This is a genomic window from Flavobacterium tegetincola DSM 22377, from assembly GCF_000425485.1.
In the GTDB taxonomy this organism is placed as follows: Bacteria; Bacteroidota; Bacteroidia; order Flavobacteriales; family Flavobacteriaceae; genus Flavobacterium; species Flavobacterium tegetincola.
The window spans coordinates 1-115,343 of record NZ_KE384387.1 but is presented as its reverse complement, the minus strand read 5'-3'; the positions used below and the strand labels follow the sequence as shown (position 1 = coordinate 115,343).

The window sequence follows — 115,343 nt, the reverse complement described above, 5'->3', positions numbered from 1 at the left end:
AAGCGACTTTCGAAGCCATTTTGTCTCCCGCTAAAAAGGTTGCTATAGCGCCAACTAAAAGTATAATTAATAATAAAGATATGTCCATTAGTCGAAAATTATAATTCTATAAATAAGTATGAAATGATTGCACAGAAGCCGATAACAAAGATAAACAAGTAAAAACCGATACTGCCCGTTTGTAATTTTTTACCTTGAAAACTCAACTCGTTCGCTACTTTTCCAAAACCAAATACAAAAGCAGATAATCCTACTTCCACGAAATCTCTGAAAAAGTTAGACAAAGCATTGATTGGTTTTACAAAGATTGCATCATAAATTTCATCAACATAATATTTGTTATACAAAACTTTACTGATACCAGTAAATGTTGCGTCAGCACCAGGAACCTGATTTTGTTTCATGTATTTTGCATAAGCTACGCCAATACCTACTAAAGCACCAACAGTTGCAATGGCCATCAAGATATATTCTGTTTGACCTAAAGCGTGAGCGATGTGTTCTTTGTTTGGGAAAAAAGGAGCTAAATAATGATTCAACCAAGAATTTCCAGGCAAGCTAATTAAACCTCCAACTGTAGCAAGAATTGCCAAAACAATTAATGGAAAAGTAATTAAAGCCGGACTTTCGTGTAAGTGCTTTTTCTGTTCTTCTGTTCCTCTGAAATCATTGAAGAACGTCAAGAACATTAAACGGAACATATAGAAAGCGGTGAATATAGAAGCCAATGAACCAATAACCCATAAAACAGGATTACCATGAAATGCAGTCATTAAAATTTCATCTTTCGACCAGAAACCTGCTAAAGGAAAAATTCCTGAAATCGCTAAACTCGATAACAACATGGTGATAAATGTAATAGGCATTGCTTTACGCAAACCGCCCATTTTTCGCATATCTTGCTCGTTGTGTAAAGCGTGAATTACTGAACCCGAACCCAAGAACAAACAAGCTTTAAAGAAAGCATGTGTAATTACGTGGAAAACGGCAATTTCATAAGCACCCATTCCTAAAGCCAAAAACATCAATCCCAACTGCGAAACAGTAGAATAGGCAAGAACTTTTTTAATATCAGTTTGGACTAAAGCAATTGTCGCAGCTACTAAAGAAGTAATTGCACCAATTATTGCAATCGCATCTTGAACTAGCGGAGCTAAATCAAATAAGAAGTACAAACGTGTAATCATAAAAATACCCGCTGTTACCATTGTTGCCGCGTGAATTAATGCAGAAACCGGAGTTGGTCCCGCCATTGCATCAGGCAACCATGTATATAACGGAATTTGTGCCGATTTTCCAGCTGCTCCAATAAATAGAGCAATTGCTGCAATCGTAATCCACATTTCGTTATTCATTGTTCCAGCTAAAACGATTGTTTTCAATTCAGCGAAATCAATTGTTTTGAAAACAAATCCTACAATGAAAATTCCAACAAGCAAACCTAAATCACCAATACGGTTCATGATAAACGCTTTCTTTGCCGCATCATTGAAATCTTGGTTTTTATACCAGAATCCAATTAATAAGTACGAACACAGTCCAACGCCTTCCCAACCAATAAACATGATAAGTAAGTTACTTCCGATTACTAATGAAATCATGAAGAACACGAACAAATTCAAATAAGCAAAAAACTTGTGCATATTTTCGTCGTCGTGCATGTAACTAATCGAATACAAGTGTATCAAGGCGCCAATTCCTGTTACGAACATCAACCATAATAAAGATAAATGGTCTAACAAAAATCCGAAGTCCACTTTGAAATCACTAATCGCAATCCAGTCAAATAATTTAACTTGAATGGCTTGATTCGTTTCTGTAATATTTAAAAAGAAATAAAGTGTTACCGCAAAAGAAACGATAACCGTAAAGGTTCCAATTGCTCCTGAAAGTGTTTTACCCAATTGTTTTCCGAAGAAAATATTAAGTAAAAACCCGAACAGCGGTGCTAATATTAAAACTAAAGCTAAAGTAGTATCCATTGAAAATTATCCTTTTAAGTTTTTTAAATTAGCCACATCAATCGAACCGATATTTCGGAACACAGCTACTAAAATTGCTAATCCTACTGCAACTTCCGCTGCTGCAACTGCCATCGAAAAGAAAACGAACACTTGTCCGTTTGCATCTTGGTGGTACGTTGAAAAAGCAACGAACAATAAATTCACGGCATTCAACATAATTTCAATTGACATAAAAACGATGATGGCGTTTCTTCTATACAATACCCCGAATACTCCAATACAAAAAAGGATTACCGAAAGGAATATATAATTTTCAATACCTATGTGGTTTAAAACGTTATCCATAATTATTTAGCTGAATTTTCTTTTTTAGACAATAAGACCGCACCAATCATTGCAACAAGTAAAAGCACAGAAACAAATTCAAACGGAATCATAAAGCCGTTATCTTGGTCCAATAATACTTTACCTAAAACTTTGATGGATTGATAGTCTTCTCCTGTAGTATCGTAATCACCCATAATTGGTTTTGAACGAAGAAAGATGGAAAGCAATATTCCACACGTTGCAAGAACAGAAAATACAGCTCCCAAACGTGTTAACCTTGGTTTATGTACTTCGTCTTCTTTGTTCAAATTCATCAACATTAAAGTAAAAAGCAATAAAATCATAATTGCTCCAGAATAAACTATAATGTGAACCAAAGCTAAGAATTGCGCATTAAAAAGTAAATAATGTCCCGCAATGGAGAAAAAACAGATCACTAAATAAATAGCACTGTGAATGGGATTTCTACTGAAGATCGTCATAAATGCAGTCGATAATGTAACTGCTGATAAGACGTAAAATATAATAAGTACTGTAGACATTAGTTTACGTTTTTTAATTTACCATTTGCAATCGCAGCCTCAAGCGGCATGACCAACTTATCTTTTCCAAAAATAAATTCCTCTCTATCGTAACTAGCAGGAACCAATACTTTCGACTTTGTCAAATAAATCGCTTCCTTCGGACATGCTTCTTCACACAATCCACAGAAAATACATCGCAACATATTGATTTCATAAATCGAAGCATATTTTTCCTCGCGGTATAAATGTACTTCGTCTGCAGTACGTTCTTCCGCTTTCATCGTAATCGCTTCTGCAGGACAAGACAAAGCACACAATCCACAAGCCGTACAACGTTCGCGACCTTCATCATCACGCATCAACATGTGTTGACCACGGTAAATATCACTTCTAGAACGTACTACTTCTGGATATCTTATCGTCACTTTTCTCTTAAATAAGTGGCTAATGGTAATAAATAAACCCTTAACAATCGCCACGAGATACAAGCTCTCCCAAAAAGTCATCTTTTTGTTCGAAACCTCTTTTTTGCTTCCCGACAGTGACATCGTTTGTATAGACATATCGTATTATTTTAATTTTTTTGGAGCGAATCGTACTCTTGTATTTGGTTTCCCTGTTCCCGCTTTCCGTTCTTTCCGATGAAAAATCGGAACCACTGCAATCGGGGCTATTAGAGTTTCTATTCGCTTATTTATTTTCTTTCGGACTTGAGGAACCAATTTGGATACTTCAAGTTATACTTTTAACAATCGCATTTATTTAAATGTATTGTAATGATGGCATTATTTCCACTAATTCAAAATCTAACTGTCAAATAACAAAATCACGATTCCAGTAATTATGATGTTGGCTATTGCAAGTGGAATCAATGTTTTCCATCCCAAACGCATCAATTGATCGTATCTAAATCTTGGAATGGTCCAACGGATCCACATAAAGAAAAAGATGAAAAAACATATTTTTGCAAATAAAACGATTATTCCTATGACATTGGCAATATTTACCCCCCAATTTTCAACAGCCCAACTCATTCCAGGATAATTGTAAGCTCCTAAATAAAGTACTGCTAAAATGGTAGAGGAAATAAACATGGCAGCATATTCAGCAAATAAATAGAAACCCATTCGCATAGAAGAATATTCGGTATGGTAACCTCCAATTAATTCCGCTTCACATTCTGCTAAATCAAAAGGGGTACGGTTTGTCTCTGCAAAAGAACAAATCAAGAAGATGATAAATCCAACCGGTTGGTAGAAAATATTCCAGTTCATACCTGCTTGTTGCTCTGCAATTTCACGTAAGCTCAACGTTCCCGTCATCATAATTAAAGCGATGATTGAAAGTCCCATTGCAACTTCGTAAGAAATCATTTGAGAAGCAGCTCGCATCGCACTCATTAATGAGAACTTGTTGTTAGACGCCCAACCACCAATCATGATTCCGTAAACTCCAACAGATAAAACGCCGAAAACATAAAGTAAAGCTACGTCAATATCCGTCGCTTGTAAAATAACATCGCGTCCAAATAAATGCAATTTGTCTCCCCACGGAATAACGGCACTTGTCATCAAGGCCACACTCATGGAAACTGCAGGTCCTACAACGAACAAGAATTTATTAGGTGTGTCCGGTAAAAATTCTTCTTTCGAAAATAATTTTAATCCATCAGCAAGAGGTTGTAAAATTCCACCTTTTCCAGCTCTATTTGGACCAATTCGGTCTTGAAGCCAAGCGGCAACTTTACGTTCTGCCAAGGTAGAATACATCGCCATCAACATCGTTATTGCAAAGATGATGGTAATGAAAATCCCTTTTTCTAAAATAAGTGTACTGTCCATGTATATTAAATATTACCTTCTGTAAATACTTCTTTTTCTGTTTCGCTTAAAGGAACTTGAGGCATACTGATTTTTTTACGGTCTTGGTCACGTCCTTTTAAAATACCTTTTTCTGTTTCAATAATTACCGTGTCCAATTCACGTGTGTAATTATTTTGATTGATTACAGAGAATTTTTCGAATTTACGTGGTCCTTCAATCGTCCAATCTGAAACTTCTTTTTTGTCAAAACGACACGTGTTACAAATGAAATTATCCACTTCGTGAAACTCATCTTTCCGACCAGTTACGCGTTGAATTTCATTTCCAAACATCCAAACGGTTGTTTTTCCACAACATCCTGGAGTAGTACATTCTCTATGTGCGTCAAAAGGTTTGTTAAACCAAACTCTTGATTTGAATCGGAAAGTTTTGTCGGTTAAAGCACCAACCGGACAAACGTCAATCATATTTCCTGAAAACTCATTTGTAATCGCTTTTGAAATACAAGTCGAAATATTTGAATGATCCCCTCTGTCCATAACACCATGAACTCTGTCATCCGTTAATTGGTCAGCAACCATTACACAACGGTAGCATAAAATGCAGCGGTTCATGTGTAATTGAATATTTGGGCCTATATCTTCCGGCTCAAAGGTTCGTTTCTTTTCAATGTAACGTGTTTGCGATTTCCCGTGTTTGAAACTCAAATTCTGCAAATCACATTCTCCTGCTTGGTCACAAACCGGACAATCTAACGGGTGATTGATTAAAAGGAATTCAGTAACCGATTTTCTTGCATCTTGAACGCGTTCTGAAGCCGTACTATTGATTTCCATTCCATCTTGACAACCTGTTACACACGATGCCATTAATTTTGGCATCGGTCTTGGGTCGTTATCACTTCCTTTAGCCACTTCCACTAAACAACAACGGCATTTTCCGCCACTACCTTTTAATTTTGTATAATAGCACATGGCTGGCGGAACAGATTCTCCACCAATCATTCGAGCAGCTTGCAGGATGGTTGTTCCTGGTTCTACGTCTATACTTTGACCGTCTATTGTTACTTTCATTATATAATTTGTTTGAAAGTTTAATGTTTAAGGTTTTACAACTTAAACGTTAACTTTGAACTTTTTAAACTGTTTGTTTACTAACTAAATGCTTTACTTTTTCAAAAGGTTCAGCAACAAAGTGTTCTCTATTTTTTATTTTTTCTGGGAAACGTACGTGGTATTCAAATTCATCTCTAAAGTGACGAATAGCTGCTGCAACTGGCCAAGCCGCTGCATCACCTAACGGACAAATGGTGTTTCCTTCAATTTTAGATTGAATGCTCCACAATAAATCAATATCTTCTTCACGACCTTGACCGTTTTCGATTCTCCACAATACTTTTTCCAACCATCCTGTTCCTTCGCGGCAAGGTGAACATTGTCCGCAACTTTCATGTGCATAAAAACGAGCAAAATTCCACGTATTTCTTACGATACAAGCGGTGTCATTATAAACGATGAATCCACCTGAACCTAACATCGAACCAGTAGCAAAACCACCATCAGATAAAGATTCGTAAGTCATCAATCTATCATCTCCGTTTGCTGTTTTGTAAATCAAATTTGCCGGTAAAACGGGAACAGATGAACCTCCTGGGACGAATGCTTTCAAGGGACGACTGTCAATCATACCACCTAAATATTCATCAGAATTCATGAATTCATAAACACTTAAACCCAATTCAATTTCGTAAACACCTTGGTTTTTCACATGACCTGAAGCTGAAATTAACTTTGTTCCTGTAGAACGACCAATTCCAATTTTTGCATAATCAGCTCCAGAATTATTGATAATCCACGGCACTGCTGCAATTGTTTCTACATTATTTACAACTGTAGGATTTGACCACAAACCTGAAATTGCAGGAAAGGGTGGTTTAATTCTTGGATTTCCTCTTTTTCCTTCTAAAGATTCAATTAATGCGGTTTCTTCGCCACAAATGTATGCGCCACCACCAATTTGAACATATAATTCTAAATCATAACCGGAACCTAAAATATTTTTTCCCAACCAACCTGCAGCTTTCGCTTCGGCAATGGCGCGTTCTAATATTTTATAAACCCACATGTACTCTCCACGAATGTAGATGTAGGATAAATTAGCTCCAAGGGCATAACTTGACGTAATCATTCCTTCAATTAATAAGTGAGGAAGATGTTCCATCAAGAAACGGTCTTTAAAAGTACCTGGTTCAGATTCATCGGCATTACAAACTAAATGTCTCGGTTTACCTGATTTTTTGTCAATAAAACTCCATTTCATTCCGGCTGGAAATCCTGCTCCACCACGGCCTCTTAATCCTGAAGTTTTTACTTCTTCAACTACTTCGTCAGGAGTTAAGGTTTTTATTGCCTTTTCCACAGAAGCATAACCACCTTCGCGACGGTATACTTCATAGGTTTTAATTCCTGGAACGTTGATTTTATCTAATAATATTTTTTGTGACATATTATTTATCGTGTAAAGTAATCTTGTTATCTCGGCAATCTACGATGAGTTGGTCAATTTTTTCTTTAGTCAAATGCTCTTGGTAAAAATCGCCCAATTGCATCATTGGAGCATATCCACAAGCACCTAAACATTGAACACCTCTTACTTCAAACATTCCGTCTGGAGTTGGTTCGCCAACTTTTACTCCTAATTTATCGCAAGTGTAGTCCATTAAATTTTCTACACCATTCAAGCAACAAGGCGAAGTAGTACAAAATTCAAACATGTATTTTCCAATCGGCTGTCTGTTGAACATGGTATAGAAACTCACCACTTCATATACTTCAACCGGTTTGATGCTTAAAATTTCAGCTACTTTGTCTTGCAATTCAATACTCAACCAATCGTTGTGAGCATCTTGAACTTCGTGCAAAACAGGCAATAAAGCCGATTTTTGTTTTCCTTCTGGATAATGACTGATTAATTCATTGATACGTGTCATCAATGATTCAGTCATGTTTATCTCTTGTTTTATATCTAGTACTTTCATTTTTAATATAAGATTTTGGATTTCAGATTTCTGATTTTTCGAACAGTCTTCTTTAATCTACTTCCTGCAATGTATTTAAGCGTCTAATTCTCCAGCAATTACATTTAAACTAGATAAAGTGGCAATTGCATCAGATAGCATCGCTCCTTTAACCATTTCATTGTAAGCTTGGTAATAAATAAAACAAGGACGTCTGAAGTGCAATCTAAATGGAGCACGACTTCCGTCTGTAATTAAGTAAAAACCCAATTCTCCATTTCCACCTTCAACGGGATGATATACTTCTGTAATTGGAACAGGAATTTCTCCCATTACAATTTTGAAGTGGTAAATTAAACCTTCCATTGTATTGTAAACATCTTCTTTTGGCGGAAGATAATAATCAGGAACATTCGCATGGAAAGGACCTTCCGGCATTTTATCTAAAGCTTGTCTGATGATTTTTAAACTTTCCCAAACTTCTCCGTTTCTTACGCAAAAACGGTCGTACGTATCACCTGATTTTCCAACGGGAATATCAAATTCGAAATCTTCGTAAGAACTGTACGGTTGCATTTTACGAATGTCGTAATCCACACCAGTCGCTCTTAAATTTGGACCTGTAAAACCGTAGTTCATTGCACGTTCAGCATTAATTGCTCCAACGTCAATGGTTCGGTCCATGAAAATTCTATTTCGAACTAGTAAATTTTCAAATTCTTGCCATGCAGCAGGGAAATCTTCTAAAAACTTTTCAATTTTTTCAAAAACTAATGGCGTCCAGTCTCTTTCGAAACCACCAATTCGTCCCATGTTAGTCGTTAACCGAGCACCACAAATTTCTTCGTAGATTTCATAGACTCTTTCACGCATTTGAAACACATACAAGAAACCGGTTAAGGCTCCAGTATCCACTCCAATAACCGAATTACAAATCACGTGGTCTGTTATACGTGCTAATTCCATGATGATTACTCTCATGTATTGAACGCGTTTTGGAACTTCAATATTTAATGCTTTTTCCAAAGTCATCCACCAACCCATATTATTTATAGGTGCCGAACAATAATTCATTCGGTCAGTTAATGGTGTAATTTGATAGAAAGGTCTGTTTTCTGCAATTTTTTCAAAAGCACGGTGAATGTAACCCACAGTTCCTTCGCCTTCCACGATACGTTCTCCATCCATCAACAAGATGTTTTGGAAAATTCCGTGAGTTGCAGGGTGTGTTGGTCCTAAATTCAGAATCGAAAGCTCACTTCCGTCTTCATTTTGCCTTTGCTTGATAATATCAGCGTAACGTAATTCTGGTGGTAATAATAAGTCTTGCATGTTTGCGCTATTATTTCAGGTGCATTAACAATTATCTGTTGTTCTTCCAAAGAAACGGTCGTCTTTATCGGTACGTCCGCCATCTTCTAATGGAAATTCTTTTCGCATTGGAAAAGAAGTCATTTCATCCATATTCAAAATACGTTTCAATTGTGGATGACCTTTAAATATGATTCCGTAGAAATCATATGTTTCGCGTTCTTGCCAGTTTGCACCAGAAAATAACGACGTCACGGTATTGATTTCTAAATTTTCTAAAGACAAGAAACACTTGAAACGAACTCTGGTATTGTCTAGCCAATTGTGCATGTGATAGACTACTGCAAATTCCTTGTCTTTACTTGCATCCGGATAATGAACTCCGCAAACATCGGTTAGGAAATTGAATCGTAAAGTAGCGTCGTCTCTTAAAAAACGCATTACCTCTAAATTGCTTTGTGACGCTACTTCAAAGGTAAATATATCGTGTTGCTGTAGAAAATTTGACACATGATTGTCAAATTTTTCTGTAAGCTTTGTTTGTATGATTGTGCTTTCTAAAGCCATATTATTTTATGTTATAAGAGGCTAATAATTCATTGTATTCTGGAGAACTTCTGCGTCTTGTAGATTCAGACTTCACTAAATCTTGCAATCTTAAAATTCCATCTAAAATTTGTTCTGGACGAGGAGGACAACCCGGAACGTAGACATCAACAGGAATAATTTTGTCAATTCCTTGTAAAACAGAATATGTATCAAAAATCCCACCTGAACTTGCACAAGCGCCAACAGCGATAACCCAACGAGGTTCTGCCATTTGTTCGTACACTTGACGTAAAATTGGTGCCATTTTCTTTGAAATCGTTCCCATAACAAGCAACATATCCGCTTGACGAGGAGAGAAACTCATTCGTTCTGACCCAAAACGTGCTAAATCATAATGAGAACCCATAGTTGCCATAAATTCAATTCCACAACATGAAGTAGCAAATGGAAGTGGCCAAAGCGAATTTGCTCTAGCTAAACCTACTACATCGTTCAATTTCGTAGCAAAAAAACCTTCACCAGTATATCCTTCCGGCGGTGCAACTGTATTTGATTTTACATCACTCATTTAATTTCTGATATTAGATTTCTGATCTTTGATTGCAAATGAATCATTAATCGTAAATTCTGTTTTCAATATTTTATTTTAATTTGAGAGTCCTAAATCGAAAATCTCAAATCGAAAATCCTTACATTATTCCCACTCCAAACCTTTTTTCTTCATCACATAGAAAAATCCTACAATAAGAAGAAACATAAAGATTCCCATTTTTATCAATCCTTCAAAACCCATTTCACGGAAATTAACCGCCCACGGGTACATGAAAATCACTTCGACGTCAAATAAAACGAATAATATAGCTACAAGGAAGTACTTTACCGAAAAGGGCATTCGCGCATTTCCAACAGATTCTACACCACATTCAAAGTTTTTATCTTTGTTTTTAGAAGAACGTTTCGGTCCTAAAAAGCTAGAGCCAATAATTGTTGCTACTACAAATCCTACTGCTAGAATTAACTGCATTACTATTGGGAAATAGTCAAATTGATCTGATTGCATAATAATCGATTTCTTGAAAAATAATTTTGGTTACAAAGATAGGTTGCATCTAATTAAAACACAACCTTAATTGTGTTTTTCACTTTTGTTGAATTGTGGTTTCGTGTTAGTTTTTATTCATTATAAATAATAAACTAACGATTGAGCCACCAAATGCTTCCATTTAAAAACATAGCAAAGCTTACCCATAAAAGGTAAGGGATGAATAAATAGCCGGCAGTCTTATTGATTTTATTAAATAACATGTAGGTTTCATAAATCATTAAGAGCAATAAAATGATTTCTAAAAGAGCAATTAGCGGATTTTTGAGGCCGAAGAATAGAAACGACCAAAGTGTATTTAAAAATAATTGGATCCCAAAAAACACCATTGCTTTTTTAGCCAAAGGATTTGTCTCGATTTTATCCCAAACAATTCCGCCTGCAACAGCAATGCAAATATAAAGTACAGTCCAAACCGGTGCAAAAAGCCAATTCGGCGGATTAAAGCTTGGTTTTTCTACCGTGTTGTACCAAGTTTCAATGCCGTTTTGAGCTACAAAGCTGGAAGCGAAGCCAATTCCGAGGCATAGTATAATAAGGATGGTGATTTTTGTTCCGAGTTTCATGTTTTTTTATTTTGTTCAAAATTACTAAAACTTTGCTTTACTCAAAAGTTGTTTTTTTGATGTTGGCCAAATAATGTATCTTTGCCAAAATTGCACTTAAAATGACAAAAGCTACTGATTTTATACCTCAGGCATACAGAAACAATGTTACTGAAAAAGGAAGTTTTCAATGGTCGGCACCAAGTAATATAGCGCTAGTCAAATATTGGGGAAAAAAGGAAAATCAAATTCCAGCAAATCCATCGATTAGTTTCACGCTAAATAATTGCAAGACAATTACCAAACTTGAATTTGAACTAAAAGACAATCCTTCTGAAAACTATTCTTTTGATTTGTTTTTAGAGGGCAAACCTAAAGAAGATTTTAAGCCTAAAATGCAAAAATTCTTTGAAAGAGTGGAAGTGTATTTGCCATTTTTGAAAGACTTTCATTTTACGATTTCAACAGAAAATACATTTCCACACAGTTCCGGAATTGCCTCTTCGGCAAGTGGAATGGGGGCGATGGCGGTGAATTTAATGTCTATTGAAAAACTCTTTAATCCAGAAATGACGGACGATTATTTTTGGCAAAAGGCGTCTTTTCTAGCACGGTTAGGATCAGGAAGTGCATGTAGAAGTATTAAAGGTTCGGTAGTAGTTTGGGGAGAAAATGATTCTATTGAAAACAGTTCAGATTTATATGGAGTTGAATTTCCAGAAATTGTTCATTCAAATTTTCAAAAGTACCAAGACACTATATTATTAGTCGACAAAGGAGAAAAAGTGGTTTCAAGTACGGTTGGACATGAACTGATGCACAATCATCCGTTTGCACAAAATCGATTTCAGCAAGCGCACGAGAATTTGGCACGAATGAAGCAAATTTTAGTGGAAGGAAATCTGGATAAATTTGTAGAATTAGTTGAAAGTGAAGCTTTGACTTTACATGCGATGATGATGACTTCGATGCCATATTTTATTTTAATGAAACCCAATACTTTGGAGATTATCAATAAAATTTGGAAATTCCGTCAGCAATCGGGACTACAAGTATGTTTTACACTTGATGCGGGTGCAAATGTCCACGTTTTATATCCCAATAAAAATAAAGAAGAAGTTTTGCAATTTATTAAGAATGAATTGATTGTGTATTGCCAAAATCAGCAGTATATTTGCGATGAAATTGGGAATGGAGCGTTGCAATTGAAGTAATTTGACTATATTTACTTTAAATTTTCAAAAATGGACATTCAGTTAGAAAAAATAGAGCTTATTAAATTATTGGCGGAGACTGAAAATCCATCAATAATTAATGATATTAAGAAAGTTTTTCAAAAAGAAAAGAAAGATTTTTATTATGAACTGAGTGATGAAGAGAAGCAAGGAATTAATGAAGGTTTGGAAGATATTAAAAATGGAAGAGTAGTTTCTTACGACGATATGAAAAAAGAGTTCGGTCTTTCATGAAGCAGTTGACTTTTTCTAAAAAAAGTATTGCTGATATTAGAAAAATTTCAGAGTACATTGAAGTTAAGTTTTCTTTACGAATAAAATCGGTGTTTTTAGAAAAGTTGCGAAAGAATTTCGACTATATCTTTTCAAGTCCTGAAAGTTTTCCACTATCAGAATACGAGAATTTGAGAAAATGTGTAGTGACAAAACAAACATCAATTTTTTATAAAATTGAAGGTATTGATAAAATTTACATTGTTTCGGTTTTCGATACAAGGCAAAATCAGAACAAGATTAATAAAACAAAATAGCATAGATGAAAGGACCTTTATTTTACTCAAAAATTTTACTTTTCGGAGAATACGGAATTATCCGTGACTCGAAAGGTCTTTCAATTCCTTATAATTTTTACAATGGCGCTTTGAAAGTTTCAGATTTATCTGATGCTGTTTCGTTGAAATCAAATGAGAGCCTACAAAGATTCACGACTTATCTTTCCCAATTGCAAAGTGAGCAACCTGAATTAGTAAGTTTCGATATTGAGCGATTAAAATCAGATCTTGAAAAAGGGATGTATTTTGACTCATCCATTCCGCAAGGATATGGTGTGGGAAGTAGTGGGGCTTTAGTGGCTGCAATTTACGACCAATATGCAAACGATAAGATAACGGTTTTAGAGAATTTGACTCGTGAAAAATTATTGATTCTAAAGGCGATTTTTGGTCAAATGGAATCTTTCTTCCACGGTAAAAGTTCTGGATTGGATCCTTTAAACAGTTATTTGAGTATTCCAATTTTGATCAATTCCAAAGACAATATTGAGGCTACTGGAATTCCAACGCAATCAGCAGATGGAAAAGGAGCTGTGTTTTTATTGGATTCTGGAATTAGTGGAGAAACCGCTCCAATGGTTACCATCTTTATGGAAAACTTAAAAGATAAAGGCTTCAGAACGATGCTTAAAAATCAATTCACCAAACATACAGATGCTTGTGTTGAAAATTTCTTGGGTGGCGACTTTAAATCATTGTTTGCCAATACAAAAAAATTATCAAAGGTAGTTTTGAATAATTTCAAACCAATGATTCCAGAACAATTTCATGGAATTTGGCAACAAGGTATTGATACTAATGATTACTATTTGAAACTTTGCGGTTCAGGTGGTGGCGGTTATATATTAGGTTTTACTGAAGATTTAGACAAAGCAAAAGTTGCTTTGAAGGATTATAAACTTGAAGTAGTTTATAATTTTTAATTATAACTTTCAGATTTACCTATAAACCAATCAATTTCATTTTAAAATGTTGAGCAGAAAAAACAAAATTTTCGTAATGAAGATCGTCAGTTTATTTTCTGTAATTCGCGGTTATAATATTCCCGTTATTATTTTGGCACAATATCTTTCGGCCATTTTTATTTTAGCGAAAGATAAGCCTGCGTTGGAAACATTGTTGGACATCAATTTATTTTGGATTGTTTTAGCCTCATCGGTTACCATTGCTTCCGGTTATATTATCAATAGTTTTTACGACAGCAAAAAAGATCTAATCAATCGACCCAACAAGTCCAAACTTGATCGTTTGGTAAGTCAAAAGACAAAACTTACCGTTTATTTTGCATTAAATTTTCTCGCAGCGTTTTTAGGTCTATTGGTATCTTGGAGAGCAGCATTATTTTTTTCTGTATACATTTTTTTGATTTGGTTTTATTCGCATAAGATTAAACGTTACGCCATTATCGGTAATTTGATGTCGACCATAATGACTATTTTACCCTTCTTTGCCATCTTTTTAATGTATTATAAGGATATTGAGCACTCCAGCTCTTACATTGTGATTTTTTCACATGCAGCTTTTCTCTTCCTATTACTATCCATTCGAGAATTAATCAAGGATCTCGAAAATATTCTGGGTGATTTTACAAATAGTTACCAAACCATTCCGGTCGTTTATGGCGAGAAAGTATCAAAGTACATCATTACTATTTTGAGTATTTTGACTGTGATTCCCGTATATATCTTAATTGAATTGGATGATGTGGGTTACATGGATATTTATTTTTATTGCTGTTTTATTGTGTTAATATTCTTTGTGTTGTATTTATGGAAATCAAAAAGTAAAGTGCAATATTTGAACTTACATAATGTGATGAAAATTTTAATTGTGTCAGGCGTATTTTGTATCGTTTTAATTGAGCCTTCTGTATTGATTCATGGGAAAAAATTGTTGGTTTCTATGGATGTTTCTTTTTTTAAGATGCTGTAAGTAAGATGATATTTTTGTTGTTTTGAATAAGTTAGCTATGCTAAATTGTGCACAAATACTTTTCTATTTCCTTCTAAATCAAAATCTAAAATATTTTAATAGTATCTTTGCACAAATTATGTTGATTTATGAATAACAAGGAAGGGAATAACAAGCGTTCAGGTTCAAGCAGACCAAGTTCAAACAAGCCGAAACCTGCTATGGCAAAACGTTCGCAAAAACCCAAAAAGACCGAGACTGCTGGGAAAGCAAAGCCGGTAGAAGAAGTAGTGGTGAAGAAGCCAAATCAAGCGCCGAAAAGACAAAAAGCTTCGGACGAACTCCGATTGAATAAATATATTTCCAATTCTGGTGCGTGTTCGCGTCGTGATGCGGATATTTATATTCAATCTGGAAATGTAAAAGTGAATGGAATTCCAGTTACTGAAATGGGTTATTTAGTAAAGTTAACCGATGTGGTTAATTTTGACGGTACCATTTTAATACCAGAGAAAAAAGTATACATCTTGCTGAACAAGCCTAAAAACTTTACTACAGCTTTAGAAGAACATGCAGAACACAGAAATGTGTTGGAATTGCTTCGTGGTGCTACAACTTCAAGAATTGCACCCGTTGGAAGAATGGATAAAAACACAACAGGCCTACTTTTGTTAACCAACGATACCGATATGATTCGTAAGTTTGGATTGCCAAGTCAGAAGTCTTCTAAGATTTACCAAGTTTCGTTGGATAAAAATTTGAAGTTTGAAGATTTGGAGAAAATCCAAAAAGGAATGATGATTGACGGACATCGCGTAGCTGTTGAAGAAGTAAGTTACATTGACAAAGAACCAAAAAGCGAAGTAGGTTTAAAATTGAAAAGTTCTAATGTAAAAGTAGTTCGCGCTATTTTTGAACATTTTGAATATGATGTTTTGCGTATCGACCGTGTTGCGTTTGCAGGTTTGACAAAGAAGAACTTACCTAGAGGAAATTTCCGTGTTCTAACAGACCAAGAGATCATTAATTTGAAAAACGTTTAATACTTTTTAAGTACATCTAATTTAGAAAATCCTCTTTTTTTAGGGGATTTTTTAATTTACAATAACAACTATGAGTCAAAATTTAGATTCCATTGCCTTTAAATGGTTTGAAGCTTTCAATGAACACAACTTAGAAAAATTGTTGAGTTTGTATGATGACAGAGCACAACATTACAGCCCGAAATTGAAAATAAAAAATCCAGAGTCAGACGGATTGATTTCTGGAAAAGGCGCGTTACAGGATTGGTGGCAAGATGCCTTTGAAAGATTGCCAAGCTTAAAGTACGAAGTAAAATCACTAACTTCAAATGATTACCGAGTTTTCATGGAGTACATCAGAAAAGTGGATGGCGAACCGGATTTGATGGTTGCAGAAGTATTGCAAATTGAGAATTGTAAGATTATTTTGTCAAAAGTGTACCACGGATAGATTATATTAATAAAATATAGTTGTAAATTAGCGACTTTAAAATACTAAATTATATACGATTATGAAAAATTTGCTTTTAGGGTGTTTGAGTTTATTTGCGTTTAGTTCGCAGGGTCAAATGTTGGTTCTTGATCAATTGGATTCAAGTGGAGGAGCAGCTTTATTTAGAAATAAGGTAATGGACAAAACTAAAGAAAGAATTTCGGGAAGTCCATTTATCAGTGATGATTTTATGGCCAGCGAAGTTTCTGGTGCAGAAAATGTGTGGTTAACACGTTACAATGCATTTTCGGATGAAGTGGAAATAAGTTATGATAACGCTATTTTTGTGATTCCAAAAGACGAACGTTACCAAACGATTTACAACAAAACAGCGAATTACAAGTTGCAATTGATGCGCTTTAATTCTGAGAAAGAAGATTACATTTACGGATATTTATTTGAATTGTTTTCTAATGAAAAAATGGGACTTTACAAAAGAGAACAAATATCGCTGCAAGAAGGTCGTGAAGCTACAAACAGTTATTCTGTAGCTCAACCTCCAAAGTACAACAGAAAGAGTGCTGAATATTACATTAAATTAGATGCTGAAAAAGTTATACCTTTTCCAAAAAATAAGAAAGCATTAATTGGATTATATTCTAATAATGAAGATGCAATTTCTAAATACTTGAAAGAAAATAAAACTTCATTCAAAAATGAAGGTGATTTAATCGCACTTACACGATTTTTAGGAAGTTTATAAAACTTTCTTTTTTGTAATCATAAAGTCTTTTACATATAAAGGTTCAAAATAAGCGACATCTACGGTGTCGCTTTTTTTGTACTTTTCAAAGCTCAAAAAACTCATTTCGTTTGCAGATGGATAGATGATTGTATCGTGAAAAGTAAAATTATCTTTATCCATGTAAATTTTGCATTTTGAGGCGCCGTCACCCAGAAAATGGACTTCATCATTGCGATTTTGATAACTTTCTTCGGTAATAATTTCGGCAGCAACTGCTTGGATTTGGTTGAGATTTTGGTCGTAAGAAGCGCTGAAAACCTCCATTCTTCGGGCATCAATCATCGGAATTATTGTGCCCTCATTAATTTTAATTTGAGCCGCTAAACTTTGCAAAGTGTCCACAGCTATCAATGGGATGTTTAAAGCATAACACAAGCCTTTTGCTGAAGAAATACCAATACGTAATCCCGTATAAGAACCTGGCCCTTGACTTACTGCTATTGCATTGAAATCCTTAAAAGTCAAGTTGCTTTCGGAAATCAATTCTTCAATAAAAACGTGCAATTTTTCAGCATGTGAATAGCCTTCTTCTGCAATTTCGCGCAAAGCGATAGTGTGTCCATTCTTTGCTACAGCTACCGAACAATTTTTAGTAGCTGTTTCAATATTTAAAATATAAATGTCTTGTGTACTCATAATTATCGTCCCGCAATTGGAATGCCAAAATAGAATTCTACTACTTTTACTCTGAAAATATAATCAAATTTTGTTCGAATCACTTCTGATTCTGCATTTGCAAAAAGTGTTTGCGATTGATTCAAATCAAATGCATTTAATAAACCAACGTCAAAGCGCTCTTGTGCATAATTATACGATTGTTTACGTGCTGCAAGAGCCGTCACGGCAGCTTCGTATGCATTTAATGCACCTTTTGCGTCGGTAAAAGCTGTATAAACATTTCGCTCTAAATCTAATTCTTGTTGACTAACGGCAATTTGCGAACGTTTATAAGCCACTTTTGTACGCTCTACATTGTTACGAACCGAAAAGCCATTTAAGATTGGAATATTCAATTGGATTCCAAACGCATTACCTTTATTTTGACTAAACTGATCAAAAATAGCATCTGGACCTCGGAAAATAAAATTCCCGTTTCCATCACTCGAAATCCGGTCAGAATTGGTAGCACGAGAACTAAAACTGTAAAAACCTCGTAACGAAGGTTGGTAAGCTCCTCTTGCAATTTGAATATCTTTTTCAGCAACTTCCAAGTTCGCACGTGCAATTTTAAGCTCTACTCGTTCTTCTTTTGCTTTTGTATAAATGGATTCTGGACTCTGCAACATGGTTTCACTTTCCGTTAAGGCATAATCCGTTTCCACAATGTCAAACGTTTTAAAATCTTCAAGTTGCAATAGTTGAGCAAGGCTTAATTTTGAAATTAACAATGCATTTTCGGCTACGATAACATTTTGCTGACTTGTTGCAACAGTAGCAGTCATGTCCATCAAGTCGCCTCGAGGCACAGATCCTGCGTCAACAAGTGTTTGAGTGCGTTCTTTTTGCTTCTTATTGTTTTGTAATTGTTCTTGCTGCACTTTTAAATTTTCTTTGTTGAAGAGAATTTGTAAAAAAGCATTGGCTACGTTCAATGAAACATCATCTTTCATTTTTGTAAGCTGATATTGCCCTGCAATTTTTGCTAAATTGGCACGACGTAATCGGTTTTGATTTTGCAAACCATTATAAATGTCCACACCTACATTCAATCCAATTCCAGTATTTTGAAAAGTTTGAGTTTCGGCAACGTTGGTAATGGGATTAATGTTCAAACCAATATTCCAATTGTGCGAAGCATTTGCATTCACTGACGGCAAAAAGTTTCCAAGAGCGTCTTTTTTGTCAATTGCAATTAATTCGTTATCCAACTGTGATTGTTGAATGGTAATGTTCTTCTCAATGGCGTAATCGACACATTCTTTAAGTGTCCATTTTTTATCTTGTGCTTGCACAAATGCAACCGCGAGAAGTAAAGTAAGCGTTATATAATGTTTCATTTTTTATACTTTATCAGATTAGAATATTTTGTAGTTCAAATTATTCTGCACCTGTATTCCATACTTTAATTTTGTCGTCTTTGGTGATTCCGCTTTTAATTTCAACATAAATTCCATCGCTTACACCAAGAACTACGTCTCTTTTTTGAAATTGTTGCGTTCCCGTTTCTACTTCAACAAATGACTTCTTTGTTTTTTCGTCAAACTGAATTAAACTTTCTTTTATGGCCAAAACTTTGTCTGCTCTTTCTAAAATAATCGAAGCATTCGCGCTTAAACCTGCACGAATAAACGTATTGGCTTTATTATCCAACGTTCCTTTAATTGGAAACTGAACCGCTCCATTTTCTTCTGTTCCTTTTGGAGCAATGTAGTCCAAGACGGCGTTGAATTTCATGTTTTCTATAGCTCCAACAGTAATTTCTAACGGTAAATTTAATTTGATTTTTCCTACCTCTGATTCGTCAAGTTTTCCTTCGAAAATCATATTTCCAACATCAGCAAGACTTGCAATAGTAGTTCCTTCATTAAAGTTATTACTTTCAATAACTTGATTTCCAACTTTTACCGGTACATCCAAGACCATTCCTGTAACAGTTGAACGAATTACAGTTTGAGCCAAATTAGCCGTGTTTTTAGAAGTACCCGTTTTGATGATTTCAACGTTTTGCTGAGCTGCACGGTAATTTTGTTGCGATTGTTTGTAAGAAGTTTGTGCTAAGTCAAAGTCATTTGCAGAAATTACACCTTTGTCAAACAAGGTTTTCTGACGTTTGTACAATTTTTCTTGATTGTCTAAATCAATTTTAGAACTTTGAATTTGATTGTAACCGCTGTTTAAACTCGCTATATTTGGTACCAGTTTAATTTTAGCAATCATATCGCCTGCTTTGATATTATCACCGGCTTCTACATAAACTTCTTCAATAATTCCAGAAATGTTTGGCTTGATTAAAACCTCTTCTTTAGGAACAATTTTTCCCGTTGCAACGGTACTCTTTAGAATAGTTCGTTCTTCCGCTTTTTCGGTTTTATACGTTATTGGCGATTGTTGGTTTTTTTGGTACAAATAATATAATGCGCCACCAAATACAATGGCTAAGATAATAAGGATGATGATTGTTGTTCTTTTTTTCATTTTTGCGTTATAATTATTGTTTTTATTCTGTTCTTAAAGCGTCAATTGGTTTTGTTTTTACAGCTGTTCGTGCGGGAATAAATCCTGCAATCAATCCGGATACAACTAATATAAGTAATGCAATTACCACCACGGTAAGGCTGATACTTGGATTGGCAAACATGACTTCCGAAGCGTCGGGTAATCCGTCCAATATGGAATTGGCTAACATTATGATTAAAGTTGAAAATATAATTCCAGCCATTCCAGCAAGTAAGGATAATACCACAGATTCGGTTAGAATTTGTTTCTTAATGTCCCACGGTGTAGCACCAAGAGCTCTACGAATTCCTATCTCCTTAGTTCGTTCCTTTACTACAATTAGCATAATATTGATAATTCCTATGATACCAGAAAGTAAAATTAAACTTCCCACGATGTATGATACTGCGGTCAAAATTCCAAACAATCCATTGATTTTAGAGTATTCTGCATATAGATCAAAATTACCTATAGCTCTGTCGTCGTCTGGTGCTATAGTATGTCTTTCCTTTAAAAGGTCAAAAATCTTTTCTTTTACATCTGTAATGGGGTAGCCATCTTTAGCGGTAATTGCCATCCATCCCACAGTATCTCCAAAATTAAATGCTTGTTGGAAACTGGTAAATGGCGTATAGATTTCTTTTCCTTTTTCTTCAGATCCGCCTCCCATCGTGGAAATGCTTTTATAAACTCCGACGACTAAGAAATTTACACCGTTGACTTTTATGTATGTTCCCAAAACTTCTTCTCCGGGTACATATAATTCTCTAATTATTCCTTCGCCAATTACAGCTATTTTTCTTTTTTGATTGATATCTGCATAATTCAGAAAACGACCTTTGGTTATTTTCATCGGTTGCTGCAAAATGTATTCTGGATAATCACCATATACATTGTAAGCACCAGTTTTGGTACCACGAACAACATTATTACTTCCTCTAAATCCACCAAGTTGATTTCGTGGCGAAACGTATTTCAATTCACTGAATTCGCGTTTCAGAGCGTCAATATCTCCGTTTTTATAATTAAAAAAGCGGCCTTGAGGTAAGCCTTTATACGGTTTTGAAGTAGAACTTGTCCAGATAAACATGGAGTTGGTGGACATACCACCAAAACCGCGCTTTACTCCATTTTCCAATCCAGTACTTGCTGAAAGCAGAATAACTAAGATAGTAATTCCCCAAAACACACCAAATGCCGTAATAAATGTACGTAAAGGTTTAGCCGATAAGGCTTCAAGAATTTCGTTCCATTGGTCTTTGTTAAACATAATTTATTCGTCTCTTAATGCTACAATTGGTCTAATTTTCGCTGCTTTATACGCGGGAACAAATCCTGCAAAAGCACCTGCTACAGTCAATAAAATTACTGTGGTCATGGCAATATTAAAATCTACTTCGGGATGACTGAAAAAATCCGATTCTATAAATGGTCCGATTCCCGCCCAAAGCAAAAGTCCAAAAATCAAACCGATGAATCCTGAAATTAATGTAATGAACACAGCTTCATGTAAGATCATGGCAATGATGGAATAAGGTGTTGCACCTAAAGCTTTACGAATACCGATTTCTTTGGTGCGTTCTTTTACCACAATTAACATGATATTTCCAACGCCAACTACACCAGCAATAATGGTCAAGATGCCTACAAACCAGAAAAAAGCTTGAATAATATCGGTCAATTGATAAATTTTCTGTGCTTGCTCCAATGAATTTTGAATGTTTAAAGCACTTTCATCATCTGGTGCGATATCGTGACGTTCCTTTAAAATTTTATCCAATTGCTTTGAGAAATTTTCAGATTCTGCTAATGCTTGTTGGAAATTATCCCTTTTTGGCATAGTGAAAGCCATACTCCTGATATCTTCTCCAGCGCTGTAAGCTCTTTGAGCAGTTGTAACAGGAATAAAAACACGACTTTCTTCACGTTCGCCTCCTGGATCTGTAAAGACACCTACTACTTTATAAATGGTTCCTGAAACATTGATATTTTTACCTAATGAAGCTGGTGCTTTTTTAAATAAATCTAGAGCAACTTTATTTCCTATAACAGCAACTTTCTCAAAATGCTCAATATCACTTAAGTTAATAAAACGTCCTACTGTGATTGATGCATTTTCTATAAATTGATAATTGGGGTTGACACCTTCAATCCGATATGTACCAGTTTCTTTTCCATAAACAATATTTCCACTCCAGACCGAATATATTTTGGATCGGTTGTCAATGAAATCTTCAAATTTCTGCGTTACAATTTCGTAATCACGGTTCTTAAATTGTGTTATACGACCAATTCCTAAACCTTTAAATTCTTTTTGTGTAATCCCAGGATAGATTTCAATCTTATTAGTGGCATCTTTAGAAAACTGATTTTGGATCCCATTCTGAATGCCGCGTCCCGCTCCTAAAAGAATTACCAAGATAAAAATACCGGATGCCACAGAAACGCCGGTTAGAAAAGTACGCAACTTATTCTTCCCGATTGCCTGAAAAATTTCTTGCCATCTTTCTATGTTAAACATATGCTTTTACTCTTTGCTGGATTATTTTTTTGTCTTCAATGATGATTCCATCTTTCAGAATTACATTTCTTTTGCACATTGCAGCAATATCGGGTTCGTGCGTTACAATCAAGATGGTTTTTCCTTCATCATTAATCCCTTGAATTAATTCCATAACTTCATAAGAAGTCGCAGTATCCAAAGCTCCTGTAGGTTCATCGGCAAGTAATACTTTAGGATGAGAAGCCAATGCTCGTGCAATTGCTACTCTTTGTTTTTGACCACCAGAAAGTTCGTTTGGTAAATGGTGTGAATGCGTTGCCAAACCTACTTTGGTTAAGTAAGCCATTGCAATTTCAGCGCGTTCTTTTGCAGGAACTCCTTGATAATATAATGGTAAGGCCACGTTATCCAACGCTGATTTATAATTAATAAGGTTGAAAGATTGAAATACAAATCCTAAAAATTTATTACGGTATTTGGAAGCTACGGTTTCATTGAGATTTTTTATCGGAACGCCATCCAATACGTAACTTCCAGAATCAGCTTCATCCAAAATTCCAAGAATATTGAGTAAAGTTGACTTTCCTGAACCAGAGGAACCCATAATAGCCACTAGTTCACCTTCTTCTACATTAAAATTAATTCCTTTCAATACATGCAAAGAGGAAGTTCCTGTTTGATACGATTTGTGTAAGTCTTTGATTTCAATCATTTTAATGTTCTTTTTTTAATTGTAAGTGACTGTAATTATTATGTAAAGGTCGTAACTAAAATAACGCTTACAGTGATAAGACGAAATAAAATTAATTTGTTACAATATTTGTAAAAAAATATTTTGGTATTACTTAATTTTGCCATCTTAAATATCTATTTTATTATGAAAATACTTCAGCGTTTTTGCTATTTGATCTTTGCTGCTTCAATTTTAGCGGGTTGTTCCTCTGTCAATAAAATCGATGCATTAAAGCCTGAACCAGAAGATGCTTCGCCACTAATTTATGATAACAAGCCTTCTTTTATAAGCATGCCGATTGCTTTGAAGATTAAAGACATTCAAAATCAAACCAATAAATTTTTATCGGGTTTGATTTATGAAGATACTAATATTGAAGATGACGATTATACGATCAAGATTTGGAAACAAGCTCCAATTGAAATTGAGAACGAAAATGGTAAAATTAAAACAGTTTTACCATTGAAGGTGAATGTGAAATACCGAATTGGAACTGATAAGTTGGGTGTAAATTTATATAAAACGCAAGAATTTAATTTCAATGGTACGGTAACATTGTTGAGTTCGGTAAATTTGACCAACTGGAAATTAAATACGAAGACTGAATTTAAATCACTTGCATGGAAAGAAAGTCCATCTGTAACTGTTTTTGGTAAAGCATTGCCTATAACATATGTCATCAATCCGGCTATTCTAGCTTTTCGATCAAAAATGGAGCAAGCTATCGATGAAAGTATTCAAGAATCGATGGATTTTAAGCCAAATGTTTTGGATGCTTTGGATAAAATTGCCACACCATCAGAGATGAATCCTGAATACGAAACTTGGCTTCGAGTGGTTCCAACAGAATTATATGCAACTGATGCACGTTTAAAAGGTCAGAACATTGTAATGGAAATGGGATTGAAATGTACAATTGAAACCTTAATTGGTAATGCACCATCTAAGATTTTTGATAGGAATAAAATGGTTTTAAAACCGGTTACCAAAATGCCGGATCAATTTACAGCCAATATTATTGCCGTTTCCACTTACGCAGATGCTTCTAAAATTATTACCAAAAACTTCGAAGGCCAGGAATTTAGCGCGGGAAGTCGGAAGATAAAAGTGATGAAAGTGGCACTTTGGCATAAAAATAATAAAATCGTAATTGCACTTGATTTGACAGGAAGCTTAACGGGAACCATTTATTTAACGGGTTTGCCAAAGTACAACGCGTTGACTAAAGAAATCTACTTTGACAATTTAGATTATGCAATTGATACAAAAAGTAGTTTAATTCGAACTGCAAACTGGTTGGCATCGGGTACTATTTTGAAAAAGATGGAAGAAAGTTGTCGTTATTCTTTGCAACCTAATTTGGAAGAGGGTAAGAAAACGATGGTACAGTACTTATCCAATTTTTCACCAATGCCTGGTGTTTTTGTAAATGGTAAAATGGGCGATATAAACTTTAGCGATGTGCAATTGACCAGTAAAGCCATATTAGCATTTTTGACTGTAAAGGGAAAAGTAGCCGTAAAAGTGGACGGATTGGAATAACTAAGTAGCTTTTGGTTTTCTGCTTTTATAAATCACGTAGCCAATAATTGCCACTAAAATATAAGGAAATGCCATTAAATAAACAATTCCATCATTTACAGCTTCAGCTTTAACGCCGCCTTCTTCTGTTTCTAAAACCGCACGACACATGGCGCATTGTGCAGAAGAATTTGTAGAATAAAGTAATGCTATAACAAAACCAACTAGCAAAGTCATTGACGATTTTGCTTTGTTTTCTATTTTATTGGGTTTAATTTTTCTTTTATACATAATAAGGAGCTATCATTAAATAAACAATTACACCGGTTACAGCAACGTATAACCAAATTGGAAAGGTGATTCGGGCTAATCTTTTATGCTTGTCAAATCGTAAGGCTAAAGCACGTACATAAGTTATCAAAACCATAGGAATTATGGCAATTGATAGAATAATGTGTGAAATCAAAATAACAAAATAAACGATTTTTATTAATCCTTCTCCACCATATTTCGTAGAGTCGGCCGTCATGTGATAGGCTACATACATTCCTAAAAATGCCACCGAACAAGCAATGGCTGATTTCATGAGGTTTTCATGTAGTTTTTTGTTCCCGTTTTTAATAGCGACAACTGCAGTTACAAGCAAAATTGCTGTGAATCCGTTTATTGTTGCGTAAATAGGAGGTAGGAATGTCAAAGGTTCTACGTCAAAACCAAAGTCCTTCAATTTTATTCCAAATAAAATGGCTACAACAACTGGAATGGCAATGGATAAAATGATGATCCACTTGCGGTACTTTAGCTCTACTTCATTTAATTTATTTTCCATTATTCTTTTAAAAGTAATTTGATATCTTCTGTTAGTGCTTTAATTCCTGATTTCTCTAAACCGTCGTAATATAAAATCGGATTGCCGAAGTCGTCTTTTCTGCAACGGATATTTCCTTCTTTGTCAATTAATGCAAAAAGTCCCGAATGTTCAAAACCGCCATTTACTTTGCTGTTTTGTGCTGCATACATATTGAAACCTTTATTGGCTACTTTGTAGATGTAATCTTTATCGCCTGTTAGAAAGTGCCAATTTTCATCATTGATTTCTAAATCAGCTGCATGTTGTTTTAAAACTTCCGCAGTATCATGCTCTGGGTTGATTGTAATGGACGCAATGCCAAAATCCCTCAAGCCTTTAAACTGTTGTTGCACTTCTTTTAGATTGGCATTCATTTTTGGACAAATGGTCGGACAAGTTGAAAAGAAAAATTCTAGTACATATACTTTGCCGGCATAGGATTCATTTGTGATGGTATTTTTATGCTGATCCGTAAGACTAAAACTTGGTGCGGGTCCAATTTTAACCAAATCACTTTTAACTTGTGTTGTTTGAACATTTAGACGATCACTTTCAGTAATGTCGCCACTTTTAACTCGATCTACTATTTTTGGAACGATTAAAATTCCGAAAACAAGGATAATTAAAGAAATTCCAATGTACGATTTATTTTTCATCTGTTTGTATGTGTAAGCGTTTGGTAGCGTTGTGGTTTTTTTTCAGTGCTGCTTTATATTCGTAAAGAATGATTTTAAAATCGTCCATCATTTCATTGTGCAGTTCGGATACGTAGAACATGCTGTAACCTTCTTTATATTCTTTTTCGCTATTTAATTTGCGACCACGGAGATTTCGATCTTTATCTATAATATAAACGTTGTTGTTGCCGTAATTAGCCGTCAGTTCGTCTTTCTTAAGTTTTAATTGATTGTAGAATGTAGCGATTTCTTCAGGTGAAGCAAAGACAAATTTCCACTGCGTCATGTCCGTGCTAGCAGCCAATTGATTTTTAAATACTGTTACATCTTTTTCTGTTCCAATAGGGGAAAGGACTACAAATTGCAAATCATTGAATTTATGGTACCGCTGGTAAATCTTTTCATTAAGGTTAAAATAATTTCCGCGATTTTTTAAAACATCAGTTCCTCCAAAACTGAGGATGGTAATTTTGCCTTGCAGTTGTACTTTCTCACCATCGAGACTTTTCCAATTGCCAAATTCTGGAATGCTAGGAGTTAGAGTGGGTAATTTTGAAAAGGTATTGACGCCTGAAGCAAAAAAAAGATAAGCTACAATAGGTAATATAAATAGACTAAAAAGGACAATATTTTTTTTCATTTCGAAGGCAGAATTACTGATGTGCAAAAATAAAAAAAGGAACGCAAAGCGTCCCTTTTAATTTGTTTAATATGGTGTTAAAAATTCCACTTTATTGTTGAATCTCTAAATACTTCATAAATATAGTCGCCTTCCAAAAGAAAAATAAACATAATGTATAAAATCAGGAAAACCAATGGAGCTACAACTGCGCTTCGAAGGCTGCTAGCTTCTCCTTCAATGTGCATAAATGCCCAAACAATGTAATAGGCTTTATAAATAGTTAAAAGGATAAAAATCCAATTCAGCAAGTTCATTGCTAAAAATTTAGTATGATGCAATGCTTCGGGTTTAAAAATCCCTAGTATAACTTCTACAATAGTTACTACAGAAAGAAGAATAAATACATTCCAGATTCTTTTTGTATTAGATACGTGTGCGTGTGCCATAATATTTTTAATTTTTGAAAATTATACTAAATAGAAGAAAGTAAATACAAATACCCAAACTAAATCGACAAAATGCCAATATAATCCTACTTTTTCAACCATTTCATAACTTCTTCTTTTCTCGTAAGTACCTAAAATTACATTAAAGAAAATAATGATATTGATTAAAACTCCTGTAAAAACGTGAAATCCGTGAAATCCAGTAATGAAGAAGAAGAAATCAGCAAACAATCGTGGGCCATATTCATTGCGTTTCAAGTTTGCACCTTCCACAACGTAATGCGCTTTCGATAGCATGTCCTCAGAAGCTTCTCTTGTCAATACAGATTTGTGTTTTATTTTTGAATTTAATTCAGGGTGTAAAGTTTTGTCTGCTTTTTGAGCGTCAGTACCTTCGTATAAAACTTCCGTACGAATCAAAATTTCTGGATGAGCAGCAAATCCCGCTTGTACTTCTGCAACAGAATAGGTTGGAAGTGATGATTCACTTGAAAACCAAACGCCTTTGTCGGCAGTATGCTGCACGCGTTCTTCTGGAAGTACAACAGCAAAATCAGCTAACTTAATGCGTTGTCCAGTATTATCTACAAATTGTAGTATACTTCCACCGTTTGTTTCAATTGCACCATACTCACCTTTGATGAAATTTTTCCACTCCCAAGCTTGAGAGCCTAAGAATATAAATCCACCAATAATGGTTAAGAACATGTAAATGGCTACTTTTCCTTTTTTCAACTGATGTCCTGCATCAACAGCCAAAACCATTGTTACAGAAGAGAAGATTAAAATAAAAGTCATTAATGCCACGTAATACATTGGCGCATTCACGCCATGCATAAATGGGAAGTGGTTAAATACTTCATCTGGCAGAGGCCAGCTTTCCATAAATTTAAATCTAGACAAACCATAGGCTGCTAGAAATCCTGTAAAGGTCAATGCATCTGATACGATAAAAAACCACATCATCAACTTACCATAACTGGCATTCATTGGCTCATTTCCGCCACCCCAAGTTTTACCTTCGTTTTTTGCAGTAGTAACTGTCGATTCCATAAAATTCATTCGTTAAAAAGTTCCCAAATTTACGTTTTTTTCTTATTTAAAGAAATATAAAAATAAAAACAAATACAGCCAAAGAAAATCAAGAAAGTGCCAAAACATCGCACCTAGCTCAATTCCAAGTGTTTGACTGGAGTTGTATTTTTGTTTAAAATGATTATAAATTATAATCAAAATAGATATTAAACCTCCTAAAAGGTGTAATAAGTGTGTAACGACTACTACATATAGGAACGAGGTGGTAACGGTACTCGTTGGACCTGTAGGATATAGTCCTAAATTTATCAGTTGTGAAAATCCTTCAAATTGTAAATATACAAAAGCTAATCCTAAGACTAATGTAATCAATAAATAAGTTGTTGTCTGTGCTCTATTATTGACTTGAATCGCTTTTTTAGCCAAATGAAATGTGATAGAACTGATGAGAATGACCACAGTGCTTATTAAAAACGCCGAGGGCATGTCAAAGTTTTTCCAATCTGCTCTTGATTTACTAACCACATATGCACTAGTTAATCCTGCAAATACCATTACAAAACTGATCATTGCAAACCACAAAAGTAATTTCTTAGATCGGCCTTCTCTCTCTTTGTATTCTTCTACGGTCATAATTCTTATCTTAAAAATTTATCTGAAATATAAATAATCTGAAGTAAAGTAATGTACATTACGCTAACAAGCATCAATGTTCGGGCAGCTTTCGCGGTTCTAGTATTGTATAATTTAACGGCATAAACCAACATCCAAATTCCAAGTAAGAATACAAATACTGCTGCAATTGGTGTTAAAAATAAATTACTTCCTACCAATCCAATCACTGGAAATAGAGCTGGTAATAACGATGCTAAAATAAGCCAAACGGTATATAACAAAATCTGCAACGCCGTAGTGTCGTCCTTTTTGCCGGAAGGCAACATATAGATACCAGCTTTTTTATAATCATCATAAAGGAACCATCCAATTGCCCAAAAATGCGGAAACTGCCAGAAAAACTGAATCAAAAATAATGTACCGGCTTCAATGCCAAAATCCCCATCATTAGCGGCAACCCAACCTAACATAAATGGAATAGCACCTGGAATGGCGCCAACAAATACAGATAAGGAAGTAGCCGTTTTTAAAGGCGTGTATAAACTAGTGTATAGAAATATAGAAATCGCTCCAAACATTGCGGTTTTAGGATTGATGCTATAAAGAATGGCTATTCCTGCCACTGTTAAGAACGTTGCAATAACAAAAGCAGTTGTCTTTGACATTCTTCCTGATGGGATCGGCCTATTTTTAGTACGATCCATTAAAGCGTCAATGTCTTTTTCTATAATCTGATTGTAGGCATTTGAAGCGCCAACCATGCAGTATCCACCAATGGCTAGCATTATAATAGTGATCCAAGATTGAGAAGTGAATTCATTCACGCCCAACAAGAATCCAGCAATTGATGAAAAAACAACACTTACTGCTAATCCTGCTTTAGTGATTTCTTTAAAATCAGTAAAAGTTGCTTTTATAGAGAAAGAATTATTGGTGGCTTCCAAAGCGGTTTTCATTATTATAAGGTTGCTTTTCTAACGTTTTGCAAAGATACTTCTTCAAATGTGAAATGGCAAAGAAACAAAGCATAATAAATGCAGATTTTTTTAAAACAAAAAACCCGAAACAGTTGTTTCGGGTTTTGTGGTACCTCCAGGGTTCGAACCAGGGACACATGGATTTTCAGTCCATTGCTCTACCAACTGAGCTAAGGTACCGTGCTTATTGCGAGTGCAAATATAGAACCTTTTTTAAGTTATCCAAAACATTTTTTAAAAAAAAATGATTGTCTATCTTTGCTGCATTAAATTTTTACCCATGATTTTAGCCATTGATGTTGGAAACAGTAGAATTAAAAGTGCTGTATTTGAGAACGATAACTTGACTGAACTTGAAGTTTTTGCTAACGAAGATTTGCAAAAAAAAATTTTAAAAATTTTAAAAAAATATTCTGAGATCGACGTTTTGGTCGTTGCATCTGTCGGAAAAGTGGATGCCGAGGCTTTTTTATTTCTTGAAAACAGAGTAAAAGTGGAGTGGATTACCCATAATTCGCTTTTTCCGTTTAAGAATTTATATGAAACGCCTACAACATTAGGTATTGATCGGATGATTTTGGCTTCGGGGGCAGTTTTGCAATACCCAAATCAAAATCGTCTAGTTATTGACGCGGGTACGTGCATTACTTACGATTTCATAAATGAGGGAAATGAATATATAGGAGGTGCAATTAGTCTAGGTTTACAAATGCGTTATAAAGCATTACACAATTACACTGCTAAACTTCCGTTATTACAAGCTAAGGAGCCTGATACATATATAGGGAATTCTACACAGGAGTCTTTGCATTCAGGAGTTGTAAATGGTTTGGTATTTGAAATTGAAGGTTTTTTAAGTCAATATAAAAAAGATTATTCAAAATTTACAATAATTTTAACGGGTGGCGATGCAGTTTTTTTGGCTAAACGATTAAAAAATACCATATTTGCCAATTCAAATTTCCTGTTAGAAAGTTTGAATTATACATATCAATATAAAATCAAAAATGATTAAAAAAATTATTGTTAGCATCTGTGTCTTGTTGTCTATCAGCACGTTTGCACAAAAAGGTACATCGTCGTCTTATTCTTTTTATGGAATTGGTGAAACCAAATTTAAAGGTACTACCGAGAACAGATCTATGGGTGGATTGAGTATTTTTCCAGACAGCACTCACGTTAATTTGCAAAATCCTGCTGGATTTGCGGGACTTAAGAGAATTACATTCTCCGTTTCTGGAAGCTACAATACTACAAAAGCGGAATCAAACTTTGGTGAGGGTAACTCTAAAAATTCATCAGTTGACTATATTGCATTAGGTGTTCCTTTAACAGAAAAATGGAGTGCAGGTCTTGGCTTGATGGCTTATTCGGCAGTCGGATATAGAATTCAAGATGAAACAACAGTGAGTGATGATTTTATTACAGCTAATGAATTTCAAGGAACAGGTGGTGTAAATCGCGTGTTTTTTAGCTCTGGATATAAGTTAACAAAGAATTTAAGCTTTGGAGCTACTGTAGAATATAATTTCGGACAGATTGAAACATCGTCTCTTGAGTTTCTTGAGTCAGTTCAGTATGGAACGCAAGAATTAAATACGTCTCAAGCTACGGGATTTAGTATGAATTTGGGTGCGATGTGGGAGAAAAAAGTTACAGCAAAACATAAATTATTTTTATCTGCGATTTATACGCCGGAAAGTACATTAAGTTTGTCCAATACTAGAGAAATTTCTACCATTCAATATTCATTAACTACAGATCCTTTTATTATCGATAAAAACCAAATTGAAGTTGCTGATACAGATATAAAGGTGCCTACTAAATTTGGTTTAGGTGCGGGTTTTGGAGAGGAACGTAAGTGGTTACTTGGTGCAGAATTTACCATGACTCAGTCCAGTAGTTTAGAAAATCGATTTAATGATATTGCAAAAGCAACGTTTGAAGATGGAAAAAGAGTTGCTATTGGAGGTTATTTTATTCCGCAGTACAACTCCTTTACAAGTTATCTGAAAAGAATTACATACCGAGGTGGTCTACGTTATGAAAATACCGGTTTGATTGTTAATGATAAAGCAATTGATGATATGGCAGTAACTCTTGGTTTAGGATTTCCTATGACGGGTAGTTTCTCAAACATCAATGTGGGTATGGAATACGGAAGAAGAGGTACAAAAGCAGCTGATTTAGTTCGCGAAAATTACCTTAACTTTACAGTAAGTCTTTCTTTAAGCGATAAATGGTTTGTCAAAAGGAAAATCAACTAGTAGCTGCTACATTAGATGAAAAGAGTATTTATTTCACTGTTACTGTCGCTTGCCGTCTTGACTGTTTTTTCAAATTGTGAAAGCAACTTAAAGGACGTGCAGAAAATTAATCTCTCTGAATTCAGTCCAAGTGGCGATGCAGATTCGATTACGCTGAAATATACGGATTCTGGTCGCATCAAAGCTGTTTTGATCGCTTCGAAAATGTTAGATTACGCCACGGTTAAATATCCGTTTACTGATTTCCCTAATGGAATCAATGTTACGTTATACGATCAAAACGGCAAAAGAACCTTTATTCGTTCTGATTATGCCGTTCAATTCAAAGGAACTGACTTGATTGATTTGCAGGGAAATGTAAAAATCAATACCGAAGATAATCAAGTTTTAGAAACCCAGCAGTTGTATTTTGATCAAAAAAATTCTTGGTTTTATACAGAAGAAAAATTTAAATTTTCTGCACCAAAAGGAGTTTCAAATGGTGAAGGTATTGATTTCAATAAAGATTTTACTATTATGAATACCCAAAATTTCTCTGGAGAAATTGAACAATCAGAATAAATACAGAAAGTCACACTTTTATTTAATTAGATTTTTTACACATGAAATATTTACAGTTTACACAATACATCTACTTGATTTTTGCAACTTTCTTTATTTACGATGGAATAGCCAAAATGAATAATGCCGAAGAATCGTATCTGTTGAGCTTTGGAATTGGAGCTGTATGCATCTTCATGTTTTTCTTCCGTCGCAGCTTTTTCAATAAGGCCAAAAACAGAAATAACAACGTATAATATATGGAAGCATTTAGTATTGTTTTTTGTCTGATACTTTCTGCTTTTTTTTCGGGCGTAGAGATCGCCTACATATCCTCGAATAAAGTATATCTTGGAATTGAGAAAATGCAGGATACTTTTATTTCGCGCATTTTAGCAAAATTAACCAAAAATCCTTCAAAGTTTATTGCTGCAATGCTTATTGGAAACAATATTGCTTTAGTGATTTACGGAGTTTTAATGAGTAACTTGATACTCAGTTTTCTGATAGCACAGGGTTTGTCTGGTCCATTCTGGCTGGTGTTTCTTATTCAAGTTGTGCTCACAAGTACAATTATTATCTTGACCTCAGAATTTTTACCCAAGATATTTTTTCAAATTTATGCCAATACTTTGATCAAAGTTTTAGCAGTTCCAGCCTATTTGTTCTACCAACTTTTTTACTATTTCTCTTCTGTGATCATTTGGGCGTCTAATATTATTCTGAAATTCTTTTTTGGAATTAAAGATACAGACGAACAATTGCTTTTTAGTAAATTAGAGTTGGGTAATTACATTACGGAACAAATGAAATCTGTTGAAAATCAAGAAGCAGTGGATTCTGAAATTCAGATATTCCAAAATGCACTTGAATTTTCTGGTGTAAAAGCACGCGATATCATGAATCCGCGAACGGAAATTGCAGCAGTAGAAGTACACGACACTTTAATTGAATTGCGAAAATTATTTGTAGAAACCGGTTATTCTAAAATTTTGGTTTATCAAAATTCATTGGACGATATCGTAGGTTACGTGCATAGTTTTGATTTATTTAAAAAGCCCAATTCGATAAAGTCGATTATGATTCCTGTTGAGTTTGTTCCAGAAACAATTTTCATCAAAGAAATATTGAGTGTCTTGACGCGGAAGCGAAAAAGCGTAGCAATCGTATTGGATGAATATGGCGGAACTTCTGGAATGATTACCGTTGAGGATATTGTAGAGGAGCTTTTTGGTGAAATTGAAGACGAACACGATTTAATGGTGGAAGCTTTTATAGAGGATGAGATTTCCGAAGGTGTATATCAATTTTCCGCCCGATTGGATGTTGAGTATATTAATGAGAAGTACAAATTGAATATTCCTGAAAGCGATTCGTACAGTACGTTGTCAGGTTATATTGTTCACAATGCGAATGAAATCCCGCAAAATGGAGCTGCATTGCAGATTGATCATTTCCAATTTGAAATACTTCAAGCTTCAAATAAAAAGGTAGAACTCGTGCAATTAAGCATCACGGAATAAGTTTTTAAATAAAAAACACTTTTTAACGCAAAATATAACGGTAGTACTATTATTATTAAATAGATAATTGTATTTTCGCAACCTGAATTTTAAAATTAACAAAGACAAAAATGGCGGTTTTATCAAAAATTAGACAACGTTCACTTCTTTTAATACTTGTAATAGGCTTCTGTTTATTAGCATTTGTAGTAGGTGATGTACTTAACAGCGGAGGTTTTCAAAGTACTCCAAGAGACGTAGGAAGCGTGAATGGTGACGAAATTGCATACGATGATTTCAGAACTAAAGTAGATAATGTTGAAAAAAGTGGTCAAGGAATTACTTCTTCGCAAGCCGTTAGTCGAGTTTGGGAGCAAGAAGTAACAATTTCTTTGATGAATGCTGAATTCGATAAATTGGGCTTACGTGTTAGTGAAGCGCAAGTAATGGACGTTTTGAAACAAAGTCAAGATATCGGTCAGAATCCTTCGTTCCTTAATGAAGCAGGTATTTTTGACAATGCTAAATTTAGTGCATTCTTCAATGAGAATCCAGCTTTGAAACAGCAATTGACAGCTCGTATTAAAGAAGCAACTTTGAATGCAAAATTTCAAATGTACAGCGCTTTAGTAAAAGCGGGTACGTTTACAACTACTGCCGAAGCAAAAATGCAATATGAAATGGGAGCTAATAAAGTAACTTTAGACTTTGTAGCGGTTCCTTATTCATCTATTAAAGACAGTGACGTGAAAGTTTCTGATGATGAAATTGTGGCTTTCATGCGTAAAAATCAAAAGAAATATAAAGCAGAAGAAACTCGTGAATTACAAATGGTAATGATCGAAGAAAAAGCTTCTATTGAAGACGAAGCACAAGTAAAAGCAGAATTAATGCAATTGCTTAACGGAAAAGTAGAGTACGTCAAAGAAACACAGAAAAACGATACCGTTAAAGGATTTAGAACAACTAAAAATACTGCTGAGTTCGTAAATATGAACTCTGATGTTTCTTACGATTCTAGCTATGTTGCTAAAAAAGATTTGCCTGCTGACGTAGCAGAGCAGTTGTATAATTTGCCTCAAGGCGAAATTTACGGACCTTACAGATTTAATGACTATTTAGCTTTAAGTAAGTCAATGGGTCGTGAGTCTGGTGTAAATGCTAAAGCAAGTCACATTCTTATTTCGTATACAGGTGCAATGCGTGCTAATCCAGCGGTAACACGTACAAAGGAAGAAGCACAATTAAAAGCAAATGAAATTTTAGCGCAAGTACAAGCTAATCCAGCTTCATTTGCAATGTTAGCTCAGGTAAACTCTGACGATTCTTCAAAACAACAAGGTGGTGATTTAGGTTTTTTCTCTAAAGGTCAAATGACAGGGAAATTCAATGACTTTGTTTTCAATAATTCAATTGGAAAAATTGGTTTAGTTGAAACTGAATTTGGTTTCCACATCATTAATGTTACAGATAAGCAAGACGGTATCCGTTTGGCAACTATCGCAAGAAAAATTGAAGCTTCTGAAAGCACTGCTGATAAAGTATACAACCAAGCTGTGACTTTTGAAATGGATGCAAACGAAAAAGATTTTGCAGCTGTTGCAAAAGCAAGTGGATTGACTGTAATTCCAGGCATCAAATTGAGTGCTATGGATGAAAATATTGGAGGAATTCAAAGCCAAAGACAAATTGTGAAATGGGCTTTTGATAAAAAAACAAGCGTTGGCGATGTAAAACGTTATGAAGTACCTAACTTAGGAAACGTAATTGTAAAATTAGTTAAGGTAAATGAAGAGGGTTTAATGGCAATTGATCAGGCTAGACCAATGATCGAGAATCGTTTGAAAAATCAAAAGAAAGTAGAGTTAATCAAAGCAAAATTAAAAGGGACAACATTAGACGCTATGGCTCAATCCGCTGGCGTGACTGTTCAAAATGCAGTTGATGTTTCTATTGAAAATGCAGTTTTACCAGGTTTTGGTCAAGAGCAAAGAGCGGTTGCAACTGCCTTCGCATTAGCTCCAAATAAAGTATCAGCTCCAATTGAAGGCGCTTCGGCTGTATTTGTTGTAATGCAAAAATCAGTAGCTAAAGCTCCAGCAATTACAGACTATTCTCCATATTTAGCAGTTTTGCAAGGACAAAATGCAGCAGCACCTGGAAGAGTAATTACTGCTCTAAAAGAAAATGCTGATATCAAAGATAATCGACCTGTTTTCTACTAGTAGAAGATAATTATTAGTTCATAAAAAATCCCGATGCAAATCGGGATTTTTTTTATAAGATCATTTCGTGGTAGGGAAGTAGAGTGGTGAAACCTTTTTCTTCAAAGTAACTTTTTGGGTTGGTTTCACTGACGACTAATACAAAATCGCCACCCCAAGCGCCAAGACTCTTTATTGTGCCTTCAAAATCATTAAAGAAGCGCTCTTTTACGGTTTTCATTTCTAGAATGCCGCTCAGTAAAGCTTCATGTTTTTCTAGTAAATATTGGAATCGCTCTTTATTCACACCTGCTTTAATTTCAGTCGTAATTGAATTTATGATAGCAATGTTAGGATGTATGTCATGTTGCTTTTCATGATACATTGCAATAGCAGCTTTGCTATCTTGCTTTTGATTCAAGTAAAGAAAATAAAGGTTTTCCTTAAATTCGGGATTAAAATGGACCAACTCAATTGTAGGTTTTCCTGCAACGATTTGGAAACAAATTGGCGAGTTATTTTGAGCGTTGGCAATATCATAACCACTGCCTCCAAAACTATTCTTAAGCAACTCAAAAGCGTTAATTTCGAACCACGTTGCTACATTATTGATTAATGTAGATGAAGTTCCCAAACCCCAATGTCGTGGAAATGTCAAGTGCGTAGTTATAGAAAACCCCTTATTACTTAAAACCGTTGGATTTAATTGATGGGCTTCAAATAATATGTTTTGTAAAACCTTAGTAATACTTGGTTTGTCATCTGTAAATGTTTTAGCAACGATTGCCTCCATTGCCAAATTCCCTTCAAACCAAATGGATTGGTCCGCGTCAAAGCTTTTCCAGTGGATATTTCCAATCGCGTCCGTCTCTGAAACCACTAAATCTTGTCCCATTTTGGTAGGCAGAGCGAATGCTTTGGCACCATCAAGAACTACATATTCTCCGGTCATCAAAAGTTTTCCGTTACTGTAGAATGTTTTTGTCAAGGAACTACTATTTATTTTCGTAAGTTTTCAATAAAGGTCACCACTGCAGCGTGCGAAACCGCATTAGTATCAAAGTGCTGTTCAATAATCGTTCGTTCTTGTGGCGTAGCTTCAAACTGATTGATGATATTTCCTAAGTGCATTTTCATGTGGCCTTCCTGAATACCAGTTGTAGTTAAGGAACGAAGAGCAGCAAAATTTTGAGCCAATCCGGTTGCAGCCACAATTTGCATTAATTCTTGAGCCGACGGTTTTTCTAACATTTCCAATGCCAATTTAACCATTGGATGTAAACTCGTCAGTCCGCCTACGGTTCCCAAGGCAAGCGGCACTTCCATCCAATAGCTAAAGGTATCGTTCTCAATCTTAGCATGCGATAAACTTGTATATTGGCCGTCTTTTGAAGCGTAGGCATGAACTCCAGCTTCTACAGCGCGGAAATCGTTTCCTGTTGCCAAAACTACAGCATCAATGCCGTTCATGATTCCTTTATTATGCGTTACGGCACGGTACGGTTCCACTTCGGCTATGCGAATAGCAGTTAGCATCTTTTCGGCAAATTCACGTGGATTGGTTATGTTTTTTTCAGCTAAATCAGCAATTGGGCACGAAACTTCCACACGAACAATGCAGTTCTGCACGTAATTGGAAAGGATACTCATTATGACTTCAATGTCTTTTTCTGCGGATGAAAATTCAGCATGAGCGACGGCTTCTCTCTTCAACGTTTTTGCAAATTGCTCCAAACAAGAATTAATGAAATTAGCTCCCATTGAATCTTTTGTCTGAAAAGTAGCATGCAATTGGTAGTAATTTTCTAAAGCGGCTGTTTTATCTACTAGTATAATGTCTACAATTCCACCGCCACGCTTTTGCATATTGGCAGTCGTTGCTTCAGTATCTTTAAAGAATTTAGATTTTATTTCTGTGAAAAACGTCTTCAGTTTTTCCGGATTTCCATTGAACATGAAATGTACTTGTCCAATTTTTTCGGTATTGAAAACAGTTGCTTTGAAGCCGCCACGTTCGCTCCAATATTTGGCAGATTTAGCAGCAGCGGCAACTACTGAACTTTCTTCGATTGCCATAGGAACAGTGTAATATTTCCCGTTTATTAAAAAATTGGGAGCAATTCCTAAGGGCAGGTAAAAGTTGGTAATGGTATTTTCGATAAAATCATCGTGGAGTTGTTGCAGTTTTGCATCAGCATTCCAATAACTTTTGATGAGTTGGGTGGCCTTTTCAGGTTCTGAAAAATAAGTCGCTGCAATCCAGTCAATTTTTTTTTCTTTCGTAAGCTTCGAAAATCCGTCGATGTTGTTTTTCATTTGAGACAAAATAAGTTGCACAAAGATACGGTTTACAAACGGTAAAGAAAATCTAAATCACCGCGTTTGTATTACCATTCATTAACTTTATTGGCATCCATTTTCACGAAAATAAAGATTAAAATCGTGAAAGATAAAAGTCCAGAACCTCCGTAAGAAAACATCGGTAACGGAACTCCTACGGTTGGGAATAGTCCCAAAACCATTGCCGTGTTTATAAAGAAGTGGATGAACAAAATAGAGGCTACGCAATAACCATAGACTCGACTGAACTTGGTCTTTTGGCGTTCGGCCAAATATAAAATCCGTAAAATTAATGCAATAAATAAGGCAATAACTACAATCGAACCGGCAAAACCCCATTCTTCTCCAACTGTTGTAAAGATGTAATCCGTGTGTTGTTCAGGCACAAAGCCACCTTTGGTTTGTGTACCTTCTAGAAATCCTTTTCCGGTCCAGCCACCAGAACCTACTGCAATTTTGGATTGGTTAATGTTGTATCCAATACCTTTCATATCAACTTCCTTTCCTAGCAAAATATTAAATCGATCTCTATGGTGCTGCTGGAAGACACTTTCAAAAACATAATCTACAGAAAAAGTAAAAGCAGTGACCAATACAAAAACAATACTACTCAGAACTATATTTCGGTTCATCGGTCGTGATCTGAAATACAATAAAATTGTAATTACAAGTGCTGCCAAAACTATATAAAGGGGTTCAAAAAGCAAACTACATATGAAAACGATGATCGCTATAAAACCAGTCCAAAGGTACCACGCTGGTAATCCTTCGCGGTACAATACTAAAGTCAAAGAACTAAAGATTAAAGCACTCCCTGGATCATGTGGTGCAATAAGCATTACGGGAAGAAAAATAATCCCTAAGGCCTGATACTGAAATTTAGGAATACTTAAATTGACCTGAACATTACCCATATACTTGGATAAGGCAAGTGCTGTGGCAAATTTTGCAAACTCAGCAGGTTGTAAACTAAAGGATCCGAAGGAATACCAGTTGGTTTGTCCTTTAATTTCTTTACCAAAAACAAAGAGTCCTGCAAGAGATAACAGTGCAACTATAAAAATAATACTTGAAAATTTCTCGAAAAATTTTCCGTCGATGGACAGAATAACAATAATTAAAGGAATGCTGATGAGTATAAAAAGCAATTGCTTTCCATAGATCTGACTTAAATCAAAAATGGAAGTTTCCTCTAGAGGCAATGAGGCTGAGTAAATATTGAGCCAACCCATCGCCACTAAAATGATGTAAAGTGTGACTACCATCCAATCGATATTATTTCGAGTACTTTGGTTTTTCATCTTATCGTCCGTTTATACCAAAGGGTTGACCGCTGATGTATTTTGCATATTCTTTTTGCAAATCGTTGCTGTATATTTTTACTTCCAAATCCTTACGCGATATGGTTCCTTTTAAATATTTTTCAATCATCAAACTGGCAATGGGTCCGGCGTTTCGTGCACCATAATATCCATTTTCTACCAAAACTGCGATGGCAATTTTTGGATTGTCTTTGGGAGCAAATGCCACAAATATGGAGTGATCCGTAAGCTGTGTTCTTTTACCGTTTATCTTTGAATAGTTTTCTGCTGTACCTGTTTTTCCACAAATGTCAATTCCTTCAATACGCAAACTATTTGCAGTTCCGCCATTGTATACGGCAAATAGACCTTCAATCACGGGTTTGAAATAATGCTTGTCCACCGTTGTCTGGTGCTTTGTAGTGAATTTCTTGTCAATTGAATGGTCTTTTATTTTCTTTACAATGTGGGGCGTAAAATAATGTCCTTCATTGGCTACAGCCGCCATCATATTAGCCAATTGAATCGGCGTCATTAAAACTTCCCCTTGACCAATAGAGTTTGAGATGATCGTGGTGCTTCTCCATCCGCCGTTGGGATAAATGCGTTCGTAGATTTTAGAGCTTGGTATTAAACCCCTTTTTCCTGTAGGCAAATCATAGCCCATAAAAGCGCCTAAACCAAAGCTTTTGATGTGGTTGCTCCAAATGTCTACAGCAGCGGATGGACTTTTGTACTTGTCAATTGTTTTCATGAACGCTTGCGCAAAGTAAGTATTGCACGATTGCGAAATACCATTGAGCAGTTGGTGAGGTCCTGAACCATGGCAACGCATAAAACGTCCGCGACCGTAACTAAAACCGTGATTACAGTAAAAAGTAGTTTGTTCGTCTATCACGCCTTCTTGTAAAGCTACTAATCCCGTAAGAATTTTAAATGGTGAACCCGGAGGGAATTCTCCTAAAAGCGCACGATCAAACAGAGGTTTTGCAATGGAATCATTGTATAATTTGGTGTAATTTCTAGAACGTTCTCTACCCACTAAAGTAGAAGGATCGTAAGAAGGCGCGGTAACTAATGCAAGAATTTCACCAGTGCTTGGTTCAATAGCAACTATTCCACCCCGTTTGTTTAGCATTAATTCTTCACCGTATTCTTGTAACGCAATGTCAATGGTTAATTTAATATCTTCTCCTTGAACGGCAATAGTATCAAATTTCCCTTCTTTGTAAGAACCAATATCTTTATTGAACTTGTCTCTTTGTCGGTATTTAACGCCTTTAACACCACGTAAAACATTTTCGTATTCTTGTTCCACACCTTGGCGACCAATTAAATCACCGCTTCTGTAATAGGAGTTGTCCTGAATAATTTTATCATTTACTTGTGTAATAAAGCCAAATATATTGGATCCAGCATGAGTTTGATAATCGCGTAAGGATCGTTTTACAATCTCAAAACCTTGAAACTTGCGTTGTTTTTCTTGAAATGCCGCATATTCTCTTTTGTTAAGCTGTGGCAAAAATACTGAAGGAAGTCGTGGGCTGTAAACGCGAGCTTTTTCAACGATACGTAGAAAATCTACTTTTGTAATATTTAAAAGTTTACAAAGTTCAAGAGTGTCAATATTTTTGACATCTTTTGGTGTAACCATAATATCGTAGGACGGTTGATTGGCAACAATAAGTTTGTCGTTTCGATCGTAGATATAACCACGTTCCGGGTATTCATAGTTGATTTTAATGGCATTATTGTCCGACTTTAATTTCAGCGATTCGTCAACAATTTGCAAATAGAAAAGCCGCGCCAAAATCAAAAGAGCGGAAACTATAATGATGGTGGGGAGTAGGACTTTTCTCATCGTCTGGTAGGCTTAAATAAATAAATTAATAGGATGCAAATTAAAAGAGTAAACAGCGTGCTGAATAAGGTACGAAGTAAAACTTCAAAGAAGTAGGTCATTCGGAATGCTTCAAGCAAAAATAAGATAAAGTGATGAGAAACAACCGATATTGCTATAAAAGAAAAACGTTCAGGTGTTATTTTATCGTTAATTTTTATGGTTTGATATTCATAACTCACCCCAAATGAAAACTTGAAAAACGTTGGTCGCATCGCTGCTAAGCTAATCGCTGCCGTAGCATGAACGCCTCCAGAATTGCAAAAAAGATCCATTATAATTCCCAGTAAAAAACTTGAAAACAACAAACCGTATTTATTGCCGTTTACGGGATAGAGTAAGATAAATAATATATACGGATATGGATTGATGTAACCCAAAAAGTCCATCTTGTTGAAAACTGCAACTTGCAGTATCAGCAAAAATATAAAGCGAGCAATATTGGTAAATAAAGCACTATTCATTTTTCTTGGTTTCTTTTTCGAGTTGCAATAATTCTTCTCTTTCGTTATCTTTTATGATGTACACATGGCCTAAATTAGTCATGTCATTGAATAACTTGACATCAATGGTGTAATAATTGGTTTTGTCGTCAATATATATTTTGTAAACAGTACCAATATTTATGTTTTCTGGAAAAATCCGCGATTCTGCACCTGTAACAATCGTGTCTCCTTTTCGAATAGTGGAAGCCAAACGAGGCACGTCAGTAAGCTGAACAAAACCAGTATTTTTTCCATTCCAAGTTAAAGAACCAAAATGATTGGATTTCTTAAATTTGGCATTAATCCTTGATTTTGTGTTTAAAACACTCAATACTGTAGCATATCGTGGCGATGTTTTTTCTATGATACCCACAATTCCCAAATCATTGATTACTCCCATATCCGTTTTTACTCCATTGTTAGAGCCGGCATGAAGCGTTAAGTAATTTTCTGTCGAGCTATAGGAATTGTGAATGATTTTTGAAACAATCACATTTGTTCTTTTAAAACCGGGAACCGTATCAATTTTATCGAGATTAAGTGAATCTACTTGATTAAAAAGAATCGATTTTAAACGCGCATTTTCCAATGCCAACTCTTCATTTCTAGATCGTAAGCTGAAATATTCATCAATAGAATTCAACTGCGAATATACGCCGCCGGTTAAAAAATTAGCTGAAGTAATAACTTTACTTTTATGGTACGAATGGGACTGAACCGTCAAGCTAAGGGAAATTCCCAAAAGCAGCAAAAACAGCAATCGATAGCTGTTTTTAAATATAAAATTAAATATTTGCTGCATAAGTTATCAATATATAAAACTCAAATTCCAAATTTCAAGAGTAGCACTTTTTAAAGTATATGTTGAAATTTGGAATGTTTAAAGATTTATTTTTTTTATTTAATTAAGATGCTTCTAAACTTATTTAGGTTTTTCAATGCCATTCCCGTTCCACGAACTACTGCTCTTAATGGGTCTTCGGCAATGTAAACTGGTAAATCTGTTTTTTGAGAAATACGTTTGTCTAAACCTCGTAACATCGAACCTCCACCAGCAAGATAAATTCCTGTATTGTATATATCCGCTGCTAATTCAGGTGGCGTTTGCGATAAAGTTTCCATTACTGCATCCTCAATTCGCTGAATTGATTTGTCCAAAGCTTTGGCAATTTCTCTGTAAGAAACTTCTACTTGTTTTGGTTTTCCAGTCAATAAATCTCGACCTTGAACCGACATATCATCGGGTGGGGTTTCTAGATTCTCAATAGCAGCACCAATTTCAATTTTGATTTTTTCTGCCGTTCCTTCTCCTACAAAAAGGTTGTGCTGTGTTCGCATGTAATAAACGATGTCATTTGTAAAAACGTCACCGGCAATTTTAACCGATTTGTCACACACAATTCCACCTAAAGCGATTACGGCAATTTCTGTAGTTCCACCTCCAATGTCCACAATCATGTTTCCTTTTGGTTGCATGATGTCTACTCCAATACCTATTGCAGCAGCCATTGGCTCGTGAATTAAATATACTTCTTTTCCGTTTACACGTTCACAAGATTCTTTTACCGCACGCATTTCCACTTCCGTAATTCCAGAAGGAATACAAACCACCATTCTCAAGGCGGGCGTAAAAAGACGTTTTTTTAATGCAGGAATACTTTTGATAAACATGCTTATCATTTTCTCTGATGCATCAAAATCCGCAATAACTCCGTCTTTTAACGGACGTATGGTTTTTATGTTATCATGAGTTTTACCCTGCATCAAATTGGCTTCCTTTCCAACAGCAATAATCTTACCTGAAATTCGGTCTCGAGCAACTATGGATGGACTGTCAATCACTACTTTGTCGTTGTGAATGATTAGTGTATTCGCGGTTCCAAGGTCAATCGCAATATCCTCGGTCATGAAATCAAAAAATCCCATACTTTTATTGTGGGTTTAAGTTATTATAAATGAACGTGCAAAGTTAAACAAATTAATGTTTGAAATGACGTGTTCCTGTAAATACCATTGCAAGTTTATTTTCGTTGCAATAATCAATGCTTAATTGATCTTTTATTGAGCCTCCGGGCTGAATTACCGAAGTTATTCCTGCATTTTTTGCCAATTCCACACAATCCGGGAAAGGGAAAAAAGCATCACTTGCCATTGCAGCACCTTCAAGACTAAATCCAAAGTTTTTCGCTTTTTCTACTGCTTGATTTAATGCATCTACACGAGAAGTTTGTCCGGTCCCTGAAGCAATTAACGTGCCGTTTTTTGCAAAAACAATCGTATTTGATTTTGTGTTCTTGCATACTTTCGAAGCAAATAATAAATCTTCTATTTGTTCGGCAGTAGGTTCCGTAGTGGTAACGGTTTTTAAGTGGTCTTTAGTATCCGTGATTGTGTTTCTGTCTTGAATTAACAGTCCGTTAAGACAAGTGCGTACTTGTTTTTCTGGAAGAGCCACTTCATTTTGAACTAATATAATTCGGTTTTTCTTTTCTTGCAAAACGGTAATTGCTTCCGCATTATACGATGGAGCAATAACTACTTCACAAAATAATTTGTTTATTTCTTGGGCTGTTGCCAAATCAATTTCCACATTCGAAATCAAAACGCCTCCAAAAGCAGAAGTCGGGTCGCAAGCCAAAGCCGCATTATACGCTTCACTAATTGTAGAACGACTTGCTAAACCACAAGCATTATTGTGTTTCAAAATAGCGAAAGTCGGTCCGTCGTTTTTAAATTCGTTAATCAAGTTTACGGCAGCATCCACGTCTAATAAATTGTTATACGACAATTCTTTTCCGTGTAATTTCTTGAACATGCCGTCAAAATCTCCAAAGAAAAATCCTTTCTGGTGTGGATTTTCTCCGTAACGCAAGGTTTGTCCGTTAGCGATACTTTCTTTGTAAAAAGTTTCCTCTTTATTGAAATAATTAAAAATCGCCGTATCGTAATGAGACGAAGTATGAAAGGCTTTTGTAGCCAATAATTTTCTGTTTTCTAAAGTTGTAGCACCATTTTGCTCGGTAATCATGTCCAACAAAGTTGCGTATTCATCCACCGAAGCAACGATAGCTGTGTCTTTAAAGTTTTTTGCAGCAGCACGAATCAACGAAATTCCACCGATGTCTATTTTTTCAATAATATCTGACTCATCAGCACCCGAAGCTACTGTTTTTTCAAAAGGATACAAGTCTACGATCACCAAATCAATTTGCGGAATGTCAAATTCTACCATTTGCTTTACATCGCCTTCGTGGTCTTGACGGTTCAAGATTCCACCAAAGATTTTAGGATGTAATGTTTTTACTCTTCCGCCTAAAATAGAAGGATAACTCGTTACATCTTCCACGGCAACCACCGGAATGCCTAGGTTTTTGATAAATTCTTCGGTTCCTCCGGTAGAGTAAAAAGTAACGTTTTGTTCGTGTAGTTTCCGAACAATGGGTTCCAAACCTTCCTTCGAAAATACCGAAATCAAGGCTGATTTAATAGTTTTAGTCGTGCTCATTGTGTTGTTGTTTTAAGGGTGCAAAAGTAGTGCAACTCTCTCTAAAATTCAACAGAATAGGAAAATAGTTTTTATTAAAGTTATGGTAATTTGGAGCAGATTGTAGAAGAGGTGAAATGATTTTTCGATATAATTTCTCCTGCAACTTTGTCACTCCGTAGGAGTCTATTAATCCTATTGTAGTAATAGATTGCTTCGCCAGTTCGCTGAAACGCTCGTGTCCTATGGAATGACAAATAAGTGTGAAGAGGTAGTTTGTGAATTGTGTTTTAGTAATTCAAATAATAAGTACCTCCGCGAAGTTTTGTTAACATGCTTGAAGCTTTATTAATATCTAAGTAACTTTTTAATAAATTTATTTTTTAAGAAAAAAGCAATTCCGCTATGGTTTACCGTAATGTTTTTAAATACTGTTATTCTACTTTTGCGTGATGAAAACGGAACAGGACAATTTCGGCTCAGAAAAATCATCAAATAGTGAGGAGTGGCATCGTGCAAGAGATAAAAGGAATGATAAAATTGTGAAGATTTTAAATAGAGTTATCATCGCATTTTTATTGATAGCACTCGCTGTTTATTGGTTGAAAGGATAAATGTTGCACCACAGAAGCGAAAAATTATAACAAAAAAAAATCCTGACTTTCATCAGGATTTTTCTTTATCTCAAATCAATTTACAGCTATTATTTTTTTTTGAAATTTACCTCTTCAAAAAACGTAATGCTATCCTTGTCCCATTTTATTTCATCGGGGTCATAAACCGAATCACTTTTCTTAAACTGCAATACAACGTTTTCTTCTTGTGTTGTTCTTCTTATTAAGTAAATTCGTATTTGACTTTTCTTAGTGTTATTCACATAACGCATCAAATTAATAAATTCTTTAGTTTTTAAAGTGTCTAATTGAGAAGCGATAATGAATGGTCCATAATTTTTTTTGATAGCTGGAGAAGTATTTTCTTTCAAAAAATCTACAATACTATTCTTGGGAACTTTGATTAAATCAACAGGTTTCAAATTGATAAAATCAGGATTAGGATTTTCTTCAGGAATGCAATTCCATGTAAAATCATACTTCCTTTGATAAAAATAAAATTCCCCTTGTTTATCAATAATAATATTTGTTAAGCCGTAAAACCCAGGATAGGGAGGAGGAGGAGGTAATTCTTTTCCATTTTTTGAATTGTAATGTTTTTTAGCTAAAGTTTTGACTTTGCTTTTAATTATATAAACTTCATCAATTACTGTTTCTTTCTTTGAACAACTTTCAAAAAATAAAAAACACAGTAATAAAAAGATAAGAATGTACTTATTCATATCAAAGATTTCTATAAAGATATAAAAATCATCTTTATTTATTCCAAAAAAAAAATCCTGACTTTCATCAGGATTTCACTTTATCTCACTTCTTGATTTAAAATCAAATCGAGGTATAAATTTATTTTGTTTTTCAACTCTTTTCTGTGGGTTATGAAATCCAGAAAACCGTGTTCTAGTAAAAACTCCGAAGTTTGAAAGCCTTCCGGCAAATCTTTTCCGGTCGTATCTTTCACCACTCGTGGACCTGCAAAACCAATTAAAGCACCCGGTTCAGAAATATTAATATCACCTAGCATGGCGTAAGAAGCCGTTGTTCCTCCCGTTGTTGGGTCAGTGGCTAATGAAATATAAGGTATTTTAGCGTCTGCTAATTGAGCTAGTTTTGCCGAAGTTTTTGCTAATTGCATTAAGGAATAAGCCGCTTCCATCATTCGCGCTCCACCTGATTTTGAAATCATCATGAAAGGAATGTTGTGTTTGATGGAGTAATCAATTCCTCTTGCAATTTTTTCACCAACAACAGCTCCCATAGAACCACCGATAAAGGCAAAGTCCATACAGCAAATCACTAAGTCATTTCCTTTTGATTTTCCAACAGCCGTTCTAACGGCGTCTTTCAACTTGGTTTTGTCCTGTGCTTCTTTCAATCGGTCGGAATATTTCTTGGTATCCACAAAATGTAACGGGTCTTTTGAAGTCAATTTTGCGTCAAGCTCTGTAAATTTATTGTTGTCAAATAATATTTCAAAATATTCTTTACTTCCAATTCTTACATGAAAATCATCTTCCGGACTTACATATAAATTACGCTCTAATTCATCTGCATCTACAATCTTACCCGTTGGCGATTTATACCATAATCCTTTTGGAACGTCTTTTTTATCTTCCGTTGCCGTGGTAATTCCTTTTTCTGTTCTTTTAAACCAAGCCATATTTTTTATTTTAGATTTAGGATTTTAGATTTAAGATTTAGGATTACGCATTGAAATCCTAAATCTTAAATCGGAAATCAAAAATTATAGAGTGTTTACGTTATTCAAATCGGCGAAAGCCTGTTCTAAACGTGTATTGAATGTTACCTCGCCTTCACGAACCCATTTTCTTGGGTCGTAATATTTTTTATTTGGAGATTCATCACCATCAGGACTTCCGATTTGTGTTTTTAAATAGTCAATTTTAGAAACCATATAATCACGAACACCTTCTGTATAGGCAAATTGCATATCCGTATCGATGTTCATTTTGATGACACCGTAACCAATTGCTTCTCTAATTTCTTCTACTGTAGAACCTGAACCACCGTGAAATACAAAGTCAATTGGGTCTTTCTCTGTTCCAAATTTCTTTTGAACGTACTCTTGCGAGTTTTTCAAAATCTTTGGTGTCAACTTCACATTCCCTGGTTTGTAAACCCCGTGAACGTTACCAAAAGCTGCTGCAATAGTAAAACGCGGACTGATTTTCATCAATTCTTCGTAAGCATAAGCTACTTCTTCTGGTTGTGTGTATAATTTTGAGCTATCCACGTCAGAATTGTCTACGCCATCTTCTTCACCACCTGTAATTCCAAGTTCGATTTCCAATGTCATTCCCATTTTTGACATACGTGCCAAATAGGTTTTGCAAAGTTCAATGTTTTCTTCAATTGGCTCTTCAGATAAGTCAATCATGTGCGAACTGTAAAGCGGTTTACCTGTTTCGGCAAAGTGCTTTTCAGAAGCATCTAACAACCCATCAATCCATGGCAATAATTTTTTCGCGCAATGGTCAGTATGTAAAATAACCGTTGCTCCATAGGCTTTCGCCAAAGTATGAATGTGCAAAGCTCCTGCAACACCACCTAAAATAGCCGATTGTTCATTCGCATTTGACAAACCTTTTCCAGCATTAAATTGAGCTCCACCATTCGAAAACTGGATGATTACTGGTGCGTTTAATTTTGCTGCAGTTTCCATTACAGCGTTTACTGTACTTGAACCTGTTACATTTACCGCTGGTAAAGCAAATCCTTTTTCTTTTGCATATCTGAAAATTTCTTGCACTTCATCGCCAGTTGCAACTCCGGGTTTTATCGTATGAGCCATTGTGTAAATTTTTAAGTTTAGTTGACAAAAATAATAATTCTATTTTTAGAAAGGGTAATTAATACCAATATTTAAAACGGAGTTGGAAAAGTTATAGTCCCTAAACCATCTTTTTCCGATTTCATCAGACGGATTGTATGTTTTAAAGGCTAAATCTAACCGCACTACAAAGAAGCTGAAATCATAACGTACCCCAAATCCTGAACCTATTGCAATATCGTTTAGGGAACTCAGTCCATCAAACACGGCGGATTCGGTGGATACATCATCCAGTACATTCCAAATGTTACCTGAATCTATAAAAAGTGCACCTTTAAAATTATTGACCACTTTAAATCGAAACTCGGCACTTGCGGTGAATTTCATATTGGCTTCATTAAAATCGTTTACAGCACCCGAACTTCCCGGGCCTAAACTATAAGGTTGCCATGCACGAATATCATTAGAACCTCCGGCAAAATAACTTCTTGAAAAAGGAATATTTGTGGAATTTCCGTAAGGAATTGCCAATCCAAAAAATCCACGTACTGCAAAAACTTGGTCTCTAGAAATAGTCCAATGCTTTATGTATTCAAATTCACCTTTTACATATTGCGAATATTGAACATCAAATATGGTTTTTTTAGCATCTTCTGTTTCATTGCTTTTGGTAAAACTTGTAAATAGTGAAAGCGTATTTCCTGCAGCTTCAAACTTAGTTTTAAAGGAATAGAAGTTATTATCAGTCAACCCATTTTGAGTGGTTTTAGTAAACGTGTAGCTGGAAGCTAAAATTAAATTGTTTTGGCTCAACCGCGTTCTTCGCTCCTTGATACTTCTTACTTCATCATAACCAGAATCACCTTCATTTAAGGAAGTATCTCCATTCAATACGTCGGATATAAAATCATTGGCTTCGCCAGGAATAGCTAAGTTTGCATCCGGTAAGATATAATTGATATCGCGTGCCAAATCATTCAATGCCCTAAACGAAGACGTGTAGACATTAAAATAGTTACCAACATTGATATTATTGACGTACTGAATGTTAAATAAGTCCAACCTTACATTGTTAAAACGCTTTGGATTCCACGTATACGTCATTGCTCCTGTAAAATTCTCTTTGTCCAGACCAATATTTTGTTGCTTAGCAAAACCCAAACTAATATTGGTAGAAGGAATCATTCGTTTCGGAATAATTTTGTCCGTATTAAAAGGCATTACAATTCGAGGAAAATTCAGTCGGGTGTCAATACCATATTCAGAAACGTTAAAAAACTGGTTGTTTGGGTTGGCAAAGTCACGGCTCGATCCCACATTTCCCCTTAAAGCAATGTCAAAGGTTTCTGCACCATTAAAAACATTTCGAATGGTAAAAGAGGTGGAGGCTTCCACTCCAAAATCTTGAATATTAGAATGCGTTAAATCTAGCGAATAGCCAAAACTGTATTTGTCTCGCGGAGAAAGATAGATATTGGCAATCAATGAATTTTCAATACTGTCCTTCTCATTGATCTTATATTGAATGGAAGGAGCATTAAAAATCTTTAAATTGCTTAACGAACGCCTTGTCAAGCTGGTCAAAAAATCAGCATACAAATAGCCGGGTGTTATAAATACGGCGTCGGTTATGGCTTTTGGGCGGTATTTAATCTTCTGGTAACTGTACAGATTAAAATTATTATATAAAATGGAATCTTTAGGTACTGTGATTGTATTGTTTTCTGGATAATCGGTATAAATGTTGACTTCACTGATTTTATACATGCTGAATTTTCGGGTAAAAGTGGAATCGCCTTCGCGCAAAGCTTCTTCCTTAATTACTAATTCTACATTGGTTTTGTGATTGGTGTCTACCGTGTCAATGGTGTAACTGATGTCACTTTGTTGAATAAAAAACACGCCGTTATTTCGGAATAAATTTGTCAATCGTTCGCGCTCTAAATCAAAATTATCTGACCTGAAATGATCTCCTACTTTTAAAAGTGATGCATTTTTATGAGCTTGATACAGCGAATCTACTTCTTCTGATAAAATCGATGTGGATAAAGAATCAATCCGCGACATCCTACCTTTTGTAATCGTGTAGTTTACTCTTGCCTTTTTTCCTTTAAGAGTGTCGATGGTATAGCTTGCTTTTGCATCAAAAAAACCTTGATTAAAGTAATGTGATTTTAAACGCAAAGTTGATTTTATACTTCGGGCTTCATCTGTAATTACAGGTGCTTCGCCTGATTTTTTAAGGAAGTTGTGAATGCCAGAATACAGAAAAGAATTGCCTTTTCGTTGCACCTGTTTTGCAGATAAAAATCGAATCTGTCTCTTTAGTTTTTTTTGATCCGCTAAAAGTGTTGCTTTATAAATTGAATCGTGATCTGGTTTTGCCAAATTAAAAATGTGCAACCCCAGCGGCATTCCCAAAAGTCGTGTATTGGGTTGCTGATAGAGCAGGCTTTCTATATCGTCTCGTTTTTCCGACTGACCGTCTACAGTGATTTTGTTTTTGGTAAGCAGGAGTTTCCCGTCAGGAACACGTTTTACCGCATTACAAGCAGAAATAATGATTCCAATTAGAATAAATAATGATATTTTTGCAGAAGTTGTTTTCAAGTGGGCCGAAAATTTAATCAAAAGTACATTATTTCTATGGTTACTAAAAACCAAATAAAGTTAATCAGTAGTTTACATCAAAAAAAATTTAGACAACTCCATCAACTTTTTATTGCCGAAGGGCAAAAAGTGATACAGGAATTGCTGGATGCACAATTTGAATTAGAACATATTTACGCTACAGCGCCTTTGTTTGAGGGTGTTTCAGCGTCCCGTTTTTCAGTTTGCACAACAGATGATTTGAAGAAAATCAGCGCGTTAACAGTTCCCAATAATTGTTTGGCCGTCTTTAAAATTCCATCAACTTCAGATTACAAAGCAGAAGGTTTACTACTTGCATTGGACAGCATTCGCGATCCTGGCAACTTAGGTACAATTTTAAGAATATGTGATTGGTTTGGTATAACACAAATCATTTGTTCACCCGATACAGTGGATTTGTATAATCCAAAGGTAATTCAAGCTACAATGGGTTCCATAAGTCGAGTAAATGTGGTTTATACAGAGCTTCTTCCGCTACTGGAAACTACTTCTTTGCCCGTTTTTGGAACGTTTATGGATGGCGAAAATATTTATAAAATGACGCTTCCTACCCAAGGAATCATTGTTATGGGAAATGAAGCCAATGGAATTTCTACTGCAATTGAAGCTGTAATTGAAAATAGAATAGCAATTCCCCGTTTTGGTGCGTTGCAAAAAACCGAAAGTTTAAATGTGGCAACGGCAACGGCCATTATTTTAAGTGAATTTTGCAGAAATGCGTAATACTATTGAAACGTAAAATTTAAAAATATACCTCTCGTCTTCATCGAAACTACGTTAGAAGTATAGACACTATTTGGGTCATTATCGCGAATCAACTCATCATTCAAACTGAATACACCGCGAAGGGAAGGAGTGAATTTAAAATATTCAAGGTAGAAATCAACGCCTAATCCAACTTCGTAAAAGTTAGTCCACTTGATCATTCGGAACACATTATTTGAATTGTCTTGTTTGTTATTTACATTACTCGATAAATTAAGTGCTGTGGAAAGTCCGCCAATAACAAATGGGCGAATGTTTCCGGTACGGTTCGCGCTAAATTTAATTAATAGTGGAAAATGTAGATAGGTAGATTTTACTTCGCGTAAAGCATCGTTAGCATTTTCAAATCCGGGAAAAATTAAATTTCTTTGGTTGAAGGTCAAACCCGGTTCAAAACGAAGATCAAAATGATCGTTCAAGCGTAAATTTCCAATCAATCCTACATTGAAACCGACGCCTTCCTCAACAAGAATGTCTTGTCCCGGTTCGTTGTATTCAAATTTAAAATCGTAGTAACTCATTCCCAAATAATACCCCCAATAGACGCGCTGTTGGTCAAAATTCTCAAGATTGATGATTGGATCTCTACCAAACATTTGTGCTTGAGCTTGAAAAGAACTTATAAAAATTAAAAGGGCGATGAATTTTTTCATAAAAAGAAAACGAAAGAAATTATTTTTTTGATGCGGAATAAATTGTGGCTACACCAAAAGTTTGAGGCAAAGCGTTCACTTCTATAAACCCCGTTTTTCGTAAAATATTGTTTAAAGTTTCACCATAAGGAAAAACAGATGCCGAATCGGACAAATATTGGTAGGCAGAATCGTCTTTTGAGAACATTTTTCCAATTAAAGGAAGGATGTTTTTGCTGTAAAATTTGTAACCTTGCTTGTACGGGAATTTTTCTGGAACTGAAGTTTCAAGAATTACAAAGATGCCGCCTGGTTTTAAAACCCTTAGAATTTCGGCTAAACCTTTTTCTAAAGTTTCAAAATTTCGCACGCCAAAAGCAACAGTTATAGCATCAAATGTTGCATCATCGTAAGGAATATTTTCAGAGTCGCCTAAAACCATTTCTATTTTAGAATCCAGTTTCTTTTCGGTAATCTTTTTTCTTCCCACCTCTAACATTCCTGCAGAAATGTCTAGACCAATAATTTTTGTAGCATTGGTTTGGGTCATCAATAAAGCCAAATCACCCGTTCCAGTGGCAATGTCTAAAATGGTATCGGGATGAGTATCTGCTACCATTTTTAAAACTTTTTTGCGCCACTTTACATCAATTCCAAAAGAAATGACACGATTTAAACCGTCGTAATTTCCAGAAATAGTATCAAACATTTGAGCTACTTGCTCTTTCTTTCCTAGTTCAGAATCTTTGTAAGGCGTTACATTTTTTGACATGCTACATTTTTTTGCAAAGGTACATTTTATTCAGGGATTGCATTCTTTGACAATTGTGAATTATATCCGAATTATTTTTTTAAAAAAGTTTGATAGGTAAAGTCTACCTTGTGTTTTTCATCCGTCGAGTGGTATTCTTCGTTATCTAAATGCCATTTTTCTACATCAAAAGTTGGAAAATAAGCATCCGCATCAAAAGTACCGTGAACGCGTGTCAACTCGATTTTATCGGCTAAGGGTAAAGCTAATGTGTAAATTTCGCCTCCACCAATAACAAAATTTTCTTCTTCAGCATTTGTTTGCGCAATAGCTTCTTCAATACTACTTACAACAATACAGCAGCTTGGATCTATATTTTCTGCGTAATTTTCTTGACGCGTAACTATAATGTGTCTCCGATTGGGTAATGGTTTGTCAAAACTTTCAAAGGTTTTTCTTCCTAATATAATGTCATGTCCGGAAGTTAATTTCTTAAATCGTTTAAAGTCATCGGGCAAGTGCCAAATCATTTCGTTGTTTTTTCCTAAAGCATTGTTTTCTGCCGCTGCGGCAATTAATGTAATCATGGAAATTATTTTAAGTTTTCTGAATTGATTTTTGCATTCAATTGTTCTATCTTTTTATCTTGCTTGCTGATCAAGTGTTCAATTTGTTGTTGTTCCCAAGCTTTATTCATAAACCTTCGTGTAATATACACACGAATAAAATGCAAAATAAAGATGAAAAACCAAATGACGATGGCCCACTTGTACCAAAGCGTAGGTAATCCGTATTCTAATAATTCATTGGCTACATACATGAATAGGCTTCCTACAACAAAGAGAATGAAGTGGTAATACAGAAATTTTTTCTCTCTGATTCGCGATCGCGCGTATTCATATCGGTCGTAAAATTCTTTTTCCATTCGTGGTGTATTTGAGCAACTAAAGGTAAAAATAATTTCTTAAAAATAGAATAATACTTTTAAGCTTGATTTTAGATTACGATTTTACATCAAGAGCATCTCGAAGTGCGTTTCCTATCATCATAAAAGCAAGCGTTAAAAACATGATAGCAAGTCCGGGAACCACTGCTAAATAAGGTTTGCCGAGAATGATGTAACTGTAATGGTCTTTAATCATGCCGCCCCAACTTGGAATGGGAGGTTGTGCACCTAATCCCAGAAAGCTTAATCCACTTTCTACTAGAATTGCAGAAGCAAAATTTGCAGCGGAAATGACTATTACGGGCGCCATAATATTAGGCAGAATATGATTAAATATAATTCTAAAATGACCAAATCCCAAAGCTTTTGCAGCCGTAATGTATTGCGTTTCCTTCAAGCTAATTACTTGACCGCGAACAACTCTTGCTACTTCAACCCACATGGTTAGGCCGACGGCTACAAATACTTGCCAAAATCCTTTTCCCAATGTTAATGTAATGGCAATGACTAATAGTAAAGTGGGAATGGACCAAATAATATTGACCAGCCACATGACAAAGGCATCCGTTTTTCCACCAAAATAGCCTCCCAAAGCCCCAAAGAAAATACCCACGATTAAAGAAATAAACACGGCTATAAATCCGATGGAGAGTGAAATTCGAGAACCAATCAACATCCTGCTCAATAAATCTCGTCCGTATTTATCTGTACCTAAATAGAATTGCTCCGCTTTAATGTTCTGTTGCGCGACTTCTTGGATGGATTTTGCACCTGGAAATTTATCTAAACCTATTTCCTTAGTTTGAGCTAAATTTATATCATCAGAAAATTCTGTGTAACTGATGGAGTTTGCTTTGATTTCATATTTTGATATTGGAATTTCCGTAACACTATTTGGAAAACCAAAAAAATAATAGCTCAATTTATTTGCCTCCTTCTTCTGCAGTGGTATAGAAAGTATTTGTACTTTAAATCCTGGCGATTTAGAGTGTATGGAAAGATGCATCTGGTTTGCATTTTCTGAATGGTCCGGTGCAAAAACGTATGCAAACAGCGAAACAAAAAGTAAAAAAACGATAAACCAGAAACTAAAAACGCCCCAAAAATTCTTTTTGAACTTTTGGAGCGCTATAGCTGTTAATGATTGTGTACTTGTATCCATTCTGATTTATAGAGCGCCTACAATTTTTCCTTTTTTAGCTTTTGATGCAGGAACAGATGATTTATTCGCGCCTTTATTTTGCATATCATCTAAGATATTGATTGCTTCTTCCACATATGCATCTTTCGTTAAGCTCTCATGCCAACGTACTCTCTTTTCTTTCAATAAACTGTCCTTTTGCATCAACATGTTTTCGTATGGCAAGGATTGAAATTGCAAATTCGTTTTGTAAGTTGTAATTGGTTTATATTTTTTAATTTCTAACTCAATTGCTTTTTGTTCTGCTTCAAATTTATTTAAATTCAAATTGTAAATGTGTTCTTCGCGGCGTTTGCTCAACCATTTTGCATTGTCGTCAATTAAGGCAAATTGTGCACTTGCTTTAATACGGTCACGACTTTTTTGAATAATATTATCAAAATTTGGAATGCTGAAAGTTTGATAATCTGCAGCTTCAATTTTATCCCAAGGCATTGCGTTTTTTACATCACGTTCGCCAATTTCCACATAAGAGAAACGATCCGGCATATGAACGTCACTTGAAACTCCTTTTAATTGTGTTGAACCACCATTGATTCTATAGAATTTCTGAGTGGTAGTTTTCAATGCACCTAAATCTCCAAAAGAACTGTTTCTAATGTATCGATTCAATTCATATACGTTTTGAACTGTTCCTTTTCCAAAGGAATGTTTGCTTCCAACGATGACACCTCTTTTATAATCTTGAATTGCGGCAGCCAAAATTTCGGATGCAGAAGCAGAGAAATTATTAATCATTACAACCAACGGGCCGTCCCAAATTACAGCTTTGTCCACATCTGAAAGTACTTCTTTGTCTTGATTCACGGCTTTTACTTGCACCACTGGACCTTCTTTAATGAACATCCCTGCAATATCAACAACTGTAGAAAGAGACCCACCGCCATTATCGCGTAAGTCCATAACAATTCCTTGAACACCCTCTTTTTTCAAACGTTCCAATTCTAATTTAATATCTTTTGCTGCATCACGACCAGCTCTATCTGCAAAATCAATATAAAATTTTGGTAGATATATGACACCATATTTCAGTCCGTCTTTCTCTACAATGCTAGATTTGGCGTACGTCTCTTCCAGTTCAACTTCATCTCTAATAATCGAAATTACTTTAATACTTCCGTCCGTTTTCTTTACAGTTAGACGTACTTCGGTATCTTTAGGACCTTTTATTTTTTTAACAACATCGTCTAAACGCATTCCAACAATGTCCACAGGTTGCTCATTTCCTTGGGCAACTTTCATCACTACATCACCAGATTCCAATTCTTTTCCTCTCCAAGCTGGTCCGCCTGAAATTAAATCCGTAATTTCTGTATAGTCGTTTTTCTTTTGCAAACGCGCACCAATTCCGAAGAATTTTCCACTCATACTTACGTCAAATTTCTCCTTGTCTTCAGGTGCCAAGTAAGAAGTATGCGGGTCAAAATTCTCTGCAATGTTATTTAAATAAATTCCAAAATAGTCTTCACGTGTCAATTCACTCATGAAAGTATATACTTCATCCAATGACTTAAGCGAGTTTTCTCGTGTTTCTTTTTCCAATTGAACCATTGATTTTGGTTCTAAATCTTCTTTTTTCAGCTTTTTCTGATCCGTTTTAGATAATGAATCTTTCTTTTTTTCAAAGTCTAGTTTGTCGGTAAGAGAGGCTAATGTAGAAAGCTTAATTTGTTTTCTCCAACGGTCTTTTAATTCAGACGTAGATTTTGTGTAAGGTCCTTTTTCATAATCTGTATCCAAAACTTCTTCTTGAGTGTAGTCAAAAGGTTTAGCAAGTGCATCTTTATAATACGACTGACTTTCCTTAGTTCGTTGCATCAAACGATCGTACGTTAAATCGAAAAAAGACAAATCTTTTCCGAGAATTTGGTCGTCCAAAAGGGTTTCGTATTTAGAAAATTCATCGATATCGCTTTGTAGAAATAATCTTTTTGATGGGTCTAAACCGTCAATGTAGCTTTTGAATAACGTTTTTGAAAACTCATCGTCAATAGCTTTTGGGTCAAAGTGTCCCTTTTCAATGACAAAAGTAATCAGTTGTAATAGTGCTTTATCTTTTTCTGGGTCGCTTTTTTCTTTGGGAAAAAAACTAAACAATGCTGCTGAAAGGATGGCAACAAAAGCTATAATTTTAATATTTTTTTTCATAAAAGTCAATATGGCATTCATCAATTTATAGAATCTAATTTTCATCTAAATTAACTTAAAAATTATGCCATGACCGTAGTTCGAGCGATAATTTTTTGTTAAAGGTGCTAAAATAGAAACTTAACGTGAAAAATGATTAATTTAGCCTTTAAAAATTGTTTTATTTGTTAACAGCTAATCAATGCACGAAGAACCTTTAATGGAAGATATAAAAAGACCGCTTATACTCATTACCAATGATGATGGAATTACAGCACCGGGAATTCGGAATTTGATAGAAATCATGAAAGAAATTGGAGAAATTATTGTGGTAGCACCAGACAAGCCACAAAGTGCTACTGGACATTCTATTACAATAAATAATACCTTGTATTTGAATGAAATCTCAAAAGAAGGTGCTGATTTTAAAGAAATTAGTTGTTCTGGAACTCCTGTAGATTGCGTAAAGTTAGCAGTTACAGAAATCATGAAACGCAAACCGGATCTATGTGTATCGGGGATCAATCATGGTTCAAACTCTTCGATAAATGTAATCTATTCTGGGACGATGAGTGCTGCATTGGAAGCGGGTATTGAAGGAATTCCTGCAATTGGATTTTCATTATTGGATTACAGTTGGAACGCAGATTTCAGTCAATGTAAGAAGTTTGTGAAGAAAATTGCGCTGGAAGTTTTGGAACAAGGTTTGCCGGAAGGCGTTGTTTTAAATGTCAACATACCTAAATTAGCCGAAAACGAAATTAAAGGAATGAAAATTTGCCGTCAGGCGAAAGCAGTTTGGCAAGAAAAATTTGACAAGCGACAAACACCACAAGGCCGTGACTATTATTGGTTAACAGGCGAATTTGTCAATCATGATAAAGGAAATGATACCGACGAATGGGCTTTGAACAATGGTTATATTTCGGTAGTGCCTGTTCAATTTGATTTGACGGCCCATCATGCGATGCAACAATTAAACACATGGAATTTGAATGAATAAAATAGATTTACTATACGGATTTTTAATTGGGATAATTGCAGCGTCTCTTGGAGTGTACTTGTTTCTGCACTTTTTTACAGATTATGAAATAGTAGAAGGTTTTACAATTTTGAGAGGGCAAGGACAATTGGGAAAATTAATTGCTCTCGGTGCTATCTTAAATTTAGTGGCCTTCTTTTTACTTTTAAAATTCAATAAAGAACTCATGGCACGAGGTGTAGTTTTGGCAACCTTAGTAGTAACGATTGCAACCATTTTTGCGTAAACATATGAAATACTATATAATTGCAGGTGAAGCGTCAGGTGATTTACACGGATTCAATTTGATGAAATCAATTTTTAAGGAAGACGTTCAAGCCGAAATTCGGTTTTGGGGTGGCGACTTGATGGAACAAGCAGGTGGAACATTGGTCAAGCATTACCGTGAGTTGGCTTTTATGGGATTCAGTGAAGTTATCATCAATTTGCGAACCATTCTGGGAAACATAAAAAAGTGTAAAGCAGACATCGTAGCTTTTCAGCCAGACGTGCTCATTTTTATTGACTATCCAGGCTTCAATATGCGGATTGCAAAATGGGCAAAAAAACGAGGCATGAAAACCCATTATTATATTTCGCCACAAATCTGGGCTTGGAAGGAAAACCGTATCACGGCTATAAAACGTGATGTGGATGAAATGTACATCATTTTGCCTTTTGAAAAGGAGTTTTATGAAAAGAAGCACAGTTATCCGGTTCACTTTGTTGGACATCCTTTAATTGATGCCATTAAAAATCGTGCAGTAACTACTGAAGTTGATTTTCGGAGGGACAATAATTTGGACGATAAGCCGATTATTGCACTTTTACCTGGAAGCCGAAAGCAGGAAATTTCAAAAATGTTGGAGGTTATGTTAAGCGTTGTTGACGACTTTAAAGCATATCAATTTGTTATAGCAGGCGCTCCGAGTCAAGATTTTTCATTTTATAAAACATTTTTGAAGAATGAAAACGTGCATTTCATCTCCAATAAAACCTACGATTTACTGTCCATTTCTCATGCAGCTTTGGTTACCTCTGGTACAGCAACATTGGAAACGGCGTTGTTCAAGGTGCCGGAAGTAGTTTGCTACAAAGGAAGTTGGATTTCTTATCAAATTGCTAAACGTGTCATTACGTTAAAATACATTTCTTTGGTCAATTTAATTATGGATCGGGAAGTGGTGAAGGAGCTTATTCAAGAAGAATTCAACACAAAAAATATAAAGGTTGAATTGGAAAAAATATTGGATGCTGAAAAACGCAGTCGAATTTTTAGCGATTATGCCGCATTAGAAAAGCAATTGGGTGGCGAAGGAGCGAGTGATAAAACCGCTAAATTGATCGTTGCTGCTATTAAATAAAAATTTATTTTATTAAAAGTCAATCTCTTGTATTTAAAATTGATTTTTTTTTAATTAAGTTTGTGCATGGTATAATAATTGCTAATTGAATTACGTTTAAAAATAAATTGATTATACTATTAAATCATTTTTATCCATAAATCTAAAAGCGGTTTGGAAAAAATTGCTTGAAAAATAAAAATAAATATGGCTGTTACAAAGAAACTTTATTTCACATTCCTTTTGTTACTAACGGTATCTTTTGGCTACAGTCAAATTATTACTTCCAAAAAAGTAGCGGTGAAAAAGGGCGTCTATCAAAATCCAGCAAGCAATCCTACTTCTAAAACTGACGGACCAATTACTTCAAGTAAAAGTTCTAAAAAAAGCAGTAAAAAAGCAGAAGCAAGTGCAACAAGTAAGAATGTAAAAGCGCCGGTTTCCAACCTTAAAAATGTAATTTCGGACGCCAATGCAGAAGATATCGAGATTTCTGCTCCAGAAAATTATGTTGCAGTTCAGATGATTAATAATGCAATGCAGTTTTTGGGAGTTCGGTACCGTGGTGGAGGAACTTCGCCAGACGGAATGGATTGTTCAGGAATGGTTACAGCAGTATATAATTTATTTGACATGTCTATTCCTCGAACTTCACGAGATATGGCAACCGTTGGTGAAAAAATCGATTCATCTAGCGTAAAGAAAGGCGATTTGATTTTCTTTAAAACCAATGGAAAACGTGTAATTAATCATGTTGGGATGGTAGTGGATATTATTGGAGACGAAATCAAGTTTATTCATGCTTCAACTTCTAGAGGTGTTATAATCTCTTCAACTAAAGAAAGTTACTACAGTAGAACATTTGCTCAAATTAATAGAGTGTTGTCAAACCTATAACTATTTTTAGTACTTTCGATTCATGAAAGTGCTTCAATATCCTTTAACGCAATTAACACTATTCTTTGTTATTGGAATTATTTTCAATCGGTATTTTAATTTTGAATTAAATACCGGTTTGTACTTTCTTGTGGTCTCATTTTTACTTTTCGTAGCTGTCTTTTTGATTAATTATAGAAGAAAGAATGCTATTTCCATTAGGATATTTACACTACTTACTTTTGTATTGTCTTTTGCTGTAGGCCACTTTTCGGCGGTACTGCATCAGCATGCGAACAAGGAAAATCACTATTCGCAATCCAATGCTTTCGGAGCTGAATCAGTGTACATGAAGGTGATTCTGGTAGAGCGTTGGAAACCTACTGAAAAGAACAATCGTTTTGCAGCTGAACTGTACAGTTTAAATGGTGGAACTTCTAGTGGGAAAATTCTTTTAAATTTTAGAAAAGATAAAACGGCAGCAGATTTAAAAATCGGAACAAAATTAGGCATTCATTCTAAACTTCTTCCGCTGCAAAAGCCACTCAATCCAGATCAATTTGACTATGGCTCTTTCCTGAAAAATAAATCAATTTACGGACAAGTTTTTACAGATGATTCTTCTATTTCCATTTTTAATAGTAAAGAAAAAAATCTGTATTATTACAGCGCCATATTTAGAAACAACGTTATTGAAAATTTAAAGAACAGTGGTTTCAGTCAGAAAGAATTAGGTGTTGTTCATGCTTTGATCCTCGGTCAAAGGCAAGATTTGGACCCTACAGTTTTGCAAAATTATCAGTATGCAGGCGCGATTCATATTCTTTCCGTTTCCGGCTTGCACGTGGGTTTTGTAGTTTTGTTTCTCAGATTTTTTTTAAATTTTCTTCCCAATTCAAATCGCTTTCGAGTCTTTAAAGTTCTTGCAATTATCCTAACACTGTGGTCTTTTGCCTTAGTTGCGGGATTTACGCCTTCTGTAGTTCGCTCAGTTACTATGTTTTCTTTTGTAGCCATTGGAATGTATATGAGGCGAAAAACGTACGTATTTTACACATTCTATTGTTCCATTTTTCTCATCCTATTATTTGAGCCTTCGTTCTTATTTGACGTTGGATTTCAATTGAGTTACATGGCATTATTTTTCATTCTGTGGTTGCAACCCGTCTTTGAAGATTTGTGGAAACCGAAATATAAAATTACGAATCACCTTTGGACGGTTTTTACCATTACGTTTGCGGCACAACTTGGAACAATGCCGTTGAGTCTCTATTATTTCCATCAATTTCCAGGATTGTTCTTTATCACAAATCTTCTCATCATGTTCTTAATCACCATAATTATGGGTGTCGGACTCATTGTAGTCTTGACTGCTTTCTGGACGGAACTTCCCACAATGGTTGTGAAAATTCTGGAATACCTTATTCGATTCTTGAATTATATTGTGGAAACTGTAGCTTCGTTTGAAGACTTTATTTTTAAAGATATTACTTTTGATTTCTGGATGATGATTAGTTTATACTTAGTGGTTTTTGGTTTGGGATGGTTCATTATCAATCGAAATTTCAGGACTTCAGCACTACTTCTAACATCTGTTTTATTGTTTCAAATAAGTTTCTTTGCATTTGATTTCAAGTCGAAAAATAAGAATGAATTGTTAGTATTTCAGTCGCGGAACAGTTCATTGCTTTTAGAACGAGTAGGCAATGAGGTAATCGTGTTTTCTAATGACAGTGTCGCGGTTGGAAAAGACCGAAATATTCAATCCTTTAATGTAGCAAATGGAACGTCGATTGTCAAAGTCAAAAAAATTCCTGATCTTTTGTATTATGGAAAGCATAAAGTACTGATTTTGGATAGTACTTCGGTTTTTGTTCCAGAGTTAAAACCTTCCATTTTATTGATTACGCAATCTCCAACGGTAAATTTTGAGCGCTTCTTGCAATCATACCAACCTGAGATTGTAATTGCAGACGCGTCAAACTACAAAAGTGTAATTGAGAGACTCAGAAAAACATGTAGTAAAGAAAAAATCCCTTTTCATGCCGTAGCCGAAAAGGGATTCTATAGAATTGATTGATATTATTACTTTACAAGGGGTAATAATTGGTCAGCAGTATAATAACCTACTATTGGACTTTTAAGTTCTCCTTTTGCATCCAAAATATACATGGACGGATAACCTTGTACTTTTAAGTAAGAAGTAAATTGGTGGGCTGCATTTCTTCCTCTAGCATTTGGATTGTGGTTGGGATTGGTCATTACTTGTCCTTTGTATTTAATTACATCGGTTCCTTCACCATTGAACTTTACTGCATAATAGTTTTTACTAATATGCGCTGCGAATGCGGGATCTGAAAAAGTATTTTTATCCAACATCTTACACGGCCCACACCAATCGGTATAGACATCCATAAAGATAGGTTTAGGATTTTTCTTCTGTGCCTCCATCGCTTCGTTAAAAGTCATCCATTTAATTTCCTGAGCGTAAGTTGCGCAACTTCCAATAGCCAAAAGGAACAGTATGATATTCTTTTTCATAATTATATTTTTAATTGTTTTTCCAAAAATAACACCAAATAGCATAATCTGAAAATTGTATAGATGGAATTAACATTTTTAACTATCGAACACCGTGCATTAGTTTTTTCAAAACTGGATTCAGTGCAATTACTAATAATCCAGCCACTGTAGGTACAATTGCGAATATTAGGAAAAAAGTAGAAAGCGAATAGGTATTGGTAATGTTTTCAATTTGACCTCCTAAAACAGCGGCTAATTTGTTACCAATGGCAATGGCCAAGTACCACATTCCGAACATAAATGCAATCATTCGTGCTGGAACTAATTTAGAAACATAAGATAATCCAACGGGAGAAAGGAATAATTCACCCAATGTGTGGAATAAATACGCTAAAACCAACCAAATCATTGATACTTTAATACCATCTGTAATTCCGTAAGCTCCATAAGCTAATAACCCAAAACCAATAGCCATGATAATTAATCCTAAACCGTACTTTACAGCAGCGGGTGGATTAAATTTACTGTCCCAAATTTTTGAAATCGTAGACGCAAAAGCAATGATGAAGAATGAGTTTAAAATAGAGAACCAACTTGGATCAATTTCTGAAGCCGACTTACTGTATTCGTTTAACAGCATCCAGATTGCAATTCCCCAAATTCCAATGAACGTTATAGCTAAAACTACGTTAGAACCCAACGCTTTCTTGTACGTTTGTTTCCACAATAAAATCAACACCCATGAAATAATTAATAAAGGAACAATGGTTAGCAAAGTATTTACTACGTTGAAAATTGTTAAGGAAGTACCTTCTAAGCTTCGGTCCACACTATCTCTCGCAAAAATTACTAAAGAGGAAGCACCTTGTTCAAAAGACATCCAAAAGAAAATAGTGAAAAAGGCAAATATAATTACAGCGATCATTCTATGACGAATTACTGTAGTGTAACGCATCAATCTTGAAATTACTAGAAACAAGAACAATACCAATGCCACTAAAATCATCACAATCGAACCGTCTAAAGTACCTACTTTGAAAGGGAATAAGTTGATGTCTCCAATTTTTGACAACGGATCATTGAACGCGTAAAGTAGACCAATAACTGTTGTAATAAAAATTAATGCAATATCTACAGGAGTATATGGATTTAATTTGTCGTCTTCATTTTTAGAAGCAGCAACTCGTGCCGTTTCAAGAGCTCTTTTTTCAGCACTTGGTACTTCTCCAATAGTTCCAAAAAGTGGTTTTGCCAACCAAAATTGGATAGTTCCTAATAACATAAAAATTCCAGCTAAGCCAAAGCCCCAATGCCATCCCAAATTTGCAGCCAAATAACCACACAACATCATTCCGAAAAAAGCACCCGCATTTACACCCATATAGAAAATCGTGTAAGCACCATCTTTTTTCTCTGGAAATTCTTTATACATTTCGGATAAAATAGAGGTCATGTTTGGTTTAAAAAAACCAGTTCCTATAACCAATAATCCAAGTCCGAGGTACAACATGAATTCAGACTCCAATGCCATCGCAGCGTGTCCTAATGTCATAATTATGGAGCCTATAACTACGGCCCAACGGTATCCGATATATCTGTCGGCAATAATTCCACCAAAAATAGGTGTGATATAAAGTAGCATCGCGTAGGTTCCGTATAAAGCTCCTGCGTTTTCTGGATTCCAACCCCAACCTGGATTTCCACCCGTGATCGCTGCTGTTAAAAATAAAATCAGTAGGACTCGCATTCCGTAAAAGGAGAATCGCTCCCACATTTCGGTAAAAAACAACACAAAAAGTGCTGCAGGTTGTCCCAATACTTTTGACTCAAAGAAATTGGGGTTTTCAGTTGCTGAAACTTGACTCATGTAAAATAAATTATCTATTAATAGTTTTTGGTTCGTCGAACGACTTACAAATAAAGCAAAAATTTTTTAAACAGAACTCATATCAGAATTTTATATTCAAGTAATGCCGTATTGTTCGTGTATCAATGGAAGTTGAAACTTAATTCAAGTTCTTTTTCTCAAGCGGTTTTACCACAAATTGATCGTATATGATTAGGGAAACGATCGAAACTAAACCAACCGCAAAAACCACGTACCATATTTTATTGGGACTGTAATTGTCCCAAAGCATTTGCGTCATATCCCAGCTGTTCATGTTTAATTTTTGTGCTGCTAACGTAAAATAATCGCTCTTTGAAAAAGGCGTTTGGATATTTGAAACATCAATTCCCTTACGTGTGGCCATTTCTACAAATTGGGTGCTGATTGCGGGATAATCTAAATTAGCGTCTTTGAGGTGAAACGTGTTTTCAAACTCGGTTATGGACAGATTCATCGCTTGTGAACCTTGTTCAATAAACTGTTCTTTACTAATTACTTTCGGCATTTCAATATTCCGTTTTCCCATTTCGGTTTGCAATAGCGAAAGTTTATCCGACCATTTTTGATACAAATCTCCAGAGATAAATCCGGTGAAAAAATTTCCCGCGGCAACAGGTAAAAAGTACGTCCCTTGATACAATCCTTCTTTTCCTTTTGGGGTAATCAAAGCGATGAAGGAAGATAGGGTAGGACTTGACATCATCTCACCAACGGCAAAAATCATGGTTCCAATAATAGTAAACCAGACATTATGAGTGTAAAAAGTCAAGCTTACGCCAATGGTGGCAATAATTGCTCCACGGATAATAACATTAATGTGACGCATTTTGATTACAAAATAAGAAATGGGAATTTGCAATAAAATAATCATAAAAGCATCTAAATTGGCAAACCATTCTGCCTTAACTTGTCCATCTTGTGTGATGGTTTTGCTAAGAAAAGGTATGTTTTCATTGATCCAGTTACTCAATACACTGGTGTTAATCCAATCTTCAATAAAGTTAGGAAGTGTGTAAAAAAGTTGATTGTACATGGTCCAAAATCCAATCATTAAAATCAATAACACAGTAAGCCGTTGGTCTTTTAAAGCTTCAACAATGCTAAGTAATGAGTTTTTAATTTCAGTTAATATCGGTTCTTTATTGGTACGGTCAATTTTAGGTTCTTTGTAAAAAAGCAATAGAAAAATTAAATTTAATCCAATTACAACTGCGGCTTGAATGAAAATTATTTTCCATCCGTATTCCGTTCTTAAATACGAAGACATCGCTGGACCAGCAAATCCTCCAATATTTACCATCATATAGAAAATTCCAAAACCCATCGATCCAGTAGTGTCGTTGGTATTTCTTGCCACAATCGCAGAAGCTACCGGTTTAAAAAATGCAGCACCAACCGCAACGAGTAGGAAAACCATGTACATACTCCAATACGTGCTGACTTCTCCCATCAGATAATAACCGGCAATCATGATGACATAGGAGATAGTAAGAGAAAGTTTATACCCAATTCGGTCTGCAATTACGCCAAAAAATAGTGGAAGCAAATATAGAATGGCGGTAACATTTGCCATAATGTTTCCTTTTTGGATGTGGTTAAAACCTAATCCGCCTTCGTCCGTTGAACCTACAAGATACAATCCGAAAAGTGTAAAAATTCCGTACCAAGCCCATCGTTCCATGAGTTCCATAAAACTGGCCAGCCAAAAGGTTTTGTTAAACGAAGAGACGGTTTGTCGAAAAGTTGGATTCTTTTGCTGTTCCATGGAAATTGGTATTGATTAATTTACGATCTGTTTTTCTTTTACAAATAAAACAAAAAAAGGTATACGACAGACCATTTGCTTTAGAAATGATAAAAGCGACTGATGAGGTCGCTTTAATATTTTAATTATTTTACTTCTTGCATTAACTTTCGAATCAAAGGCGATACAATAATTAACAAAGCTCCGGCAATTAAGGCGTATATTGAAAGTTGGTAATATCCTTCAGTGTAACCTTGTAATTTAGTTACTAAAGATGCATTTTCGTCGGGCGATGACATTCCAGCACCTAATAAACCTGCGGCATATTGACCGTAAGCACTGGCCAGAAACCACATTCCCATCATCATTCCTGAAAGACGTTTTGGCGAAAGTTTGGTCATGATTGAAAGTCCAATTGGCGACAAGCATAATTCTCCAAAAGTTATAATTAAATAGGCAAAAGTAAATAAGTTTAAAGAGGTTAACCCTTCAACATCAGCAAAAAATCGAGTATAATAAAATGTATAAAATGCTGCGGCAAGAAAGAGAAATCCAATACCGAATTTCATAACTGTGTTGGGTTCAATTTTCTTTTTCGCCATCGCTAACCAAATTAATCCTAAAATGGGACTGAAAATAATTACGAAAAGTGAATTAGAAGTGTTGTTGATAATGTTGGGATTCATTTCAATTCCCAATAAACTGTGGTGTAAATTGTCTTTTGCAAATAAGGCTAATGAACCACCACTTTGTTCAAAAAATGCCCAAAATATAATAGAAAAAATAATAAAAACGAAAGCAGCTAATAATTTCTTTTGCGATTTTATTTCTTTTTCTTTGAACATTTCATACAAGAAATATAAGACGGCTATTGGGCCAATGGTATACATGAAGTAATCCGTATAGTCGGTATTTCGAATCATGATATAAATTAAAGGTAAACTCAAAAGTGAACCTACATAGACTGCAATTTCTTTTGTGGTTCTAGTGGCTTTAGGCACTTCTAAAAGAGGTGAATTTCCAATTGGCCCTAAACTTTTTCGAATAAATGCAAACGTGATTAATCCAATTATCATTACCACAGCTGCTGATAGGAAGGCATAATTCCATCCCCAATCTTCACTTGTTCCTAGATAAACACAAACTGCACCACCTAAAAGTGCTCCAATGTTAATTCCTGAATAGAATAATCCAAATCCAGCATCACGTCTTGGGTCATCTTCAGCATATAAATCGCCTACCATTGAAGAGATGTTTGGCTTGAAAAAACCAGTACCAATAATGGAAAGTGTAATTCCTGCGTAAAAATAGGTATGAGGGTCAAAAGCAATTAGTAGATTTCCTAGAATCATAACAATTCCACCGAAAACTAGGGATTTTTTAAATCCTAGAATTTTATCGGCAAAAATTCCACCAATGAAAGTAAAGGCATAAACGAAGGCTTGAATCGCACCGTATTTTAAATTAGATTCTTTGTCTGATAAAGCCAAACCTAAAACTTGGTCTGCCATAAAAATGGTTAAAACGCCCCGCATTCCGTAGAAACAGAAACGTTCCCACATTTCAACTAAAAATAAATACCACAGTTGTTTCGGGTATTTTCCTTCAAAATTTTGAATTTCTTCTAACGTCAATGCTGGAACTTCAGAAGGAGTTGTTGGGTCTATCATTTTTTAAATTATTAAAATATTTTTTAAATTTAAATTATTTGACTGAAATAAAATGTAAAAGTTGAGTTTTTGTTTTTTGCGTAAGGGATAGAAGTGAAAATCCTTTTGTTTTTTAGAATAAAAAACAAAAGATTGCAACGGATAGCCCGACCCAAACTAAAATTGTCCCGTCGATAAAGACGGGACAATTTTAGTTTGGGACACGCCCAAATATAATCATGAATGATGTTGCAAGTTCAATTTTTATTTAATTCCGTGCATCATTTTCACCAATTTCTTATTGAAAAGTAACAACATTATTGCTGCAAACATTGGAACTCCTGCAATAAATATAAAGAAGTAACTCATAGAATAGGCTTCGGTTATTTTATCAATGTAAGCTCCTGTCCAACTTCCGATGAAGTTTGCGATTGCAGAAGCAGTAAACCAAAGTCCGAATAAAACCCCAACGAATTTTTTAGGAGATAACTTACTTACATACGACAATCCTACAGGTGATAAACACAATTCTCCCATCGTGTGAAAGAAGTAGGCCAATATTAACCAAATCATGCTAACAGAAGCTGTTTTTGCACCTTGAGGAATACTCATACTTCCGTAAGACAATGCGAAAAAACCAACAGCAACTAAGATAAGTCCCATGGCAAATTTTACAGGTCCTGATGGATTCCAGACTTTTTCCCAAATTTTACTGAAAGACGAAGCTAATGTAATGATGAAAAACGAGTTTAAAATTTGAAACCATGAAACCGTAACTTCTGTTGTTTCTAAATTAAATTCACGATACACTTTCCAAATTCCTAACCCCCAAATAATTAGAAAAGAAATAGAGGTAAAAATGATGGTTAACGGGTATTTTGCATAAATTTTCTTAGACAAACCATATAACACATACGTTACAATTGCAATTGGGAAAATAGTTAGTAACGCGTCAATCCATTTGAAAATCATTCCCGAATTTCCCGTTAATGCTCTTTGTGTATAATCTTTTGCAAACAAAGTCATCGAACCTCCTGCTTGTTCAAAAGCAAAAAAGAAAAAAATACTGGCTATCATGAAAACGGAAACTACCACTAATCGGTCTCTTACAATATGTGGTTCATGAACAATTTCTTCACTTTCCTCTGTCGCAATTTCATCACTTTTTTTAATGTTGATGTCTTGTCCAATTACTCCAAATATTTTTTGTCCAAAATAGAATTGCAACATTCCGAAGAACATAAAAACACCTGCTAAACCAAACCCAAAATGCCATCCTATTTTTTCTCCAATGTAACCACATAGTAACATTCCTAAAAATGCTCCTGCATTAATTCCCATATAGAAAATGGTATAACCCGCATCTTTTTTAGCACTAGAATCAGGATACAATTGACCTACCATGGATGAGATATTTGGTTTAAACATACCGTTACCCAAAATCATAAACAGAAGTCCAACATAAAAGAAGTTTTGACTAATTCCTTCCAGTGCCATCGAGGCGTGACCCAAAGTCATAATTAAAGCACCGATTAAAATTGCTTTTCGATAACCGGTAAACCTATCGGCAATCATTCCTCCAAGTAATGGAGTTAAATATACTAATCCCGTGTATAAACCGTATAGTTTTAATGCTTCTTCATTGGTCCAAGCCCAACCGCCGTCCATGAGCTCACTAACCAAAAACACGGTAAGTAAAGCTCGCATTCCGTAATAAGAAAAACGTTCCCACATTTCTGTAAAGAATAAGACAAATAAAGAGGCGGGATGATTCATAACCATCGCGTCGTCAATTCCTCTATTGTGTAAATGTTTTACTAATAATTCGTCTTTTTGTTCTATCATGGGTTTTTAATTTTTGTTAGTTTTTATACATCTCATCACAATTTGTTTTGATGTAGTATTTTAAATTGTGATTTATTATAATTTCTCTTTTATAAAATTAGTCATTTTGGTATACAATTGAAGGCGCGTTTTTCCACCGTAAATGCCGTGGTTTTTATCTGGATAAATGGCAGATTCAAATTGTTTGTTGGCTTGCACCAAAGCCTCAATCATTAACATGGTATTTTGCACATGTACATTATCATCAGCCGTACCATGAACTAAAAGGTAATTTCCTTTTAATTTATCTACGTGATTAATGGGTGAATTTTCATCATAACCCGAAGCATTTTCTTGAGGCGTTTGCATGTAACGTTCCGTGTAAACCGAATCGTAAAACCTCCAATTGGTTACTGGTGCAACAGCAATGGCAGTTTTAAAGACATCATTTCCTTTTAAGATACAATTGGACGACATAAATCCACCGTAACTCCATCCGAAGATTCCAATTCTAGAAGCGTCTACATAGCTGTATTTTCCTATGGTTTTTGCAGCGTCTATTTGATCTTCTACTTCAAATTTCCCTAATTCTTTATACGTTACCTTTTTAAATTCAGCGCCTTTATAACCCGTTCCTCTTCCGTCTACACAAACCACAATGTAGCCTTGTTGCGAAAGCATCATAAACCACATGTCATTTGTGTCCAACCAGTTATTGGCCACTTCTTGAGAACCTGGTCCAGAATATTGGTACATAAAAACAGGGTATTTTTTTGAAGCGTCAAAATCTTTTGGCTTAATCATCCAGGCGTTTAACTTTTGACCTTTCTCGGTTTGCAATTCTAAAAATTCTTTGCTTGGCAAATTGAATTTTTCCAAACGTTTAGACAATGCGCTGTTTTCACGAATGATTTGCATTTCTTTCCCTGATTTAGCTTCGTTCAAACTGTAAATCGGTGGCGTCTTTGCATCTGAAAAGGTATTGATGTAAAATGCATAATTCGGACTAAATGTAGCCGCATTAGTTCCTGTTTTAGAAGACAATCTCTTTTTATTTTTTCCATTTAAATCTATTGAATAGACATCACGATTGATGGAACCGTTTTCAACTGATTGGTAATAAATAGTTTTATTAGCCTCATTCAAGCCATAGTAATTTGTTACTTCCCAATTTCCTTTGGTAATTTGACTGATTTGTTTTCCTGATTTATCGTAGTGGTACAAATGATTATAACCGTCTTTTTCGCTACTCCAAATAAAACTGTTGTCGGCTAGAAAAGTTAGATTGTCAGTTACATCAATATAGGCCTTGTCTTTTTCATTCAAAACCACTTTTGTAGTTCCCGAAGTTCCATTTACAAATAACAAATCCAAATTATTCTGATGACGGTTGATGATTTGAGCACTCAATTCGTTAGAATTATTGGTCCATTTGATTCTAGGAATGTAGAAATCCGTGTATTTGTCTAAGTCGATTTTGGTTGCTTTCTTTGACGTTACATCATAAATATGTAAACTAACCTTTGCGTTTTTCTCTCCTGCTTTAGGATATTTAAACAATTGTTGTACCGGATATAACCCTTGACTGTATACGTCCATGGAAAATTCGGGAACATCAGTTTCATCAAATCGAATGTAGCCAATTTTATCGCTTGCTGCATTCCAATCAAAAGCCTTTACAAACGCAAATTCTTCTTCATACACCCAATCCGTAATACCATTGATGATCTTGTTTTTTACACCATCAGACGTAATTTGTTCAATAGCTTGACTGGCAATGGTATAAATAAATAAATTATTGTCTCTTGCAAAAGCAATTTTTTTACCGTCTGGCGAAAATGTGGGCTCTTGTACTTTGAAGTCAAAAAGTTGTGCCATCTTCTTGCTTTTGATGTCGTACAAATAATAATTGGCAACAAAAGAATGTCGAAATATTTGATCGGACTCAGTGGCAATTAAAATTAAATCTTCACTTTTATTGAACGTATAGCTGTCAATGGAAGGGAAGTTGGGGAAGTTTTTAGTGTCAATAAAAGTGTCCACTTTTTTTAATGTAGCAAAATCATAAAGGTCGATTTGCATACTTCTCGAAGCACGATCAAAGTTTAGAACCGTATATTGGTTGGTGTTCTTCATGGACTGCAATTCGTCCATACCTTGCGTCCGAAAAGCGCCACCCCAAATTTCTTCAAGGGTAATTTTTTGTTGTGCAAAAACACTAACGGTACTTATTAAAAATAAGAATAAAGCTTTTTTGAAATGATTCATTTTTGGTAATTTAAAAAAACGTTCAATTTTAGTGAAAAAAAAGCAATAATTGATGTTTTTGGGTGTTAAATAGTACTTGCGTAGTTGCTAGACTATTCAAATGTGCGTTGTAAAAAAAGAATTTAATTAAATTTAAACCGCCACGCTTCCCTTTATTCCAGGATGTGGATCATAACCTTCTAATGTAAAATCTTCAAATGTGAAATCTAATATGTTTTTGATTTCTGGATTTAATAGCATTGTTGGTAAAGGTCTAGGTTCACGAGATAGTTGCAATTCTAGTTGTTCAAAATGGTTGTTGTAAATATGTGTGTCACCAAAAGTGTGAATGAATTCGCCTACTTCTAAGTTACACACTTGAGCAATCATCATTGTCAATAAAGCATAAGAAGCAATATTAAATGGAACGCCTAAAAATATATCGGCACTTCGTTGGTACAATTGACAGGATAATTTTCCTTCAGCTACATAAAACTGAAAAAAAGCGTGGCAAGGAGGCAAGGCTACTTTTCCGTTCGCGACATTTTCTGCAAATGATTTTGAAGTATCCGGCAAAACAGAAGGATTCCAAGCGGAAACCAGCATTCTTCTGCTATTTGGATTGGTTTTCAACGTTTCGATAATTTCGGTTATCTGGTCAATTTCTTCGGAATTCCAATTCCGCCATTGATGACCGTAAACAGGACCTAAATCGCCATTTTCATCTGCCCAATCATCCCAAATCCGAACGCCGTTTTCTTTTAAATATCCAATATTGGTTTCGCCTTTTAAAAACCAAAGTAATTCATGAATAATGGATTTTAAATGCAATTTTTTAGTCGTAACCATTGGGAAACCTTCGGATAAATCAAAACGCATTTGGTAGCCAAATACACTTTTTGTTCCAGTTCCTGTTCGGTCTCCTTTTTGAACGCCGTTTTCTAGAACGTGGTGTACTAAATCGGTATATTGTTTCATGTGTAATGTGTTTTTGCCGCGAAGGCACTAAGGTATAAAGATTTTTAGAGAGCTATTACTGAAAATTGAGACTGATGACTCGATAACTATCTTTTGCTAATCTCATCTCTAATTTTCGCCGCTTTTTCATAATCTTCATTTTCAACCGCTTCGTTTAGCAAGTCATTCAATTCAGATAAACTGTGTTTTGCGTACGCACCACCTTCTGCCGCATTGGATTCATCTTTCATTCCAAAAGTTTCTGGAGTTGACAAAATGCCGTCATCATCAAAAGTTCCTTCACTGTCTGTAGGGTTACTTTTCAGGTAAATTCCGGCTTTGTCTAAAATGTTTTTATACGTAAATATAGAAGCAGAAAAACGTAAAGCTAAAGCAATTGCATCCGAAGTTCGGGCATCAATGATTTCTTCAATCTTGTCTCTTTCGCAAATGATACTTGAAAAGAAAACTCCATCGACTAATTTATGAATGATGACTTGTTTGACTACAATGTCAAATCTATCCGCGAAACTTTTAAACAAGTCGTGTGTCAACGGACGAGGCGGTTTGATTTCTTTTTCTAGTGCAATGGCGATGGATTGGGCTTCAAAAGCACCAATAACAATGGGAAGTTTACGGTCGCCATCCACTTCATTTAAGATTAAAGCATAAGCGCCGTTTTGCGTTTGGCTGTATGAAATACCTTTGATGGTTAGTTTTACTAAACTCATTTTTAAGGAAATAGATTTAATTTATAATAAATGCAATCGTTGAAAAAACAAATTTGCTCTTTCAACACGAATTGCACAAATTTACACGAAATATTCAATAAAAGATAGAGAAAATTGTTCGAATTAATTATGGTGGTACTTGCCCTTTATATGGAAACCCTTTTTTAAAACAAAAAAAAGGCTATCTGAACTTGATATTTCTATCTAATTTCAGATAGCCCTAATTGGGGCTAAGTTTTAAAAAAAATGTTTACGAATTATTCGCTTTAAATTCTTTTAATTTAGCGGTTAGTCTTGGTACAATGTCAAAAGCATCACCCACAATTCCGTAATCGGCAACTTTAAAGAAAGGTGCTTCAGGATCTGAGTTGATTACTACTTTTACTTTCGAAGAGTTGATTCCTGCAATATGCTGGATTGCTCCTGAAATTCCAATGGCAATGTATAAATTTGTGGCAACCGGTTTACCCGTTTGTCCTACGTGTTCGCTATGAGGTCTCCATCCTAAATCTGAAACGGGTTTAGAGCAAGCGGTTGCAGCGCCTAAAACAGCAGCTAAATCTTCCACCAATCCCCAGTTTTCTGGACCTTTCAATCCACGTCCACCGGAAACCACTACGTCTGCGTCTGCAATAGTTACTTTACCAGATGCTTTTTCTACGCTTTCTACTTTCACGCTAAAGTCGCCGTCATTTAATGCGGCAGCGAAATCTTCTTGTGCTAAAGTGGAAGCATTTTCAACTAATCCGTACGAGTTTTTTGCTAAACTCAATACTTTTACTTCTGTTTCTAATTCAGTAATGGCAAACGCTTTGTTTGAAAACGCTGTTCTTTTAACTTGAAATGGTGACATGCTAACAGGCAATCCAACTACGTTTGAAGCAAAGCTTGCGTTTAATGCTACAGCAACTAATGGTGCCATATATAAACTGTCTGTTGTAGAAGAAAGTAAAACTAACTTTACATTTTCCTTTTCGGCTGCTTGTTTGATTACATCTGCGTATGCTTTTGCTGTAAAGTTTTTTAACTTGTCGTTAGAAACTTTCAACACTTTGTCTACACCGTATTTTGATAATTCCGATGCGTCTGCATTATTTACAGTAACTGCAGTTACCGTTGTGTTCATTGATTCAGCTACTTTTTTTGCGTAAGAAGCCAACTCAAATGCTACTTTTTTGAATTTTCCTTCTGAAGAAGATTCTGCATATATTAATATTGACATTGTCTTAAATTTAAGATTTTAGAATTATGATTTTCGATTTTGAAGCGTGATTAGTTTTGTTTTTAGATTTAGATGCTACTCTTAAATCTAAATTTAAAAATCTTAAATCACTTTAGCCTCGTTGTGTAATAAACTGATTAGCTCATCTAAGTTATCCGCATTAATTAATTTTACTGCTGATTTAGGAGCTGGTTTTTCAAATTTAACCGCTTTAGTAGTTGCTTCTGAGCTAACAGGTTCTAAAACGTTTAGCGCTTTAGTTCTTGCCGTCATAATTCCTCTCATGTTTGGAATTTTCAAATCTTTTTCTTCTACTAAACCTTTTTGACCACCAATAATTAATGGCAATGAAGTAGAAACAATTTCTTTTCCACCGTCAATTTCTCTTGAAGCCATTGCTGAAGTTCCGTCTATTTTTAAGTCAGTACAAGAATTTACAAAATTATATCCTAAAATTCCAGCTAACATTCCAGGAACCATTCCACCGTTATAGTCTAATGATTCTTTTCCTGCAATTACTAAATCGTAGTTACCAGCTTTGATTACTTCTGCTAATTGAGTTGCTACGAAAAAACCGTCCTTTGGAGCAGCATTTACACGAATTGCTTCGTTTGCACCAATTGCCAATGCTTTTCGTAAAGTAGGTTCAGTATCTGGACCACCAACATTCACAACAGTTACGGTAGCTCCTTGCTGTTCTTGAAACCAAATGGCTCTTGTCAAACCAAATTCGTCGTTGGGATTGATTACAAATTGAACGCCATTTGTGTCAAATTCAGCGTCTCCACTTGTAAAGTTAATCTTTGAAGTAGTATCAGGCACGTGACTGATGCAAACTAATATTTTCATCTTTATTGTTATTTAGATTATCGTGATTTGGCTACGAAAATACAACTATTTTTTAAAAAAAGAACTATGCATGCATAATAAATTTGTGCTAATAAAACGTTTGCGTAAGTGGTTTTAGCCTCGGATTAGTAGTGAAAATTACTATTGCAATAAATCGTAATTCGTTGTGGTTTTTTTTTAATTAAAATTATTTTGCTTCAATTCTGAAGGTTTTCTGTCGTTTTCAATGCAATTTGACTATAGATTTTTATGTAGATGAATAATTTTCACATTAGTTTTCTACGATCCTGATATTCTGCTTAGAAATCATTTTTAGTTGCAATATTGTTCTCGGATTTAAATCATTGGGTATTAACCTCATTAGACTTAAAATGTTTGTTGTTTTGCGATGGCATTTGTGTTTTCTTTTCAGGATGCAAATGAAATTAAAATGTCGAATTAAAATGAAGCGTTTTCTCACGTCCTAAAACCCCTAGCCCGGATAGCAGTGGCATCCTTTTTTCTGCTTTTTTTAAGCAGGAAAAAGATAAAGCGGATAGCCGGAAATAGCTCCTAATTATTTTAAAACTATTTTATGTGTTTTTATAGGTTTTAATTTTTATTTTTGCAGTTCAAAATTTAAGAAGATAAATTTTTACCATATGAAGACTATCCAATTTAGAGAGGCCATTTGTGAAGCGATGAGTGAAGAAATGCGTCGTGATGAAACTATATATTTAATGGGTGAGGAAGTTGCCGAATACAACGGTGCTTACAAAGCTTCCAAAGGAATGCTTGATGAATTTGGACCGAAGCGAGTTATTGATACACCAATTGCAGAGCTTGGTTTTGCAGGTATTGCAGTAGGATCAGCAATGAACGGTTGTCGTCCGATTGTGGAATTTATGACCTTCAACTTTGCACTTGTTGGAATTGATCAAATAATCAATAACGCTGCGAAGATGCGTCAAATGTCTGCGGGACAATTTCCAATGCCAATGGTTTTTAGAGGTCCAACGGCTTCTGCAGGACAATTGGGTGCGACTCACTCGCAAGCATTTGAATCTTGGTTTGCCAATACTCCTGGTCTTAAAGTTGTAGTTCCTTCTACCGTTTATGATGCAAAAGGTTTGTTGAAAGCTGCTATTCGTGACAATGATCCTGTTATTTTTATGGAATCAGAACAAATGTATGGCGATAAAGGCGAAGTTCCTGAGGAAGATTACATCATTCCATTAGGTGTTGCTGAAGTGAAAAGAGAAGGTACAGATGTTACAATTGTTTCTTTTGGAAAAATTATTAAAGAAGCGCATATTGCAGCTGAAGCGTTAGAAAAAGAAGGAATTTCTTGCGAAATTATCGACTTAAGAACCGTTCGTCCGATGGATTATGATACGATTATCAAATCGGTTAAAAAGACGAATCGCTTGGTAGTTTTGGAAGAAGCTTGGCCATTTGCAAGTGTTGCTTCGGAAATTACATATATGGTTCAAGAAAGAGCGTTTGACTTCTTAGATGCTCCAATTCAGAGAATTACAACAGCAGATACTCCAGCACCTTACGCACCAAACTTGTTGAAAGACTGGTTGCCAAATTCGGAAGATGTGATTAAAGCGGTTAAGAAAGTAGCTTACAAAAAATAATTACAGTCAGAGGCTGATATAAGTTTAAGAGATATTATAATTTTTTCTTTGTAACTTATTACTATATTTGAAACTTCATCAGGGGAAACTCTGATGAAGTTTTTTTTGAATAAAAATGATATGAATTTGGTCCAAATTCGACATTACTACGTAGATACAGTATGAAAGATAAGATATTTTTAGGTTTGTTTTTATGGATGGTTGCCATCTCTTTTGCGCAAACCAAGGTAAGTGGAGTGGTTCTAGACGAAAACAATAAGCCTGTACCTTATGCTAATGTGGCTTATTTGGGTACATCGGAAGGAATTGTAACGAATGAAGATGGTATCTTTTATTTGGAGTCCAAATCAAATCGTACCACACTCCAAGTTTCGTTTATTGGTTATACCACGAAAGAAATTCAATTGGAAAAGGCGGTAACCTATAACATGAAGGTGATTTTAACTTCTGGTGAGGAGCTTGCCGAAGTGCGTATTTACAGTGCTAAAACGTCAAAAAAGAACAATCCTGCTATTGATATTTTGCGAAAAATTTGGGCACGCAAGCGTCAAAATGGTTTGCGTCAATTTAAGCAATATGAAATGGCGAAGTACGAGAAAATCGAGTTTGATATGAATACGATTGATAGTGCTTTTATGAAACAACGGTTGTTTAAAGGTATGGAATTCATCTTTAATTCTGTAGATACGTCTAGCATTACCGGTAAAACGTATTTACCCATATTTATCAACGAGGCGTTATCGGATGTTTACGGAGATAATGTTAGAAATAAAACAAAAGAAGTTTTAAAGGCCAATAAGAATTCAGGATTTAGTAATAATCAGCAGATTACATCTTACGTAAGCGACTTGTATGCAGATTATGATATCTATGATAATTACTTGAAATTTTTTCAAAAAGCATTTACCAGTCCGCTTTCCCGAACAGGAATTGATGTGTATAATTATGTTTTGACAGACAGTGCTTACATTGATAATAAATGGTGTTATAATATTGTATACTATCCACGTAGAAAAAACGAATTGACTTTTAAAGGTAGTTTTTGGGTTAATGATTCTACTTGGGCAATTAAAAATATAAATCTTGAGGTAACTAAAAGTGCCAATATCAACTGGGTGAAAGAAATTTACATCGAGCAAGATTTTGACGTTTTGAACGATTCAGTTTTTCTGTTGAAAAGAGATTATATCATGACTGACTTTGCCTTGAGCAAAAAAGAAAAGTCAAAAGGTATTTATGGAAAACGAACCACGATGTTCCGTGATCACGTATTTGACAGTGAGAAGCCGGAAGATTTTTATAATCCGGAAGTGCAAAATTCCGATCCGTTGATGTATATAAAACCGGACGAATTTTGGGAAGATAATCGCTTTGAAAATCTCAATAAAGATGAAAAAGGCGTTTATAAAATGCTTGACGTCTTGCAGACCAATAAGAAGTTTCTGCAAATTTACGATGTAGTACAAATCATCGGAAGTGGTTATCTGCATTATGGGAACTTTGACGTAGGTCCGATACTTTCAACAATTGGATATAATGAAGTGGAAGGTTTGCGACTGCGTGTTGGAGGTAGAACTTATTTTGGCGAAAATGACAAGTGGCGTGTTCAAGGATATACAGCTTATGGGTTTAAAGACAATAAGTTTAAGTATGGTGTTTCTGGTAAATGGATGGTGGATGAGAAGAACCGATTGATCCTTTCGGCTGGAACAAGGAGAGATGTAGAACAAATTGGTGCGAGTTTTACCGATACCAATGATGTTATGAGTCGTAGTTTTGCCTCTTCGTCTTTGTTTACTGCGGGAAGCAATGGAAAATTAACCAACGTGAGTTTGACTAATTTTTCTGCTGAAATTGAGTTGGCAAAAAACTTTACCATTCAAACGGGCCTATCGTATCGTACTTTAATTTCTGCTTCAGACAGCTTTAATATGGATTATTATACAGTTTTGCCTAGTGTAAGTAATCCGTTGGGTGAAATTCAAAGTCGAGTAAAACAATCCGAATTTAATGTGCAATTGGATTATAGTTTTTCAAGAAAAACAGTGGGTAGTGGTGTAGAACGTCGGACAACCTCCAAGCCGTTTGCGCAATTGTTTTTAAATTACAGTCAAGGTGTTAAAGATGTTTTTGATAGTGATTTTGATTATAAGAAAGTGCAGTTGTATTACAAGCAGCCATTGAATATGGGAGGAATTGGACGTTTGGATATTACTACGGAATTAGGTAAGACTTTTGGAGAAGTACCTTTGTCTTTGTTAAGTATTGTTCCCGGTAACCAGACTTATTGGACCATTGCTAATACGTTTAACTTGTTGGATTTTTATGAATTTGAAACTGATACGTATGCTACAATTCAGTTGCAACATAATTTTGGAGGTCGAATTTTATCAAGGATTCCGCTATTGCGAAAATTAAACTGGCGGGAAACTATTGGTTTTAAAGGAGTTTATGGAACAATTAGTGATGAAAATCGTGCAATCAATGCCTCTGGTCTATTGTATCGCGCTCCTGAAGATTTTTATTACGAATACAATGCTGGGATTGGTAACATCTTTAAAGTCTTGAAAATTGAGTTTGCTTGGCGTGGAAATTACAGAACGGAGGATACCAATAATTTTGGAGTAAAGGCTTCTTTAGGGATTCAGTTTTAAATTTTAATGGTATTCGATAGTTTTTGATAAAGTTAATAGAGATATAATGAACATTTGTATTGAAAAGCAGTAATGTTTGCTTACTTTTGCAGACGTAAAAAATGAAAAATACAGAAATGACAGCTGATAAAAAACACTCTTTCGATGTCTTAATCGAAATTCCACGAGGAAGTAGAAATAAATATGAATACGATTTTGATTTAAAAAGAATGCGTTTCGATAGAATGTTGTTCTCTTCGATGATGTATCCTGCAGATTACGGGTTTATTCCTGAAACTTTAGCATTAGATGGAGATCCATTAGACGTTTTGGTTTTAATCACTGAGCCTACTTTCCCAGGTTGTGTGATAGAAGTGAAGCCAATTGGTGTATTTCATATGGCAGATGATAAAGGTCCAGATGAAAAGGTAATTTGTGTGCCAGTTTCAGATCCAATTTGGAATAACTTGAACGATTTAGGCGATATGAATCCGCATTTAGTGAAAGAAATAGAGCACTTTTTTCAAGTGTACAAAGATCTTGAAAACAAACAAGTGGATGTAGAAGGTTGGGGAGATGTGACGGAAGCTAGAGATATTATCTCTAAATGTGTTGCTCGTTTTCAAGCAATAGAAAATAAGCCAGAAGGATTGTTTGCGATATAAATAGTTCTTCTCTTTAAAATATAAGGCACCTGTAAAGTTTTTGCAGGTGTTTTTTTTGTGCATTAAATTTTGAAGTTTTGAGAATGGATGTTTTGGAAATCTGCATAGGGAATTTTATTTAACCTCGAGGGTGTTATTTAAAAAAGGTGCTTATTTTTCTTTCAAGGATAATTATCTTTTTGTATTTTTCTTTTAAATATAACTGATGTCGATCTTATTCTGTACAGTTGGAATTGATTAATTGAAATTAGTGAGATTGTAGTTGATTAGAGAAAATTAAGTAGGTACTTTATTGTTCATTATTTGAGTTGATATCCAAAATGAAACGTACATTCATTGGATTTACCAATAAGCTTTTAGGCTCCTATGCAACGGAATAGTGAAACGATTATTATTGAAAAGAGACTTCGTGATTAACTAAAATAGGGTTAAAGATCTTCTAATTTTTAAGCATAAAAAAATGCCCTTTTGGGCGTTTTTAAATTTATTAAATTATGCAGTTTTCTTTTTCTTTGTAAAGTAAAAGGCTGTTCCAATTCCAGCCATTAGTAAAATTGGAACCCAGTTTTCAATTGGTGCAGTCGGTGCACTACTTAGATCATCTACATCACCACCAGCCTCTTCTTGTGCGAAAGCTGAAATCGTTAAAAATAAGGATAAGAACAGTATACAGATCGTTTGGATAAATTGCTTTTTCATAGTAATTATTGAATTGTAATTTTAGAATTTGTCGTTGTACCATCGTTGGTGATTTGTACTATATATATTCCTTGCGATAAAACAGCATCGGGACGAATTGTTAAAACTGGCAATGCTTCTTTTGTCGTATGGTACACGTTTTGTCCAGCCATATTGTAGATGCTAACCTTTATTGGACCTTTTACATAATTTGGTACTGAAATATTAAATATATTATTTGTAACTGGATTAGGATACACTACCATTGTTTCTCTATCAAAAGAACCATTTCCTAATGCAGTTGTGCTGAATACAATCTTAAATCGATTGGCATCATAAGAATTCACATCAGTTGTGGTGTTAAATGGCGCAAATGTATTTTCTCCCATACTTATAGTGCTTTGCGTATTCAAGTACTGATCCACCAAAGTAGCTGAAACACCGCTTGCAAAACCTGTCGCATTCAATTTAAAGGTATACGATTTGTTAGCTTGAAATTGTGTCGTTTTAATTAACAGTTCATCATTATTTTGAACTGGAGCTAGTGCTTCAATAGCTAATGTTTTTGAATCTCGAGATAAACCTAAGTTTTCACCAGTTGACATTAATTTTATTACATCACCGTATCCCAATGAATTGGTAAAAACTTCTCCGAATACTGCAACGGTACCATCAATTGGATAAGAGGCCAAAGCCAATTCGTTTGGATCATAAACCGACAATCGAAGCACTGCATTTGGACTTATAGTGGCGTTTTCTACATTAGCGGTTCTAAATACATTTGCTTGCGTACTAGCTTTATTACTTTCATTGAAGGTTAATGTTCCTGCTGTTCCTGCAACACTATTTTTTACCATAAAGGCTTGGCCAGATTGAATATATCTTCCAATGTTTGAAGTTATTTCATTATTTAGACCTGTTGAAGCATCGTAAACAACATATTTTCCTCGTACTAATCCGCTTCCAAAGTTAGGCTCAAAGCCATAGTATGACGTTACTAATTCCGATTTTCCAACTGCATTCCAGTCAATTGGGCTTGCGTAAGGATTTCCTACCAAACTAAAGCTGTCGGTTGTAGTATTAGAGGTGTTATTTATAGCTGGTGTGCTTGACGCATTTAAAATAACCGTTCCTGTTACTAGCATTCCTGTTGCTGAAAGTGTTGTGGCAACATTCATGTTTTCTTGTGATGCACTGGTGAGTAACGTTGGCGTTCGATCACCACGAATTAAAATTCTATAACCCGTTCCAGCTAATAAAGTAGTAGCATCCGTATTAGGAATTGGTGTCCAACCTGTTCCACTAGCTACTTGATTATTGTAAGTGTACATAGAAGGATTTCCGCTTACTGTAGTATCAAAGCCATTTGCTCCAGATGTTGAACCTGTTATTGCAGTTCCAATTCCGGCAGTATATATCTTATCATTTTGCCAATTCGCTTTAATATTAGTAGTTGTAGTAACACTTGGTGTTAAGAAACGGAAAGCTCTTTTTCCTGCAGGAATGTAGCGTTCTACTGTTGATGTTCCTGAACCAGCAATTGCAACTCCTGTATAAGCTGCAAAGCTAGCTGTTCCTGTAGCGTCACTTTGAAAAATGATTGAACCTTCATTAGTTAAATCACCGGCTACTGTTAAGGTATTTGCTGGTTGGATAGTTAAAACTTTACCAGTATTGATGGTTAAGTTTTTAGCGGTAATTGCTGCTGTTTCGTTGTAATCTTCGGCAATGATAGCGTCGGTTAAAGCAGTTGGTGTCCCATTTGTCCACGCTGGTGTTGTAGCTGGAGAAGTGATGATCCAAGTGGTAGCTGTAACTAGTGGTGTTATGTAACCAGTTAATTTAAAATCATCTAACCTAAGATTTTGACTACTTGAAGACGGGGCTGTTAAATTAATTACAATACTAAAGTTGCCTGTTAAGTTTTCTACAGTGTTTAAGAATGCTGGTGTTGAAACTACTTCACCTGAATTTGATGTTGAGATTGAAATTGCATTTGAAATTGCTATGCTATTTACAGTAATCGATGAAACTGTAGGTCCATTACTAGTTCTTCTAGCCCAAAAACTATAATCAGTCAAATCTAATTTATATCCTGTCGCTATTGATATATTTAAGGTCATTGAGCTAACATCTCCATTTGATGGCTGAATAACTAAAGCAGTTCCTGAATTTCCTAAGAAACTAGTAAAATTACTAGTGCTACTTACCCATTGGGATGAAGTAATATTGCTATTTAAAATTCCGGTTGGAATTGTTGTCAAAGGTGAAGTTACATATGGACTTTCACTTGGGCTATCATTAAAATTATGACTATAGAAAATCATTGGGATAAGAGAAACCATAACAGTTTGTGTCGTATTTATAGCGACGTTATAATTAGTATTACCTTCTTGAGATGCGGTGATAATGGCTGTCCCTAATCCAACAACAGTCAATGTGTTTCCTGAAATGGTTAGAACATTTGAATTTGAGCTCATATAAGTCAACGCTAATCCTGAAGTTGTACTTGCAAAAGTATTTAAATTAATAGGTGCTGAACCTGTATTTAATGCTGGTAAAGAATTAAATGTGACCGTTTGAGTGGCTTTCGTAATATCAGCTGTTAGTCCAGGTTGTGTTAAAGTATAATTTGTAGCGGCACTTCCTGTCAACGTAACTGTAACTCCTATCCCAGTTCCTGCATTTGCCGATGCAAAAACACCTGTTGTTGATATACTTAAGTTCGCATTGTCTGCTGCTTCAACTCCAACTAGTGTTCCGCCGAAAACCGTAGCGATTGTATTAGCATCGTACACTTTATTCTGAGCTACTACACCAGTGACTGTAATAGTTTTTGCCGAAATAGTTGCGGTTAATCCTGTAGGTTGCGTTAAATTGTAATTTCCAGCAGCACTGCCCGCTAAGCTGTATCCATTAGCGGTAATTGATTTGTCAACGCCAATTGTTGCGTTTGCAAAAGTAAAAGTTGGAATTCCTGATAAGGTTACATTAGCAATATCAGCTTCTAAAACATTGTTTATCAATGGTGTACCTGAAACAGTTGCCACATTTGAAGCATTATATGCTTTGTTATCTCCTGTTAATCCAGAAATGGTTAGGTTTCGCTGTGATACTGTAAGTGTGCGAACGACATTAATTGCATCATTGTAATTGGCATTTCCAGCCTGTGAAGCAGTAATGTCTGTTGTTCCAATGCCTATAATTGTAACAGTATTGTCTATAATCGTAGCAACATTGGTATTAGAACTATTGTAACTTACATTTAATCCAGACGAAGCGGTTGCAGATAAATTAAAATCGGCGTCGCCATACTGCTTATTTACTAAACTTGTAAAGGTAATTGTTTGATTGCTTTTAGCTACAACAAAATCAATTGTTGCCTCTGGACTAGTGCCAGAAGCATTTGTCGCAGTAACGTATACTGACGAGTTTCCAGCTGTTGTTGTAATACCTGAGATCACTCCACTTGATGTATTTAAACTTAATCCAGCAGGTAAAGTTCCCGACGTAAGTGTATAAGATGTTGGGCTATTTGTAGCAGTCATTTGGTAGTTTGGATTGGTTCCAACTGTTGTATTTACTGTAGCCGCTGTTACAACTGGGGCTGCGGCAGGTGGTGGTGTCCCAACCAGTAAATAATTTCGAAATCGTTTTTGAGAAGAACTTGCTGTCCTAGTGATTCTAATTTTAATAGATGGGCCAGAAATTGTAATTGGCTCTTCTTCTGTATCAATATAATTAGAACCTGTAGGAGTTGCGGAATTGAATGTTTGTGCTGTCCAAGTGCTTCCTCCGTTGTCAGAAATTTGAATAGTAACGGGGCCGTCTGAACCACTTCCAAACTTTGCTACAGATAAGGATAATTTGACATTTGTATATCCTGTCAAGTTATAAGTAGGTGAAGTAAGAATGGATGAAGTAGTAGTGAAATTAGCATACCCACCTGCGCTCGTTGTAAATGTAATGTTATTTTGCGTCCATCCATTTGGTAATGAGCCATCTGTAAAATTTTGATTTTCTATAGTAACCTGTCCAAAAGCCCCTCCCGTCATAAATAACAAGCAACAAAATACCGCTATTGTCTTAAAATTATTTCGGCATTCTGCCAAAATCGATTGTGTAGTTTTACTCATAAGTTTAATTTAAATTTCGTTTTTATTTAAAGTAATTATTCTTTTCTATTAATTTGATTTACATCAACTTATATACAGGCTCTAAAAATAAACTAAATAATTGTGTTTTTTCAATATAAATTGATGAATTGTTTATTTTTTTTCATTACAGATGAAAAATTAAAGATAAATTAGCCGCTAACAAAGGTATATCTTGACTAAATTCCCAAAGTGAACTTAAAATTAATTTTACATTAATTAATCTGTTCGAAAGCATTAGGTATGTTTTATAGTGGATGCGGCATTTTGGGGCGAAAAAATTTGATGCCCGTTGTGCGATTGCCAAGTCTAAAGTGTTTATTGGATAGTATTAGATGATTTTTCTAATTGCGCTATTTATATTAAAATCAAAGCTTTAATAAATAAATTACTTTTTTATTACTTTTGCTTTTGTTACATTTACAATATATTAACAAAACCAAAAATAACATATGGAATCAATGATGATTTACGTACCAATAGTTATGGCAATTATTGGTCTGCTTTTTATGTGGATGAAAAGAGCGTGGGTATTAAAGCAAGATCCCGGTGATGGTAAAATGAAAGAAATTTCGGATTATATTTATGAGGGCGCTTTGGCTTTTTTAAAAGCAGAGTACAGATTACTGACGTTCTTCGTCATTGGAGCAAGTGTTGTCTTAGCAGGTGTTTCACAATTTGTAGATACTACTAGTATTTTAATTGTAATTGCTTTTGTTTTTGGAGCATTCTTCTCCGCACTTGCTGGAAATATGGGGATGAAAATTGCAACTAAAACAAATGTTAGAACTACGCAAGCGGCTCGAACTAGTTTGCCACAAGCGCTAAAAGTTTCTTTCGGTGGTGGAACAGTAATGGGATTGGGTGTTGCAGGATTAGCCGTTCTTGGTCTAACTGCATTTTTTATATTTTTCTTTAATTATTTCATGAACGGTGTTTGGGCAGATGCCATGTTTGGCGGCGTGATGCGAACTCCAACTGAGTTAATGACTATTGTGCTTGAAACCTTGGCTGGATTCTCATTAGGAGCCGAATCTATTGCTCTATTTGCAAGAGTTGGTGGTGGAATCTACACAAAAGCTGCCGACGTAGGTGCGGATTTAGTAGGAAAAGTGGAAGCAGGAATCCCTGAAGATGATCCAAGAAATCCGGCAACAATTGCAGATAACGTGGGAGATAACGTTGGAGACGTGGCCGGAATGGGTGCTGATTTATTCGGTTCGTATGTGGCTACAGTTCTTGCCGCGATGGTACTGGGAAACTACGTGATCAAAGATATGGGTGGAAGTATTCAAGATGCTTTTGGCGGAATTGGTCCCATCTTACTACCAATGGCAATTGCTGGTTTCGGAATTTTATTCTCCATTATTGGAACTTTAGTAGTAAAAATTTCTAGTGATTCGGCCAAAGAGCCAGAAGTGCAAAAAGCATTAAATATTGGAAACTGGTTGTCCATTTTATTAACATTAATTTCCTGCTATTTTTTAGTGCAATTTATGCTGCCTGAGACCATGAAGATGAGTTTTTACGGGGAAGGATTAAAGGACATCTCATCCATGCGTGTTTTTTACGCCACGATTGTTGGATTAGCAGTGGGCGGGATTATTTCATCGGTAACTGAATATTACACCGGATTAGGGACAAAACCTGTGATGGCTATTGTGCAAAAATCGTCAACAGGTGCAGGAACAAACGTAATTGCAGGTTTGGCTACAGGTATGATTTCTACATTTCCAACGGTACTTTTATTTGCTGCAGCAATATGGGGTTCGTACGCATTAGCAGGATTTTACGGAGTGGCTTTAGCGGCTTCTGCAATGATGGCTACAACTGCAATGCAACTCGCAATTGACGCCTTTGGGCCAATTGCAGATAATGCAGGCGGAATTGCTGAAATGAGTGAATTGCCTAAAGAAGTACGTACAAGAACAGATATTTTAGATTCAGTTGGAAATACAACCGCAGCCACAGGAAAAGGTTTTGCAATTGCTTCTGCAGCGTTAACTTCTCTTGCTTTATTTGCAGCTTACGTAACATTCACCGGGATTGACGGAATCAATATATTTAAAGCTCCGGTTTTAGCCATGCTATTTGTCGGTGGAATGATTCCTGTAGTTTTCTCCGCTTTAGCAATGAATTCTGTGGGAAAAGCTGCGATGGATATGGTGTACGAAGTGCGGCGACAATTCAAAGAAATTCCGGGAATTATGGAAGGAACGGGCAAACCAGAATACGGTAAATGTGTAGAAATTTCAACTAAAGCCGCTCTACGCGAAATGATGTTGCCAGGAGTTTTGACCATTGGTTTTCCTATTGTTATTGTGTTGTTAGGCAAACTTGTTTATCCGGATAATAATATGTTGACTGCTGAAATGTTAGGTGGTTACATGGCTGGTGTAACTGTTTCTGGTGTACTTTGGGCTGTGTTCCAAAATAACGCTGGTGGTGCTTGGGACAATGCCAAGAAATCTTTTGAAGCTGGAGTAATGATCAATGGTGAAATGACTTTCAAAGGTTCTGATGCACACAAAGCAGCAGTAACGGGTGATACTGTTGGAGATCCATTTAAAGATACTTCAGGTCCATCAATGAATATTTTAATCAAATTAACTTGTTTAATTGGCTTGGTAATCGCTCCAATTTTAGGAGGTCATGATGCAGTAACCGTATCCGAAGCCACGGAGGTTGAACTGATTGTAAGTTCTGTAGAAAACAACATAACCGAAGAATATACGGTTGAGAAAATGAATAATAACGGCGTATTCTCTGCAAAAGTTTCTAAATTTCAAAATGGCAAAACAGAATCAGCTGCTTTCACTGGAACAGAAGCGGAGGTTGATGCACAAATTAAAGTTTTTAAAGAAAAATAGGGCCTCTTATTTGCGCCACAAATGCTTTAAAAAAGTGGACTGGATTTAAATAATTAGACAAATTTTGATAATAATGAGCTCGATATTGTATCGGGCTCATTTTTTTTTAATTCAGGAAATGTAATTTAAAGTGCATGTTTTAATTTGTTTAAATTCCCATTGTCAAATAAAAACATAATTATAAATGGGATTTGTCTACGAAAATTTGTATTTTATCCAAATGAAGAAAATAATTCTCAAAATTAGAGTTTCTGTACTAAATAATTTTTTCGAAAAATAGTTTGATTCACAGCTCTTATAATTGTTTGCATTTGACAATAAATTACACTAGATGTTGTTAGCATAATTACAACTACTGAAAATTCAACTTCAATTATTTCAAAATGGTAGAGGCTGATTCTTCCCATTTTGAGTCATAAAACACTTTTATAAACAATCTTTTATACACCTTAAAAAAATTCTTATAAAACAAGTTATAGCTGTAAATAGTTGCCACAAACTTGATTTTTGCTGCAGTTTTTAATTTTTAAATGGACTCGTTTAGCAATAATTTTGATTATATAGGAGTAAATAGGTTGCATTATTTGTCAATAGCTACGTACTATTGAAAGCTAAGTCTTGATTTGATAAATGTTTAGACTAAAAGAATATATGTAAATCCCGTAACATTACTTCCTTAATCATTGCGGTACTTTGCATTATCTAAATTCACCTACAATAAATGTACTACTTACGTTCCATATTATTCCTGCTTTTCTGTAGCTTATCTTCATTAAGTTACGGTCAGTTAGGCAATTTTAATTTTAATGCAACAGCTGTTGATGAAACATGTACTAATAATGGTAGGATTGATATGTCAGTTTCAAATACCACTTCCGGTGCTGTAGTGAGCTATAAATTATATCTTGCTCCAGATTATGACAATCATATAGGCGAAACCATGGCTTCCTCATTTCTGGCATTAAATGCGGGTTCTTACCGCGTAGCAGCCATTCAAACTTTAGGAGGACAATCCAGTTCAAAAGAAATTGACGTAGAAATTAATGATCTAGTCGAAAATTTGGATTTCGAATTGACTTCTTCTGCAGCAAATCCTTGCGATATGACTTCTACGCTTAAAGTTGTAGTGATGTCTGGTAATCCAACTTCTTATGAAATTCTTTCGGGGCCAATCACTAGACCATTGCAAACGTCAAATGAATTTACAAACTTGGTTTCTGGTGATTATGTGGTCCGCGTCTTTGATGCTTGTAACGATGCGCTTTCAAAAGCCTATACTTTTGTGGTTGGTAATAATACTTTAAGTATCGCAGCTCCATCGCTTCCAGATGTTTTTTTATCCTGCAATTCTGCAATAATTAAAAATACGATTAGTTCAAATACTGCCGCTCCAATTTCATTTCCATTGTCGATCACGTATACCGTAACACCACCCGGCGGAGGAGTAGCACAAACTATTTCTCAAAATATCGGTTCAGGTCCAACTGATGCAATAGAATTGTCACAATCCATCAATCTTTTTGGGTCTCAAACTTTTTCCGTACAAATAAAAGTAGTGGATAATTGCGGTTCTGAATTCACATCTACGTTTCAGATCGATCCAAGACCTAAAGTTACAATCCAACGATTGAACGCTGAATGTGGTGCACTTTATTTTAACGTGGCAGTTTCAAATTATTTGCCACCTTTTACATTGAATTTTACATCGCCTTCAAGTTTTAATCCAGTTGCTTTTAATGCAAATTATCCAGGGCCTTACACAACCAATTTGGTTACATTTGGAAGCGAGACCAATACCATTCCTTTTGATAATTACTCATTAACGGTTACCGATGGTTGCGGTAATTCGAGACAAATTAACTTTGAGATCAAAGAGAAAATCATCGTGCCTGCTGTTACGGCTGTAAACAATGGTTGCAGTTCCGTTTTTGGTAATGTTAAAGTACAAATACCAGACAATAGGATGATAGTTGCGATGAGCATGACAGCAGCACCTTCAACATATCCAACGGTTTTGCCACAGAACATGATGTCATTTGTCAATGCAGCTGGGGTTTTTAATCATCCCAATTTGCCCGTAGGCGATTATTCATTTACTATTACAGATAGTTGTGGTGATAGCTATACAATAGAGGTTACTGTTCCCGAGTTTGTTCTTGGAGCTTTAGAAGCCACTACAAGACCGGATTGCAATCCAACTTCTGGAGCAGTAAAGTTGTCGGTCTCTCATGCCGCTTTAGTAAGTGTTATAGTAACCGCAGCTCCGCCAAGTTTTGCATTTCCAATTCCTTATGATGCTTCAATGAATATTATGGCCAACGGCGTTTTGTACATGAGCGGACTTCCTGCAGGAATGTATTCCTTCGACGCTGTTGATTCTTGTGGATTTTCTTCGCAAACTACTGCCGAAATAGCTGGATATACGAGAAATAATGACGGTTTTTCAATCAACAGAAAATGTGGTTCATTTGATATTATTCTTGATGATACCGATGCTTCTATTACGGGCAAAACCTTTTGGTTGCAAAAATTTGATCCTGTTACTAATCTATGGGGACATCCTTACACTGCAATTCCCTTTGTAGAAGGAACACTGCCAACGGCTACAACGGCCAAGCAATTGTTTAACGCTGCTACATTGTTAAATGTCTTTTTACTAGGTGAATTCAGAATTATTAAAGTGTTCGATTCTTATGAAAACGGTAATCCCAATGCTAGATGTTCCGATCTTTATGTTGAATTTACAGTTGCTCCAGACTTACTTCTTTTAGGGGCTTATAATTTAAGTTGTAACAATGGCGTAGGTCCCGATAATGTGGTAATTGACGTAGAAGGTGTAGCTCCATTTAATTTTAAAATGACAACTCCTTATGTTCTCGATAATGGAGAAAACAATACTTTTCTTGATCTAGCAGATGGAACTTATAATTTTCAGGTAACAGATAATTGCGGAAATATAAAAAACATACCTGTTGTTATTGGAAATTTACTACCATTAGCCCGAGCTATTCAGCCACAAAATATGCTAGTGTGTCGTACGGATGGAGTTCAATTTGGTGTTTTTCCATTGATCAATCAAAATCCGGAAATATTAGGAACGCAGAAAGCAAATACGTATAAATTAACATATCACCTTACACAACAAGATGCGGATAATGGCGTAAATCCTTTGCCTGATGGTTATGCTAATGTTTCCAATCCGCAAACGATTTATGCTCGTGTCCAACATAAAACAATTCCATTGTGCTATGCAACTACTTCATTTATTATTTTCGCAGGGCTTACGCCAAATTTAGTTCCCGTAGCTCCCGATTTTTTATGCGAAGGTTTTACAAAAGTCCTTACCGCTGATGCTGGATACACTAATTACGAATGGTCTACAGGTGAAACTACGCAGTCGATCACGATAAGTGAGCCGGGAACGTACACAGTTACTGTAAGCACTATTTATGCCGCACTAACTTGTGACGCCTCCAAGGATTTTGTAATTACAGGATCAAATAAAGCTACCATTGTTACTGTAGATACATCGGACTGGAGTTACAATAACAATTCGGTGTACATTGTGGCCGATGGATTAGGGACGTATTTGTATTCTTTGGATAATGTAAATTTCCAAAGTGAAAGCGTATTCACTAATCTGACTTCAGGAGGCTATACGGTTTATGTTAAGGATGAAAATGGATGTGGGACGACTAAAGCCAATTTCTATTTACTCGATTATCCTAAGTTTTTTACACCAAACGGCGACGGGTATAACGATACTTGGCACGTAAACTTCTCTAGTTTTGAAATGAATTTAATGGTAGATATTTTTGACCGATACGGTAAACTTGTCAAACGATTGAAAGGTGGAGAAGCAGGTTGGGATGGCACGTTCAATGGAAATACGTTACCGGCAACCGATTATTGGTTTGTGGTAACTAGAGAAGATGGAACCGTCCACAAGCAGCATTTCAGTTTAAAAAGATGATATTTTAAAATAGAAGAAGCCCCAAACATTACTGCACTATTTGGGGCTTTTTTATGTTTTTATTTCTATTATAATTTAAAACAAACCATTTATTTCAGCGTCAATTCTGTTGATGATGTCTCCTAAATCCTCTGGATTGTCCACAAAATTGATATTATCAACGTCAATAATTAGCAGCTTTCCCTTGTCATAGGTATGAATCCAAGCTTCGTAGCGTTCATTCAATCGGCTTAAATAATCAATGGAAATCGAGTTTTCATATTCTCGTCCGCGTTTGTGAATTTGACCCACTAAATTTGGAATCGAACTGCGCAAATAAATCAATAAATCAGGTGCTCCAACGAGTCCTTCCATCAATTCAAAAAGTGACGAGTAGTTATTAAAATCGCGGTTGGTCATCAATCCCATTGCATGCAAGTTGGGTGCAAAAATATGTGCATCCTCATAAATCGTTCGATCTTGAATGATTTTCTTACCGCTTTCACGAATTTGCAACACCTGACGAAACCTGCTGTTTAAAAAATAAATCTGAAGATTGAAACTCCATCGCTCCATTTGATGGTAAAAATCATCCAGGTAAGGATTGTCCACCACGTCTTCAAAATGAGGTTCCCATTTAAAATGTTTCGCTAATAATCGGGTTAGAGTAGTTTTTCCCGCACCAATATTTCCTGCTATTGCTATATGCATTACGGTAGTGTGATTTTATAATTGCTTATTATTTGATTGGTAAAAATAGATAAAATTTGGTTTTTGAACGTTAAACTTGTAAAGGTTTTCTCAACATTTTCTAATGCATTGATTACTGTGCTTTTTCTGTCAAAAATAAAGATAGTCTCCTTTTCGCTATAAATTATAATTTCAGTGTTAGAAAATAATATCTTCTCAAAAGTAAATGGATAATCCAGCTGCTGAACTGCACCGTAAATGGAACAGCGGTACCAATTGTTTTTGGCGTCAAGCCACTCAAAGGAATTGAAATCAGAGGTATAATAATTTATAGTTTCAGAAAGTGGCGTTCCAACGGTTTTTAACTGGCCATTTCCAGTATCGTACAAGTAAAGTTGACTTGTAATTTCATCAAAAATCCACAACTGGTTCTGAGCAGCCATTCCGATTTTGGTTACAACCAAAGGCTGTTTTAATTCTGAAAAATTAATTTTCAACGTCTCATTTAATTGATTGTCTAACGTAACCGCGGTATTAAACCGTTCATAGAAAACCACAACTTTTAATGGATTCAGTAAATCAACCTTGGTAATTTTGCCCAAGGTCACATTTTTATACTCCATCGACGCGCTATTTTTGGATTTCAAAAGAACATTGTCTTTGATACAATAGCTGTAATCAAATTTATCAAAACCCACAAATGCATCAGCCGAAACCGCTTTACGATCAATGAATTCAGCTTGTCTGAACGTGCTTTGTGAAAAACCCAATGTGCTGATAAAGAAAAGAATAAACCCAATACTTGTTTTCATAACCGCTAAAGTACAATTAAACCTTTAAATTTAAAACAAGTCAAGAATTTTTAGCACGGTCCTTGTAACAAAACCATTATATGAAAGTCTAATTAGTACTATAATTAAAAATAATCTCATGAAAAAATCTATATTTAGTTTCGCATTGCTACTTTTTGGAATAATTAGCGTTTCGGCTCAGAAAGAATTTCAAGGTTTTGCGGTGTACGAATCCAAAACCAGCACCGCCGATATGTCTAAAAGAATGGAGGGAAATAAAAATATTACCCCCGAAATGAAGAAAATGATTGAACAAAGAATGAAGGGAATGTCTGAAAAAACATTTTTCTTAAATTTTGATCGTTCGGCATCTATTTATAAAGAAGAAGAAAAATTAGACGCTCCAGGTCAAAGCGTTGGAGGAGGTAGGATGATGAGTTCCATGATGGGTGGCGGTGGAACCTACTATAAGAATGTAAAAGATAAAACGTACAGTGTGGATAAAGAATTTATGGGAAAGGAATTTCTTGTAAAAGACGCGCTTCCGCAATTAGAATGGAAAATGGAAGGTGAAACCAAAGTAGTAGGAGGCTACACCTGTTACAAAGCCACTGCTCTAAAACCCATTGATGGTTCTGACCTTAGAAGCTTGCGACCTAGAGGTGATCAAGATAAGAAGGACGAGAGTAAAGATCAATCCACCAATTTATTGGACAGTTTTGAAATGCCAAAAGAAGTGGTAGTTACTGCTTGGTACACACCAGAAATTCCTGTAAACCAAGGTCCAGAAAGCTATTGGGGTTTACCTGGATTAATTTTGGAAGTGTCTGATGGCAAAACAATTATATTGTGTTCTAAAGTGGTGATGAATACTAAAGAAAAAGCAGATATTAAAGCGCCAAAAGCAGGTAAGGAGGTAACTCAAAAAGAGTACGACGAAATTGTGGCTGACAAGATGAAAGAAATGCAAGAAATGGGCGGTGGACGTGGAGGACGTTTTGGACGTTAAATAAAATCCTTTAATAGATCAATTTATAGCCTTGACCTCGCACATTTATAATCTGAATGTTCGGGTCAAGGTTTAGTTTTTTGCGCAACTTTGTAATAAAAACATCCATACTTCTGCCGTTAAAAAAGTCATCGTTGCCCCATATTTTTTTTAAAACTATTGAGCGGTCTAAAATTTCATTTTTGTTTTCAATAAGCAATAAAAGCAACTCTGCTTCGCGGTGCGTCAACGTAAGTAGAACCTCAGAAAAACGGAGCGTTTGCTTTGTAAAATTAAATACATAATTGCCAACCGCGATTTTTTCTTCTCTTTGGTCTTCATGAATTCGGCCTAACAAGGATTGAACCCGAACAATCAATTCCTCCATGCTGAACGGTTTTTTTAAATAATCATTTCCTCCTGCATTAAAACCTTCAATCACATCAGTCGTTTGTGATTTTGCAGTCAGGAAAATAATCGGCATTTTTTTGTCAATTTTCCGAACGTCTTTTGCAACAGAAATTCCATCTTTTATCGGCATCATTACGTCCAGAACTAAGATGTCAAACGTTTGCTTTGTGAAAACATCAAAGGCTTCCTGACCGTTTTTGCAATGGGTGACTTCAAAGTTTCGGGTTTCCAAACTTTCTTTGATAATTAATGCCAATGCAGGTTCGTCTTCGGCTAGCAGAATTTTAATTTTATTTGACATGAAATAATGTAATTTTAAATATCGTTTTTGCAGTTCTTGGAAGTAACTCTAAAATTCCTCCGTGCTTTTCTATGATTTTTTTAGCGTAATACAATCCTATTCCAAAGCCTTTTACATCGTGAATGTTTCCTTTCGGAATGCGGTAAAATTGTTCAAAAATCTTTTCATGTTGCGTATTTTCAATGCCAATACCGTCGTCTTCAATTGAAATTTCAATTTGTTTTGCAGATTGAATTACCGCAATCATAATATTTGAACCTCCGTATTTAATTGCGTTGTCAATCAAGTTGGAAACGGCATTTTCAAAGTGAAACACATCAACGTTGTACTGAATAACTGTTTCGCTTGACGCGAATTTAATTTGTTTTTCAGAAGTCATTTGATGTTTTTCAATGCAAGCACGAACAATTGTAGCAATGTCAATTTCTTCTTTATTTAGCTTGAGCTGATCGGAATTTAAAGATGCAGTTTCCAATAATTTTTCAACCATGATTTCTAATTTCAGCAATTGTTGCGTTGAAATATCTAGGTAGCGGTTGGTTTTTTCTTGATCTGCATCGGCATTAAAATGTTTGATACCTTCAATGGCTGTGGCAATGGTGGTAATTGGAGTTTTAAATTCGTGGGTAATGTTACTAATCAAATCGTTTTTTATTGCATCAATTTTTTTCTGCTTTTGGATAATCCGTAGAAGAAACATCAAGCAGGATAGAATTGAAATGGACAGCAAAAGCGATAAGAAAATGCCAGTAAAACTTCTTTTTAGGATTAATAACGTTGGATTGGTAAAAGATATTTTTAATTGTTGGCCAGAAGGCAGGTACGTAGTTGCAGAAACAGCTTTTAACGGTAATATTAAACCGGCTTCTTTTGGATAATGTGCGAAAAGAGTGTCTGCTTTAAAATGCTGAATACTGTAGGAAATATCTATATTCTTACGAAGCAATTCTTTGTCCAAAGCAGTGGCTACTTTTGAAAATTCTAACGAATCTTTAACCACAGAAATGATAATTTTATTGACAATATTCTTTAATTTTGAGATGCTATCGCTGGCTTTTTTTCCTCTTAAAACTTTAATTTTAGCAAGGCTATCAGGGTCTTTTTTAAGCATCGTTCGCATCGCCTTTTTTAAATCTTTCAATGTGCCTTTAGGCTTTACAATCTCTTCATACCGTGCGGCACCTTCCATATATTGAATTTCAGAAGCGGCAAATCCGTAGGAAATACTATCGGAGCTTTTTTGTAATGTGTCTTCTGTCTTTTTAAATTTTGAAATATTCTTATCAGACTTCGCAGCACCTTTATTAAATACGGTGTCAATTCTTGCCTTATTAATAAAATCGGGATCAATTGAATCCGTGTCTTCTGAAACAAAAGCCAAAAAATCATTTTTGGAATCTTCCAAATAATAATATTCAATACTGTTGTCAAAAGCGGTTTGAACATCTTTAATAAGTTGGCTTTTATTCTCTTTGTAATTTTTAATATTCCAGAAAATTTGCAACCCCACTGTGGCCAAAATATTCAATGTAATAATAAATAGGATGTATGTATAAACCTTAGATTTCATGCTATAAAAGTAGGAAGGAAAAATTTAAAATCAAGGGTGTTAACAATCGTTAACTTTGAATAAAGTGATTGCCGCTTTTGTGTGTCAATAGTGTAAATCATTTTTTCAAGGGCAATTAGTATGCGTGTGGCAAATTGATTTAAAAATGCTTCCCTTTGTTTTTGTAAAACCACTTGATAGTGTGATTTATCAGTTGATTTTGCTACTTTTGTTTCAAATCAAATCGCATGTCAATAGAAGTTATAGCCCTTTCAAAAAGTTACGGAACCCAAAAAGCATTGGACAATCTTACATTCTCGGTAAATCGTGGAGAAATTGTAGGTTTTTTAGGGCCAAATGGTGCCGGAAAATCAACTTTAATGAAAATTTTGACTACCTATATCAATGCCGATTCAGGTACGGCATCGGTAAATGGTTTTGACGTTTCCACGCAGGAACAATCGGTTCAAAAATCGGTGGGTTATTTGCCAGAACACAATCCGTTGTATTTGGATTTGTATGTCAAAGAATATTTGGCGTTCAATGCCGATGTGTATAACGTGTCTAAAAGCAGAATCCAAGAAGTGATTGATCTAACGGGACTGACGCCTGAAAGTCACAAGAAAATTGGGCAACTTTCCAAGGGTTACAGACAAAGGGTGGGTCTTGCCAATGCATTGCTTCACAATCCAGACGTGCTTATTTTAGACGAACCTACTACGGGTTTGGATCCAAATCAGTTGGTTGAAATTCGGCAATTGATTAAAAATGTAGGGAAAGACAAGACGGTTTTTCTTTCAACGCACATTATGCAAGAAGTGGAAGCCATTTGTGATCGTGTCATTATCATCGATAAAGGCGTGATTGTGACAGATAAAAAGTTAAATCAAATCATGACCGATAAAGAGCAAATTTTAGAAGTCGAGTTTGATTTTAAAATTGAAGAGCAATTGATTGCAAAACTTCCGAATCTAGTTTCTTACAAGAATATCCACGACATGATTTGGGAACTGACATTTGTTGCCGATAAAGACATGCGTCCTTCAGTGTTTGATTTTGCACAAGAAAATGGTTTGAAAACCTTGCAGCTGAATCAGAAAAATAAGAATTTAGAAGCGGTGTTTAGAGAAATGACGGGGAAGTAGATGGTAATAATTGTTTTTTTTATTTGCATCTTCGTAGTTATTTGTCATTCCGTAGGAGACCCGATAGCGTTAACAAAGTTGGCTAAGTCTCTAATTTTTGATACTTAGAAAATTAAATAGAAGTCTCGAAAGTATTTTATGCAAATTTAAAATTTATTTTACCATAATGAAGAATCATTTTTCCTTGGTAAAAAATTCATTTTGGAACGCTGCATAGTCATTTCGCAGTGAAGGAAAATCATTTTACGTGATTCGATTTTATATCAGAATATACACAATCAGAATTATAAACTTGTAGCAACTATTGTGCATTTGAATGTCTACACTTTAGCCCATAAAAAAAGCCCAATAAATATTGGGCTTCTTAATGTGTAAAAGAGAAACTCTTTTTAGTTTTTAACGAATTTCGTTACACCTTCACCGTTAGACGTTTTAATTGTTAGAATATAAATTCCAGCATTCAAGTCACTTACATTGATAGACTCAACAGCCGAATTCACTTGTTTTATTGTTCTTCCATTAATATCTGTAATTGTTGAACTTGTAACATCAAGACCGTTTACATTTGAAATTTTAATTACGTCAGTCGCAGGATTTGGAAAAACAGCAAAATTCTTTTTAAAGAAAGTATCAGTAGAAAGCGTAGTAGCTGTTACTTTAAAATCGTCAATCAATAAAGAAAATGCATCAACAGAAACGCATTGGATAGCAATGTACACGTTTTGCCCTTGGTAAGCATCTAAGTTATAAGAATATTCTACCCAAGATGTAGTAGGTGTTACTCCCGCAGTTGGCGTAATCATTGTAAAATTAGTTGCAGCCGTTCCTGTTGTAGAAACACCAACTCTAAATTTTTCTGGGTATGCTGTACTAATTCCTTTTGCCCAAAATTTAACTAAGTTACCAGCAGTTCCCAATTGGATTTGCGGAGAAATTAGATAATCATTGTTCGAATTAATTGGTGCTACTGGAATACCTGCCATTGCAGCCATACATTTTGCACCCGTCTTTCCTGACCATGCCGTAGCATCTAAAACAGGAACTGCAGCACTAGAATTCATAACAAAATAAGCCATTGCTGTTCCTGAATTTGCAAAAACAACAGATGTAGCGGGAGTGCCTTGTTCAACTCCATAAGTCAAAAGTCCATCAAGATCCAATAATGTCCAGTTTCCAATATTTGCCTTAGCAAAATTTGGATACGTTTCAAAAGAATCTTCGAAAATTGTCGTTTGTGCACTAAGACCAAGTGAGGCTAAAAATGCAACTGAAAGTAGAATTTTTTTCATAATAATTAATTTAAGTTAGTTCCAAAAATAGTAAAAATCTTACTTACATAAATACTTTTATAGTAATTTTAACAGCCTTGTGTGCAATAAATTACATTAGATTCGCTATAGTCTACTTTTTTATGGTCGTTCATATCGTGCAGGTCTAATTTTTTGTGGTGATGCCAAATCTGATCGCTTTCAAAATGCTGCTAAGATCTATCATTTCTACTGAGAAATAGACTTTTAAAAATTGTCTATTCAGCACAATTGTGACATTTAAACGATTTAAAAATGACAAAGAATAAAGTTTTCAAAAAAAATCTTTTTTGCCGATTCAAGTCCAATTCGCTTTACATGTTTTCACGTTAATATCGAGAGGAAAAATTTGACTTATTGCAACCTCATTAAAAAACTGCCTTCGCAATTGCTTTGATATTCGCTGCTTTTCCCATCGAGTAGTAATGCAGGATGGGGATTCCTGCCTTAATCAATTCCTTGCTTTGTTCAATACACCATTCAATACCCACCTGTTTCACCGCTTCAGAGGTACTTGCTCGAACTACTTCCATGATCAACTCATCCGGCAAGTCTACCTTAAAACGATGCGGAATCAAGTTGAGTTGTTTCTTGGTAGCAATGGGTTTCAATCCCGGAATAATAGGAACCGTGATTCCTTCCGCTCTGCATTTGGCCACAAAATCAAAGAATTTTTGGTTATCAAAAAACATTTGAGTGATGATATACGTCGCACCATTTTTAATTTTTTGTTTCAAGAAATGAATGTCGCTGTCCAAACTAGGTGCTTCCATGTGTTTTTCCGGATATCCCGCCACGCCAATGCAAAAATTGGTACAACAGGAATTTTGCAACTCCTCATCCAAGTAAATTCCGTTGTTCAGGTTGGCAATTTGTGTTACCAATTCGCTTGCATACTGGTTTCCTTCTTTCTCCGCCTTAAAATAGGTTTCACTTTTTACCGCGTCCCCGCGAAGAGCCACTACATTATCAATACCCAGAAAGTCCATATCAATCAAGAAATTCTCGGTGTCTTCCTTAGAAAATCCGCCACATAAAATGTGTGGTATAGCATCCACTTGGTATTTATTCTGAATGGCGGCACAAATACCCACCGTTCCTGGTCGCTTTTTCACGATTCGTTTTTGCAACAATCCGCTAGGCAACTCCTTGTATTCATATTCTTCCCGGTGGTAAGTCACGTCAATAAATGGCGGCTTGAACTCAATTAATGGGTCGATACTATCAAAAATAGACTGGATGTTTTGTCCTTTTAAAGGCGGAAGAATCTCAAACGAAAATAGCGGCTTTCCGTTGGCTTGGGTGATGTGTTCGGTTACTTTCACTTTCTAGTCTTATTTTAAAATTTTATCGATTCTACTTGCAAAACTTGTAGTTACGAAATATAATGCATTTCTATACGCTTCGATTTTCTCGGGTCCGTTTTCAAATATTTCGGGATAATAACGAAAGGTAACCTCATGAATGGTTTGATCTAACTCATCTATAAATTTATCCCATTTTATTTGTTCACTTGCATAACTCTCACCAAGTTGATCAGTGATTTGTTCTAAAAATACGCCCGCCTGTTCTTGTGCTTTCGGGGCATTCATTCGTTCAACCCATTCTAAATGTTGGGAAACAAATAGTGTATCTTTACTATAAAAATACTCTTTTAGTAAAGGCTCTAAATCGAAACCTTCCTCTTCCATTTGCGCCAAAACTTTCGTTTCTTTTGGTCCGTATCCTGCCATAGAACTGCGGATTTGAGTGAGATATTCATAAACGGGCGGATTCGCTTCTCTAACAAATTTTATTAATGCAGAATAAGGAAATAAAACACCTATAGCTACCTCGGGTAACTCGTCCGTTTTGAAATAAATTTGAAAATGAACGACATCTTCACCAAAATTTTCTAATAAATTTGACGTTTCATAACGTGTGTAAATTGCTTTCATATCTTTTATTTTTTGTTTTGTTTAAATTTAAAGATTAATCGAAGAATATTAAACTTTTTCACTTATTCTATTCGGATATATTGGGCGATAACCATTTTGTTGCTTCTTCTATAGCGATGCCTCTTCTCTTGGCATAATCTTTGACTTGGTCCTGTTTGATTTTTCCCAAGCCAAAATACTTACTTTCGGGATGACCAAAATAATATCCCGACACAGACGAAGCGGGCCACATTGCCATGCTTTCGGTTAGCTTAACGCCAATTTGATGCACCACATCTAAAAGTTTGAAAATCGTAGGTTTCTCCAAATGATCCGGACAAGCAGGATAGCCTGGAGCCGGACGAATGCCTTTGTATTTCTCGGAAATCAAATCGGTATTACTCAAAGTTTCCTCGACATCATAACCCCAAATTTCTGTTCTAACTTTTAAATGCAAATATTCCGCTAAGGCTTCCGCCAAACGATCGGCCAGGGCTTTCACCATAATCGAATTGTAGTCGTCCATGTTTTTCTCAAACTCCGCCGCTTTTTCATCCACCCCAAAACCGGTGGTCACGCAAAAACACCCTATGTAATCTTGCTTCCCTGATTCCAATGGAGCAATGTAATCTGCCAAAGCTTTGTTTGGAGCACCCGCGGTTTTTTGCGATTGTTGACGCAAAGTCAAAAACAGCACCTCCGATTTACTAACTTCCCCTTTGGGGATTGAGGGGCCTAAAACTATGTCATCATCATTAACCGTATTTGCTGGGAAAATACCTATGACCCCTTTGGCTTCCACCCATTTCTCGCTAACCATTTGTGCCAACATATTTTGTGCGTCTGCAAATAATGCAGTGGCTTCCTCTCCTACAATTGCATCGGTTAGCAACGCTGGATACTTTCCAAACAACTGCCACGACTGGAAAAAGGGCGTCCAATCGATAAAATCTACTAATGTGTCCAACGCCACCGAAATAGTTTGAGTACCGATGAAGTTGGGTTTCTTCGGTGTGAAATTTTCCCAATCTAGCTTTAATTTATTCTTGCGAGCTTGCTCAATAGACAAGTATTTTTTCTCCCTTGCCCGATTCAAATATCCATCTCGAAGAGCATCATATTCCTCCCGAATGGCTTTCACATAGCCCGTTTTGGTTTCGCTTTGCAGCAAATTACTCGCTACCGTTACCGCTCGCGAAGCATCATTAACATGCACCACGGTTTCCTTGTATTCCGGTGCAATTTTCACTGCAGTATGGGCTCGAGATGTTGTAGCACCACCAATCATGATAGGGATTTTGATGTTGAGTTTGTCCATTTCCTTTGCCAAATAAACCATCTCATCTAGCGAAGGCGTGATCAAGCCACTCAACCCAATGATGTCTACATTTTCCCGAACGGCAACTTCAATAATTTTTTCCGGCGGAACCATTACTCCCAAATCGATAATTTCAAAATTGTTGCACGCCAAAACCACCGCGACAATATTTTTACCAATGTCATGTACGTCCCCTTTTACGGTTGCCATTAGGACTTTTCCTTGCCCCCCAGCCCCCGAAGGGGTAGCCGTAAGTACATGATGGATTTCATTCAAAACCATTTCCAACTCCACCAATACTTCTTGATTGGTAAAACGAACTACTTTATACCCTTCCGCAAGTAACCATTTGGTTCGCTCTGCATCACTGATTTGGTTCTCGGGTAATTGATGAATTGAGCCATCCACTTCAACAATTAAGTTATGTTTTAGACAAATAAAATCGGCGATGTAATTCCCTATGATGTGTTGTCTTCGAAATTTAAAGCCTTCCAACTTTTTACCACTCAATGCTTCCCATAAAACAGCTTCCGCTTTAGTAGGTTGATGACGCATGTTAACGGCAAACTTCTTCAATCTTTCATATGAATACGGATTGGCTGTAGCCCAATGCTGTGCATTTTTAACTCCCCCTTTGGGGGTTGGGGGGCTTATAAAAGGTAGCAAATACGCCACTGCTTTTTTCATCACCCGAGCCGATTTCACTACTTGTGGCAAAAACATTTTTCCGCTACCAAATAAGTCCCCCACGACATTCATACCCGTCATTAAGTTTACTTCGATTACTTCAATTGCTTTTCGGGATTGGATTCGAGCTTCTTCGGCGTCTTCTTCAATAAATGCATCAATCCCTTTTACTAAAGAATAAGTAATACGTTCTTGGACTGTACCACTTCTCCATTCAAGCCCCCCCTTAATCCCCCCTGAAAGGTGGGAAACGATTCCTTTAAAACTTTCTGCTAAATCCAAAAGACGTTCCGTTGCATCGTCTCGTCTATTAAAAAGCACATCTTCTACGCAATCCAGTAATTCTTTATCAATTTGATCGTAAATCTCTAGCATTTCCGGATTGACAATTCCCATGGTCATTCCGTTTTGAATGGCATGGTACAAAAATGCCGAATGCATGGCTTCCCGTACTTTATCATTTCCTCTAAACGAGAACGACACATTACTTACGCCACCAGAAATATTGGCATACGGCAGGTTTTCCCGAATCCATTTAGTTGCCCGAAAAAAGTCGACTGCATTTAATTTGTGTTCTTCCATCCCCGTTGCAACGGGAAATATATTCGGGTCAAAAATGATGTCTTGCCGAGGAAATTTAACCACATCTACAAGGATATCATAACTACGTTTACATATTTTAATGCGGCGTTCATACGTATCTGCTTGTCCTTTTTCGTCAAAAGCCATTACGATTACAGCAGCACCGTAACGCTTGATTAATTTTGCTTGCCGAATAAACGTTGCCTCTCCTTCTTTTAAGGAAATTGAATTAACAACTCCTTTTCCTTGTACTACTTTCAATCCAGCTTCGATAATCTCCCATTTAGAACTGTCAATCATTACGGGAACTCGAGCAATATCTGGTTCGGCAGCGATGAGGTTTAGGAATTTGGTCATGGCAAAAACACCATCCAGCATTCCCTCATCCATATTGATGTCAATAATTTGAGCACCACCATCCACTTGGTTTCGGGCAACATCTAAAGCTTCTTCGTATTTTTCTTCCTTTATCAACCGCAGAAACTTGCGTGAGCCCGTTACATTGGTTCGCTCTCCTACGTTTACAAATATGGATTCTTCAGTCACGAGAAGTGGCTCAAGACCTGATAGTTGGAGATTTATTTTATTGGTTTTTGACATAGATTTTTTATTTTGCCGTGAAGACAGGAAAGCATGAAGTTTTATGTTTTAAAAAGTTGCTCGATATTTTTTACACAGATTACACAGATTTGCACCGATTCAACTTTGTAATAATTGGCACAAATTTTTGATCTGGCTTAATTCGTGACAATTTGTGAAATTTGTGTCTCATTTCTTCTCGGGTTAAATTGGGCCGCCACTTCTGCAATTAATTGTATGTGTTCCGGTGTGGTTCCGCAGCAACCCCCAATGATATTGACTAAATTATCCTGCAAATATTCTTTTATCAAAGCCTGCATTTGTTCTGGAGTTTGATCGTATTCGCCAAAAGCGTTGGGCAAACCTGCATTGGGATGTGCCGAAATATTGAGTTGGGTATTATGTGCCAATCGCTTTAAATACGGCTTGAGTTGGTCGGCACCTAAAGCACAATTGAATCCGATGCTTAACAAATCGATGTGTTGAATGGAAATCAGGAATGCTTCGACCGTTTGCCCCGAAAGAGTTCGACCGGAAGCATCCGTTATTGTACCCGAAACCATCACAGGAATATCCGAATTGCGTTCTTCCTTCACTTCTTCAATGGCAAAAAGTGCGGCTTTCGCATTCAAGGTGTCAAAAATAGTTTCGACTAATAAAACATCGCAACCACCATCGATTAAAGCTTCCACTTGTTGCTTATAAGCGATTCGTAAATCATCAAAAGCTACAGCTCTAAAACCAGGATCGTTTACATCGGGCGACATCGAAGCCGTTCTGTTGGTTGGACCAATGGAGCCTGCTACAAATCGCGGTTTGTCTGTAAATTCGTCGGCCACTTCCCGTGCAATTTTTGCCGATTGGTAGTTGAGTTCGTACACAAAATCCTCCAAATGATAATCGGCCATTCCGATAGTGGTTCCAGAAAAAGTATTGGTTTCTACAATATCCGCTCCTGCCTGAAAATACAGTCGATGCACTTGTTTCACCGCTTCGGGTTGGGTTATGGAAAGCAAATCGTTATTGCCTTTTAAAGAATACGAAAAATCCTTGAATTGGGTTCCTCTAAAATCTTCTTCGGAAAAGTTGTAGCGTTGCAACATGGTTCCCATTGCTCCATCGAGGACCAGGATTCTTTCTTGTATAGCTTGTTTTATTTTTGACATATTTTTATTTCACCTCTAAGACGCTATGACGCCAAGTTTTTTATTAAACTGTTTTTAAATCGCACAAACCCGTAAAGGTATTATGGGAAGAACTAAATTTTCAGTAATCCCTTTTTTTACGAAGATTCACTTCGAGCGAGTAGATTCTGAAGTAGCCCCGATCGAGGCGGTATCCTTTTATTTTTTTCTTTAAAAAATAAAAGATAAAGCCGAAAGCGGGAACATGGATTGCTAGAATTCGCAAGCCTTTCGCTTCAAAAAAAATAAATTATGTTATCAAAAAAGAGAGAGAAAATTTCTCAGGGGTTATCTGTTTCCGACAAATCGGAATAGAATGTAGCACCTTCTACGGGAGTAGGGTTGCTAAGGCTTCGCTGGGTCTAATCCCTCCGCCTTTCGTGATAACAATCAAAATATTTAGGAACAAGGCAAAGATAGTAGTTTATTTAAGAAACAGAAATATTTTCTGAACTTTGATTGCAAAACACTGTTTTTAAGAATATATATCTACGATACCGTATTTACACCGATTTATTTACAATCAAATGGTGTCTTTGATTTTAATTTTTTCGGCTATTTTAAGTATATCTTGCAATACACCGCGAGCGGTAACTTCGCTTCCCGCACCTGCACCTTGAATGACAATAGGGATTTCTCCATAGGATTTTGCAAATTGTGAAAAACGTCAATTTCTAGATGTCAATTCATTTAGAGATGATACAAATATGAAATTGTTCATGCTGGTTTTTAGTAAATGAGAAAATCTGTAATCTTTTTTAAACAGGTAGTAATTCCAAGATGATAGACTTTCAAACCTCACAACGTCATATTTAAATTGAAAAATCGGAAGATCAATTAAAGAATATGATGGGTTTGTCTTCGAGAGGAACTGCTCCATCGTAGTAGTGCAAAATTGTAATCTGTTCTTATTTTCATAAAATTATAAAGTGGCGGTTATTGCTATTGAATAGCTTTAATAATTACCAACGCTGTTCATTAAAAAACTGCACAAACGGGTAATTTTCTATATATTTGATAGCTAATCCACAAAGAAGTAAAATAGAGCTTCGATAAATGACCCGTCATTATACCGCACAAACAATTAACAGATGAACTAATTAAAAAAAGGAGAGTTTTTCGGAACACATTACCAAAAGTCGACTTTTGAAAATATCATTATAACGGATACTGCCTATACCCATAATAAAGTAAACTGGCATTATCACGAAAACGCCTACTTTACCTATTTACTAGAGGGTAAACTTTTTGAATCTAACAAAAAGGAATTTTATTATTGCAATCGTGATAACCTGCAGAAGATTCCGTAAATTCAGGGAATTTTCCGTTTGACCAATCAAATTTTCCAGCATCGATGATAACACCACCTAACGAAGTCCCGTTTCCAGTAATATATTTGGTAAGCGAGTGAATTACGATATCGGCACCATAACTAATTGGCTGAAGCAAATACGGCGTTGCCACGGTATTATCAACAATTAAAGGCGCTTTAAATGCTTTTGCTTCTTTGGAAATTGCCTCAATATCCAATACATCCAACTTTGGATTCCCTAAACTTTCAATAAAATAGGTTTTTGTGTTTTCCTGTGAAGCCTTAGTAAAATTCTCAGGATTGGATGGATCCACAAACGTGGTTTGAATACCTAATCGAGGTAGCGTCACTTTTAATAAATTATACGTTCCACCATACAAGCTACTTGAAGCGACAATGTGATCGCCCGCTTTTAAAAGCGTCAACAAAGTAGTTGCAATTGCAGCTGTTCCAGATGAAGTAACTACACCGCCAATACCGCCTTCCAGTTTTGCTAATCGTTGCTCGAGAATATCATTTGTAGGATTATTTAATCGCGTATAAATAAATCCTGGTTCCGTTAATTCAAATAAATTTGCCGCATGATCGGAATTATTAAACACATACGAAGAGGTTTGATAGATAGGAATGGCACGTGTTCCAGCATTTTTAGAAACATCGTGTCCTGCATGTAAAGCATTGGTTGAAAATTTTTGTGTACTCATGATTTTTGAATTTTAATTAAAGAATATTTATTATTTATTGTATTTGAAATTAGAGCAAAAAAAAATCCCTTTGGTTGTTTTACCAAAGGGATTTAGAAATCTAGTATAGCACTACGATTAAGTATTCCGGTTTTGGCAATAGGCAAGTGGGATGTTGCACATGGTGCACATCATCATATAATATTGCATTGTTCTATTTTGAATATTTAAAAGCATATTTTTAATTGTATTAATTGATTTTGAAAGTAAAATTAGAGCAAAAAAAAACCTCTGCATTTCGGCAGAGGTTTCTATATTTGGCAAATTAAAAATTAAGCAATAGAAAGACTCTGCGGATAAATCCACATCATTCGATACATATTGCAAATAGTTAATTTCATTTTTTATTTCTTTTCGTTGGCACAAACTTCTGAACTATTTTTCAATAAAAAAAACAAAGTCCCAAACTTTAACATTCTAAAGAACAAGCTTTATATTATTAAATACTACGTATTTAAAAATTGTACAAAGTATAAAGTTTTGCAAAAAAAAGATTTTTTCATTTGGAATCCAATTTCATTTTATACATTTGCACTCTAAAATCGAGAGGAAAAATTTGACTGATTGCAACCTCATTAAAAAAATGCTAAAGCAGAAAACCTCCTTTAGCTATATCCTGCAATTATTTTTCCTCTGTAAATTAAAATTAATTTATGGCTTATTTATTTACCTCAGAATCTGTTAGTGAAGGACACCCAGATAAGATAGCAGATCAAATTTCAGACGCATTAATTGATAATTTTTTGGCTTTTGACCCGAATTCGAAGGTCGCTTGCGAAACTTTAGTAACTACAGGTCAAGTGATTTTGGCCGGTGAAGTAAAGTCAAAAACCTATCTTGACGTTCAAGAAATCGCTCGAGAAGTGATTAGAAAAATTGGTTACAACAAAAGCGAATACATGTTTGATGCCAATTCTTGTGGTATTCTTTCTGCAATTCACGAACAATCTAACGACATCAATCAAGGTGTAGACCGAAGTAATCCAGAAGATCAAGGCGCCGGTGACCAAGGTATGATGTTTGGGTATGCAACCAACGAAACAGAAGATTATATGCCATTGGCATTAGATTTATCACACAAATTACTACAAGAACTCGCTGAATTGCGTCGCGAGAATAACGAAATCACTTATTTACGTCCCGATGCAAAATCTCAAGTAACTTTAGAATATTCAGATGATAACAAACCACAATTGATTAAAGCAATTGTGATCTCGACACAACATGATGATTTTGTAAAACCAAAGTCAAACTCAAGAGCAGACAAAGATGCTGCAAATGATGAGATGCTTGTGAAGATTAATGCTGATCTAAAATCGATTCTTATTCCTAGGATTAAAGCGAAATATCCACAATATGTTCATTTATTTAATGATGACATTGTGTACCACATCAACCCAACTGGTGTTTTTGTTATCGGTGGACCTCATGGCGATACTGGTTTGACAGGAAGAAAAATCATTGTAGATACTTACGGTGGAAAAGGAGCTCACGGTGGTGGTGCTTTCTCTGGCAAAGACCCAAGTAAAGTAGACCGTTCTGCTGCTTATGCAACGCGTCACATTGCTAAGAACTTAGTTGCTGCAGGTGTTGCTGATGAAATATTAGTACAAGTTTCGTATGCAATTGGTGTTGCAAAACCTATGGGAATCTTTGTAGATACTTACGGAACTGCAAAAGTGAACATGACTAATGGTGAAATTGCTAAAAAAGTAGAAGAATTGTTTGACATGCGACCTTACTTCATCGAACAACGTTTGAAATTAAGAAACCCAATTTACAGCGAAACCGCTGCTTACGGACATATGGGAAGAACGCCAAGAACGGTAACTAAAGAATTTACCAATCCTTATGGAGACACAAAAACGGTTACAGTTGACTTGTTTACTTGGGAGCAATTAGACTTTGTTGATAAAGTTAAAGCTGCTTTTAATATTTAAAAGTATCTCAACATATAGTGCAAAAAAAAATCGGAACCTCACAGTTCCGATTTTTTTATTTGAAAATTTGTCACGTCCTAATATAGCGATACACTAAATCAGAGTGTATATGAAAACATCAGAAAACAAAGGGCATGAGAAGAAAACCCAAAAAGATTATTCGCTTTCTTTTAAACTTCAATTGGTTAATGATATTGAATCTGGACGACTCAATAGATTGGATGCTCACCTCAAATTTGGTATCCAAGCCAGATCTACAATTACTCAATGGTTAAGAAAATATGGTACATTTGATTGGGAAAACTTATCCATTACCACTATGACCAAGACTCCAGAACAGAGAATTACTGAATTAGAAGTTCAAGTGAAGCTGCTAAAGAAACAGAAATCGCGAGCGGAACACCTTGCCGAGCGAGCTGATAAGAAAGTTATTATTTTTGATATGCTAGTTGATATGGCTGAAAAAGAATACGATATACAAATAAGAAAAAATTATACACCCAAATTATCGAACGATACCGAGAGCAAACCAAAGAAACAATAGTTTCAACTTGCGGATTACTTGGGGTTAATAGACAGGTATATTATCGTATTAAAAAATCAAAACTGCGCAAACAATTATTAGCACAGCAAGTCATCAATTTGGTTCGTGCATTAAGAATTAAAATGCGCCGTTTAGGAACAAGAAAACTATATTATTTATTAGAAGATGATTTAAAAAAGATAAACATTGGAAGAGACAAGCTCTTTAGAATACTTAAAGCCAACCATTTACTTATTATTCCAAGGAAATCGTATCATGTGACGACAGACTCACATCACAGGTTTAGAAAGCATAAGAATAAAGTTTGTAACCTAAAAATTAATAATCCAGAACAAGTTTGGGTTAGCGATATTACTTACGTTGGAAGAAGGGATAACCCAAGTTATTTAGCATTAATTACAGATGCTTATTCAAAGAAAATTGTAGGTTTTAACGTCTCTAATAGCTTGTGTGTAGAAGGCTCATTAAAAGCATTGGACATGGCACTGAAAAATAGATGTTATAAAGAACAGCCGCTAATACACCATTCGGACAGAGGTTTACAATATTGCTCAAATGACTACCAAAAATTACTTGCTCAAAATGGAGTTAAAGCGAGTTTGACTGAAAAGTATGATCCTTACGAAAATGCAGTAGCAGAAAGGATAAATGGAATTTTAAAACAAGAGTTTAATATCGCTAAATATGAAGCAAATTTAATGATTAAGAAGCAAATCATAAGAGAATCAATTGAAATTTATAATCAAAAAAGACCACATTTATCAAACCACATGCTAACTCCAAATCAAATGCACAGTCAAAATAAAATAGTAATGAAAACCTATAAATCAAAAAAGTTGAGCAATGACCTCATTGCTCAACTTTAATTATTAACTTTAAATCTTAAATAATCTGTATCGTTTATTTAGGACTAGACAATTTATGCTTTTTTACAGCATCCATCAAGTTTTTCATATGCTTCCGCATCTGCTTTCATTTCATCTGCATCATAACCAAGTTTCGTGATCGCAGTTTTTATTTTATCTAAATTTGTCTTTTTTCCATTATAGAAAACGGTAAGCGTCTTTGCTTTTTCGTCTAGTTCATACATTTTTACTCCCGTAATTTTATATAAGTTTTCCTGAAAACTCTATGCTTAAACAAAATCTAATTTTAAATTATAGCAATAAATCTCAAATGTGTTCTCCGCCTGAAATACAGGAAAGTTTGGTTGATGGCAATAGCACAATTAAATCCATTACAAGTGCAGTAAAAAAAAAACACTTGCAAGTATTTTCTTGCAAGTGTTTAGTACAATAGGCTAATTAAATCTTTGTAATCGCCTAGCCTTAGTTTAAAAAAATCATTTATTTAATAATAATTTTTTTAGTGGTTACGTTGTCAGCTGCATCTTTGATTTGTACCATATAAATACCAGCAGGCAAAGCCGAAACATTAACTTGCTTTTGATTAGAAGAAAGTACTATCTGTCCATTAATGTTTAACATTATTACAGATTGAACTTCCAAAGCTGTTTCGATATTTAATACATCGCTAGCTGGGTTAGGATATAGAACGATATCAATTTTTGCTTGGTTTTGCAATCCGAATGTTGGTGCTATTACTTCGTTATTAGAGACCGTAGGAGTGTTTTCGCTTCGTAATGAGTTTGTTACAGCTAATGGAGCTTGCATATTGCTGAATGCAGTTTCGCATAAGTTATCATTATTTTTGATACTGATTATTCTAACAATCCATCCATTCTGTGCCACACCCAAAGTAGGCGTTTGAAAACTAAATGTTCCAGCTGAAGTTGATGTTCCAGAAGCTTGCTGTTCACTTCCTCCATTTACAGTATAAGTCGCCGTACCTAGCTGATTTTTAAGTAAGCCAGATAATACAACGGTAGCTTTATTGTTCTTGACAATAGGTGCTATTGTAATAGCTGCTAATGTAGGTGATGCATTCACTATTAAAGTGACTGTTTTATTAGTGAACGAAGTTTCACAAGATGTATCAACATTTCTAATTTTTATGATGTTAATTGTAAATCCATTTGCAGCTGCAGGTAGTGGGTCAGTTTGGAAGCTGAAAGTTCCTTGTGAAGACGAAACTCCACTTGCTTGAAATTGAGTAATCCCGCCATTGATGGTATAGGTTGCAGTGCCGTTTGTATTTGGCAATAAGCCAGATAAAAGAATTGTAGCTGGACTACCAGAGCAAATAGGGCTCGTCTCAATAGTTGATAACGAAGGATTCGGATTTACTTTTAGAATTGCCGTTTTACCTGTAAAGTTAGTAAAACAACCAGTTTCTATATTTGTGATGCTAAGAATTTCAACTGTATAATTGTTTTGTCCCATACCCAAAGTTGGCGTATTGAAAGAAAACCTTCCATTTCCATCAGATATTCCGCTTTCGATTTGAGGAGCTCCGCCATTAATGGAATAAGTTGCAATGCCATTAGTTGTAGGTAGTAACCCTGTTAAAACTACAGTAGCCGAACTGCCAGAACAAACGGGTGCAATCATAATTTCTAATAATGTTGGAACTGCATTTACCGTAACGTCAATAGATTGTTCGACAACACATAGGTTATTGCTTCTAGCTCTGAATGTATACGAACCAGCATCTGACATATCAGCAGAAGAAATTGTGTATGAAGATCCGAAGGCTAAAAATGTACCATTTCTAAACCAAGACAAAATAGTTCCATTGCTAGTTGCAGTTAAAGTTATATCAGAACCTACACAAACTGCTGCGGAAGCTGCAAGTTCGATAGTAGGAAGTGGATTAATGATAATATTTCTATCTGCAGATTTAGTACATCCACCCGGACCTGTAACGGTAAGTGAATATGTCCCTGCGTTGTTCATTGATGCATTGCTTACTGAAGCATTACTTGACGAAGAAGTAAAACCGTTTGGACCTGACCAAGCATAAGAAATATCATTTGAATTACCAGCAGAGAGTGCGAAATAAGGCCAAGAATTGGTTCTGTTTACATTAGTAATAGTAGCGATAGAATTGATTGTGAAACTAGAACCTTCGCAAGCTGGTGGAATAACTGGAATTGTATTTAAGGTTAATCTCGGGCTTACGCTAATAGTTTGACTTGCAGTATTAACACAACCATTAGCATCTGTAGCAGTTACAGTATACTCACCAGCTCTATGG

100 protein-coding genes, 1 tRNA gene, 3 pseudogenes and 1 riboswitch (1 of these 105 running past the window's edge) are annotated in these 115,343 nt (G+C 35.5%); of the genes and pseudogenes, 32 read left to right on the top strand and 72 right to left on the bottom strand.

The features are described 5' to 3' along the window. From H602_RS0115650 to H602_RS0115585, 14 genes are all read right to left on the bottom strand, one after another. Positions 1 to 88 carry the 5' end (the start) of a complex I subunit 4 family protein gene (locus H602_RS0115650; protein WP_026978865.1) on the bottom strand. The gene continues 1,349 nt to the left of window position 1, outside the view, so only the first 88 of its 1,437 coding nucleotides appear in the window; the start codon lies at positions 86 to 88; its stop codon lies off the left edge, out of view. 10 nt (positions 89 to 98) lie between these two features. Next, positions 99 to 1,982 carry an NADH-quinone oxidoreductase subunit L gene (gene nuoL, locus H602_RS0115645; protein ID WP_026978864.1) on the bottom strand — a complete coding sequence of 628 codons (1,884 nt, stop codon included), beginning with the start codon at positions 1,980 to 1,982 and terminating at the stop codon, positions 99 to 101. A 6-nt stretch (positions 1,983 to 1,988) separates the two neighbouring features. After that, on the bottom strand, positions 1,989 to 2,309 hold the full coding sequence (nuoK, locus tag H602_RS0115640) for an NADH-quinone oxidoreductase subunit NuoK (RefSeq protein ID WP_026978863.1): 321 nt from the start codon (positions 2,307 to 2,309) through the stop codon (positions 1,989 to 1,991). A gap of 2 nt (positions 2,310 to 2,311) precedes the next feature. Next, positions 2,312 to 2,833: an NADH-quinone oxidoreductase subunit J family protein gene (locus H602_RS0115635; RefSeq protein ID WP_026978862.1), complete on the bottom strand. Its 522-nt coding sequence runs from the start codon at positions 2,831 to 2,833 to the stop codon at positions 2,312 to 2,314. Then, complete coding sequence (locus H602_RS0115630) at positions 2,833 to 3,378, bottom strand: NuoI/complex I 23 kDa subunit family protein (protein ID WP_026978861.1); 546 nt, start codon at positions 3,376 to 3,378, stop codon at positions 2,833 to 2,835. The genes H602_RS0115635 and H602_RS0115630 overlap by 1 nt, the downstream gene beginning before the upstream one ends. Positions 3,379 to 3,621: 243 nt before the next feature. Then, positions 3,622 to 4,656, bottom strand: a complete 1,035-nt coding sequence (gene nuoH / locus H602_RS0115625; RefSeq protein ID WP_026978860.1) for an NADH-quinone oxidoreductase subunit NuoH — start codon at positions 4,654 to 4,656, stop codon at positions 3,622 to 3,624. A gap of 5 nt (positions 4,657 to 4,661) precedes the next feature. Then, the gene (locus H602_RS0115620; protein WP_026978859.1) at positions 4,662 to 5,711 is read right to left on the bottom strand and encodes an NADH-quinone oxidoreductase subunit G; all 1,050 of its coding nucleotides are present in this window, start codon (positions 5,709 to 5,711) and stop codon (positions 4,662 to 4,664) included. A gap of 64 nt (positions 5,712 to 5,775) precedes the next feature. Continuing rightward, positions 5,776 to 7,143: an NADH-quinone oxidoreductase subunit NuoF gene (nuoF, locus tag H602_RS0115615; protein WP_026978858.1), complete on the bottom strand. Its 1,368-nt coding sequence runs from the start codon at positions 7,141 to 7,143 to the stop codon at positions 5,776 to 5,778. 1 nt (position 7,144) lies between these two features. Beyond that, a complete protein-coding gene (locus H602_RS0115610) occupies positions 7,145 to 7,675 on the bottom strand; it encodes a complex I 24 kDa subunit family protein (protein WP_026978857.1) in 531 nt (176 codons plus the stop codon). Positions 7,676 to 7,750: 75 nt separating this feature from the next. Next, positions 7,751 to 8,986: an NADH-quinone oxidoreductase subunit D gene (locus tag H602_RS0115605; protein ID WP_026978856.1), complete on the bottom strand. Its 1,236-nt coding sequence runs from the start codon at positions 8,984 to 8,986 to the stop codon at positions 7,751 to 7,753. A gap of 24 nt (positions 8,987 to 9,010) precedes the next feature. Beyond that, a complete protein-coding gene (locus H602_RS0115600; RefSeq protein ID WP_026978855.1) occupies positions 9,011 to 9,532 on the bottom strand; it encodes an NADH-quinone oxidoreductase subunit C in 522 nt (173 codons plus the stop codon). A gap of 1 nt (position 9,533) precedes the next feature. Then, positions 9,534 to 10,082: an NADH-quinone oxidoreductase subunit B gene (locus tag H602_RS0115595; protein WP_026978854.1), complete on the bottom strand. Its 549-nt coding sequence runs from the start codon at positions 10,080 to 10,082 to the stop codon at positions 9,534 to 9,536. 126 nt (positions 10,083 to 10,208) lie between these two features. Continuing rightward, positions 10,209 to 10,574, bottom strand: a complete 366-nt coding sequence (locus H602_RS0115590; protein WP_026978853.1) for an NADH-quinone oxidoreductase subunit A — start codon at positions 10,572 to 10,574, stop codon at positions 10,209 to 10,211. 134 nt (positions 10,575 to 10,708) lie between these two features. After that, on the bottom strand, positions 10,709 to 11,182 hold the full coding sequence (locus H602_RS0115585; protein ID WP_026978852.1) for a TspO/MBR family protein: 474 nt from the start codon (positions 11,180 to 11,182) through the stop codon (positions 10,709 to 10,711). Positions 11,183 to 11,283: 101 nt separating this feature from the next. Between H602_RS0115585 and mvaD the strand changes: the two genes are divergently transcribed. From mvaD to H602_RS0115545, 8 genes are all read left to right on the top strand, one after another. Further along, positions 11,284 to 12,375 carry a diphosphomevalonate decarboxylase gene (gene mvaD / locus H602_RS0115580; protein WP_026978851.1) on the top strand — a complete coding sequence of 364 codons (1,092 nt, stop codon included), beginning with the start codon at positions 11,284 to 11,286 and terminating at the stop codon, positions 12,373 to 12,375. A 30-nt stretch (positions 12,376 to 12,405) separates the two neighbouring features. Then, positions 12,406 to 12,630 carry a hypothetical protein gene (locus H602_RS0115575; protein ID WP_026978850.1) on the top strand — a complete coding sequence of 75 codons (225 nt, stop codon included), beginning with the start codon at positions 12,406 to 12,408 and terminating at the stop codon, positions 12,628 to 12,630. Further along, on the top strand, positions 12,627 to 12,926 hold the full coding sequence (locus H602_RS0115570) for a type II toxin-antitoxin system RelE/ParE family toxin (RefSeq protein ID WP_026978849.1): 300 nt from the start codon (positions 12,627 to 12,629) through the stop codon (positions 12,924 to 12,926). The genes H602_RS0115575 and H602_RS0115570 overlap by 4 nt, the downstream gene beginning before the upstream one ends. Positions 12,927 to 12,931: 5 nt before the next feature. Continuing rightward, the gene (locus tag H602_RS0115565) at positions 12,932 to 13,870 is read left to right on the top strand and encodes a mevalonate kinase family protein (RefSeq protein ID WP_026978848.1); all 939 of its coding nucleotides are present in this window, start codon (positions 12,932 to 12,934) and stop codon (positions 13,868 to 13,870) included. Between the two features lie 46 nt (positions 13,871 to 13,916). Continuing rightward, positions 13,917 to 14,879 (top strand): geranylgeranylglycerol-phosphate geranylgeranyltransferase, encoded by a 963-nt coding sequence (locus tag H602_RS0115560; RefSeq protein ID WP_026978847.1) that lies wholly within the window; start codon positions 13,917 to 13,919, stop codon positions 14,877 to 14,879. A 128-nt stretch (positions 14,880 to 15,007) separates the two neighbouring features. Continuing rightward, on the top strand, positions 15,008 to 15,901 hold the full coding sequence (locus H602_RS0115555; protein ID WP_026978846.1) for a pseudouridine synthase: 894 nt from the start codon (positions 15,008 to 15,010) through the stop codon (positions 15,899 to 15,901). A 70-nt stretch (positions 15,902 to 15,971) separates the two neighbouring features. Beyond that, positions 15,972 to 16,331, top strand: a complete 360-nt coding sequence (locus tag H602_RS0115550) for a nuclear transport factor 2 family protein (protein ID WP_026978845.1) — start codon at positions 15,972 to 15,974, stop codon at positions 16,329 to 16,331. A 61-nt stretch (positions 16,332 to 16,392) separates the two neighbouring features. Beyond that, entirely contained in the window at positions 16,393 to 17,076 is a 684-nt protein-coding gene (locus H602_RS0115545; protein ID WP_026978844.1) for a hypothetical protein, read from the top strand. On the opposite strand, the gene tsaB is transcribed toward H602_RS0115545, so the two are convergent. The 6 genes from tsaB to H602_RS0115515 are packed head-to-tail and all read right to left on the bottom strand — an operon-like array spanning position 17,071 to position 23,489. Beyond that, positions 17,071 to 17,754 carry a tRNA (adenosine(37)-N6)-threonylcarbamoyltransferase complex dimerization subunit type 1 TsaB gene (tsaB, locus tag H602_RS0115540; RefSeq protein ID WP_035759838.1) on the bottom strand — a complete coding sequence of 228 codons (684 nt, stop codon included), beginning with the start codon at positions 17,752 to 17,754 and terminating at the stop codon, positions 17,071 to 17,073. The genes H602_RS0115545 and tsaB overlap by 6 nt on opposite strands. Before the next feature lie 2 nt (positions 17,755 to 17,756). Then, complete coding sequence (locus H602_RS0115535; RefSeq protein WP_026978842.1) at positions 17,757 to 19,115, bottom strand: TolC family protein; 1,359 nt, start codon at positions 19,113 to 19,115, stop codon at positions 17,757 to 17,759. 40 nt (positions 19,116 to 19,155) lie between these two features. Then, positions 19,156 to 20,253 (bottom strand): efflux RND transporter periplasmic adaptor subunit, encoded by a 1,098-nt coding sequence (locus tag H602_RS0115530; protein WP_026978841.1) that lies wholly within the window; start codon positions 20,251 to 20,253, stop codon positions 19,156 to 19,158. Between the two features lie 22 nt (positions 20,254 to 20,275). Further along, a complete protein-coding gene (locus H602_RS0115525; RefSeq protein ID WP_026978840.1) occupies positions 20,276 to 21,544 on the bottom strand; it encodes an ABC transporter permease in 1,269 nt (422 codons plus the stop codon). A gap of 3 nt (positions 21,545 to 21,547) precedes the next feature. Next, positions 21,548 to 22,795 (bottom strand): ABC transporter permease, encoded by a 1,248-nt coding sequence (locus tag H602_RS0115520; protein ID WP_026978839.1) that lies wholly within the window; start codon positions 22,793 to 22,795, stop codon positions 21,548 to 21,550. Then, positions 22,788 to 23,489 (bottom strand): ABC transporter ATP-binding protein, encoded by a 702-nt coding sequence (locus tag H602_RS0115515; protein WP_026978838.1) that lies wholly within the window; start codon positions 23,487 to 23,489, stop codon positions 22,788 to 22,790. Before H602_RS0115515 ends, H602_RS0115520 begins: the two co-directional genes overlap by 8 nt. A 165-nt stretch (positions 23,490 to 23,654) precedes the next feature. Here H602_RS0115515 and H602_RS0115510 point away from each other — a divergent pair, with 165 nt between their 5' ends. After that, positions 23,655 to 25,052: a DUF4403 family protein gene (locus H602_RS0115510; protein WP_051224596.1), complete on the top strand. Its 1,398-nt coding sequence runs from the start codon at positions 23,655 to 23,657 to the stop codon at positions 25,050 to 25,052. On the opposite strand, the gene H602_RS0115505 is transcribed toward H602_RS0115510, so the two are convergent. The 9 genes from H602_RS0115505 to H602_RS0115465 form a co-directional block, all read right to left on the bottom strand. After that, positions 25,053 to 25,268 (bottom strand): hypothetical protein, encoded by a 216-nt coding sequence (locus tag H602_RS0115505; protein WP_035759868.1) that lies wholly within the window; start codon positions 25,266 to 25,268, stop codon positions 25,053 to 25,055. 46 nt (positions 25,269 to 25,314) lie between these two features. Beyond that, a complete protein-coding gene (locus H602_RS0115500) occupies positions 25,315 to 25,860 on the bottom strand; it encodes a DUF420 domain-containing protein (protein ID WP_026978835.1) in 546 nt (181 codons plus the stop codon). Continuing rightward, complete coding sequence (locus H602_RS0115495) at positions 25,860 to 26,537, bottom strand: SCO family protein (protein ID WP_026978834.1); 678 nt, start codon at positions 26,535 to 26,537, stop codon at positions 25,860 to 25,862. Before H602_RS0115495 ends, H602_RS0115500 begins: the two co-directional genes overlap by 1 nt. Then, positions 26,527 to 27,198: a hypothetical protein gene (locus tag H602_RS0115490; protein WP_026978833.1), complete on the bottom strand. Its 672-nt coding sequence runs from the start codon at positions 27,196 to 27,198 to the stop codon at positions 26,527 to 26,529. The genes H602_RS0115495 and H602_RS0115490 overlap by 11 nt, the downstream gene beginning before the upstream one ends. 77 nt (positions 27,199 to 27,275) lie before the next feature. Beyond that, positions 27,276 to 27,626 (bottom strand): cytochrome C oxidase subunit IV family protein, encoded by a 351-nt coding sequence (locus tag H602_RS0115485; protein WP_026978832.1) that lies wholly within the window; start codon positions 27,624 to 27,626, stop codon positions 27,276 to 27,278. 21 nt (positions 27,627 to 27,647) lie between these two features. After that, on the bottom strand, positions 27,648 to 28,679 hold the full coding sequence (locus H602_RS0115480; protein ID WP_026978831.1) for a cytochrome c oxidase subunit 3: 1,032 nt from the start codon (positions 28,677 to 28,679) through the stop codon (positions 27,648 to 27,650). Between the two features lie 42 nt (positions 28,680 to 28,721). Further along, a complete protein-coding gene (locus H602_RS0115475; RefSeq protein ID WP_035759835.1) occupies positions 28,722 to 29,294 on the bottom strand; it encodes a cytochrome c oxidase subunit 3 in 573 nt (190 codons plus the stop codon). Positions 29,295 to 29,299: 5 nt separating this feature from the next. After that, the gene (gene cyoE, locus H602_RS0115470) at positions 29,300 to 30,220 is read right to left on the bottom strand and encodes a heme o synthase (RefSeq protein WP_026978829.1); all 921 of its coding nucleotides are present in this window, start codon (positions 30,218 to 30,220) and stop codon (positions 29,300 to 29,302) included. A 140-nt stretch (positions 30,221 to 30,360) separates the two neighbouring features. Further along, positions 30,361 to 30,433: transfer RNA gene (locus tag H602_RS0115465), tRNA-Phe, on the bottom strand. A 100-nt stretch (positions 30,434 to 30,533) separates the two neighbouring features. Here H602_RS0115465 and H602_RS0115460 point away from each other — a divergent pair. The 6 genes from H602_RS0115460 to H602_RS0115435 all read left to right on the top strand — a co-directional run bounded on the left by H602_RS0115460 (position 30,534) and on the right by H602_RS0115435 (position 36,787). Continuing rightward, on the top strand, positions 30,534 to 31,268 hold the full coding sequence (locus H602_RS0115460) for a type III pantothenate kinase (RefSeq protein ID WP_026978828.1): 735 nt from the start codon (positions 30,534 to 30,536) through the stop codon (positions 31,266 to 31,268). Next, positions 31,261 to 32,520, top strand: coding sequence for a BamG family beta-barrel-assembly machinery protein (bamG, locus tag H602_RS0115455; protein ID WP_026978827.1), 1,260 nt, complete (start codon positions 31,261 to 31,263; stop codon positions 32,518 to 32,520). The genes H602_RS0115460 and bamG overlap by 8 nt, the downstream gene beginning before the upstream one ends. Before the next feature lie 15 nt (positions 32,521 to 32,535). Continuing rightward, the gene (gene lptC / locus H602_RS0115450) at positions 32,536 to 33,081 is read left to right on the top strand and encodes an LPS export ABC transporter periplasmic protein LptC (RefSeq protein WP_035759830.1); all 546 of its coding nucleotides are present in this window, start codon (positions 32,536 to 32,538) and stop codon (positions 33,079 to 33,081) included. Between the two features lie 41 nt (positions 33,082 to 33,122). Continuing rightward, the gene (locus H602_RS0115445; RefSeq protein ID WP_026978825.1) at positions 33,123 to 33,317 is read left to right on the top strand and encodes a hypothetical protein; all 195 of its coding nucleotides are present in this window, start codon (positions 33,123 to 33,125) and stop codon (positions 33,315 to 33,317) included. A 3-nt stretch (positions 33,318 to 33,320) separates the two neighbouring features. Then, positions 33,321 to 34,583, top strand: coding sequence for a hemolysin family protein (locus H602_RS0115440; RefSeq protein WP_026978824.1), 1,263 nt, complete (start codon positions 33,321 to 33,323; stop codon positions 34,581 to 34,583). A 110-nt stretch (positions 34,584 to 34,693) separates the two neighbouring features. Beyond that, complete coding sequence (locus H602_RS0115435) at positions 34,694 to 36,787, top strand: peptidylprolyl isomerase (RefSeq protein ID WP_026978823.1); 2,094 nt, start codon at positions 34,694 to 34,696, stop codon at positions 36,785 to 36,787. A 52-nt stretch (positions 36,788 to 36,839) separates the two neighbouring features. Here the strand turns inward: H602_RS0115435 and H602_RS0115430 are convergent, their stop codons facing one another. The 8 genes from H602_RS0115430 to purH form a co-directional block, all read right to left on the bottom strand. Then, the gene (locus H602_RS0115430) at positions 36,840 to 37,754 is read right to left on the bottom strand and encodes a GYDIA family GHMP kinase (protein ID WP_026978822.1); all 915 of its coding nucleotides are present in this window, start codon (positions 37,752 to 37,754) and stop codon (positions 36,840 to 36,842) included. Between the two features lie 11 nt (positions 37,755 to 37,765). Further along, positions 37,766 to 39,082: a hydroxymethylglutaryl-CoA reductase, degradative gene (locus H602_RS0115425; protein WP_026978821.1), complete on the bottom strand. Its 1,317-nt coding sequence runs from the start codon at positions 39,080 to 39,082 to the stop codon at positions 37,766 to 37,768. A gap of 71 nt (positions 39,083 to 39,153) precedes the next feature. Further along, positions 39,154 to 40,407: a rod shape-determining protein RodA gene (rodA, locus tag H602_RS0115420; protein WP_026978820.1), complete on the bottom strand. Its 1,254-nt coding sequence runs from the start codon at positions 40,405 to 40,407 to the stop codon at positions 39,154 to 39,156. A 1-nt stretch (position 40,408) separates the two neighbouring features. Next, positions 40,409 to 42,268, bottom strand: a complete 1,860-nt coding sequence (gene mrdA / locus H602_RS0115415; protein ID WP_026978819.1) for a penicillin-binding protein 2 — start codon at positions 42,266 to 42,268, stop codon at positions 40,409 to 40,411. Further along, entirely contained in the window at positions 42,265 to 42,771 is a 507-nt protein-coding gene (locus H602_RS0115410) for a hypothetical protein (protein WP_026978818.1), read from the bottom strand. The genes mrdA and H602_RS0115410 overlap by 4 nt, the downstream gene beginning before the upstream one ends. Continuing rightward, positions 42,764 to 43,594, bottom strand: coding sequence for a rod shape-determining protein MreC (mreC, locus tag H602_RS0115405; RefSeq protein WP_026978817.1), 831 nt, complete (start codon positions 43,592 to 43,594; stop codon positions 42,764 to 42,766). The genes H602_RS0115410 and mreC overlap by 8 nt, the downstream gene beginning before the upstream one ends. Positions 43,595 to 43,689: 95 nt before the next feature. After that, positions 43,690 to 44,718, bottom strand: a complete 1,029-nt coding sequence (locus tag H602_RS0115400; RefSeq protein ID WP_026978816.1) for a rod shape-determining protein — start codon at positions 44,716 to 44,718, stop codon at positions 43,690 to 43,692. 52 nt (positions 44,719 to 44,770) lie between these two features. Next, on the bottom strand, positions 44,771 to 46,297 hold the full coding sequence (gene purH, locus H602_RS0115395) for a bifunctional phosphoribosylaminoimidazolecarboxamide formyltransferase/IMP cyclohydrolase (RefSeq protein ID WP_026978815.1): 1,527 nt from the start codon (positions 46,295 to 46,297) through the stop codon (positions 44,771 to 44,773). Between the two features lie 431 nt (positions 46,298 to 46,728). On the opposite strand from purH, the gene H602_RS20000 reads away from it, so the two are divergent. Continuing rightward, positions 46,729 to 46,890 (top strand): hypothetical protein, encoded by a 162-nt coding sequence (locus H602_RS20000; protein WP_157505107.1) that lies wholly within the window; start codon positions 46,729 to 46,731, stop codon positions 46,888 to 46,890. An 89-nt stretch (positions 46,891 to 46,979) separates the two neighbouring features. Here the strand turns inward: H602_RS20000 and H602_RS0115385 are convergent, their stop codons facing one another. From H602_RS0115385 to tamL, 4 genes are all read right to left on the bottom strand, one after another. After that, positions 46,980 to 47,612: a hypothetical protein gene (locus H602_RS0115385; protein ID WP_026978814.1), complete on the bottom strand. Its 633-nt coding sequence runs from the start codon at positions 47,610 to 47,612 to the stop codon at positions 46,980 to 46,982. Positions 47,613 to 47,692: 80 nt separating this feature from the next. Further along, entirely contained in the window at positions 47,693 to 48,547 is an 855-nt protein-coding gene (gene accD, locus H602_RS0115380; RefSeq protein WP_026978813.1) for an acetyl-CoA carboxylase, carboxyltransferase subunit beta, read from the bottom strand. 84 nt (positions 48,548 to 48,631) lie between these two features. Next, the gene (gene fbaA, locus H602_RS0115375) at positions 48,632 to 49,699 is read right to left on the bottom strand and encodes a class II fructose-bisphosphate aldolase (protein ID WP_026978812.1); all 1,068 of its coding nucleotides are present in this window, start codon (positions 49,697 to 49,699) and stop codon (positions 48,632 to 48,634) included. A gap of 45 nt (positions 49,700 to 49,744) precedes the next feature. Beyond that, positions 49,745 to 52,288 carry a translocation and assembly module lipoprotein TamL gene (tamL, locus tag H602_RS0115370; protein WP_026978811.1) on the bottom strand — a complete coding sequence of 848 codons (2,544 nt, stop codon included), beginning with the start codon at positions 52,286 to 52,288 and terminating at the stop codon, positions 49,745 to 49,747. 36 nt (positions 52,289 to 52,324) lie between these two features. Between tamL and H602_RS0115365 the strand changes: the two genes are divergently transcribed. Then, positions 52,325 to 53,053 carry an RNA methyltransferase gene (locus H602_RS0115365; protein WP_026978810.1) on the top strand — a complete coding sequence of 243 codons (729 nt, stop codon included), beginning with the start codon at positions 52,325 to 52,327 and terminating at the stop codon, positions 53,051 to 53,053. A gap of 2 nt (positions 53,054 to 53,055) precedes the next feature. Here H602_RS0115365 and porT read toward each other — a convergent pair whose 3' ends face one another. The 6 genes from porT to H602_RS0115335 all read right to left on the bottom strand — a co-directional run bounded on the left by porT (position 53,056) and on the right by H602_RS0115335 (position 58,794). Beyond that, positions 53,056 to 53,748, bottom strand: a complete 693-nt coding sequence (porT, locus tag H602_RS0115360; protein WP_026978809.1) for a type IX secretion/gliding motility protein PorT/SprT — start codon at positions 53,746 to 53,748, stop codon at positions 53,056 to 53,058. A gap of 19 nt (positions 53,749 to 53,767) precedes the next feature. Further along, positions 53,768 to 54,499, bottom strand: coding sequence for a bifunctional demethylmenaquinone methyltransferase/2-methoxy-6-polyprenyl-1,4-benzoquinol methylase UbiE (gene ubiE / locus H602_RS0115355; RefSeq protein ID WP_026978808.1), 732 nt, complete (start codon positions 54,497 to 54,499; stop codon positions 53,768 to 53,770). A 71-nt stretch (positions 54,500 to 54,570) separates the two neighbouring features. Continuing rightward, on the bottom strand, positions 54,571 to 55,065 hold the full coding sequence (locus H602_RS0115350) for a dihydrofolate reductase (RefSeq protein WP_026978807.1): 495 nt from the start codon (positions 55,063 to 55,065) through the stop codon (positions 54,571 to 54,573). A gap of 5 nt (positions 55,066 to 55,070) precedes the next feature. Next, positions 55,071 to 55,403, bottom strand: a complete 333-nt coding sequence (locus tag H602_RS0115345) for a 2TM domain-containing protein (protein WP_026978806.1) — start codon at positions 55,401 to 55,403, stop codon at positions 55,071 to 55,073. A gap of 76 nt (positions 55,404 to 55,479) precedes the next feature. Then, positions 55,480 to 56,586: an ABC transporter permease gene (locus H602_RS0115340; protein ID WP_026978805.1), complete on the bottom strand. Its 1,107-nt coding sequence runs from the start codon at positions 56,584 to 56,586 to the stop codon at positions 55,480 to 55,482. Between the two features lie 6 nt (positions 56,587 to 56,592). Then, positions 56,593 to 58,794, bottom strand: coding sequence for a carboxy terminal-processing peptidase (locus H602_RS0115335; protein ID WP_026978804.1), 2,202 nt, complete (start codon positions 58,792 to 58,794; stop codon positions 56,593 to 56,595). Between the two features lie 160 nt (positions 58,795 to 58,954). Between H602_RS0115335 and surE the strand changes: the two genes are divergently transcribed. The 5 genes from surE (at position 58,955) to H602_RS0115310 (ending at position 64,072) form a co-directional block, all read left to right on the top strand. After that, positions 58,955 to 59,755, top strand: coding sequence for a 5'/3'-nucleotidase SurE (surE, locus tag H602_RS0115330; protein WP_425402327.1), 801 nt, complete (start codon positions 58,955 to 58,957; stop codon positions 59,753 to 59,755). Continuing rightward, entirely contained in the window at positions 59,748 to 60,020 is a 273-nt protein-coding gene (locus H602_RS0115325) for a hypothetical protein (protein ID WP_026978802.1), read from the top strand. Before surE ends, H602_RS0115325 begins: the two co-directional genes overlap by 8 nt. A gap of 4 nt (positions 60,021 to 60,024) precedes the next feature. Then, the gene (gene lpxB / locus H602_RS0115320; RefSeq protein WP_026978801.1) at positions 60,025 to 61,137 is read left to right on the top strand and encodes a lipid-A-disaccharide synthase; all 1,113 of its coding nucleotides are present in this window, start codon (positions 60,025 to 60,027) and stop codon (positions 61,135 to 61,137) included. 186 nt (positions 61,138 to 61,323) lie between these two features. After that, positions 61,324 to 62,013, top strand: a complete 690-nt coding sequence (locus H602_RS19015) for a C40 family peptidase (RefSeq protein WP_051224593.1) — start codon at positions 61,324 to 61,326, stop codon at positions 62,011 to 62,013. Positions 62,014 to 62,035: 22 nt separating this feature from the next. Further along, on the top strand, positions 62,036 to 64,072 hold the full coding sequence (locus H602_RS0115310; protein WP_026978800.1) for a ComEC/Rec2 family competence protein: 2,037 nt from the start codon (positions 62,036 to 62,038) through the stop codon (positions 64,070 to 64,072). A 5-nt stretch (positions 64,073 to 64,077) separates the two neighbouring features. Here H602_RS0115310 and H602_RS0115305 read toward each other — a convergent pair whose 3' ends face one another. The 10 genes from H602_RS0115305 to H602_RS0115255 all read right to left on the bottom strand — a co-directional run bounded on the left by H602_RS0115305 (position 64,078) and on the right by H602_RS0115255 (position 77,626). Continuing rightward, positions 64,078 to 64,533 carry a thioredoxin family protein gene (locus H602_RS0115305; RefSeq protein ID WP_026978799.1) on the bottom strand — a complete coding sequence of 152 codons (456 nt, stop codon included), beginning with the start codon at positions 64,531 to 64,533 and terminating at the stop codon, positions 64,078 to 64,080. Positions 64,534 to 64,615: 82 nt separating this feature from the next. After that, on the bottom strand, positions 64,616 to 66,382 hold the full coding sequence (locus H602_RS0115300) for a peptide MFS transporter (RefSeq protein ID WP_026978798.1): 1,767 nt from the start codon (positions 66,380 to 66,382) through the stop codon (positions 64,616 to 64,618). A gap of 139 nt (positions 66,383 to 66,521) precedes the next feature. Beyond that, positions 66,522 to 68,168 (bottom strand): MFS transporter, encoded by a 1,647-nt coding sequence (locus H602_RS0115295; RefSeq protein ID WP_026978797.1) that lies wholly within the window; start codon positions 68,166 to 68,168, stop codon positions 66,522 to 66,524. Positions 68,169 to 68,293: 125 nt separating this feature from the next. Next, positions 68,294 to 69,817, bottom strand: coding sequence for a peptide MFS transporter (locus tag H602_RS0115285; protein ID WP_051224590.1), 1,524 nt, complete (start codon positions 69,815 to 69,817; stop codon positions 68,294 to 68,296). Positions 69,818 to 70,060: 243 nt separating this feature from the next. After that, positions 70,061 to 71,578 (bottom strand): peptide MFS transporter, encoded by a 1,518-nt coding sequence (locus tag H602_RS0115280; RefSeq protein WP_051224607.1) that lies wholly within the window; start codon positions 71,576 to 71,578, stop codon positions 70,061 to 70,063. Between the two features lie 138 nt (positions 71,579 to 71,716). After that, positions 71,717 to 73,888 (bottom strand): S9 family peptidase, encoded by a 2,172-nt coding sequence (locus tag H602_RS0115275; RefSeq protein ID WP_026978794.1) that lies wholly within the window; start codon positions 73,886 to 73,888, stop codon positions 71,717 to 71,719. Between the two features lie 132 nt (positions 73,889 to 74,020). Further along, on the bottom strand, positions 74,021 to 74,845 hold the full coding sequence (locus tag H602_RS0115270) for a thymidylate synthase (RefSeq protein WP_026978793.1): 825 nt from the start codon (positions 74,843 to 74,845) through the stop codon (positions 74,021 to 74,023). Between the two features lie 86 nt (positions 74,846 to 74,931). Beyond that, positions 74,932 to 75,555 carry a bifunctional nuclease family protein gene (locus H602_RS0115265; protein WP_026978792.1) on the bottom strand — a complete coding sequence of 208 codons (624 nt, stop codon included), beginning with the start codon at positions 75,553 to 75,555 and terminating at the stop codon, positions 74,932 to 74,934. A gap of 250 nt (positions 75,556 to 75,805) precedes the next feature. Beyond that, a complete protein-coding gene (locus tag H602_RS0115260) occupies positions 75,806 to 76,777 on the bottom strand; it encodes an electron transfer flavoprotein subunit alpha/FixB family protein (protein WP_026978791.1) in 972 nt (323 codons plus the stop codon). Positions 76,778 to 76,879: 102 nt separating this feature from the next. Then, positions 76,880 to 77,626, bottom strand: a complete 747-nt coding sequence (locus H602_RS0115255) for an electron transfer flavoprotein subunit beta/FixA family protein (protein ID WP_026978790.1) — start codon at positions 77,624 to 77,626, stop codon at positions 76,880 to 76,882. A 641-nt stretch (positions 77,627 to 78,267) separates the two neighbouring features. On the opposite strand from H602_RS0115255, the gene H602_RS0115250 reads away from it, so the two are divergent. The 3 genes from H602_RS0115250 (at position 78,268) to H602_RS0115240 (ending at position 82,546) form a co-directional block, all read left to right on the top strand. Next, positions 78,268 to 79,248 carry a pyruvate dehydrogenase complex E1 component subunit beta gene (locus tag H602_RS0115250; protein WP_026978789.1) on the top strand — a complete coding sequence of 327 codons (981 nt, stop codon included), beginning with the start codon at positions 78,268 to 78,270 and terminating at the stop codon, positions 79,246 to 79,248. 161 nt (positions 79,249 to 79,409) lie between these two features. Beyond that, entirely contained in the window at positions 79,410 to 81,902 is a 2,493-nt protein-coding gene (locus H602_RS0115245; RefSeq protein ID WP_026978788.1) for a DUF5686 and carboxypeptidase-like regulatory domain-containing protein, read from the top strand. 116 nt (positions 81,903 to 82,018) lie between these two features. After that, positions 82,019 to 82,546, top strand: coding sequence for an inorganic diphosphatase (locus H602_RS0115240; protein ID WP_026978787.1), 528 nt, complete (start codon positions 82,019 to 82,021; stop codon positions 82,544 to 82,546). Positions 82,547 to 83,038: 492 nt separating this feature from the next. On the opposite strand, the gene H602_RS0115235 is transcribed toward H602_RS0115240, so the two are convergent. Then, the gene (locus H602_RS0115235; protein ID WP_026978786.1) at positions 83,039 to 83,245 is read right to left on the bottom strand and encodes a hypothetical protein; all 207 of its coding nucleotides are present in this window, start codon (positions 83,243 to 83,245) and stop codon (positions 83,039 to 83,041) included. 5 nt (positions 83,246 to 83,250) lie between these two features. Next, positions 83,251 to 87,360 (bottom strand): beta strand repeat-containing protein, encoded by a 4,110-nt coding sequence (locus H602_RS0115230; RefSeq protein ID WP_084404275.1) that lies wholly within the window; start codon positions 87,358 to 87,360, stop codon positions 83,251 to 83,253. Positions 87,361 to 87,830: 470 nt separating this feature from the next. Here H602_RS0115230 and H602_RS0115225 point away from each other — a divergent pair, with 470 nt between their 5' ends. Both H602_RS0115225 and H602_RS19475 read left to right on the top strand, forming a co-directional pair. Then, the gene (locus H602_RS0115225) at positions 87,831 to 90,248 is read left to right on the top strand and encodes a sodium-translocating pyrophosphatase (protein ID WP_026978784.1); all 2,418 of its coding nucleotides are present in this window, start codon (positions 87,831 to 87,833) and stop codon (positions 90,246 to 90,248) included. Positions 90,249 to 90,969: 721 nt separating this feature from the next. After that, the gene (locus tag H602_RS19475; protein ID WP_051224587.1) at positions 90,970 to 94,221 is read left to right on the top strand and encodes a T9SS type B sorting domain-containing protein; all 3,252 of its coding nucleotides are present in this window, start codon (positions 90,970 to 90,972) and stop codon (positions 94,219 to 94,221) included. A 75-nt stretch (positions 94,222 to 94,296) separates the two neighbouring features. On the opposite strand, the gene H602_RS0115215 is transcribed toward H602_RS19475, so the two are convergent. Continuing rightward, on the bottom strand, positions 94,297 to 94,911 hold the full coding sequence (locus H602_RS0115215) for a deoxynucleoside kinase (RefSeq protein ID WP_026978783.1): 615 nt from the start codon (positions 94,909 to 94,911) through the stop codon (positions 94,297 to 94,299). Then, positions 94,911 to 95,702, bottom strand: a complete 792-nt coding sequence (locus tag H602_RS0115210; protein WP_026978782.1) for a hypothetical protein — start codon at positions 95,700 to 95,702, stop codon at positions 94,911 to 94,913. The genes H602_RS0115215 and H602_RS0115210 overlap by 1 nt, the downstream gene beginning before the upstream one ends. A 118-nt stretch (positions 95,703 to 95,820) precedes the next feature. Here H602_RS0115210 and H602_RS0115205 point away from each other — a divergent pair, with 118 nt between their 5' ends. Continuing rightward, on the top strand, positions 95,821 to 96,690 hold the full coding sequence (locus tag H602_RS0115205; protein WP_026978781.1) for a GLPGLI family protein: 870 nt from the start codon (positions 95,821 to 95,823) through the stop codon (positions 96,688 to 96,690). Between the two features lie 10 nt (positions 96,691 to 96,700). Here the strand turns inward: H602_RS0115205 and H602_RS0115200 are convergent, their stop codons facing one another. Further along, complete coding sequence (locus tag H602_RS0115200) at positions 96,701 to 97,381, bottom strand: response regulator transcription factor (RefSeq protein WP_026978780.1); 681 nt, start codon at positions 97,379 to 97,381, stop codon at positions 96,701 to 96,703. Continuing rightward, a complete protein-coding gene (locus H602_RS0115195; RefSeq protein WP_026978779.1) occupies positions 97,371 to 98,951 on the bottom strand; it encodes a sensor histidine kinase in 1,581 nt (526 codons plus the stop codon). The genes H602_RS0115200 and H602_RS0115195 overlap by 11 nt, the downstream gene beginning before the upstream one ends. A 227-nt stretch (positions 98,952 to 99,178) precedes the next feature. On the opposite strand from H602_RS0115195, the gene gldA reads away from it, so the two are divergent. After that, complete coding sequence (gldA, locus tag H602_RS0115190) at positions 99,179 to 100,075, top strand: gliding motility-associated ABC transporter ATP-binding subunit GldA (RefSeq protein WP_026978778.1); 897 nt, start codon at positions 99,179 to 99,181, stop codon at positions 100,073 to 100,075. A gap of 389 nt (positions 100,076 to 100,464) precedes the next feature. On the opposite strand, the gene H602_RS0115185 is transcribed toward gldA, so the two are convergent. From H602_RS0115185 to H602_RS19000, 7 genes and pseudogenes are all read right to left on the bottom strand, one after another. After that, positions 100,465 to 101,364: a T9SS-dependent choice-of-anchor J family protein gene (locus H602_RS0115185; RefSeq protein WP_026978777.1), complete on the bottom strand. Its 900-nt coding sequence runs from the start codon at positions 101,362 to 101,364 to the stop codon at positions 100,465 to 100,467. A 386-nt stretch (positions 101,365 to 101,750) separates the two neighbouring features. Continuing rightward, positions 101,751 to 102,707 (bottom strand): methylenetetrahydrofolate reductase [NAD(P)H], encoded by a 957-nt coding sequence (metF, locus tag H602_RS0115180; protein WP_026978776.1) that lies wholly within the window; start codon positions 102,705 to 102,707, stop codon positions 101,751 to 101,753. Between the two features lie 9 nt (positions 102,708 to 102,716). Beyond that, positions 102,717 to 103,319, bottom strand: coding sequence for a hypothetical protein (locus H602_RS0115175; RefSeq protein ID WP_026978775.1), 603 nt, complete (start codon positions 103,317 to 103,319; stop codon positions 102,717 to 102,719). 67 nt (positions 103,320 to 103,386) lie between these two features. After that, on the bottom strand, positions 103,387 to 106,485 hold the full coding sequence (locus H602_RS19735; protein WP_026978774.1) for a vitamin B12 dependent-methionine synthase activation domain-containing protein: 3,099 nt from the start codon (positions 106,483 to 106,485) through the stop codon (positions 103,387 to 103,389). A 137-nt stretch (positions 106,486 to 106,622) separates the two neighbouring features. Further along, the gene (locus H602_RS0115165; RefSeq protein WP_026978773.1) at positions 106,623 to 107,630 is read right to left on the bottom strand and encodes a homocysteine S-methyltransferase family protein; all 1,008 of its coding nucleotides are present in this window, start codon (positions 107,628 to 107,630) and stop codon (positions 106,623 to 106,625) included. 303 nt (positions 107,631 to 107,933) lie between these two features. Next, a riboswitch (SAM riboswitch) is annotated at positions 107,934 to 108,038 on the bottom strand. Between the two features lie 133 nt (positions 108,039 to 108,171). Further along, positions 108,172 to 108,297, bottom strand: a pseudogene (locus H602_RS19995) (homoserine dehydrogenase family protein); the annotation flags it as partial. Positions 108,298 to 108,932: 635 nt separating this feature from the next. Then, positions 108,933 to 109,664: pseudogene (locus tag H602_RS19000) on the bottom strand (PLP-dependent transferase); the annotation flags it as partial. 692 nt (positions 109,665 to 110,356) lie between these two features. On the opposite strand from H602_RS19000, the gene metK reads away from it, so the two are divergent. The 3 genes from metK (at position 110,357) to H602_RS0115140 (ending at position 113,053) form a co-directional block, all read left to right on the top strand. Continuing rightward, complete coding sequence (gene metK, locus H602_RS0115150; RefSeq protein WP_026978771.1) at positions 110,357 to 111,643, top strand: methionine adenosyltransferase; 1,287 nt, start codon at positions 110,357 to 110,359, stop codon at positions 111,641 to 111,643. Between the two features lie 109 nt (positions 111,644 to 111,752). After that, positions 111,753 to 112,187, top strand: coding sequence for a hypothetical protein (locus tag H602_RS20245; protein ID WP_026978770.1), 435 nt, complete (start codon positions 111,753 to 111,755; stop codon positions 112,185 to 112,187). Further along, entirely contained in the window at positions 112,112 to 113,053 is a 942-nt protein-coding gene (locus tag H602_RS0115140) for an IS3 family transposase (protein ID WP_211224095.1), read from the top strand. The genes H602_RS20245 and H602_RS0115140 overlap by 76 nt, the downstream gene beginning before the upstream one ends. A gap of 53 nt (positions 113,054 to 113,106) precedes the next feature. Here H602_RS0115140 and H602_RS19730 read toward each other — a convergent pair. Both H602_RS19730 and H602_RS19465 read right to left on the bottom strand, forming a co-directional pair. Continuing rightward, positions 113,107 to 113,298 (bottom strand): annotated as a pseudogene (locus tag H602_RS19730) (copper chaperone); the annotation flags it as partial. Positions 113,299 to 113,533: 235 nt separating this feature from the next. Next, a partial coding sequence (locus H602_RS19465) for a T9SS type A sorting domain-containing protein (RefSeq protein ID WP_157505105.1) occupies positions 113,534 to 115,343 on the bottom strand: 1,810 nt, incomplete at its 5' end.

Coding starts and splice junctions, on each gene's coding strand:
- nuoL (WP_026978864.1), bottom strand. CDS start 1,982: ATGGATACTACTTTAGCTTTAGTTTTAATATTAGCACCGCTGTTCGGG.
- nuoK (WP_026978863.1), bottom strand. CDS start 2,309: ATGGATAACGTTTTAAACCACATAGGTATTGAAAATTATATATTCCTT.
- H602_RS0115635 (WP_026978862.1), bottom strand. CDS start 2,833: ATGTCTACAGTACTTATTATATTTTACGTCTTATCAGCAGTTACATTA.
- H602_RS0115630 (WP_026978861.1), bottom strand. CDS start 3,378: ATGTCTATACAAACGATGTCACTGTCGGGAAGCAAAAAAGAGGTTTCG.
- nuoH (WP_026978860.1), bottom strand. CDS start 4,656: ATGGACAGTACACTTATTTTAGAAAAAGGGATTTTCATTACCATCATC.
- H602_RS0115620 (WP_026978859.1), bottom strand. CDS start 5,711: ATGAAAGTAACAATAGACGGTCAAAGTATAGACGTAGAACCAGGAACA.
- nuoF (WP_026978858.1), bottom strand. CDS start 7,143: ATGTCACAAAAAATATTATTAGATAAAATCAACGTTCCAGGAATTAAA.
- H602_RS0115610 (WP_026978857.1), bottom strand. CDS start 7,675: ATGAAAGTACTAGATATAAAACAAGAGATAAACATGACTGAATCATTG.
- H602_RS0115605 (WP_026978856.1), bottom strand. CDS start 8,986: ATGCAAGACTTATTATTACCACCAGAATTACGTTACGCTGATATTATC.
- H602_RS0115600 (WP_026978855.1), bottom strand. CDS start 9,532: ATGGCTTTAGAAAGCACAATCATACAAACAAAGCTTACAGAAAAATTT.
- H602_RS0115595 (WP_026978854.1), bottom strand. CDS start 10,082: ATGAGTGATGTAAAATCAAATACAGTTGCACCGCCGGAAGGATATACT.
- H602_RS0115590 (WP_026978853.1), bottom strand. CDS start 10,574: ATGCAATCAGATCAATTTGACTATTTCCCAATAGTAATGCAGTTAATT.
- H602_RS0115585 (WP_026978852.1), bottom strand. CDS start 11,182: ATGAAACTCGGAACAAAAATCACCATCCTTATTATACTATGCCTCGGA.
- mvaD (WP_026978851.1), top strand. CDS start 11,284: ATGACAAAAGCTACTGATTTTATACCTCAGGCATACAGAAACAATGTT.
- H602_RS0115575 (WP_026978850.1), top strand. CDS start 12,406: ATGGACATTCAGTTAGAAAAAATAGAGCTTATTAAATTATTGGCGGAG.
- H602_RS0115570 (WP_026978849.1), top strand. CDS start 12,627: ATGAAGCAGTTGACTTTTTCTAAAAAAAGTATTGCTGATATTAGAAAA.
- H602_RS0115565 (WP_026978848.1), top strand. CDS start 12,932: ATGAAAGGACCTTTATTTTACTCAAAAATTTTACTTTTCGGAGAATAC.
- H602_RS0115560 (WP_026978847.1), top strand. CDS start 13,917: ATGTTGAGCAGAAAAAACAAAATTTTCGTAATGAAGATCGTCAGTTTA.
- H602_RS0115555 (WP_026978846.1), top strand. CDS start 15,008: ATGAATAACAAGGAAGGGAATAACAAGCGTTCAGGTTCAAGCAGACCA.
- H602_RS0115550 (WP_026978845.1), top strand. CDS start 15,972: ATGAGTCAAAATTTAGATTCCATTGCCTTTAAATGGTTTGAAGCTTTC.
- H602_RS0115545 (WP_026978844.1), top strand. CDS start 16,393: ATGAAAAATTTGCTTTTAGGGTGTTTGAGTTTATTTGCGTTTAGTTCG.
- tsaB (WP_035759838.1), bottom strand. CDS start 17,754: ATGAGTACACAAGACATTTATATTTTAAATATTGAAACAGCTACTAAA.
- H602_RS0115535 (WP_026978842.1), bottom strand. CDS start 19,115: ATGAAACATTATATAACGCTTACTTTACTTCTCGCGGTTGCATTTGTG.
- H602_RS0115530 (WP_026978841.1), bottom strand. CDS start 20,253: ATGAAAAAAAGAACAACAATCATCATCCTTATTATCTTAGCCATTGTA.
- H602_RS0115525 (WP_026978840.1), bottom strand. CDS start 21,544: ATGTTTAACAAAGACCAATGGAACGAAATTCTTGAAGCCTTATCGGCT.
- H602_RS0115520 (WP_026978839.1), bottom strand. CDS start 22,795: ATGTTTAACATAGAAAGATGGCAAGAAATTTTTCAGGCAATCGGGAAG.
- H602_RS0115515 (WP_026978838.1), bottom strand. CDS start 23,489: ATGATTGAAATCAAAGACTTACACAAATCGTATCAAACAGGAACTTCC.
- H602_RS0115510 (WP_051224596.1), top strand. CDS start 23,655: ATGAAAATACTTCAGCGTTTTTGCTATTTGATCTTTGCTGCTTCAATT.
- H602_RS0115505 (WP_035759868.1), bottom strand. CDS start 25,268: ATGACTTTGCTAGTTGGTTTTGTTATAGCATTACTTTATTCTACAAAT.
- H602_RS0115500 (WP_026978835.1), bottom strand. CDS start 25,860: ATGGAAAATAAATTAAATGAAGTAGAGCTAAAGTACCGCAAGTGGATC.
- H602_RS0115495 (WP_026978834.1), bottom strand. CDS start 26,537: ATGAAAAATAAATCGTACATTGGAATTTCTTTAATTATCCTTGTTTTC.
- H602_RS0115490 (WP_026978833.1), bottom strand. CDS start 27,198: ATGAAAAAAAATATTGTCCTTTTTAGTCTATTTATATTACCTATTGTA.
- H602_RS0115485 (WP_026978832.1), bottom strand. CDS start 27,626: ATGGCACACGCACACGTATCTAATACAAAAAGAATCTGGAATGTATTT.
- H602_RS0115480 (WP_026978831.1), bottom strand. CDS start 28,679: ATGGAATCGACAGTTACTACTGCAAAAAACGAAGGTAAAACTTGGGGT.
- H602_RS0115475 (WP_035759835.1), bottom strand. CDS start 29,294: ATGACCGTAGAAGAATACAAAGAGAGAGAAGGCCGATCTAAGAAATTA.
- H602_RS0115460 (WP_026978828.1), top strand. CDS start 30,534: ATGATTTTAGCCATTGATGTTGGAAACAGTAGAATTAAAAGTGCTGTA.
- bamG (WP_026978827.1), top strand. CDS start 31,261: ATGATTAAAAAAATTATTGTTAGCATCTGTGTCTTGTTGTCTATCAGC.
- lptC (WP_035759830.1), top strand. CDS start 32,536: ATGAAAAGAGTATTTATTTCACTGTTACTGTCGCTTGCCGTCTTGACT.
- H602_RS0115445 (WP_026978825.1), top strand. CDS start 33,123: ATGAAATATTTACAGTTTACACAATACATCTACTTGATTTTTGCAACT.
- H602_RS0115440 (WP_026978824.1), top strand. CDS start 33,321: ATGGAAGCATTTAGTATTGTTTTTTGTCTGATACTTTCTGCTTTTTTT.
- H602_RS0115435 (WP_026978823.1), top strand. CDS start 34,694: ATGGCGGTTTTATCAAAAATTAGACAACGTTCACTTCTTTTAATACTT.
- H602_RS0115425 (WP_026978821.1), bottom strand. CDS start 39,082: ATGAAAAACAACATCGACGGATTTTCGAAGCTTACGAAAGAAAAAAAA.
- rodA (WP_026978820.1), bottom strand. CDS start 40,407: ATGAAAAACCAAAGTACTCGAAATAATATCGATTGGATGGTAGTCACA.
- mrdA (WP_026978819.1), bottom strand. CDS start 42,268: ATGAGAAAAGTCCTACTCCCCACCATCATTATAGTTTCCGCTCTTTTG.
- H602_RS0115410 (WP_026978818.1), bottom strand. CDS start 42,771: ATGAATAGTGCTTTATTTACCAATATTGCTCGCTTTATATTTTTGCTG.
- mreC (WP_026978817.1), bottom strand. CDS start 43,594: ATGCAGCAAATATTTAATTTTATATTTAAAAACAGCTATCGATTGCTG.
- H602_RS0115400 (WP_026978816.1), bottom strand. CDS start 44,718: ATGGGATTTTTTGATTTCATGACCGAGGATATTGCGATTGACCTTGGA.
- purH (WP_026978815.1), bottom strand. CDS start 46,297: ATGAGCACGACTAAAACTATTAAATCAGCCTTGATTTCGGTATTTTCG.
- H602_RS20000 (WP_157505107.1), top strand. CDS start 46,729: ATGAAAACGGAACAGGACAATTTCGGCTCAGAAAAATCATCAAATAGT.
- H602_RS0115385 (WP_026978814.1), bottom strand. CDS start 47,612: ATGAATAAGTACATTCTTATCTTTTTATTACTGTGTTTTTTATTTTTT.
- accD (WP_026978813.1), bottom strand. CDS start 48,547: ATGGCTTGGTTTAAAAGAACAGAAAAAGGAATTACCACGGCAACGGAA.
- fbaA (WP_026978812.1), bottom strand. CDS start 49,699: ATGGCTCATACGATAAAACCCGGAGTTGCAACTGGCGATGAAGTGCAA.
- H602_RS0115365 (WP_026978810.1), top strand. CDS start 52,325: ATGGTTACTAAAAACCAAATAAAGTTAATCAGTAGTTTACATCAAAAA.
- porT (WP_026978809.1), bottom strand. CDS start 53,748: ATGAAAAAATTCATCGCCCTTTTAATTTTTATAAGTTCTTTTCAAGCT.
- ubiE (WP_026978808.1), bottom strand. CDS start 54,499: ATGTCAAAAAATGTAACGCCTTACAAAGATTCTGAACTAGGAAAGAAA.
- H602_RS0115350 (WP_026978807.1), bottom strand. CDS start 55,065: ATGATTACATTAATTGCCGCAGCGGCAGAAAACAATGCTTTAGGAAAA.
- H602_RS0115345 (WP_026978806.1), bottom strand. CDS start 55,403: ATGGAAAAAGAATTTTACGACCGATATGAATACGCGCGATCGCGAATC.
- H602_RS0115340 (WP_026978805.1), bottom strand. CDS start 56,586: ATGGATACAAGTACACAATCATTAACAGCTATAGCGCTCCAAAAGTTC.
- H602_RS0115335 (WP_026978804.1), bottom strand. CDS start 58,794: ATGAATGCCATATTGACTTTTATGAAAAAAAATATTAAAATTATAGCT.
- surE (WP_425402327.1), top strand. CDS start 58,955: ATGCACGAAGAACCTTTAATGGAAGATATAAAAAGACCGCTTATACTC.
- H602_RS0115325 (WP_026978802.1), top strand. CDS start 59,748: ATGAATAAAATAGATTTACTATACGGATTTTTAATTGGGATAATTGCA.
- lpxB (WP_026978801.1), top strand. CDS start 60,025: ATGAAATACTATATAATTGCAGGTGAAGCGTCAGGTGATTTACACGGA.
- H602_RS19015 (WP_051224593.1), top strand. CDS start 61,324: ATGGCTGTTACAAAGAAACTTTATTTCACATTCCTTTTGTTACTAACG.
- H602_RS0115310 (WP_026978800.1), top strand. CDS start 62,036: ATGAAAGTGCTTCAATATCCTTTAACGCAATTAACACTATTCTTTGTT.
- H602_RS0115305 (WP_026978799.1), bottom strand. CDS start 64,533: ATGAAAAAGAATATCATACTGTTCCTTTTGGCTATTGGAAGTTGCGCA.
- H602_RS0115300 (WP_026978798.1), bottom strand. CDS start 66,382: ATGAGTCAAGTTTCAGCAACTGAAAACCCCAATTTCTTTGAGTCAAAA.
- H602_RS0115295 (WP_026978797.1), bottom strand. CDS start 68,168: ATGGAACAGCAAAAGAATCCAACTTTTCGACAAACCGTCTCTTCGTTT.
- H602_RS0115285 (WP_051224590.1), bottom strand. CDS start 69,817: ATGATAGACCCAACAACTCCTTCTGAAGTTCCAGCATTGACGTTAGAA.
- H602_RS0115280 (WP_051224607.1), bottom strand. CDS start 71,578: ATGGTTATGAATCATCCCGCCTCTTTATTTGTCTTATTCTTTACAGAA.
- H602_RS0115275 (WP_026978794.1), bottom strand. CDS start 73,888: ATGAATCATTTCAAAAAAGCTTTATTCTTATTTTTAATAAGTACCGTT.
- H602_RS0115270 (WP_026978793.1), bottom strand. CDS start 74,845: ATGAAACAATATACCGATTTAGTACACCACGTTCTAGAAAACGGCGTT.
- H602_RS0115265 (WP_026978792.1), bottom strand. CDS start 75,555: ATGAGTTTAGTAAAACTAACCATCAAAGGTATTTCATACAGCCAAACG.
- H602_RS0115260 (WP_026978791.1), bottom strand. CDS start 76,777: ATGTCAATATTAATATATGCAGAATCTTCTTCAGAAGGAAAATTCAAA.
- H602_RS0115255 (WP_026978790.1), bottom strand. CDS start 77,626: ATGAAAATATTAGTTTGCATCAGTCACGTGCCTGATACTACTTCAAAG.
- H602_RS0115250 (WP_026978789.1), top strand. CDS start 78,268: ATGAAGACTATCCAATTTAGAGAGGCCATTTGTGAAGCGATGAGTGAA.
- H602_RS0115245 (WP_026978788.1), top strand. CDS start 79,410: ATGAAAGATAAGATATTTTTAGGTTTGTTTTTATGGATGGTTGCCATC.
- H602_RS0115240 (WP_026978787.1), top strand. CDS start 82,019: ATGACAGCTGATAAAAAACACTCTTTCGATGTCTTAATCGAAATTCCA.
- H602_RS0115235 (WP_026978786.1), bottom strand. CDS start 83,245: ATGAAAAAGCAATTTATCCAAACGATCTGTATACTGTTCTTATCCTTA.
- H602_RS0115230 (WP_084404275.1), bottom strand. CDS start 87,360: ATGAGTAAAACTACACAATCGATTTTGGCAGAATGCCGAAATAATTTT.
- H602_RS0115225 (WP_026978784.1), top strand. CDS start 87,831: ATGGAATCAATGATGATTTACGTACCAATAGTTATGGCAATTATTGGT.
- H602_RS19475 (WP_051224587.1), top strand. CDS start 90,970: ATGTACTACTTACGTTCCATATTATTCCTGCTTTTCTGTAGCTTATCT.
- H602_RS0115215 (WP_026978783.1), bottom strand. CDS start 94,911: ATGCATATAGCAATAGCAGGAAATATTGGTGCGGGAAAAACTACTCTA.
- H602_RS0115210 (WP_026978782.1), bottom strand. CDS start 95,702: ATGAAAACAAGTATTGGGTTTATTCTTTTCTTTATCAGCACATTGGGT.
- H602_RS0115205 (WP_026978781.1), top strand. CDS start 95,821: ATGAAAAAATCTATATTTAGTTTCGCATTGCTACTTTTTGGAATAATT.
- H602_RS0115200 (WP_026978780.1), bottom strand. CDS start 97,381: ATGTCAAATAAAATTAAAATTCTGCTAGCCGAAGACGAACCTGCATTG.
- H602_RS0115195 (WP_026978779.1), bottom strand. CDS start 98,951: ATGAAATCTAAGGTTTATACATACATCCTATTTATTATTACATTGAAT.
- gldA (WP_026978778.1), top strand. CDS start 99,179: ATGTCAATAGAAGTTATAGCCCTTTCAAAAAGTTACGGAACCCAAAAA.
- H602_RS0115185 (WP_026978777.1), bottom strand. CDS start 101,364: ATGAAAAAAATTCTACTTTCAGTTGCATTTTTAGCCTCACTTGGTCTT.
- H602_RS0115175 (WP_026978775.1), bottom strand. CDS start 103,319: ATGAAAGCAATTTACACACGTTATGAAACGTCAAATTTATTAGAAAAT.
- H602_RS19735 (WP_026978774.1), bottom strand. CDS start 106,485: ATGTCAAAAACCAATAAAATAAATCTCCAACTATCAGGTCTTGAGCCA.
- H602_RS0115165 (WP_026978773.1), bottom strand. CDS start 107,630: ATGTCAAAAATAAAACAAGCTATACAAGAAAGAATCCTGGTCCTCGAT.
- metK (WP_026978771.1), top strand. CDS start 110,357: ATGGCTTATTTATTTACCTCAGAATCTGTTAGTGAAGGACACCCAGAT.
- H602_RS20245 (WP_026978770.1), top strand. CDS start 111,753: ATGAAAACATCAGAAAACAAAGGGCATGAGAAGAAAACCCAAAAAGAT.